Genomic DNA, 112,537 nt, shown 5'->3' on the forward strand with positions numbered 1-112,537 from the left:
TGACGATCAAGTCTGGTTGAATCCGGAACGGATTCGGCCAGAAGCACTACAGCAAGCAGCTTGAGATGACGCGACAACTACGTTGACAAACACCGCTACTGGGTGGTGTGCGATGCCATGGTCGCGCCTCCTTATCTGCTCCAGATTCGTAGGCGTTCGATCGCGATCACTCACGATATGTTCCGACTGTGCTCTGAAAGGGGCGGTAGGGACGCATCTGTCAGCGCCATCCAAGCGCCGGCGCCACATGCTCGAGCAACGACGACGGCAGGCGAACGTTGCAGTCCTCGCCGAGCTGATTCGACGCGGTCAGCAGCAGCGTATCCGCTTCGGCAATGGGCCTCATAGTCGATGCCCTTACTTTACCCAACAACGCATCGCTGCTCGCCCGCGAGGAATGCGCCAGCCGCGCTCAGGCGAATCCGGGCGCTTGATCCAATCAGCGATGCCCTTCCGGCGCAGCCCTGAACCGCCGCGACCTGTTCGCACTATCTCAGCGCTGTTCTGATTCCCCGCGCCGCCCATTCCAGGGTCGCCCTCAGCAGCGCATTGCCCATCGCCCATGGCCGCTGCCGGTCCAGCCCGCGCCGCCCCATCCGCTGCGGCAGGAAAAACCGCCCGAACGCCGACAACCCACTCCCACGCATGACCCAGAAACACCCGCCAGCATACGTCGTATCGAACCCATCCTCCGCCCGCAGCAGATACAGCGCCGTCCCCGAACACATCGCCACGTCGGCCTGCGCATCGCGCGCCAGCAGGCGCAGGCCGCGAAGATAAGACAACTCGAGCGTCTGGCGCAGATCGGGCAACGCGAGCACCAGCGGGCGCAGCAAACGCAAACGCTCCAGCAGGCGCGGCAAGCCGTGCAACCGCTCCCCCGCCCGCTCGCGATACCTGAGGAACGCCTCTTTCAACTCCGCCACCGTCGCCTGGGCCGGACGCGGCAGCGGCTCGGGCCGGTCGCGCCAGCAGCGCATCCAGTGCGCCAGCGCCTGTTCGTGCTGGGCCGCCAGGCTGGCCGGGCTGTCGAACTCGAGGTCGAAGCGCGCACCCGGCTGCAAAAAGCGGATGAGGCCGCGCTGCGCTTCCAGCCGCGACGCCTCCAGCACGCCCAGCGGTGTGCGGCGGCCGTGATTGAGCCAGGCATTGTCGACCCGGCTGAAGCGGGCGAAGGACGCGACCGGCACGATCAGCCGCGGCTTGAAGGTTTCGGCCTGCAGGGCCAGGCGCTCGATGCCCCGCTCGGCCGCCGCTTCGCGCTGGACAAAGTTGTCGGGGTTGCCGCACCAGGCCATGTCGGCGAAGCCCGTCAACAATACATCGACGCGGACGTTGGCCCTGCGCAGTCGCTCGGCGGCGGCGTGGCAGGCGGCGCGGGTGGCGAGCGCGCGCTCGCCCAGGTGCAGCAGCGTGCGCCGGCCGCACCGGATCAGGCACCAGGAGTCGCCCTCGCCGTTCGCGAACGCCGTCAGGCGCAGGTCGCGCGCCAGGGTCCGCGCCTGCCCCTCGGGGCACTCGGCCATGGCAAAGCGGTTGCGCCGCAGTTCGGCGTGCAGGCGCCAGTCGCGGCCCTGGCGATACAGGAAGGTGGCGATGCCGCGAAACTCGGCGCGAAAGCGGCGCAGGAAAGGCCCCGACAGGCGGTCGGGCTGGGCGCGCGAACACCAGACAAACACCGGCAAGCCGCTCGCATTCAGCTCGGCGATCAGCCCGGCGGTATGGGTGGAACGGTCGAGCAGGCTCCATGCATCGTTCAGCACCGTGCCGTCCAGCCAGGGGTCGGCCAGCAGCAGCGCATGGTCGGTGCGCAGCAGGAAACCGGCGTGGTTCAGGAAGGTGAAGGTCGGGCTCGGCATAGCGGCATGGCGGGGGTAGGCTCGGCTTCAGCCTATCGCCACGTCGCGCGCCATCCATGAGGCACCGCAATCGTGTTGCGGTGCCTTTCCACGCCTTATACCGGGATTGCCTCGAGCAAGAGCGCCCGTTCAAATCCAATCGTGAGCTTGTTGCTGGCCGCGCTCACTTCGCCCAGGTCGCGGTCTTCGACGTAATCGCGCACGCGGTAGCGACCGTTTCCGAGCCCGCGCAATTCGACCTGGCCCGACCACGCCTTCGCATAAAAGGCATAGTACAGACGGCCATCTTTCTCGACCGCATGGGTTTCCGGCTTGTCGAAACCGATGTCGTACAGTTCCCCGCGATACTGGCCCTTGGGCAGCATCTTGTCCTTGTAGATGCCGATCCACTTGCGCCACTTCGCTTCCTTGACCGCCGTCAGCAGGTAGCTGTCCTTCGGCTTCGGATCTTCGGGCCAGGTGAACTTGGTCGAGACCACCGCGCCGATGCCCACGGTCGACGCGAAATCGTCGCCACCGTCGCTGAGCTCGACGTGGTCGCCCGCGTAGGCCGCGCTCGGCCCCATCAGGGCTTTCAGGGTCTTGCCCTTGTGCCGCACCTGCCACGAGGACAGCGGGTCGGACGACGGCGCCTGGTTCGTATACGGCAGCGTATGGAAGGCGTACGAGGTGCCACAGGGGCAGAACTCGACCACGGCCTGGGGATTGATCTCGCGCGCGGTGTCGTACACCATTTTCCAGAAGTCCTGCAGTTTTTCGAAGGATTCTTCCGGACGCGCATGCTTGTGCGCCGGGTTGTGGCATGGCGCCACGCCGTTCAGGTGCTGGCCGTCGAGCTTCAGGCCCTCGTAGCCCCACTCGCCGATGATCTTGCGCACCAGCGCGCGGGTCTGCTCGATCACCGGTCCGTAGGCCGGGCACAGGGTCAGGGCATTCCACCAGGTGACGAATTGCGGCGCGCCGTTCTCGTCCAGCAGCAGCTGGTCGGTGTGCTGGTGCAGCAGGTCCGTGCCCGGATCGGCCGCCAGCGGCGCCAGCCACAGGCGCGCCTTCAGGCCGGCGCCGTGGATGTCGTCCACCAGCTTCTTCATGTCCTCGTCGCCGCGCGCGAACTTCTTGCGGTCGATCTTCCAGTCGCCTTCATTGGTTTGCCAGCCATCGTCCAGCACCGCCCATTCCAGGCCCAGCTCCCTGGCCTTGGCCAGGGTGCCGGTCATCAGGGGGATCGTGAAATCGCGCTCATAGCCCCAGGCGCACCAGATCGGCTCGTACGATTCCTCGCCCGCCTGCGGCGCCGCCAGGCCGCGCTCGGCCATCAGCAGGCGGTAGCGGTCCAGGGCGGCGAAGTAGTCGCCGGTGTGCACGGTGACGAAGGTGTCCAGGGTCGCCAGCTCCTGGCCCGGCTGCAGCACGACGGCTTGATCGAATTCGATCGCCAGCGCGGCGCCGGCCTTCACCTGCCGCACCGGCAGCGCCACCAGGCGCGGCACGGTGTCGAGATGGCCCACGGCGATGCCGTGCTCGGGCTGCCAGACGTCGGCCACCGGCGTGCCGCCGCCATAGTCGGACGAATTCATGCCCATGAAGTTGCGCTGTTCGAAGCCGTCCTTGAGCGGCTGCACCCAGTCGCGCCGGTCGGCGTGCGACGAACCGGAGAAGGTCCAGAAGCCGCGGCCAGGTGCGCGCCTGGCCGGCAGCAGCGTGTAGCCGCTGTTCGACCAGGCCTCGACCGGCAGCGCCGCCTGGCCGTTGTTGCGATAGCTCACGCGCAGCAGGGCCAGGCCCGGATGGCGTTCGTAGAAGGTGACCGTCACGGTCTTTTCGACGCCGTCCTTCGACACGCCTTTCAGGCGATGGCGCACGCCCGCGCCGTGCGGGCCGTCGACGCGGTCGACCGCCTGCTCGCCGAGGGCGAAGCCGTCGATCCAGCGCCCGCCCGTCACGCGCAGCCGTTCGCTGGCGTGAAAGCCCGTGACCGCGACCGTCGCGCCGCCCTGGCGCGCCAGCAGGCGGGTGCGCATCTGGCCGTCGAATTCGAGTCCCAGGGCGGCGTCGCCGATGCGCGCCACGCTTTTGTTCACCCCGTTACCCTGGGGCGCGGCCACGGCCACGCCGGCGCCCATGCCGCTTGCCACGGCCGATCCGGCCAGCCACTGCAACAGGGTGCGGCGCCGCTCGCTATGCACTTCGGTCATCTTGTCTCCTTGCTTGGTAGGACTACACAGCCGGCGCCGGCCGGCCGCGCCGCCCTACACCAGCACCACTTGCGCGCCGCGCGAGCGCAGCGCTTCGACCATCTCCGCCGGCACGCCGGCATCGGTGATGACCTGGTCGATCTGTTCGATCGTCGCGATCATGGACAGGCTGCGCCGTCCGATCTTCGACGAGTCGCCCACCGCCACCACGCGGCGCGCGATGCCCAGCATGCGCGCATTCAGGCGCGCTTCGAGCAGGTGCGGCGTCATCACGCCGATCTCCGGATCCAGGCCGTCGAAGCCCAGGAACAGGATGTCGGCATGCAGGCCTTCCAGCCCCTGCTCGGCCTGCGGGCCGCCCAGCGAATACGAGCTGGGACGCAGCACGCCGCCGAGCATGATCAGGGTCACGTGCGGCGCGCCGGCCAGCAGCACGGCGATGTTGAGCGCATTGGTGATCACGTTCACCGACTGCAGCTTCAGGCCGCGGATCTGCTTGGCGATTTCGGCGGTCGTCGTGCCCGAGTCGAGCACGATGGTCTGCCCTTCCCCGATCAGCTTGACCGCTTCTTCCGCGATGCGGACCTTTTCCGCGCGGTGCAGCGACTGCTTGACGCCGATCGGCAAATCCTCGTCGGCGCGCTGGGCCAGTGCCCCGCCGCGGGTGCGCACCACCGCGCCGATCTCGGCCAGCACGTTCAGATCGGCGCGCACCGTCACCAGCGAGATGCCGAACATCTCGGACAGCTCGGCCACCGTCACCCGCCCGCGCTCGGCCACCATTTCGCGGATCTTGCGGCGCCGTTCCGCCACCAGCAGATCCTGGTCGGGCACCGTTTCCGCAGGCTTGCCACCGTTACCGTTCGAAACTTTCGTTTCTAAATTTTTTTCTCGCTTCATTCCTTGTCCATCCGCGCCGGTTCGCCGTCGCGGCTCCGTGTGTAGGCGTGTATCCGTGTCATTAACGGTTTGATGATACAGGATGAAAATGCAAGAAACGAAAGTTCAGACTATTTTTTGCTCCCCTTCTCGCTTACGTATGAAGCCAGCATGATCATGCCTTCCAGGCGCCCCGGAACACGCGCTCGGCGTTCAGGCGGAACAGCTTGTCGGCCACCACCTTCGGCAGCGCCAGGCCGCGCACCACGCCGTCCAGATCCGGCGTGGTGAGTTCGTCGTCGGTATTGAAGTAGCGCCAGTCGCGCCGCCACACGCCGTCCAGGTCGGCCACGAAGTCGGCCTGACTCTGCGCCGTCGACTGGGCCAGGTCGGAGCCATACATCAGGCGATCCTGGTAATCGATGAAGAACCGGCGCACCCGCTCGCGGTCGCGCTGCGACTGGTGCTGGATCTGGCCGATGCGCGCCGCGATATCCACATTGGCCGTCGGATTGCGGTCCAGGAAGCGCGCCAGCTCGTCCACGTTCCACTCCAGCGAGGCCATGTGCACGCCGACGAAGCGCAGGCGCGGATGGCTGGCCAGCAGGCGGTCGCGCGCGCCCATCTGGTCTGCGTAGCTCGGCATCTTCGGCTGCCGGTACATGTGGTACTGCGGATGGTTCTTGAAATATTCGCGGTCGTTCTTCGTCGTCATCTTCTCGAGCGGCAGCCAGCAGTTGTGCGGCTCGCCCTGGTGCCCGACCAGCAGCACGTCGCGCGCTTCGAACGCGTCGAACAGCGGCTTGATGCGGGCGTCGTCGACCATCACCAGCCGGCCCTGCGCATCGCGCTCCGACATGCCGATGTTCTTCCAGACCTTGACGCCCACCGCGCCATCCTGCAGCGCCGCATCCAGCCGGTGCAGGGTCGCCGGGATCCAGGCCGGCTGCAGCAGGTTGTCGGCGCTGAAGCTGGCGATCCAGCCCACGGTGGCCGGATGCTCGCGGTGCAGCTTGCTGGCCACGCGCTGCTGCTGCTCCAGCGCCGGGAACACCGGATAGTCGACGTTGATCGTCAGCGCGCGGAAATTGGCCTTGCGCGCCAGTTCCAGGAACGGCCCCTGCTCCAGGCCGTGCAGGTGCAGGTGGGCGTCGATCTTGGGCACGCTCTCGTAATCCTGCATGGTGTAGCTGTCGGCAGCCAGCGCGCCGATCGGCGCTGCCAGCGCGGCGAGGATGGTGCAAAGAAGGCGGACGCGCATATATGCTCCTGTCTATCGGGTCTGGGATGCGAGGCGATCCAGCGCGGCCTCGCTCAATGGCTGCCCGGCGCTGCGGGCGGCGTACAAGGCGGCGCCGAGCACCGGCGCCAGCCGCGGCGCCTGCAGGCGGTAGGGCCTGGCGCAGGCGGCCAGCGCCTGCTCGAATGGCGCGCGCAGCAGTCCGCCGTCGCCGAACAGCCCGCCCGTATAGGACACCGGCAGCGGCAGGTCGGCAGCGACGTCGAGCCGGTCGCGCACCGCGTCGACCATCGCGGCCAGTTCGCGCGCGGCGTCGACGAAGATGGCGCGCGCCTGTTCGTCGCCCTGGACCGCCGCCTCGGACGCCAGGCGCGCCAGCTGGGCGATGCGGCTGCGGTCGGCGCCGAGCTCGCCGTACACCACGGCGCACAGGTCGAGGTCGTCCTCCAGCGCCAGCCGCTCGCGCACCAGGCCGTACAGGCCTCCCTTGGGCGCGCGGCCGTCGCTCATGCGCGAGAACAGGGTCAGGCCGGCGCGCGCGATCCAGTGGGCCGAACCCTCGTCGCTGAACAGCTCTCCCCAGCCGCCGGCGCGCGCCTGGCGGCCGGCGACTTCGCCATAGGCCATCGAGCCGGTGCCGGCGATCACGCTGATGCCGTCCATGCAGGCCAACGAACCGGCCCAGCTGCACACCATGTCGTTGCCGCACAGCGTGCGTTCAGGGCCAAGGATGGCGCCGGCCGCCGCATCCAGCTCGCGCTGGGCCGCGCGGTCCTCGCCATAGGCCGGCAGGCCAAAGAAAGCGTAGTCGACCGCGCCGCCATCGACGCCGGCCGTTGCCAGTAGCGCCTGCACGCCGCGCTGCAAGGTCGCGGCCACGGCTGGCATGCCGGCATCGACGTGGTAGGTGCTGCCTTCTTCGTGGCGCGCCAGCACGCCGCCGTGCGCGTCGATCAGCGCGAACGCGGTCTTGGTGCCGCCGCCGTCAACCCCGAGGAACATGGGCGGCCTCGCTGTCGACGTGGGAAACGAACGAATAGATGGTCACCCCGCGCACCACCCGGTTGACGGTGCCGGACATGCTCGGCGTATCCGGGCGCACGCCCAGCGACAGCGAGCGCAGGAAGGAAAAGGCCTGGCAGAACACGATAAAGGGCAGCGCCAGCTCGAGGTCTTGCGCACCCTCGGCGCCGGTAAAGGTGAACGCATCGTCACCGGGCGCGGCATCCGCCTGGGCGTCCAGGGCCAGCACGCGGCCGGCGCGGCGGTCGCCGCGCAGCTCGCGCAGCAGGTCGAGGTCGTAGCGGCGCGCCTGCGGATCGTTCGACAGCAGCACCACCACCAGGGTCCGGTCGTCGACGATGGTCTTGGGGCCGTGTCGGAAGCCCAGCGGCGAATCGTGGATCGCCACCACCTGGCCGTCGGTCAGCTCCAGCAGCTTCAGCGCGGCTTCGCGCGCCAGGGCGCGCAGCTCGTTGCTGCCGAGGTAGACCACGCGCCTGAAGTCCTGCGCCACCAGCTGCGCCAGGAGCGGCAGCGCGCGCTCGCCTACCTGCGTCGCCGCCGGCGCGGTACGAGCTCCAGCGTCAGGCGCCAGCAGCCGGAAGGCCAGCGCCGCGGCCAGCAGCATCGAGGTGAAGCTGGTCGTCATCGCGAAGCCGCGGTCGTGGGTGGCGTCGGGCAGCAGGATCGCCAGCGCATTGGCGCGGTCCTGGGTCATGCGGTACAGCTGCCCCTCTTCATTGCAGGTGATGACCAGGTGGTAGACGTCATCCACCAGCTGGTCGGCCAGCTGCACCGCCGCCACGCTTTCCGGGCTGCTGCCGGAACGGGCGAACGACACCACCAGGGTCGGCGCGCCGCGCTGGAAATAGCGGTCCGGGCCCGACACCAGGTCGGTGGTCGGCACCGCTTCGGCGCGCCGCCCCTGGCGCAGCAGGCCTGGCGCCAGGCATTCGCCGATGAAGGCCGAGGTGCCGGCGCCGGCCATCACGATGCGCAGCGCCGGGCGCGCCAGCAGCGGCGCCAGGAAGGCGTCGATCTGCGCGCGCTGCGCGGTCACCAGCGCATCGATCTGCGGCCACACGGCCGGCTGCTGCGCGATCTCGCGCGCCGTCACGCCGCCGCCCAGCGCATCGAGGCGGCCCACATCCTGTCCAAATAACTCACTGCCGCCTTGCGCGGCATCCTGTACTGCTTGCATGTTCACTGCTCCCTAGGTTCGGCGCCCGGCTGGCAGGCGCGCATGTACTGGCGCAGCACGCGGGCTACCCCTTCTTTCAATAGCGCGAGCGGCGTGTTGCGCACGCGGCCCTCGCGCACGGCTTCGTAATGGAATGGCAGGTACTGGCTCAGCAAGGTGAGCGGCGCCGGCTGGCGTTCCAGGTTCGCGACCAGGGCCGCCTGCGCGGCCTGGATGCGCGGATGCGGCCAGTAGTAGCGGATCCGGTCGGAGAGGCTGTACTGCTGGTCGAACAGCAGGCTGCCGGCGTCGTGGTAGTACTTGCGCCAGTAATCCGGCTCGGCGCGCATCACGTCCAGCACAACTTCCTTGAAGCCGCGCTCTCCTTGCATTCCCATTTCAGCCTCGATGTCGGCCAGTGCCCACAGCGTTTCGCGCAGCGCGAAGGTCAGGCCGGGGCCGACTTTCAGTATGGCGAAGTGGTCGCGCACCAGCGCCTGCAGCAGGCCGGGCGTCTGGTAGTCGGTCGAGTGGGCCTCGAACACCATGGTCGGCTCGCCCTCGATGAAGCGGCTCAGCGCCTGCGCCATTTCCGGGCGGTAGTCGATCACCTTGTGGTGGTCGAATTCCACGCCCGGCTGCACCACCAGGCCGATCACGCGCGGCCACGCGGCTTCCAGGCCGGCCGCGTTGAACGCAGCGCGATGCGCGGCAATGGTCAGCGCCGCCGCATCCGGCGTGGTCACGGCCAGCTCGTCCAGCTCTTCGTGGGCGCCGCCCGGCACCGGAACCTCGGTGCCGACGATATACACCGGCGCCTCGCCGCCCGCGCGCTGCCAGGCGCGCTCGGCCACCACCGCCAGGCGCGCGGCGCGTTCGGCCACGACTTCGTCCGGCAGCGGCACCGGATCGCCCGCGCACGACATCGAGCAATCGAGGTGGATCTTGCGGAAACCCGCGGCCACGTACTGGTCGATCAGCACCTCGGACTTGGCCATCGCGTCGGCGGCAGGCTCGCCCTGCCAGCAGTTCGGCCCCAGGTGGTCTCCCCCCAGCAGGATGCGCCCGCGTGGAAAGCCGACCTTGTCGGCGATGCCGAACACGAAGTCGCGGAAGGCGGCGGGCGTCATTCCGGTATAGCCGCCGTCCTGGTTGACCTGGTTCGAGGTCGCCTCGATCAACACTTGCCCGTCACTTTCCAGGCCGGTCTCAAAGGCGGCCTCGATCACCAGCGGGTGCGCCGAACACACTGAATGGATGCCCACGGGCTGGCCCGCGTGATGGCGTTGGACGAGATCGAGAAGCACTTGCATTGTCGTTGACTCCAGATAGAGGGACTTCAGGCGGCGCTCGGCTCGTCGGGCTGCAGCGCCAGGAACAGCGCCGCCGCCAGCGAGAGACCGATGCCGGCCAGTTTGAAACCGTTCGGCAGGGTCGCCGCCATCGCCACCGAAATGATGGTGGTCAGGAGCGGCGCGCCGGCATTGACCAGGGGCGACACCACCAGCGCCTTGCCATGCCGGAAGGCATACACCAGGGTCAGCGCGCCGACCGCATTGAGCACCTGCGTGATCGCGGCCAGCCACGGACCGTCCAGGCCATAGTTGATCGGCTGCGAGAAGTCGGTCATGGCCAGCGCGACCGGAATGAAGGCCAATGCGCTGACGGTCATGTAGAAGAAGATGCTTTCGGCATCCATGATGGCGTTGGCGCGCTTGATGAAGTAGGCCTGCAAGCCCCAGGCCACCAGCACGCCAAGCGCCAGCACGAACCACCAGCCGTAGGCCACGCCGCCCTGTTCCGGCGCGTAGTCGAACAGCGGCAACGCGCACAGCGCCAGCACGATGCCGGTCACGCCCATGGCGCCGGTGCGTTCGCGCAGGAAGGCATACGACAGGGCGATCGTGATCACCGGCGACAGCGAGATCAGGGGGAAGATCAGGTACGTCGGTCCTTCCTTGACCGCGTGGAACAGGATCATCTGTCCACCGGCGCCCAGCAGGCCGATGGCCAGGCCATGAGCGATCGCGGGGCCATCGCGCCGCACGCGCCAGTCGATGCGCGCCAGCGCGAACAGCGCCGGCGGAATCATGGTCAGCGCCCACACCGCATACACCAGGGTCTCGGGAAAGCCGTTCTGCACCGGGCGCCCGGCGAAGGCGCCCCACACGCCCCACAGCAGGGTGGTCACCAGGGCGTAGCCAAGCCAGTGGGTTTTCATCGTCGTCGTCCTCCTCAGGTTTCCTCGTTATAAGCAGATAGTAATGGAAGGCTTTCGAAATATCAAATAACTTTCGAAATCTTTCGATTTAACGAAACAACCGTGTGTTTTTTGCGATGCAGCAGCGTAGGGTTGATAACAGTTAGTACGAAAGCTAGTTGAAGCTCAAACTTATCCACTGCGAGAAAGTTTGGTTCGACGATAGCCAGACGGACCTGAATGCTGGGGAACCCTGGTCGTTATGGAGGAAATAGATGCCCGCTGCGGAAGTGCGATGGTTTGCATCTGCTGAAGATGGGCTGGAAGTCTGGAACTGTGGTTTAGGGTGCGTTATTGGGAACTATCCGGTGCCTCACCAGCTCTGACAAGACCCGGCTGATTGGCTCTAGCCGGGTTCGTCGCCAACGCGGGCCACGACTCTGGGGACCCATCATGTTCCGCGGTCATCGCATTCGCCTCGATCCCAACAACGTGCAGGCCACGTACCTTGCCCGCGCGGCAGGCACCGCCCGATTCTCCTATAACTGGGCACTGACCGAGTGGCAGCGACAGTATGAGGCGTGCAAGACCGATCCAGATTTGCCAAAACCGAACGAGAGAGCGCTAAGGCGCCAGCTCAATGCGATCAAGCGCGTGCAGTACCCCTGGATGCTGGCGGTGACGAAGAATGCGCCGCAAATGGCAATCATGGAGCTGGATCGCGCCTTCACGAACTTCTTCAAGGGAAGAGCACGCTACCCCACCTGTCGGCGTAAAGGGCGTGACGATCGATTTACTTTAACGAACGACCAGTTTCGCATCAAGGAAAAACGCATCTGGATCCCTCGCCTTGGATGGGTCAGGATGTGGGAATCGTTGCGGTTTGCAGGCAGGTGCGTTTCTGCATCGATCTCACGCGTTGCCGATCATTGGTATGCCAGCATCACCGTCGATACCTCAGAGCCTCTCTTGCCTTCAGCTGAAAACCAAGGCGTGGTCGGAGTCGATCTGGGTGTCACCACGCTCGCGACATTGTCGAATGGTGAAACCTTTGTTGGACCAAAAGCGCTGGCAATGCTCCTGGATCGGGTGCGACGGTTATCGCGCGACTTGTCCCGGCAGGTGAAGGGTTCGCGCAACCGTGGCAAAGCGAAAAAGAAACTAGCCAAGTTGTATGCCAGGATTGCCAGCCTGCGGCGCGACAGCCTCCACAAGCTCAGCACGAATATCACGCACCGATTCCACACCATCGGCATCGAAGATCTGCATGTCAAAGGCATGCTTGCCAACCGGTGCTTGTCGCGCGCCATTGCCGACATGGGTTTTGGTGAGTTGCGCAGGCAGCTGGAGTACAAGGCGGCGCAACGTGGTGGGCAGGTAGTGGTAGTCGACCGTTGGTATCCGAGCAGTAAAACGTGTTCATGCTGCGGTTACCTGCTTGCTGTACTCGATCTGGGCACTCGCCGCTGGGTTTGCCCGGGCTGTGGGACAAACCATGATCGCGACGTGAACGCGGCGATCAACTTGAAAAATCTAGCGGCGAGTTCCGCCGTAGCTGCCTGTGGAGGGGAGGGCGCTGGCCTCGCACATCAAGTGTGAGGCGAAACCGTCCCCTATGAAGCAGGAATTCAACAGCAAAGTTAAATATAAATAGCTTTGCGTAAGTTTGAAGGAACGGAAAACCCCTACAATGAGCTTGATGTAAGGAATTACTCTGCGGCAGACCGTCGATCATCGGACGGCGCCGCCTTTTCGTCTCGGACCGGATCGACATGCCCCTGGAATCGTTGTTGTTTGCGCCCCCTGCCCTGCTGGGCCCCACCCTCGTGGCCGCGCTGCTCGGCCTGCTGGTGGGCAGCTTCCTGAACGTGGTCATCTACCGCATCCCGAAGATGATGCAGCGCGAGTCCGACAACTACGTGGCGCAGGAAAGCGGCAAGGAGTTGCCGCATACCGACCGCTTCAACCTGATGGTGCCGCGCTCGGCCTGCCCCTGCTGCGGCCACCAGATCACGGCCATCGAGAACATCCCGGTCATCAGCTGGCTCGCCCTCGGCGGCAAGTGCCGCAAGTGCAAGACGCCGATCCCGGCCCGCTATCCGGCGATCGAACTATTCACGGCCGTCGTCTCGGGCCTGATGGTGTGGACCTTCGGCAGCGGCGCGGCGGGCATGAGTAGCCTGCTGTTCGCCTGGCTGCTCATCGCCATGACCTTCATCGATTTCGACACCCAGCTGCTGCCGGACGACCTGACCTACCCGCTGCTGTGGGCGGGCCTGCTCATGAACATCAACGCCACCTTCGTGCCGCTGCAGGACGCCGTGATCGGCGCCGCCGCGGGCTACCTGGTGCTGTGGGCCGTGTATTGGGTGTTCAAGCTCGCCACCGGCAAGGAGGGCATGGGGTATGGCGACTTCAAGCTGCTGGCGGCGCTCGGCGCCTGGCTCGGATGGACCGCCCTGCCGACCATCATCCTGCTGTCGTCGGTGGTGGGTGCGTTAGTGGGCATCAGCCTGATCGTGTTCGCCCGGCGCGGACGCGACAAGCCGATCCCCTTCGGCCCCTACCTGGCGGCGGCCGGCCTGATCGCCATGCTGTATGGCGCAGAGCTGGGCCGTTTCAGCGCCGGCCTGCTGGGCGGCGCATGAACACGGCGGATGGCATGGCGTTCTCGGTCGGTCTCACCGGCGGCATCGGCTGCGGCAAGAGCACCGTGGCCGAGCTGTTCGCCGGCCTGGGCGCCACGATCATCGACACCGACGCCATCGCCCACTCTCTCACCGCCGCGCACGGCGCGGCGATGCCGGCCATCCTGGCCGAATTCGGCCCCGACTTCGCCACGCCTGACGGCGCCCTGGACCGCGCGCGCATGCGCAGCCTGGTGTTTACGGATGCCGGCGCGCGCGGCCGGCTGGAAGCGATCCTGCATCCGCGCATCCGCGACGCCACCGCCGCTGCGGCGGCCATCGCCACCGGACCGTACGTGATCTTCGCGGTGCCGCTCCTGATCGAGTCGGGAACATGGCGCGACCGGGTGTCGCGCGTGCTGGCCGTGGACTGCTCGGAAGACACCCAGGTGGCCCGTGTCATGCAGCGCAGTGGCCTGTCGGACGACCAGGTGCGCGCCATCATGGCGACCCAGGTCACGCGGGCCCAGCGCCTGGCGGCGGCGGACGACGTGATCGACAACGACGACGGCCTGGAGGCCCTGTTACCCCAGGTAATACGCTTGCACGAGCGGTATCTGGCATTGAGTATGTAACAAGGTTGATGCAGTGTTTGTAATTTCGCTTCGTATGGTTCAGAATCACCAAGTTGCTTGCCAGCCTACATTCAGAGGAATGTCATTTTGATCGTCTACGAATACCCTTTCAACGAGAGGATTCGCACGTTGTTGCGGCTGGAGGACCTGTACGAGAAGTTCAAGTTCTTCGTGCAGCAGGAACACCCGATGCAGCACCATGTCGCCCTCGCGACGATCTTCGACATGCTGGAAGTGGCCGGCCGCGCCGACCTGAAATCGGACCTGCTGCAGGAACTCGAACGGCAGAAGCAATCGCTGCTGGCCTACCGCAGCAATCCCGCCGTTGCCGCCGACACGCTCGACGCCGTCCTGGCCGAACTGGACAAGGCCAGCAGCGCGCTGGTCACCAGCCAGGGCAAGACCGGCCAGAACGTGCGCGACAACGAATGGCTGATGAGCATCCGCGGCCGCACCATCATCCCGGGCGGCGCCTGCGAATTCGACCTGCCCTCCTACTACGCCTGGCAGAAGCGCCCGGCCGAGCAGCGCCATGCCGACATCATGGGCTGGTTCGGCCCGCTCGCCCCGCTGCTCGAGGCGCTGGCCCTGGTGCTGCGCCTGCTGCGCAATTCGGGCGCGCCGGTCAAGATGATCGCCGTAGCGGGCAGCTATCAACAGATGTTACAGGGTAAAATCTACCAGATGCTGCGCTTGACCCTGGACGAGTCGACGGGAGCGATCCCCGAGATCTCGGCCAACAAGTACATGCTGTGGGTACGCTTCACCACCCAGGACGGCGATTGCAAGCCCAAGCCGCTGGAAGAAGACGTGCCGTTCGACCTGACCCTCTGCAATTTCTGATTTTTGATTGGTAGTACCGATGACCGTAGTCGCCTGCCCCACCTGCGGCAAACAAGTCGAATGGATCGAAGCGAACAAGTTTCGTCCGTTCTGTTCCGAGCGTTGCAAGAAGATCGACCTGGGCGCCTGGGCCGAAGAGAAGTTCGTGATTCCGGGCGGCGCGCCGAGCGACCCGCTCGATGAACCGCCGACCGAACGTTAAACGGCGATCCCCGCCGGCGCCACCACCGGCCTGTTGCGCCGCCCATAGCGGTCCATGAACAGCCCTTCCAGCCCGATCTCGGGCTGGCGTCCCGACAGGATATCCGCCAGCACCCGGCCCGAGCCGCACGACATGGTCCAGCCCAGCGTGCCATGCCCGGTGTTCAGGAACAGGTTGCGATACGGCGTCGGTCCGATCACCGGCGTGCCGTCCGGCGTCATCGGCCGCAGGCCGCACCAGAACGAGGCCTGGCGCACGTCGCCGCCGTCCGGGAACAGGTTCGTCACCGAATGCTCGAGCGTGTCGCGCCGCGCCTGGTGCAGGCGCAGGTCGTAGCCGCACAGCTCCGCCGTGCCGCCGACGCGGATGCGGTCGCCCAGGCGCGTGATCGCCACTTTATAGGTCTCGTCCATCACCGTCGATTCGGGCGCGCCGGATGCGTCCGTGATCGGCACCGTGATCGAGTAGCCCTTCACCGGATAGACCGGGATATGGATGCCGATCTGCCTGAGCATCAGCGGAGAGTAGCTGCCCAGCGCCAGCACGAAGGCCTCGGACTTCAGTTCGCCTTTATTCGTGACGACGCCGGTCACGCGGTCGCCCTCGACGTTCAGGCGCTCGATTTTCACCTCGTGCCGGAACTTGACGCCCAGGCCCTTGGCCAGTTCGGCCAGCGCCTGGGTGAACTTGAAGCAGTCGCCGGTCTCGTCGTTCGGCAGCAGCAGGCCGCCCACGTAGTTGCCGGGCACGCGCGCCAGCGCCGGTTCGTACCGCGTGCAGCCTTCCCGGTCGAGCAGCTTGTAAGGCACGCCGGAACGCTCCAGCACCTCGGTATCGGTGTGCGCGCCATCGAGCTGCTTCTGGGTGCGAAACAGCTGCAGGGTGCCCTTGCTGCGTTCGTCGTAGGCGATGCCGGTGTCACGCCGCAGCTGGACCAGCACGTCGCGGCTGTACTCGGCCAGGCGCACCATGCGGCCCTTGTTGACCTGGTAGCTGCGGGTATTGCAGTTGGCCAGCATCTGCAGGATCCAGCGCCACTGCTGCGGATCCATCCGCGGCCGGATCACCAGGGGGCTGTGGCGCATCGCCAGCCATCGGAGGGCCTTGAGCGGCACGCCGGGGCCGGCCCAGGGCGTGGCATAGCCGGGCGAGATCTCGCCGGCATTGCCGAAGCTGGTCTCCATCCCGGCGCCGCTCTGGCGTTCGATCACGGTGACGTCATGCCCGGCCTTGGCCAGGAAATACGCCGATGCGGTTCCGATGACGCCACTGCCGAGGATGATGACCTTCACACGTTCTCCTTGAGATTGATGGTCCGCGCTTAGCGTTCCGGATACCGGACCCGGTCGAGCCACGCGAGCAGCGGAATGGTGGCCGGCAGCAGCGGGCTCACGCCGAAAGCGCCCTGCCAGGCGAAGGCCTGGCCTTCCAGGCTTTGCGGCTCCCCTAACCACTCGCGGCAGATGTAGAAATACAGGCGCACGTGGGCGTGTTCGTACACGTGCTCGACGCAGCACCAGGCGTCCCCGCTCACCACCTGCACCCCGAGTTCTTCCATGAACTCGCGCTGCAGGGCGGCGAAGATGTCTTCACCCGCCTCGACCTTCCCGCCCGGGAATTCCCAGTAGCCGGCATACGGTTTGCCGTCGGGACGCTGGCCGAGCAGGACGTCGCCGTCGGGCCGCATCAGGATGCCGACGGCGACGTCGACCGGCGCTTGATTGCTTGTTTCAGTCATTCGATGATGCATCCGGCAGCTTGCCGGCATAGTCCTTCGCGAATTGCCAGGCCACGCGGCCCGAGCGCGAGCCGCGCTGCAAGGCCCATTGCAGGGCCTCCGGGCGCGCGGCCTCGATCTGCTGGGGCGTGCAGCCGAAGTCGGCCAGCCAGTGGCCGACGATGTCCAGGTAGTCGTCCTGGCGGAACGGGTAGAACGACAGCCACAATCCGAACCGTTCGGACAGCGAGATCTTTTCTTCGACCGTCTCGCCCGGATGCAGGTCGCCGTCCTCGCCGTGACGGTAGCTGGCGTTGTCCGACATTTTCTCGGGCATCAGGTGGCGCCGGTTCGAGGTGGCGTAGATCAGCACATTGTCCGACTGCGCCGTGATGCTGCCGTCGAGCGCCACCTTCAGCGCCTTGTAGCCGGCCTCGCCCTCTTCGAACGACAGGTCGTCGCAAAACACCACGAAGCGCTCCGGCCGGCCGGCGACCAGGTCGATGATGTCGGGCAGGTCGGCCAGGTCGGCCTTGTCGACTTCGATCAGGCGCAGGCCCTGATCGGCAAAGGCGTTCAGGCAGGCCTTGATCAGGGAAGACTTGCCGGTGCCGCGCGCGCCGGTGAGCAGCACGTTGTTGGCCGGGCGGCGCGCCACGAACTGGCGCGTGTTCTGTTCGATCTGGCGCTTCTGGGCCGCGACGTGCTGCAGGTCCTCGAGCTTGATGGTCGATGCGTGCAGCACCGGCTGCAGGTAGTTGCCACCGCCGGCCGGGCGCCGGCGCCAGCGGAAGGCGAAGCTGCGCTTCCAATCCGGCTCGCGCGCGCTGGCCGGCGGCAGCACCGCCTCCAGGCGCTCGAGCAGGCCTTCGGCGCGGCGCAGAAACTGGTCGAGCGGCGTCATTACGAACGATAGTCGGCGTTGATCGAGACATAGTCGTGCGACAGGTCGCACGTCCAGACGGTGGCCGTGGCGTCGCCGCGCGCCAGCTTGACGCGCACCGTGATCTCGGATTGCTTCATCACGCGCTGGCCGTCTTCTTCCTTGTAATCCGGATTGCGGCCGCCGCTCTTGGCCACCCAGACGTCGTCCAGGTAGAGGTCGAGTTTGGTCACGTCGAGGTCGTCGACGCCGGCGTAGCCGACCGCGGCCAGGATGCGGCCCAGGTTCGGGTCGGACGCGAAGAAGGCGGTCTTGACCAGCGGCGAGTGCGCGATCGCGTAGGCGATCTTGCGGCACTCGGCCACATCAACGCCTTCGTCGACCGTGATCGTCATGAACTTGGTCGCGCCTTCGCCGTCGCGGATGATCTGCTGCGCCAGGTTGCGCGAGATGTCGGTCACGGCGTCCTTCAGCGCCTCATAGTCGGCGCCGCTGGCAGCGTCGATCGACAGGCCGCCGGTGCCGGTCGCGATCACGATGAAGGAATCGTTGGTCGAGGTGTCGCCATCGATGGTGATGGCGTTGAACGAGTGGTCGGCCGCGTGTTTCACCAGTTCATCCAGCACCGGCTGGGCGACTTTGGCGTCGATCGCCAGGTAGCCGAGCATGGTCGCCATGTTCGGCTTGATCATGCCGGCGCCCTTGCTGATGCCGGTCATCGTCACGGCATGGCCGCCGATGGTGACGGTGCGCGAGGCAGCCTTCGGCTGGGTGTCGGTGGTCATGATCGCCTCGGCGGCGTTGAACCAGTTGTCCGCCTTCAGGCTACCCGCGGCGGCGGGCAGGCCGGCCAGCAGCTTGGGCATCGGCAGCTGTTCCAGGATCACGCCGGTCGAGAACGGCAGCACCTGGCCGGCCTCGAGGCCCAGTAACTTGGCCACTTCGGCGCAGGTGGCGTTGGCGTTGGCCAGGCCCTGCTCGCCGGTGCCGGCATTGGCGTTGCCGGTATTGACCACCAGCGCGCGGATCGGCGCGCCGCCGTTCTTCACGGCCTCCAGGTTGGCCTTGCTGACCTGCACCGGCGCGGCGCAGAAGCGGTTCAGGGTGAACACGCCGGAGACGGTCGCGCCCTCGGCCAGCTTCATGATCAGGACATCCTTGCGGTTCGGCTTCTTGATGCCGGCTTCGGCAAAGCCGATCTCGACGCCGTTGACGGGCTTCAGGTCGGCAGCGACTGGCAGGGGGGAATTGACGGCCATGGTGATCTCGTTGGAAAAATTGTCGAATTCGTTATTGTAACGCCAGCGCCCTGGCCATGCTGCGAGGTTTCTGCTGCACATCAACGCGCTCGGATGCCGATAGGAAAAACATGCAGGAGCAGAACCGACGGGAGCCGCCATGTCAGCATCGAACCAGATCGCGTTGAGCGCCGCCGCGCGGCGTTGCCAGCAGCATTTCCAGGATGCCGCGCTTGAATTCGACGTGCCGCCGGCGCTGCTCGAAGCGGTCGCCTGGGCCGAGTCGCGCTGGCATCCGCCATCGCCGCAGGCGGCCTCGCACCACGGCCTGCCGCAGTCCTACGGCATCATGGGCTTGCGCGACGACCCGCATTTCGGCCGCTCGCTGCGCCTGGCCGCCGCCCTGCTCGGCATGCCGTCACGCCGGCTGGCGCTGGACACGCCCAGCAATATTCGTGGCGCTGCCGCCCTGCTCGCGCTGTATGGCGCAGGACTGACGCGCCAGTCGCCGCTGGAAGCCTGGGAAGACGCGCTGGCGCGCCTGTGCGGCATCGCGCAACGCGACGTCGCGCAAATCCACACCTACGACATCTATATGGCGATCCGAGAAGGACGCCAGGGACCGGATTTCGCGGTCACGCGCCTGCCGGTCGACCTCACGCGCATCTATGGCCAGGCCCGGCTGGACGTGCTGTCGGCACCGGCGCTGACCTTGGCCGACTACCCTGCAGCGACCTGGCTGCCGGCGGCCAGCTGCAATTACTCGAGCCGCACGCTGGCGGTCAGCCACGTGACCATCCACACGACCCAGGGCTCGTATGCGGGCGCCATCTCGTGGTTCCGCAACTGCAGCGCCGGCGTGAGCGCCCACTACCTGGTGCGCTCGTCGGATGGCCAGATCACGCAAATGGTGAAAGAAAGCGACAAGGCCTGGCATGCGGGCAGCGCCAACGGCCACACGGTCGGCATCGAGCACGAAGGCTTCGTCGAGCAGCCGGACGCCTGGTATTCGGAGCCGATGCTGATGGCCTCGAGCGCTCTGGCGCGCGCCATCCTGGCGACGCGCGGCATCGCGCCGCGGGTGTATGACGGCAGCCGGGGATGGAACGCGGTGCTGCCGGAGGCCGACTACAACGTGAAAGGCCACGTCAATCACGCCGGGCAGACGCATACCGATCCGGGCGCGGGCTGGGATTGGGAACGCTACCGGCGGATGGTGATGGACGAATGAAAACGGCCGGGTCGCCCCGGCCGTTCTGGATGCTGGCTAGTGGCTGGTTACGCCAGCTTGCCGTGGCACTGCTTGAACTTCTTGCCGCTGCCGCAAGGGCATGGATCGTTGCGGCCGACCTTCACGCCCATATAGCTGTTGTGGTCTTCGGCCGACACGGCTTCGCCGTCGCCGCTGCGGTTCGGGTTCGGATTGAGCAGCTCTTCCGGCGCGGCCGACGGGTTGAAGTCGGCGTGCTGGTAGTTGACGTTTTCCAGCTGCGCGGCCTGGGCCGCCATCGCCGCCTCGGCCGCCTCGACTTCTTCGCGCGACTGGATGCGCACGGTCATCACGGTGCGGATCACTTCGTTCTTGATCAGGTCCAGCATATTGCTGAACAGCTGGAACGCTTCGCGCTTGTATTCCTGCTTCGGATTCTTTTGCGCATAGCCGCGCAGGTGGATGCCCTGGCGCAGGTGGTCCAGCGCCGCGAGGTGCTCGCGCCAGTGGGTGTCCACGCTCTGCAGCATCACGTTGCGCTCGAAGCCGCCGAACGATTCCTTGCCCACCACGCCGACCTTGGCGTTGTAGGACGCGTCGGCCGCCGCCAAGACGCGCTCGAGGATGTCGTCGTCGTTCAGGTTCGGTTCGTCCTGCAGCATCTGCTGCAGCGGCACATCCAGGCTCCACTCGGACGACAGCGCGCTTTCCAGGCCCTTGACGTCCCACTGTTCCTCGACCGATTCGGCCGGCACGTAGTCGCGCACCAGGTCGGTGAACACGCCCACGCGCAGCGAGTTGATCATCTCGCTGATGTCGGTCGACTCCAGCAGTTCGTTACGCTGGGTGTAGATCACCTTGCGCTGGTCGTTGGCGACGTCGTCGTACTCGAGCAGCTGCTTGCGGATGTCGAAGTTGCGGGCCTCGACCTTGCGCTGGGCCGACTCGATCGAGCGCGACACGATGCCCGCCTCGATCGGTTCGCCTTCCGGCATCTTGAGGCGGTCCATGATGGCGCGCACGCGGTCGCCCGCGAAGATGCGCAGCAGCGCGTCGTCCAGGCACAGGTAGAAGCGCGAGGAACCCGGGTCGCCCTGGCGGCCCGAACGGCCGCGCAGCTGGTTGTCGACGCGGCGCGATTCGTGGCGCTCGGTGCCGATGATGTGCAGGCCGCCGGCGTTCACCACGTGGTCGTGCAGCGATTGCCATTCGTCGCGCAGCTGCTGCGCCTGGGTGGCTTTCTGTTCCGGCGACAGGTTGCTGTCGGCCTCGATGATCTGGATCTGCTTGCCGACGTTGCCGCCCAGGACGATGTCGGTGCCGCGGCCGGCCATGTTGGTGGCGATGGTGATCATCTTCGGACGGCCGGCCTGGGCCACGATCTCCGCTTCGCGCGCGTGCTGCTTCGCGTTCAGGACGTTGTGCGGCAGCTTGGCCTTGGTCAGGATGCCGGACAGCAGCTCGGAGTTCTCGATCGAGGTGGTGCCGACCAGCACCGGCTGGCCGCGCTCGTAGCAGTCGCGGATGTCGTTCAACATCGCGTTGTATTTTTCTTCCGAGGTCTTGTAGACCTGGTCCTGGCGGTCCTTGCGCTGCGAAGGACGGTTCGGCGGCACAACCACGGTTTCCAGGCCGTAGATTTCCTGGAATTCGAACGCTTCGGTGTCGGCGGTGCCGGTCATGCCCGCCAGCTTGGCGTACATGCGGAAGTAGTTCTGGAAGGTGATCGAGGCCAGGGTCTGGTTCTCGTTCTGGATGCGCACGCCTTCCTTGGCCTCGACCGCCTGGTGCAGGCCGTCCGACCAGCGGCGGCCCGTCATCAGGCGGCCGGTGAATTCGTCGACGATCACGACTTCGTTGTTCTGCACCACGTAGTGCTGGTCCTTGTGGTACAGGACGTGGGCGCGCAGCGCCGCATACAGGTGGTGGATCAGCGAGATATTGGCGGCGTCGTACAGCGACGCGCCTTCGGGCAGCAGGCCCATTTGCGTCAGGATCGCCTCGGCGCGCTCGTGGCCCTGCTCGGTGAGCAGCACGGTGTGCGCCTTCTCGTCCTTCAGGTAGTCGCCCGGGACCTCGATCTTGCCCTTGCCGTCCGGGGTTTCTTCGCCGATCTGCTGGGTCAGTTGCGGCGGCACTTCGTTCAGGCGGTGGTACAGGTCGGTGTGGTTCTCGGCCTGGCCGGAGATGATCAAGGGGGTGCGCGCCTCGTCGATCAGGATCGAGTCGACCTCGTCGACCACGGAGAAATTCAGGCTGCGCTGCACGCGTTCGCGCGCGTCGTAGACCATATTGTCGCGCAGGTAGTCGAACCCGAATTCGTTGTTGGTGCCGTAGGTGATGTCGGAACCGTAGGCCTTCTGCTTGCTGTCGTGGTCGAGCTGCGACAGGTTGACGCCGGTGCTCAGGCCCAGCCAGCCGTACAGCTGGCCCATCTGGTCCGCGTCGCGCTGGGCCAGGTAATCGTTGACGGTAATGACGTGCACGCCCTTGCCCGACAGACCGTTCAGGTAGACCGGCAAGGTCGCCATCAGGGTTTTGCCCTCACCGGTGCCCATTTCGGCGATCTTGCCCTGGTGCAGGACCATGCCGCCGATCAGCTGCACGTCGAAGTGGCGCATCTTGAGCACGCGCTTGGCCGCTTCGCGGCAGACGGCGAAGGCTTCGGGCAGGATATCGTCCAGGGTCTGGCCCTTGGCCAGGCGATCCTTGAATTCTGGCGTCTTGGCTTGCAGTTCGGCGTCCGAAAGCTGCTCCATTTGTGGCTCGAGCGCGTTGATCTGACGCACGGTCTTTTGGTACTGCTTGAGCAGACGCGAGTTACGGCTGCCGAAAATCTGGGTCAGGAATGACATGCTGTGTTCTAGAAAAATACGCCGCAAAAAGAAGCCAAGATGATATCAAAGCGATAAGCACCGTCGACAGAGTTAGGCAAATAACCACCGATTTTATCATGCGATCCGGCCACACTTGGGGATCGTAGGCAGGATAACAAGTCCTGCTGAGCCAGAAACGTTATCAAACTGGCTTCGATGGCGCTGCCACGGGGCCGGATCCGCCACCCGGTCCGCCCAAAGCGCGGGCGCTGTGGTATGTTCCAAGCATGCAGCAATCTCCTCCCAAGCGTCCCTTCCATATTTTCGGGACCAGCACCCGGCAGACCTCGCACGCCGCCACCGACTTCTTGCGCGCCAACGACCGCATGGCCAGCCTGCTGCCGGCCGTCGGCCGCATGGCGCGCCTGCAGGCCGACTGCGCGGCGGCGCTGCCGGCGATCTTTCACAATTGCGACGTGCTGTCGTTCCAGGAGGGCGTGCTGACCCTGGCCGTGCCCAGCTCGGCGCTGGCGGCCCGCCTCAAGCAGCTGCTGCCGAAGCTGCAAGCCACCCTGCTGCAGAAAGGCTGGCAGGTGGAATCGACCCGGATCAAGCTGCAGGTGACGCGCGCCCTGCCCGACCGGCCCGAGATGCGCACGCTCGAGCTGCCGCCGCGCGCGGTGCAGGCCTTCGAGGAACTGGCGCAATCGCTGCCGGAAACGCAGCAGAACCGCGACCTGGTGGCGGCGCTCAGGGCGCTGGCGGCGAAGCGGAGGTAACTGGCGGCGAAGCGGAGGTAAAGGTGTTGGTGGGTGAACTTGGGTTCCCGCCTACGCGGGAACGACGGTTTTACCGCCAGTAGCAAGCTGATACCTTGACCCCTTGCCTTGGCACGTCATTCCCGCGCGAGGCGGGAATCCAGGTTGCAGGAACAGCCAATCAAGTCAGCTCTGCGCCCACTCCCGCGTCATCTGCCGCACATAGGACGGCGGCGCCGTGCCCAGGTCGTCGAAGGTCACGATCTCATAGGCGTCGGGCCGGGACAGCAGCGTGCGCAGCAACTCGTTGTTGAGCGCATGGCCCGATTTATGCGCGGTATAGCTGGCCAGCAGCGGATGGCCGATCAGGTACAGGTCGCCGATCGCGTCCAGGATCTTGTGACGCACGAATTCGTCGTCATAGCGCAGGCCGTCGGTGTTCAGGATGCGGTACTCGTCCATCACGATCGCGTTCTCGAACGAGCCGCCGCGCGCCAGGCCCATGCCGCGCAGGCTTTCCACGTCCTGCATGAAGCCGAAGGTGCGCGCGCGCGCCACGTCGCGCACATAGGTGATGTCGCCGAAATCGACGGTGGCGCGCTGCATGGTGCCGTCCACCGCCGGATGATTGAATTCGATGAAGAAGTCGAGCTTGTAGCCGTCGTGCGGCGACAGGCGCGCCCATTTCTCGTTGGCGCCGCTACCCTGGCGCACCTCGACGTCCTCGAGCACGCGGATGAACTTGCGCAGCGGCGCCTGCTCTTCGACGCCGGCCTGCTGCATCAGGAACACGAAGGACGATGCCGAGCCGTCCATGATCGGGATTTCCTCGGCCGTCACGTCGATGATCAGGTTGTCCAGCCCCAGGCCGGCGCAGGCCGACATCACGTGCTCGACGGTCGAGACGCGGGCCTCGTCCTTGACCAGCACCGAGGCCATGCGGGTGTCGCCGACCATATAGGCGGAAATCGGGATGGACACGATCGGGTCCATGTCGACGCGGCGGAACACGATGCCCGTGTCGGGCGCGGCCGGACGCAGGGTCAGCTCGACCTTGCGGCCGGAGTGCAGGCCGACACCCGTGGTGCGGACCAGTTCCTTGATGGTTCGTTGTTTCAGCATGGGCCGATTATAGCCCAGCGCTTGCAGCGGCGCTGCCGCCCCCCGCGATTGGCGGGGCCCAGGGTGGCGCGGTCGCGACAGCGGCCTTGCTAAGGGTGCTCCGCCTCGACGTGGTCTTTTTCGTGGCGGATCAGATACAGGCCGCTGCCGATGATGATGGCCGCGCCCACGATGGTCCAGCCGTCGGGCAGCGCCCGCCACAGCAGCCAGTCCAGGCCCACGCCCCAGGCCAGGGCCGAATACTCGAACGGCGCCACGCTCGAGGCCTCGCCGCGCGAAAACGCCTCGGTGATCGCCAGCTGGCCGATGAAGCCCGACACCGCCAGGCCGCACAGCAGCGGAATCTCGCTGGCGGGCAGCGGCACCCAGTCCGGCGCCGCCAGCACTCCGGCGCCCGCCGCGATCATGACGATCAGCCAGAACACCGTGTGCTCGCTGCGGTCGGTGCGCGCCAGGACCCGCACCGTGATCGCCGACACCGCGTAGCAGGCGGCGGACCCCAGCACCGCCAGGCCGCCGATGGTGAGAAAGCCCGCGCCGCTGGGACGCAGCACCACCAGCACGCCGCACAATCCCACGCCGATGGCGAGCCAGCGCGCCAGGTCGACGCGCTCTTTCAGCAACAGCACCGACAGCGCGGTGATCAGGGCCGGCGCGATGAAGAAGATCGCATAGGCCTCGGCCAGCGACAGCTTCTTGAGGCCGAAGGCGAACAAGGCCAGCATCAGGATGCCCAGCAGGGCGCGCAGCAGGTGCATCGACCAGCGCACCTGGAACACGCCCGTGAAGGCGCCGCGCCAGGCCACGTAGGCGGCGACCAGCGGCAACGAACACATGGCGCGCAGCGCCGCCACCTGCAGCGCCGGATAGCGCGCCGCGAGCAGCTTCATCGCCGTGTCCATCAGGGCGAACATGAAGACGGCGAGCAGCATCGCCTGGATGCTGTACAGGTTGCGGCCGCGCGCCGTCGCCAACCCGGTCACAGGCGCTTCTCCATGAACAGGCTCAAGGGGTCGGGCCGGTAGCCGCCAAACGGCGCGCAGCGGCTGAAGCCGAAACCTTCGTACAGCGCGATCGCCGCCGGCTGGTGAATGCCGGTTTCGAGCTTCAGCACGGCCAGGCCCGACATGCGCGCGAACATCGCCAGGTGTTCCAGCAGCTGCTTCCCCGTGCCCTGCCCGCGGCGCGCCTCGTCCACGACCATGCGCTTGACTTCACCATAGGCGCCGCGATTGACCAGGGCCACGCAGCCGACCGCCGCGCCGTCGATGTCGCGCGCCACCAGGAACAGCACGTCGCCGGCCAGCAGCGCATCCATGTCCAGCAGGTGGTTGCTCTCGGCCGGGTACAGCGCCGCGCAGTAGGCGTCGAGCTCTTCCAGCAGCGCCCGCACCTCGGGCTGGTCGGGGGTTTCGGTATTGATGATCATAAGGAGATCACAAGAAGAAAGCGGCGCCGCGGCGCCGTTTTATCGGGGGGTGAATCCGCTCGCGAATCAGCCGAGTTTCTGCAGCATCGATTCGGCGCTCGAGGCGTCGATGCCCTTGGCGTCGATGTCCAGGGTCTTGACCACGCCATCCTCGACCAGCATCGAATAGCGCTTCGAGCGCGTGCCCATGCCGTGCGCCGAATAATCGTTGTCCAGTCCCAGCGACCTGGTGAAGGTGGCGTTGCCGTCGGCCATCATGCGCACGATGCCGGTGGCCTTCTGGTCGCGGCCCCAGGCGCCCATCACGAAGGCGTCATTGACCGAGATGCACCAGATTTCGTCGACGCCCTTGGCGCGGATCTCGTCGGCATGCTTGACGAAGCCCGGCACGTGCTGCACCGAGCAGCCCGGGGTGAACGCGCCCGGCAGGCCGAAGATCACGATCTTCTTGCCCTTGACCAGGTCCGCCACCTGGAAGGTGTTCGGGCCCAGGCTGCAGCCCGCGGTCTCGTTCTCGATGAATTCCGCGAGGGTGCCTTCCGGCAGGCGGTCGCCGATCTGGATGGTCATGTCTGTTCTCCTGTTGATGTTTTGTGAATCTTGCCATTATCGCCGATCCGGATCGGGCGTGCTGGCCTTGCGACCGTTTCGCGGCGACGCAAACGAAAAGGCCAGCTTGCGCTGGCCTCTTCATCGCGAACGAGCGACCGAATCAGTCGGCCTGCTTGCGCAGGAACGCCGGAATGTCGTAGGTCTCGACGCCGTTGCGCTGCATCGCCTGCACCTGCTCCGATGCCTGCTCGCGGCGCCACACGGCCGGCTGCTTCATGCCGCCCAGGGCGTCGGCGCTGGCCTTGCCCGCGGTCAGGCCGCCGGCGACGGCCGCGGCGCCCTGCATCACTGGCGCGTCGTAGGTGCCGGTGCGCAGCTGCTGCTGCGGTTGCACCAGCTGGATCGACTTCTTGTTCTTGCCCAGGCCCGTCGCGACCACGGTCACGCGGATTTCGTCGCCCATCGCGTCGTCGTAGGCGATGCCCTGGGCGATCGAGGCGTCCGGCGCCGCGAAGGCGCGCACGGCGGCCATGACTTCCTTGATCTCCTTGCCTTTGAGGCCGCGGCTGGCGGTCACGTTGACCAGCACGCCCTTGGCGCCCGACAGGTCGATGCCGTCCAGCAGCGGCGACGCCACGGCCTGCTCGGCGGCGATGCGCGCGCGGTCAACGCCGGCGGCGGTCGCGGTGCCCATCATGGCCTTGCCCTGCTCGCCCATGATGGTCTTGACGTCGTTGAAGTCGACGTTGATGTGGCCCGGCACGTTGATGATCTCGGCAATGCCGGCCACCGCGTTGTTGAGCACATCGTCGGCGTGCTTCATCCAGTCGAGCATCGATTCGTCTTCGTAGATGTCTTCGAGTTTTTCGTTGAGGATGACGATCAGGGAGTCGACATGCTTGGTCAGTTCTTCGAGGCCTTCCTCGGCCACGTCCATGCACTTCTGGCCTTCGTAGGAGAACGGCTTGGAGACCACGGCCACGGTCAGGGCGCCCATGGTCTTCGCCACTTCAGCCACGATCGGCGCGGCGCCGGTGCCGGTGCCGCCGCCCATGCCGGCGGCGATGAAGACCATGTGGGCGCCGCGCAGGGCATCCTCGATGCGCGAGCGCGACTGCTCGGCCAACTGGCGGCCGACCTCGGGACGCATCCCCGCGCCCAGGCCCGAATCGCCAATCTGGATGATGTTGTTGGCGCTGGAAACCGCCAGGGCCTGTGCGTCCGTGTTTGCGGCGATGAACTCGACACCGGACACACCTTTATTGATCATGTGCTGAACCGCGTTGCCGCCGGCGCCACCGACGCCAACGACCTTGATCACGGTTCCCAGTGCTGCGTTATCGACCATATCGAACTCCATGATGAACTCCCTAATTTTCAAAATGCGGTTCCAGGGAAGAGGCCTTGGCGTTGCTGGTTCGCTGCCCTCAAACCGGTAACTGCGATTGTATTTAAAAACCTTGTACCCGTGACGAATTTTTACAACTGAATTTGTTACTAGAGTTTAGAAATTCCCGGCTATCCATTCCTTCATGCGCTGCCAGACCGCCTTCACCGACCCGTCCTGGCGCGTGACGATGTGTCCGCGCAGGTACTGCTTCTTCGCTTCGAGCAACAGGCCGAGCACTGTCGCGTAGCGCGGGCTGCGCACCACGTCGGCCAGCTGGCCCCGATAGTCGGGCGTGCCGAGGCGCGCGGGCTTGAGGAAGATGTCTTCCGCCATCTCGATCATGCCCGGCATGATCGAGCTGCCGCCCGTCAGCACGATGCCCGAGGACAGCACGCCTTCGTAGCCGGATTCGCGCACGGCCTGATGGACCATGGCGAACAGTTCTTCCACCCGGGGCTCGATCACGGCTGCGAGGGCCTGGCGCGACAATGCGCGTGGGCCGCGGTCGCCGAGACCTGGCACTTCGAGTGTCTCGCCCGGATCGGCCAATACCTGCTTGGCCACGCCGTAGCGGATCTTGATGTCCTCCGCCTCGCCGGTCGGCGTGCGCAGGGCCATTGCGATATCACTGGTGATCTGGTCGCCGGCGATCGGAATGACCGCCGTGTGGCGAATCGCGCCGTCCGAAAACACCGCGATGTCGGTGGTGCCGCCGCCGATGTCGATCAGGACCACGCCCAGTTCTTTTTCGTCGACCGTCAGCACCGCGTCGGCGGACGCCATCGGCTGCAGGATCAGGTCCGAGACCTCGAGCCCGCAACGGCGCACGCACTTTACAATATTTTGCACCGCGGACACCGCACCGGTGACGATGTGCACCCGCACTTCCAGTCGAATGCCGCTCATGCCGATCGGCTCGCGCACGTCTTCCTGGTTGTCGACGATGAATTCCTGCGGCACCGTGTGCAGCAGTTGCTGGTCGGTCGGGATGTTGACCGCCTTGGCGGTCTCGATCACGCGCGCCACGTCGGTGGCCGTCACTTCCTTGTCCTTGATCGCCACCATCCCGCTCGAATTGAACGAGCGGATATGGCTGCCGGCGATGCCAGCGTAGACGTTGCGGATCTTGCAATCCGCCATCAGCTCGGCTTCCTCGAGCGCGCGCTGGATCGATTCGACCGTGGCCTCGATGTTGACGACCACGCCCTTCTTCAATCCCTTCGACTCGTGCTGACCCAGCCCGATCACCTCGTGGCGTCCGTCGGACATCACCTCGGCGACCACGGCCACCACTTTGGAGGTGCCGATGTCGAGGCCGACGATCAGGTTTTTCGCGTCTTTTGTCATTGCTGTTCGCCTGCTTCAGATTTGCTTGGTTGTTTTATTGGGTGTTGCATGTTTGGGTGACTCTTTGGGCTTCTTTGCCGCCTTGACCGGCTTCGTCGCATCCACCGGCACCGTGAGCGCCGCCGACGACAGGGCCAGACCGTTCGGATAGCGCATGTCGATCGTGTCGATACGGCCTTCCTGTAGCCGGGCGACCAGCTGCGGATAGACGCCGACCAGGCGCTGCACGCGCTTCTTGAGCGTGTTGCGATCCTGCTCGCGTCCCAGTGCGACGCTCATGCCGTTGTCCAGCTTCACGGTCCAGGCATACCGGTTGGACAGCGACAGCTCCTGCGGCACCAGCTGCACGGGAGCGAACGCCGTGCGCAGTTCGTTGAAGCGGGCCAGCACTTCCTTCTCGCTGCCGACCGGACCGTCGAAGGCCGGCAGCGCCTGCTCATCCTCGGTCTCGGCCACGTTGGCGGTGAACACGTCGCCCTTCACCGACAACAGGCGGCCATCCTCGCCCCAGGTGCCGAGCGCTTCGTGCTCCTCGACCTCGACCACCAGCGCATTGGGCCACTCGCGGCGCACGGTGGCGCGGCGCACCCAGGGCACGGTCTCGAAGGTGGCGCGCACCTGTTCCAGGTCGGCGGTGAAGAAGTTGCCGCGAATCTTGCCGAGCACGCCGTTGCGCACGGTGAGTTCGTTTACGTGCTTCAACTCGATTCCGTACATGCTCTCCACCGTCACCGAACCGAGCGCGAACATCGGGCGCTGCGACAGCCACCACACGCCCGAGATCAAGGCGGCGAGCACCGTCACCGCCGTCAGGAAACTGGCGGTCGCGTTGAGGGCCCGGACGTCATGCCACATCTGCTTTTATCCTTTTGCCTTCTGGCCCATCTTGAGCCGCGCCGAACGCAGGATCTCGACGCACAGGTCTTCGTAGCCGATGCCGACCGCGCGCGCCGCCATCGGCACCAGCGAGTGGGTCGTCATGCCGGGCGAGGTGTTCACCTCCAGCAGGAAGGGACGCATATCGCTTTCGCGCACCAGCACGTCGACCCGGCCCCAGCCCTCGCAGCCCAGGGCGCGGTAGGCGTTCACCGCGTGGCGCTGGATCTCATGGGTCAGCTCCTCCGGGAGCGGCGCCGGGCAGTGATACTGCGTGTCGTCGGTGAAGTACTTGTTCTGGTAGTCGTACTTGCCTTCCGGCGCCACGATCTCGACGATCGGCAGCGCGCGCGCCGAGGCGCCATGGCCCAGCACGGCCACGGTGAACTCGCGGCCGGTGACGAATTCCTCGGCCAGCACCGACTCGTCCATGCTGGTCACCAGCGCCACCGCCTCCTTCAACTGGTCGGCCTGCGTGACCTTGGTGATGCCGATGCTCGAGCCTTCGAGCGGCGGCTTGACGATCAGCGGCAGGCCCAGATCGGCCACCACCGCATCCAGGTCGGTATCCGCATCGATCCGCACGTAGCGCGGGGTCGGCACGCTCTCCTGCAGCCAGATCTTCTTGGTGGTGATCTTGTCCATGCCGACGCTGGACGCCATCACGCCGCTGCCGGTGTAGGGAATGCCGAGCAGCTCGAGGGCGCCCTGCAGGCTGCCGTCTTCGCCGTAGCGGCCGTGCAGCGCGATGAACACGCGGTCGAATCGTTGCGCGGCCAGCTCGGCCAGGCTTTGCGTGCCCGGGTCGAAGGCGTGGGCGTCGATGCCGCGGCTCTGCAGCGCCGCCAGGACGCCGGCGCCGGAAATGAGCGAGATCTCGCGTTCGGCGGAACGTCCGCCGAACAGCACGCCGACCTTGCCGAAAGCCGCTGCGTCAAGAGTTGGGGTGGTGGTCACGGTTCAGGCCTCGCATTGATGATAGATTCGTTAGTGAGTTGGTTGGGCACGCCGCTGATCGAGCCGGCGCCCATGGTCAGCACGACGTCGCCGTCGCGCGCCACATTCAGGATGGCGGCCGGCATGTCGGCGATCGTCTCCACGAAGATCGGCTCAAGCTTGCCCGAGGTGCGCAGCGCGCGCGCCAGCGCGCGGCCGTCGGCGGCCACGATCGGCGCTTCGCCGGCCGGATACACCTCGGCCAGCAGCAGCACGTCGGGCGTGGCCAGCACCTTGACGAAATCCTCGAACAGGTCGCGCGTGCGGCTGTAACGGTGCGGCTGGAAGGCCAGCACCAGGCGCCGGCCCGGATAGGCGGCGCGCGCCGCGGCCAGCGTCACCTCGGTCTCGACCGGGTGGTGGCCGAAGTCGTCGACCAGGGTAAAGCTGCCGCCGGCGGGCAGCGCCACTTCGCCATAGCGCGTGAAGCGGCGGCCGACGCCACGGAATTCCAGCAGGCCCTGGGCGGTGGCGGCGTCCTCGATGCCGATCTCGCGCGCGATCGCGATCGCCGAGCAGGCATTGAGCACATTGTGCATGCCGGGCTGGTTCAGCACGAACTTGGTGTCCGGATAGCCTTCCTGGCGCACCGTGAAATGCATCTGCGTGCCTTCGGCATAGGCGTCCAGCGCACGCACCTCGGCTTCCTCGCAGAAGCCATAGGTGGTGACCGGCTTGGTCACCTGCGGCAGGATCGAGCGCACGTGCGGGTCGTCGATGCACAGCATCACGCGGCCGTAGAACGGCATGCGGTGCGTAAAGTTCACGAACGCGGCCTTCAGCTTCTCGAAGTCGTGCTCGTAGGTGTCCATGTGGTCGGCGTCGATGTTCGTGATCACTTCGATCATCGGCGACAGGTTCAGGAACGAGGCATCCGACTCGTCGGCCTCGGCCACGATGTATTCGCCGCTGCCCAGGGCCGCGTTGGCGCCGGCCGCCGTCAGGCGTCCGCCGATGACGAAGGTCGGATCGAGTCCGCCGGCGGCCAGCACCGACGCCACCAGGCTGGTGGTGGTGGTCTTGCCGTGGGTGCCGGCGATCGCGATGCCGCGCTTCAGGCGCATCAGTTCGCCCAGCATGATCGCGCGCGGCACGATGGGCGTCTTGTTGGCGCGCGCGGCGACCACTTCGGGATTCGCCTCGTTGACGGCGGTCGAGGTCACGACGACGTCGGCGCCGCTCACGTTCTCGGCCTGGTGGCCGAGGTGGACGGTCACGCCCAGGCCGGCCAGGCGCTGGGTAGCGGCATTGCTGCCCAGGTCCGAGCCCGACACCTGATAGCCGAGATTGTGCAGCACCTCGGCGATGCCGCTCATGCCGCTGCCGCCGATGCCCACGAAGTGGATGTTCTTGATCTTGTGTTTCATTAAAGCTGCCCTGCCAATTGTTCGAGTTCGCGCGCGATCGCCTCGTTGGCGTCGCGCTTGCCCACGCCATGCGCCGCCTGCGCCATCGCCAGGCAACGCTCGCGCGTCGTGTCTTGCAGCAGGCTCGCCAGCCGCTGCGGATTGAGTTCGCCCTGCGCCAGATGCACCGCCGCGCCTTGCTTGTCCATCCACACCGCGTTATCGCGCTGGTGGCTGGTGGTGCTGGCGACGAACGGCACCAGCACGCTGGCCACGCCGGCCGCCGTCAGCTCGGACACCGTGATCGCGCCGGCGCGGCAGATCACCAGGTCGGCGTTCGCGTAGGCAGCGGCCATGTCATCAATGAAGTCGACCACGTTTGCGTTGACACCGGCCTGCAAATAAGACGCGCGCAGCGCATCGATATTCTTCTTGCCCGACTGGTGGGTCACGATCGGGCGCAGGGCCGGGTCGATCAGGGCCAGGGCCGCCGGCACGCTGTCGTTCAGGACTTTCGCCCCCAGGCTGCCGCCCACCACCAGCACGCGCAGCGGACCGCTGCGGCCGGCGAAGCGCGCGGAAGGCAGAGGCAGGTCGAGGATCTGCTGGCGCACCGGGTTCCCGGTGACCACCGCCTTGTCGGCCGCCTTGCCGAAGTCCGCCGGGAAGCCGAACAGCACACGCTGCGCCACCGGCGCCAGCGTCTTGTTCGACAACAGCAGCGCGGCATCGGCGTTCACCAGCGCCAGCGGAATGCCGCGCGAACGCGCGGTCAATCCGCCCGGAACCGTGACGTAGCCGCCCATGCCCAGCACCACGTCGGGACGACGGCTGCCCAGATAGCGGCGGCAGGTGAGGAAGCTCGCCGCCATCTTGAAGGCGCCCTTGACGGTGTGGCCCAGGCCCTTGCCGCGCAGTCCGGCGAAGTCGATGGTGTCCATCGGGATGCCGGCCTTCGGCACCAGGTCGGTTTCCATGCCGTGGGCGGTGCCGAGCCAGCTCACTTCCCAGCCGCGCGCGCGCATGGTCTGCGCGATCGCGATGCCGGGGAAGATATGGCCGCCCGTTCCTGCAGCCATGATCATCAAACGCTTAGTGTTTCTGACCTTCATGTGCGGCCTCCGCGCATCCGCACCCGGTTCTCGTAATCGATCCGCAGCAGGATCGCGAGGCCAATGCAGTTGAACATGACGCCCGAACCACCAAAGCTCATCAGGGGCAGGGTCAAACCCTTGGTCGGCAACAGGCCCAGGTTCACGCCCATATTGATGAAGGTCTGCACGCCGATCCAGATGCCGATGCCCTTCGCGGCCAGGCCGGCGAAGGTCTGGTCCAGGGCGATCGCCTGGCGGCCGATGTCGAAGGCGCGCTTGACCAGCCAGTAGAACATCGCCACCACCACCAGCACGCCGACCAGGCCCAGCTCTTCGCCGATCACGGCCATGATGAAGTCGGTGTGCGCTTCCGGCAGGTAGTGCAGCTTCTCGACCGAGGCGCCCAGGCCCACGCCGAAGAATTCGCCGCGCCCGAAGGCGATCAGCGAGTGCGTCAATTGATAAGCCTTGTCCAGCGCATTGCCCTCTTCCCATGGATCGAGGTAGGCGAACATGCGCGCGCGGCGGAACGGCGACAGCGCGATGATCGCGCTGAAGATCACCACCAGCAGCGCGCCGATGCCGCCGAACCAGACGATATTGATCCCGCCCAGGAACAGGATGCCCATGGCGATGCAGACGATCACGCCGAAGGCGCCGAGGTCGGGCTCGAGCAGCAGCAAGGCGCCGACCAGGCCGATCGCGACCATCATCGGCAGGAAGCCCTTGGTGAGCTTGTGCATGTACTCCTGCTTGCGCACCGTGAAGTCGGCCGCGTACAGCACCACCGCGATCTTCATGATCTCGGATGGCTGCAGGTTGAAGACCTTCAGCGACAGCCAGCGCCGCGCGCCGTTGACCGACACGCCCAGGCCCGGGATCAGCACCAGCACCAGCAACACCAGGGTGCCGATGAACATCATCGGCGCGTATTTTTGCCATACCGCGATCGGCACCCGGAACACCACCGCGGCCGCAACCATCGAGACGATGATGTAGATCGCCTGGCGGTACAGGAAGTATTCGTTGCGGTCTTCCAGGTAGCGGAACTTGGGCGAATCGGGCAAGGCGATCGAGGCCGAGTACACCATCACCATCCCGAGCAGCATCAGCAGCAGCGTGACCCAGACCAGCGGCTGGTCGTAGTCCATCATCTTCGACGGCTTGCTGCGGCCGTCGACCGTGGCGTCGGAGGCGGTTCCGGAGAACTTGAACGGAATCTGGAAGGCCATCAGATCTCCTGTCCCTTGTCCAGCGCGATCTCGCGCACCGTGTCGACGAACACCTGGGCGCGGTGCGCGTAATTGGTGAACATGTCGAGGCTGGCGCAGGCCGGCGACAGCAGCACGGCGTCACCGGGACGCGCCAGGCCCGCGGCGCGGCGCACCGCCTGCGGCAGGTCATCCAGGTCGAAGGCCGGCACGCCGGTCGGCTCGACCGCGGCGCGTACCGCGGGCGCATCGCGGCCGATCAGCAGCACGGCGCGCACGTGATCGGCGACCGGTTGCGCCAGCGGCGCGAAGTCCTGGCCCTTGCCGTCGCCGCCGGCGATCAGGAGGATCTGCTGGTCGGCGCCGGTGAAGGCCTTGCCCAGGCCGGTCAGGGCAGCCACGGTGGCGCCGACATTGGTGCCCTTGCTGTCGTCGTAGTAATCGACGCCGTCGATGGTGGCGACCAGTTCCACGCGATGCGGCTCGCCCGCGTATTCGCGCAAGCCATGCAGCAGCGGCGCCAGCGGCAGGCCGCAGGCGCGGCACAGGGCCAGCGCGGCCAGCGCGTTCGAGGCATTGTGCAGGCCGCGGATTTTCAAGGCATCGGCCGGCATCAGGCGGTTGACGATGGCCTCGACCGGCTCCGGCGCCTCGTTTTTCTTGCGCTTCTTTTCGACTTCCTCGCCCGCGACCGCATTGGCCAGCCACAGCACGCCGCGCTCTTCGAGCAGGCCGAAGCTGTCGGCCTCGACCGGCTCATCGGTGCCGAAGGTATAAGCCGGGGTGTCGACCGCCGCCATGCGCATCACGCGCGCATCGTCGCGATTGAGCACGCGGATGGTAGCCGCGCCGAAGATGCGCGCCTTGTCGGCCGCATAGGCGTCCATGCTGCCGTGCCAGTCCAGGTGGTCCTGGCTCAGGTTCAGCACCGTCGCGGCGTCGGCCTGCAGGCTGAAGGTGGTGTGCAGCTGGAAGCTGGACAGTTCCAGCACCCAGGCCTGCGGCAGGTCATTCGCATCGATCGTTTCGCGCAGCACGTCCAGCGCGGCCGGGCTGATGTTGCCGGCCACGCGCGTGCTGAGGCCCGCGCGGCGGCACAGCAGGCCGGTCAGGCTGGTCACCGTGGTCTTGCCGTTGGTGCCGGTAATGGCGATGACCTTTGGCGTGTAGCCGCTCGTCTCGCGCAGGTGCGCCAGCGCCTGCGCGAACAGCTCGATCTCGCCCCACACCGGAATGCGGCGCTCGGCGGCGGCGGGCACGATCTCGGCCAGTTCGCGATGCGGCGCCAGGCCCGGGCTGACGGCGACGAAGTCGACGCCGTCGAGCAGCGCGACATTGAAATCGCCCGCGATGAATTCGGCGTCAGGCGCCGCGGCGCGCAGCGCTTCCAGGCGCTGGGGTGCATCGCGCGTATCGGCCGCGCGCACGCGTGCGCCGGCCCGCGCCAGCCAGAGCGCCATCGCCAGCCCGGATTCGCCCAGGCCCAGCACCAATGCGTGTTTGCCGTCGTAGTTCATTTCAGCGCAGTTTCAACGTCGACAGGCCGACCAGGATCAGCACCATGGTCACGATCCAGAAGCGGACCACGACCTTGGTCTCCTTCCAGCCCTTTTGTTCGAAATGGTGGTGCAGCGGCGCCATCAGGAACACGCGGCGTCCGGTGCCGTAGCGCTTCTTCGTATATTTGAAATAGCTGACCTGGATGATCACCGACAGGGTCTCGGCCACGAAGATGCCGCCCATGATGAACAGCACGATTTCCTGGCGCACGATGACGGCGATGGTGCCCAGCGCGCCGCCCAGCGCCAGCGCGCCGACGTCGCCCATGAACATCTGGGCCGGGTGCGCGTTAAACCACAGGAAGGCCAGGCCCGCGCCGGCCATCGCGCCGCAGAAGATCAGGAGTTCGCCGGCGCCCGGGATGTACGGGATCAGAAGGTATTTCGAATAGGTCACGCTGCCGGTGAGGTAGGCGAACAGGCCCAGCGCGCCGCCCACCATCACGGTCGGCATGATGGCCAGGCCATCGAGGCCGTCGGTGAAGTTCACCGCGTTCGAGGCGCCCACGATCACGCAATAGGTCAGCGCGATGAAGCCCCACACGCCCAGCGGATAGCTGATGGTCTTGAAGAAGGGGACGATCAGGTCGGCCTTCGGCGGCAGGTCCATCGAGAAGCCGGACTGCACCCAGGCGTAGAACAGCTGCGCCACTTCCCACGGATTGGCGGCCGAGACCGAGAACGCGAGGTACAGGGCCGAGGCGATGCCGATCAGCGACATCCAGAAGTATTTTTCGCCCGAGCGCATGCCTTCCGGGTCCTTGTAGACGACCTTGCGGTAGTCGTCGACCCAGCCGACGGCGCCGAAGCCGAAGGTCACCACCAGCACCGGCCAGATCAGGCGGTTCGACAGGTCGCACCACAGCAGGGTCGAGACGCCGATCGCGATCAGCACCAGCACGCCGCCCATGGTCGGGGTGCCGTGCTTGGTCAGGTGGCTTTGCGGGCCATAGGTGCGCACCGCCTGGCCGACCTTCAGTTCGGTCAGCTTGCGGATGACTACGGGGCCTGCGACCAGGCCGATCGTGATGGCGGTGATGGTGGCGAACACCGCGCGGAAGGTGATGTAGTTGAACACGCGCAGCGGACCGATATAGTCCTGGAAGTATTGTGCGAGCCAGAGAAGCATATTAGTGGGCGCCCTTGCCAATGGTGGTTGATCCGGTCAGGTGCTGGACCACGCGCTCCATCTTCATGAAGCGCGAGCCCTTCACCAGCACAGTCGCTTTGGTATTGCCGCCCAGTTTTTCATCCAGTGCTGCCAATAATTCGTCGAACTGCTCGTAATGTCGTGCTCCCGACGCGACCAGGTGGCGCGCCAGCTCGCCTGTCGCGAGCACGGTCTCGATGCCACGCGAAGCTGCGTAGGCGCCGATTTCTTCGTGAAACTCTTTTCCTTGCGCGCCGACTTCGCCCATGTCGCCCACGACCAGGATGCGCGGCGCCGGACAGGCGGCCAGCACGTCGATCGCGGCCCGCATCGAATCGGGGTTCGCGTTATAGGTGTCGTCGATGACGGTCGCGCCGTTGCCGGCCTGCTTGCGCTGCAGGCGGCCGCCGACCGGGGCGAATGCCTCCAGGCCACGCACGATCGCCGCCTGGTCGACGCCGGCGCCGAGCGCGCAGGCAATCGCCGCCAGCGCATTGCGCACATTGTGTTCGCCGGCCGCGGCCAGCTTGATGCCGAATTGCGCGCCGGGCGCCAGGACGTGCAGCTCGCTGCCGAAATCGCTGGCGACATGGGTCGCGCGCACGTCGCAGGCCTCCGACAGGCCGAAGGTCAGCGCCTTGCAGCCGGCCAGGCCGCGCCACAGGTCGGTGTAGGTATCGTCGCCCGGGAACACGGCCACGCCGTCCGCTGCCAACGCCTGCAGCACCGAACCGTTCTCGCGCGCCACCGCTTCCACGGTGTGCATGAACTCCTGGTGCTCGCGCTGGGCGTTGTTCACCAGGCCCACGGTCGGCGTCGCGATCGCGCTCAGGCGGCCGATCTCGCCCGGATGGTTCATGCCCAGCTCCACCACCGCCGCGCGGTGCGAAGCGTCGAGACGGAACAGGGTCAGCGGCACGCCGATCTCGTTGTTCAGGTTGCCCTGGGTCGCCAGGCGCGCGTCCTCGCCGACGGCGGCCGCCAGGATGGAGGCGATCATTTCCTTGACCGTCGTCTTGCCGTTGCTGCCGGTGACGCCGATGACCGGGATGTCGAACTGCGCACGCCATGCGTGGGCAATGCGGCCCAGCGCCACCAGCGTGTCCGGCACCACGATCGCCGGCAGGGTCCAGCCGTCCGGCAGGCGCGACACGACGACCGCCGCCACGCCCTGCCCCGCGACCTGGTCCAGGAAGTCATGGGCGTCGAAGGTCTCGCCGACCAGCGCGACGAACAGCGCGCCCGCTCCCACCTTGCGGCTGTCGGTCGATACGCCCTCGAAGGACGCATCCGGCCCGACCAGGCGCGCGCCCGGGATGGCGTCGGCCAGCTGTTGCAACGATCCGCGCATCAATGCGTCCTCAACATGGTTAGCCGCGCCGTCAATGCCAGCGAAGCGTGGTCCGCATCCGAGAACGGCATCTTGCGACCCTTGATTTCCTGATAGGGCTCATGGCCCTTCCCTGCCAGCAGGATCACGTCCTGCTTGGCGGCCTGCTTTACCGCCAGCAGGATGGCGGCCGCGCGGTCTTCGACCGTCTGCACGCGCGCGGCCTGCGAGGTGTCCATGCCGGCCACGATCTGGGCGATGATGCTCGCCGGCTCTTCGCTGCGCGGATTATCGCTGGTGACCAGCACCTGGTCGGCGCCCTGCGCGATGCGGCCCATCTGCGGGCGCTTGCCCGGATCGCGGTCGCCGCCGCAGCCGAACACGCACCACAGCTGGCCGCCGCGATCGAGCGCCACCTGGCGCAGCGCGTCGAGGGTTTTTTCCAGCGCGTCCGGCGTGTGCGCGTAGTCGATCACGACCATCGGCGCGTCCGACCCGCCCATCTGCTGCATGCGGCCCGGCGCCGGGACCAGGGTCTCGATCGCATCGACCGCGGACTTGAGCGCCACGCCTTTCGCCAGCAGCGCGCCCAGCACCGCCAGCGTATTGCTGACGTTGTAGTTGCCCACCAACTGGGTGCGCACGGTCGCATTGCCTTGCGCGGTCTCCACCTGGAACTCGGTGCCGGCGTTCTTGCTGCGCATGCCGCCGGCGCGCAGCACGGCCACGCCTTCGGGAGCTTGCGCGGCGGCGAGCGTGTAGCCGGTGACGGCCAGCGCAGGGAACTTCGCGCGCAGGTGCGCCACCAGGCGCTGCCCGGCCTGGTCGTCGAGGTTGACCACCGCGTGTTTCAGGCCATCCCATTCGAACAGCTTGACCTTGGCCGCCTCGTAGCTTTCCATGTCGCCGTGGAAGTCGAGATGGTCGCGCGTCAGGTTGGTGAAGATCGCGACGTCGACGTGCATACCGGCGGTGCGCTCCTGCACCAGGCCGATCGACGAGGCTTCGATGGCCAGCGCGCTGGCGCCCGCTTGTTTCAGGTCGGCCAGCGTCGAGGCCAGCAGCACCGCGTCCGGCGTGGTGTAGCCGGTGACGTCGAACTGCGGTTCAGTCGCGGCCTTGCCCTTGATCAGGCCCACGCCCAGCGTGCCGATCACGGCGGCGGCTTCGCCCAGGCGCGCCAGGGTTTGCGCGGTCCACAGCGCGCACGAGGTCTTGCCGTTGGTGCCGGTGACGGCCACGGTGAACATGGCGCGGTCCGGATAGTCCAGCACCGCGTGCGCGATCGGGCCGGCGTTCTTTTTCAGGTCGTTCACGGCAAGATGGGGCAATGCAGTATCGAAATTCCAGGCGAAACCGGCGGCCTCGAAGACCACGGCGGCGGCGCCGGCTTCGATGGCGGCTTCGATGTAGCGACGACCGTCGGCGGCTTCGCCCGGATAGGCGAAGAACACGTCGCCGGGCTTGACGCGGCGCGAGTCGGAAACGAGACGGCCGCCTTGGGCGGCGGCGCGAATCCATTCGATGGTGTCGTGCAGGCTCGGGGCCATCACATGCTCTCCTCTAGAGGAACTTCCGGAATGATGATGTCCGTGATCGATGAATCGGGCGGCACGTTGGCGGCCCGCAGCGCATTGGAAAACAGGTCCGCGGCGGTCGGCGCGGCGACGAAGCCGCCGGTGCGGAATGGACCGCTCGGATCGTCGACCATCACCGCGATGATGAAGCGCGGCTTCGACATCGGCCCGATGCCGGCGAAGTAGCCGATATTGTTGGTGCGCGAGTAGCGGCCGTTGACGATCTTCTCGGCGGTGCCGGTCTTGCCGCCGATGCGGTAGCCGGCGACCTGGGCGCGCGAGGCGGTGCCGCCCGGGCCGACCACCGATTCGAGCATGGTGCGCACCTGGGCCGCGGTCTTGGCCGAGATCACCTGCTGGCCCACCGGCTGCTCGTCCACCTTCACGAACGACAGCGGGATGATGTCGCCGTTGCGGGCGAAGATCATGTAGGAGCGCGCCATCTGCAGCAGCGACACCGACAGGCCGTGGCCGAAGGCCATGTTGGCGTACTCCACCGGCTTCCAGGTCTTGTAGGGCCGCACGCGGCCGGCGGCGGCGCCGGGGAAGCCGAAGCGCGGCGCCTGGCCGTAGCCGACCTTGGTGTACAGCTCCCACATCTCCTGCTGCGGGATCATCTGGGCGATCTTGACCACGCCGAGGTTCGACGATTTCTGGATGATGCCGCTGACGGTCTGCACGCCATAGTTGTGGAAGTCGCGGATGCGGCGACCGGTCACCATCATATAGCCCGGATTGTTGTCGAACACGGTGTCGGGCGTGATACGGCCGGTTTCCAGGCCGAGCGCCACGGTGAGCGGCTTGATCGTCGAACCCGGCTCGAAGGTGTCGGTGATGACGCGGTTGCGCAGCTGCTCGCCGGTCAGCTTGGAGCGGTCGTTCGGGTTATAGGTCGGGTAGTTGGCCAGGGCCAGCACTTCGCCCGTTTGCACGTCGAGCACCACGGCGGCGCCGGCCTTGGCCTGGAACTTCTCGACCGCGTTCTTGATGCTGGTGAAGGCGATGTACTGCAGCTTGCTGTCGACCGACAGGGTCAGGTCGCGGCCCTGGTGCGGCTCGCGGAACATGCCCAGGTCTTCGGCGATGTGGCCGAGGCGGTCCTTGATCACGCGGCGGCTGCCCGGCACGCCCATCAGGGTCTTCTGGTGCTGCAGCTCCATCCCTTCCTGGCCCTTGTCCTCGACGTTGGTGAAGCCCACCAGGTGGGTCATCACTTCGCCCTGCGGATAGAAGCGCTTGTATTCCTTGCGCGTGTCGATGCCGTCGATCTTGAGCGCCAGGATCTGGTCGACGATCGGCATCTCGACCTGGCGCTTCAGATAGACAAAGGTGCGGTCGGAGTCGAGCTTCTTGCGCAGCTCGGATTCCGGCATCTCGAGCAGGTTCGCGAGCGCGCGCAGCTTTTCCGGCGGCGCCTGCAGCACGTCTTCGGGAATGCCCCAGATTGCGCGCACCGGCAGCGAGGTGGCCAGCACCGCGCCGTTGCGGTCGAGGATGCGGCCGCGCGTGGCCGGCAGCTCGAGCGTGCGCTCGTAGCGGCTCTTGCCCTGCTTTTGCAGGAACTGGTTCGACACGCCCTGCAGCCAGACCGCGCGCACGGCCAAGGCGGCGAAGGCCGCGAACAGGACGAACAGCACCAGGCGCGAACGCCAGTCGGGCAGGCGCACCGCCAGCACCGGGCTCTTCGAAAAGGCCACGCCCTTCGATGCGGCCACCCGCGCATTGCTGTTCTTCGCGGCGCCACGCATCATGGGGCGCCCTCGGTCAGGTACTGGGTCCGGGCCGGGCTCAATGGCGCCATCTCGAGCTGCGAACGGGCGATCTGCTCGATGCGCTCGTTCTTGGCCAGGCGCGACTGGTCGAGCTGGAGCTGGTCCCAGTCGATGTCGAGCTGGCGCGCGTGCTGCTGCAGGCGCTCGAGCTCGATGAGCAGGTGGCGCGCCTGGTAGCGGGCGTTGACGACCGATAGCGCGCAGCCCACCAGCAAGGCGGTGAGCAAGACGTTCAGCTTGACGCTCATGCAGCCGTCCCCAGGCGTTCGGCCACGCGCAGCACCGCCGAGCGGGCGCGCGGGTTCTCCTGCACCTCGGTGTCGCTCGGCTTGATCTTGTCGATCAGCCGCATCTCGGGCTGCGGCAGGTCGACGGCGCGGATCGGCAGGCGGCGGTCGGGTTGTTCGACCTTGGCCTTGGAGGCGAGGAACTGCTTGACCATGCGGTCTTCCAGCGAGTGGAAGGAAATCACGGACATGCGCGCGCCCGGCGCCAGCATGCCGTAGGCGGCCGTCAGTCCTGCCTCGAGGTCCTCAAGCTCCTTATTGATGAAAATCCGGATAGCCTGAAAGGTCCTGGTTGCCGGGTCCTTGCCTTTTTCGCGGCCCTTGACCGCGCTTGCCACGATTGCGGCAAGCTGTCGTGTGCCTGAAATCGGTTCGACTGCGCGGCGAGCAACAATCGCCTTTGCAATCTGAAAAGCATACCGCTCTTCTCCATAATCGCGTATCACCTTTTCCAATTGAAGTTGCTCCGCGCTCGCTATCCACTCGGCCGCCGACATGCCGCGCGTGGTGTCCATGCGCATGTCGAGCGGGCCATCGTTGCGGAAGCTGAAGCCGCGGCTGGCGTCGTCCACCTGGGGCGACGAGATGCCCAGGTCGAGCAGGATGCCGTCGACCCGGGGGATGCCGCGCGCGGCCAGCGCGTCGTGCATCGTTGCAAAGCTGTCGTGGACGATCGCGAAGCGCGGATCGTCGATGTGTGATGCTGTGGCAATCGCTTGCGGATCCTTGTCGAACGCGATCAGGCGCCCTTGCGGGCCCAGGCGCGACAACAACAGGCGGCTGTGACCGCCCCGTCCGAAAGTGCCATCTATATAGATGCCGTCAGCGCGTGCGCCCGCGAGGTTGAGCGCATCGACCGCTTCGTCAAGCAGCACCGTTCGATGCTGGTACATAGGCACCGTCAAGGAATCCGTCATCGGCGCCTCAGAAAGAGAAATTGGAAAGAACATCGGGCATGCCACCGGCGACGGCCTCGGCCTCGTCCTCGGCCAGCTTGGCGGCATTCCAGATTTCGAAGTGGGTGCCCATGCCGAGCATCATCACTTCCTTCTCGAGCCCGACCGCGGCACGCAGTTCGGGCGAGATCAGCACGCGGCCGGCGCTGTCGAGCTCGACATCGACGGCGTTGCCGAGGAAAATGCGCTGCCACGCGCGGGCCGACATGGGCCAGGCAGCGATCTGTTTGCGGTGCTCTTCCCATACCGGGCGCGGGAAAAAGAGGAGGCAACCATGGGGGTGTTTGGTCAAGGTCATGCGGCCCTCGCACTGAAGCGTAAGGGCGTCACGGTGCTTGGCCGGAATCGACATTCGGCCTTTTGCATCGAGATTGATCGCGGACGCGCCCTGGAACACGTATTTACCTAGCTTTGGAGAGTTATTTGCCGATGTTTGTCGGGCGCCGGGAGCCGAAGGAATTACCCCACAACCCTCCCACAAATCGACACTTTTTCACACCGTTTCCCACTTTAGTGGAAGCAATGTTGACGGTCAAGCGAATTCACGATTGACGAAATCGACTTTTTCCAATGAAACCAAGGACTTAGGCGCAGGTGCAGCGCACACAACGCAACAAAATGTCCCGTAAAATTAGGGACTTAGCCGTAGGAGTGAAGGAAAGGCCTGAGTTGTAAAGACGATGTTTACGTTTGAGCAACGTCAAATAGAAGAAAAATATTGACGTAAAGAAACAACTGTTGAGGTCGACCGACTGCTGTATGGGCATCCAGTCATTGGCGAGGATCGCGCTTTTCAGTGCATTCCCACGCGCGGCCCCGGCCGGCGCGGTCCGGTACAGGGCCTGCAACAGCGCTGCGCCGTCGCCGACGCTGACCAGCAGCGACTTGCCACCTTAGCAGAAGCGCCGCGCGGATGACCCACGCCTGCGCGCGCCCGGCATGCAGATGCTTACAAATGTTGCGCACTACGCACTATCCACAGTTAACTATTTTGACTTTGGGAAACTAAAAACGTAATATCGGAAAATATGAACACCCCAACCGACCTGCAGCCGGCAGCGACCTACAATGCCGCGGACTATTGCTCGACCAAGGAGGCCGCGGCCACCCTGGGCGTCTCGCACCGCACGGTGCAGCTGTGGGTGGAAAACGGCACGCTGCAGGCCTGGCGCACTGCCGGCGGCCATCGCCGCATCACGGTGGAATCGGTGAACCGCCTGGTCGACGGCCGCCGCATCGCCATCGGCGCCCCGCCGGCGCCGGCCAGCGCGCCGGCGCCGGGCAAGCCGCGCGTGCTGGTGGTCGACGACGATCCCCTGATGCTGCGCCTGTACGAACTCGAGATGGCGGGCTGGGGCCTGGACCTCGAAGTGGTCAAGGCGAACAACGGCTTCGAAGCCCTGATCCGCATCGGCGAGCAGCGCCCCGACCTCCTGGTGAGCGACCTGAACATGCCGGGCATGGACGGCTTCCGCATGATCCGCACCCTGCGCGAAGACAGCGGCACGGCCGGCATGAACATGATCGTCGTCAGCGGCCTGGACCGTGCGACGATCAAGGCCATGGGCCTGCCCGCCGACATCCCGGTGTTTCCCAAGCCGGTGCCGTTCGGCGAACTGCGCGGCGCCGTCGAGAACGGCCTGGTGCGCGCGTAAGCTGCTATGCTGACCCACCGGCGCGGCGCGCGTCCGGCCTGTCAGGGAGCTGTCATGTCCGCATTCCCGTCGCTGCAAGCAACCACCCCGCCGCCCTTCGCGGCGCGAACAAGACCATGAGCAGGACGATTCTCGTCGTCGACGACCAGGACGAGCTGCGCCTGCTGATCTCGCTCACCCTGCAATCCCTCGGACGCATCGTCGAAGCGGCCAATGCCGAGCAGGCCCTGGCCCGGCTCGCCGACGAAGGTCCCGACCTGGTCGTGCTCGACATCTGGCTCGGCCCCGGCGCCAGCGGCCTCGACGTGTGCGCCGAGCTGCGGCGCGATCCGCGCCATGCGGCAACCAAGGTCATCCTGTTGTCGGCCTGCGGCCAGCAAAGCGATATCGCGGCCGGCATGGCGGCCGGGGCCGACCTGTACGTGGTCAAGCCGTTCAGTCCGCTGGAATTGCTCGACGCGGTGCGCAGCCTGCTCGCCTGAATCGCGCCATGATGTTGACGTAAAGAAACAGAGGTTTCTTTTAGAGACAACTCTCTAATTCTTCCGTCGATTCTGCAAATCCGAACAGTTCTGTAGCATTGAGACAACGCAATGAGACTCAGGGACACCCCTGGGTCTGCCCATCACGGTCGGGCGCCCCGGCAATCCCGCAAAACCAAAAAACCGCCTGCGGCGACGAGCTGACCGATTCCGACAGCACCGCGCGCAAGCCGCCAACAAAGCCGCTATGATGAATTCATCGCTATTTATCCGGTAATGTTCGGCTTTGTTCATCATGTTGCGCGCATCCCGTCTTCTCGCGGCCAGCCTGGCCGCCGTCACCCTGGCCCTGCCGGCCGTGGCGGACGCGCGCATCGCATCGGCCAGCTTCGAAGCGCGCTTCGAGATCGTCGCCACCTGCTCGGTGCGCGTCGCCGGCGCGGTCGACGTCGCCTGCGCCAGCCCGGGCACGCCCTACCTGCTCGACGCCCACGGCGCGCCTTCGCAACGCAGCGCCGACCCCGACGCCCGCCGCGTGACGGTGTACTTCTAAGACGTTTTTCTTATTTGCATATCAGCTTTTGTTCGTAGGTCCCTGGACGGGCGCCGTCGATAATGGCTGAGTGAATCATTCCGCCTCTACTTCCGACACCCACGCAGCCACCGACAATGCCGACCGCCTGGTGCACTGGCTGATCGACAGCGTGCAGCTCGAAGCGACGGTCTTTCACCTCGGCCAGTACTGCGGCCGCTGGCAGGCGTCCACCGCCGGTCGCGGCCTGGGCAGCTTTCACCTGGTGCTGCATGGCGAGTGCTACCTGCACGTCGCGGGCCGCGCGCCGGTGCGCCTGGGCGCGCGCGACGGCGTGTTCCTGCTGCGCGACACGCCGCACTTCCTGAGTCCCGATCCCGACCCGGCCAGCGCCCGTTCCGGCATGCCGATGCAGCAGCTCGGCCAGGCGGCGCCGGACGCCACCGCCCTCGCCTGCGGCTTCTTCCACTTTCGCAGTGCGCTGAGCACGCTGATCGCCGATTCCTTCCCGGACAGCCTGGTGCTGCGCGCCGACGACCCGTCGCTGCAGGCCCTGAACGCGCTGTTCGAACTGATCCTGCTGGAGCCGCCGCGCGACCCCGACGCGCCGTCGCCGCTGGTGGCGCGCCTGGCCGAGCTGATGTTCTTCTATGTCATCCGCCACGTGGCGCGCCAGCAAGACATCGCAACCGGCCTGCTGGCCGTGGCCAGCCGTCCCGAGTTCTCGCCCCTGCTCGACCGCATGATGCAGGAGCCCGGCCAGGACTGGTCGACCGAGAACATGGCGCGCGCGGCCCATATGTCGCGCTCGAGCTTCTATAAACACTTCAGCGAGGCCAGCGGCCAGGCGCCGGCGCAGTTCCTGTTGCTGCTGCGCATGAAGATCGCGGCCCAGCGCCTGCACGGCGGCGAGACGGTCGAGCGCACCGCCGGCCACGTCGGCTACAGCTCGTACGCCGCCTTTTCGCGCGCCTTCCACAAGGTGATGGGCGAGCATCCGGGCACCTTCCGCCGTGGCCGGCACATCCACGTCAAGACACCGGATGCCGGGCCGATTCGGACGATCGAGCAGAAAACAAGGACGGTCGTGTCCAAACGTGTTTTTCAATCGCCGCTAAAATAACGGACCCAACGCTTTGATAGAGAGATCCGCCATGTCCCGCCTGACCCTGCATACCCAAGAAACCGCGCCTGAAGGCAGCCGTCCCTTCGTGGACAAGGCCGTCGCCAACAACGGCTTCCTGCCGAACCTGATCGGCGTGCTGGCCAATTCGCCGCAGGCGCTGCAGACCTATATGACGGTGTCCGGCATCAATGCCGAGACCAGCCTCACCCTGCCGGAACGCGAAGTCGTGCAGATCACCGCCGCCCGCATCCACGGCTGCGACTTCTGCATCGCCGGCCACACCGCCATCGCCCTCAAGAAAGCCCAGCTGCCGGTCGAGACCGTCCGCGCCATGCAGCAAGGCCAGGATACCGGCGACGCCAGGCTCGACGCCGTGCGCCGCTTCTCGGAAGCCGTCATCGCCACCCGCGGCGGCGTGAGCGACGACGCCCTGGCCGCCTTCAAGGCCGCCGGCTACAACGACCAGCAGGCGCTGGAAGTCGTGCTGGGCATCAGCCTGGCCACCCTGTGCAACTTCGCCAACACCCTGGCCGGCAGCGCGATCAACCCGCAGCTGCAGCCCTTCGCCAGCGGAGCCATCTGATGTCGGTCGGCGAACAAACGACACGCTCTGCCGTGACTCTGCCCGCGGAGCTGACTGACTGGCTGCAGGCCAACGCCGACCAGCTCGACAGCACGCCCGAGCTGGCGAGCGAAGTCGTGCCGCGCCTGGCCGGCGCCGGCCTGTTCGCCGTGGGCGTACCGCAGGAACTGGGCGGCAGCGGCGGCGCCACGATCGATGCGATCGACGCCATCGCCGCCGTGGCCGAATATTCGGTCACCGCGGCCTTCGTGTTCTGGGGCCAGCGCACCTTCATCGAATACCTGCTGCAAAGCCCGAACGAGGCCATGCGCGCACGCTGGATCGGCCCGCTGATGCGCGGCGAATTCGCCGGCGCGACCGGCCTGTCAAACGCGATGAAATTCCTGTCCGGGATCGAGTCGCTGCAGATCACGGCCACCCCCAACGAACAAGGCTGGCAGCTCGACGGTTCGCTGGCCTGGATCACCAACCTGCGCAAGGAAGGCTTCATCGCCGCCGCCGCCGTCAACTCCGCCGGCGAGCTGCCGCCCGCGGTGGTCGCCTTCGTCAGCGACGGCGCCGGCGTCACGCGCAGCCCCGACCTCGAACTGATGGCCCTGCGCGGCAGCAATACCGCCGCCGTCAAGATCGAGGGCGTGCAGATCGGCGAAGGCGAAGTGCTGCATCCGAACGCGCGCGCCTGGCTGCCGGGCGTGCGTCCGTCCTTCCTGGGTCTGCAGTGCGGCCTGTCGGTCGGCCTGGCGCGCGCCAGCCTGCGCGCGGCGCACAGCCTGTCGACCGCCATGCGCGGCCCCCTGCTCGAGCGTATCGTGGGCCAGCAGGTGGCATTGGAAGACCTGGTCACGCAGCTGAAGGATGGCGTGGCCGACGGCCGCTTCAAGACCGCCGCGGCGCCGATGTTCAGGCTGCGCATCGCGCTGGCCGAAAGCGTCCAGCAAGCCGTGATGCTCGAGCTGCAAGCCAGCGGCGGCCGCGCCTACCTGGTCGACCGCGACCGCAGCTTCGCGCGCCGCTGGCGCGAATCAGCCTTCATCCCGATCGTCACCCCGAGCCTGACCCAGCTGCAGGTCGAACTCGCGAAGCACGCCGCGGCATGACGGCGCCCGTGCTCGAACCAGGCGCGACCGCGCTGTCGGCCTCCGGCCTGCGCATCGGCTACGGCGGCAAGACCGTGGTCGACAATATCTCTCTCACCATCGACAGGCGCGAGATCGTGTGCCTGCTGGGCGGCAGCGGCTGCGGCAAATCGACCCTGCTGCGCGGCCTGGCCGGCCTCAGCCCGGCCCAGGCCGGACAGGTCAGCTTTTTGGGCGAACCGCTCCTGGCCCCGCATCCGCGCGCGGCGCTGGTGTTCCAGCAACCGAGCCTGCTGCCCTGGCTGAGCGTCGAAGGCAATGTGGGCTTCGGCCTGGACTTCGCGCGCCAGCCGGCGATCTCCCGCGACGCGCGCAAGCAGCGGGTGGTCGACGCCATCGAGGCGGTCGGCCTGGCGGCGCGCGCGCATGCCTATCCGGCCCAGCTGTCCGGCGGCCAGGCCCAGCGCGTGGCGCTGGCGCGCGCCCTCGCGCGCCAGCCCGAGCTATTGTTCGCCGACGAGCCGTTCTCGGCCCTGGACGCGATCACGCGCGCCGAGATGCAGGCCCTGCTGGTCGACCTGGTGCACCGCTGGCATACCGCCGCCCTGCTGGTGACCCACGATATCGACGAGGCGATCCTGGTCGCCGACCGCATCCTGCTGATGGCCGGCCAGCCCGGACGCATCGTGCGCGAGTGGAAGGTCGACCTGCCGCGGCCGCGCCACGAACACGCCGACGGCGTGGTCGGGCTGCGGCTGGACATCATCAAGGCGCTGCGCGAAGGCGCCTGAACGCCGCGGCGCGAACCACGAACACGAACAACAAGGAAAACCCATGAGCAACCCGATCCACATCTGCGCTTCTTCCGACTGCGATTGCGGCATGACCCGGCGCGACTTCCTGCGCATGTCGGCCCTGACCGGCGCCGCGGCGGCGTCGCCGCTGCTGTTCGCGGGCGACGCGATGGCGCAGAACTTCAAGGGCGACGACCAGCCGGTGAAAATCGGCTACCTGCCGATCACCGACGCCGCCCCGCTGCTGGTGGCGCACGGCCGCAAGCTGTTCGAGCAACAAGGCCTGAAGGTCGAGACGCCGCGCCTGTTCCGCAGCTGGGCCCAGATCGTCGAGGCCTTCGTGGCCGGCCAGGTCAACGTGATCCACCTGCTGTCGCCGGCGACCCTGTGGGTGCGCTACGGTTCGAAATTCCCGGCCAAGGTGGTGGCCTGGAACCACATCAACGGCTCCGCCCTGACGGTGCAGAACGAGATCAACTCGGTGGCCGACCTCGGCGGCAAGACGATCGCGATCCCGTTCTGGTACTCGATCCACAACATCCTGCTGCAGAAGATCCTGACCGCGAACAAGCTGAGCGTGGTCACCCGCGCGCGCGGCGCCGCGCTCAAGCCAAATGAAGTTAACCTCATCGTGCTGGCGCCGTCCGAGATGGTCTCGGCGCTGGCGACCAAGTCGATCGCCGGCTACATCGTGGCCGAGCCGTTCAATGCGGTGGCCGAAAATGCGAAGATCGGCAAGGTGCTGCGCTTCTCGGGCGACGTCTGGAAGAACCACGCCTGCTGCGTGACCTTCCTGGCCGAGCGCGACCTGAACGACAAGCCGGAATGGTCGCAGCGCGTGACCAACGCGATCGTCAATGCCCAGCTGTGGTCGCGCTCGAACCAGGTCGAGACGGCCAAGCTGCTGGCCGCCACCGGTCCCAACAAGTACACCCCGCACAACCTGCAGGCGCTGACCAAGGTGCTGGCCACCACCGATTATTCGGACTACGAAAAGCGCCGCATCGTCGCCCACCCGGCCTGGCAGCAGCGCCGCATCGACTTCCAGCCGTTCCCGTTCGCTTCGTACACCGAGGAACTGGTGCGCGCGATTGGCCAGACCAAGGTCGAGGGCGACACCAGCTTCCTGGCCAAACTCGATCCGAAGTTCGTGGCGAAAGACCTGGTCGACGACCGCTTCGTGCGCAAGTCGATCGCCGCCGTGGGCGGGCCTGCCAAGTTCGGCCTGCCGGCCAACCTGCTGCGCACTGAGACGATCGCGGTCTGATCATGCTGGGACGTTTCTTGTGGCCGGTCGCCGGCTTCGCGATCGCGCTGCTGCTGTGGGCCTGGGGCGCCAAGGGCCTCGAAGAGAGCACGCCGATCGCGGCCATGTTCGCCCCGATGGAGACCTTCGAGGCCTTGCGCGCGATGGTGCTGGGCCCCGACATCTGGGTGCACGTGGCCACCAGCCTGAAGCGCGTGGCCGTGGGCCTGGGCTTCGCCATCCTGTTCGGCGTGCCGCTCGGGATCCTGGTCGGCATGTCGAAGGCCTTCAGCCAGGCCAGCACGCCGCTGTTCCAGCTGCTGCGCATGGTCTCGCCGCTGTCGTGGATGCCGCTGGCGGTGATGGTGCTGGGCGTCGGCGACGCGCCGGTCTACTTCCTGCTGGCCTTCGCCGCCGTGTGGCCGCTGATGCTGAGCACCGCCGCCGGCGTGGCCCAGCTCGACCCCAACTGGATGCTGCTGGCGCGCTCGCTGTCGGCCACCAAATGGGAAGTGATCTGGCGCCTGGTGCTGCCGGGGATCACGGCGCAGATCCTGACCGGCGTGCGCCTGGCGATCGGCATCATCTGGATCGTGCTGGTGCCGGCCGAGATGCTGGGCGTGTCCGCCGGCCTGGGTTACTTCATCCTCGATACGCGCGACCGCCTGGCGTATTCGGAACTGACGGCCGCCATCATCCTGATCGGCCTGCTGGGTTACGCGCTCGACTACGCGGCGCGCTTCGTGCACGCGCGCTGGCTGCACTCGGTGCCGTCCGATCCGCTGCGCTGATCGCCTCCCCTCCCCGCCCTGCGCGGGGATTTTTTTTGGGGCTGTCGCCGTTCGTGTTCAAACTGCCGAGCGGCGCGGTGACATCGCTAAAGCCGGCCTCAACTCTCCGGGGTAGCCCAGGAACGCGCATGCGCCACCGCCCTCGCCCAGCGCGCCAGCAGTTCGGCGCGACGGCCGCCATCCATGCGCGGGGCATAACGTCGCTCGACCTGCCATTGCGCCTCGATCGCTTCCAGCGATTCCCAGTAGCCGCAGGCCAGGCCGGCCAGGTAGGCCGCGCCCAGGGCGGTGGTCTCGGTGACGCGCGGGCGCACCACCTCGACGCCGAGCAGGTCGGCCTGGAACTGCATCAGCAGGTCGTTGCGGGCGGCGCCGCCGTCGGCGCGCAACTCGGTGACGGCGCAGGCGGCGTCCTTCTGCATGGCCGCCAGCAGCTCGGCGCTCTGGTAGGCAATGGCCTCGACCGCGGCGCGCGCGATATGGGCGGCGCTCGTGCCGCGCGTCATGCCGAGAATGGTGCCGCGCGCATACGGATCCCAGTGTGGCGCGCCGAGGCCGGTGAAGGCCGGCACCAGCATCACGCCGCCGCTGTCGGGCACGCTGGTGGCGAGGGCCTCCACCTCATGCGACTGGCGGATGATGCCCAGGCCGTCGCGCAGCCATTGCACGGTGGCGCCGCCCATGAAGACGCTGCCCTCGAGCAGGTAGTCGGTGCGGCCCGCGACCGTCCAGCCGACCGTCGCCAGCAGGCGATTGCGCGAGATGGGAGGGCTATCACCGGCATGCATCAACATGAAGCAGCCGGTACCGTAGGTATTCTTGACCAGGCCCTTGCGGTGGCAGGCTTGCCCGAAGGTGGCGGCCTGCTGGTCGCCGGCGATGCCGGCGATCGGAATCGCATGGCCAAACCACTCTTCGGCGGCCAGCCCGACGGCGCCGGCGCTAGGCACGACCTCGGGCAGCAATGCGCGCGGGATGTCGAACAGCCCCAGCAGGTCGTCGTCCCAGGCCAGCGTGTGGATGTTGAACAGCATCGTGCGCGCGGCATTGCTGGTGTCGGTGACGTGGCGGCCGCACAGGCGCCAGACCAGCCAGCTGTCGACGGTGCCGAAGGCCAGCTCGCCCTTCTCGGCCCGGCTGCGCGCGCCGGGGACGTGGTCGAGCAGCCATTGCAATTTGGTGGCGGCAAAATAGGCGTCGAGCTCGAGGCCCGAGCGTTCCTGGATGAAGGCGGCCTTGCCCGCGTCGCGCAGGCGGTCGCACACGCCGGCGGTCCGGCGGTCCTGCCACACGATGGCGTTGGCCACCGGTTCGCCGGTCGCACGGTCCCACAGCAGCGTGGTCTCGCGCTGGTTGGCGATGCCGATCGCGGCCACCTGGGTGGCCTGGATGCCGGCTTGCGCCAGCGCTTCGCGCGCGCAGGCGAGCTGGCTGTGCCAGATGTCGAGCGGATCGTGCTCGACCCAGCCGGGCTGGGGAAAGTGCTGGGGGAATTCGCGCTGGCAGCTGGCCACCGGCAGCCCGGCGCGGTCGAACAGGATGGCGCGCGAGCTGGTCGTGCCCTGGTCGAGGGCGAGGATGTATTGCGTCAATGGCGTCTCCGGACAGTGCGGCCGGCGCGGAACGCCAGGGCAAAGCGGTCCGGGACGACCGTCGACAAGGCGCGTGGATCACGTGCCTCGGGAATTATAAGTAAAGCAGACCGATAGGCCGGATTCTGTGTAACGCCACCTTGCGGCGGCGCATGGACAATCATTCCTCTAGACGCTGGATTACTCCAGCGCTCAAGCTTCCTACCCGCACGCTCCGCGAGCAACATCAACGCGTGCCTATTTGGAATTGCTCCAGGTGGAGGTTACCGCGTTTCACCGTAACTGAATACGCTCGTCTCTGTGGCCCTATTCCTCGCCTTATACCGCTGGCTTGCGCCAGACGGCTTTCAGCGGACGGCCGTTAACCGTCACCCCGCTCTGTGGAGTCCGGACCTTCCTCCCGTCCACGACCTTGCGGCGTGGACCAGCGACTGTCTGGCCTGCTTCACGGGCGTCATTGTACCCGATGCCGGCGCCGCCGGCTGCATTGCGCCGCTGTCGACGCGCCAGGTACAGGTGTCAGACCTGACGCATGTGGCAGGCTGGGAACATGGACAGCGTCCGGCCAGAAAAAAGATCAATGATAAAGATCAACTGCTTTAACGGTTGAACTCGTCTTAATTTTCATTATGTGTTAAATAAAATCAGTCGTTATCGTCGAAAAAATTTACACTTTCGTGTATTGGAAATTATCAAATTTTAATAACTCAATAGAATTCAATGATTTAAATTTCATTTAATATCAGGCATGGTTGTTGCTTAAGTCATGAGCTCCACCACCAAGGAGAGTTATCATGACTTTTAAATCGTCGCTGAACAGACTGCTCATCGGTTTCTCGTTTCTGGTATCCACTTCGGCATTCGCCAGCCCGATCACCGTCGGTTTTACAAATATCGAAAGTAATGGCTTCATCGGAGATCCGCAAAATTATGTTCAATATGTCGACGTGGGGTCCAATTCCACCATTACCGGCATCTCCTATTCGGTCGATCTGACGGCGTTCGAGCCCAGCTGGCTGGCTGACATGGTGTTCGCCTTTGAGCGTTCAGACTTTCTCGCCGGCGTGTTCTTCACACCAGGGTTCGAGACGGCGGCGCCCGGGACTGGAAGCTATTCCGGCTCGGCCAGTCTGGTTGACCTCGGCCTGGACTTCCAGGTCGGCGAAGACGGCCTGTTGCGCCTGGAATTCTTTGAAGCCTTTGACGATGTGCCGGGCGTCGACGGCATATGGAATTTCGCCAGCTTCACTTTCGAGGTGGAGCCGGGACCGTCCCCTGTGCCGGAGCCCGCGAGCGCTTTGCTGTTAGCTGCCGGCCTGGCGGCCATGCGTCGTGCGAGCATTCGCCGCAGCTTGAATAAAGCCGGTGCAAAGGCGATTCACTGATTGTTGCCTGATCAGGTAGTGATTCGGTGTGACGGGATTCTGGCCCTGAAGGCAGGATCCCGCCAATATAATTAATTTAGATCATATAAATAATATTCTGGATTGATAATTATCAAATCATCTTCGAGATAGCCAGCAAGTAAAACCTGAGCTCATCCAGCCAGGAAGCAGCAATGGCGCAGCCCGGCATGACGGCAATGGCGCAACACGCTGCCGTTCTGTCTACGCCCCGTTTTTCTGTAATTTGATGTCGCCATTTCAAAAGCCGTTCCCGGCCCGCTCGCCTAGAATGCCCGGATAGCCTCTTTGACAAGGATGACACGCCCCATGCCCTCGCCTTCCCTGCACCCTTCCCGCACCGGCGGCCAGCTCCTGGTCGATGCGCTCCACGTCCACGGCGTCGACACCGCCTTCGGTGTCCCCGGCGAAAGCTACCTGGACGTGCTCGATGCGCTGCACGACTCGAACATCCGCTTCGTGATCAACCGCCAGGAAGGGGGCGCGGCATTCATGGCCGAGGCCTATGGCAAGATGACCGGCAAACCCGGCATCTGCTTTGTCACCCGCGGTCCCGGCGCCACCAACGCCTCGATCGGCGTGCACACCGCCTATCAGGACTCCACCCCGATGATCCTGTTCATCGGCCAGGTCGGCAACGACTTCGTCGACCGCGAAGCCTTCCAGGAAATCGACTATCGCCGCATGTATGGCCAGATGGTGAAATGGGTGGCCCAGATCGATCGCGCCGACCGCATCCCCGAATATTTGGCGCGCGCCTTCCAGGTGGCCACCAGCGGCCGTCCCGGCCCGGTGGTGCTGGCGCTGCCGGAAGACATGCTGGTGTCGACGGCGGCAGTAGCCGACACCCGTCCCTACCAGCCGTCGCACGGCGCACCTTCCGGCGAGCAGATCGCCCGCCTGCGCGCCATGCTCGAACAAGCCCGGCGTCCGATCGTGCTGCTGGGCGGCGGCACCTGGAACGCGCAGGCCTGCGCCGACCTGGCCCGCTTCGCCGAAACCAACCGCTTGCCGGTGGGCTGCACCTTCCGCTTCCAGGACTTGCTCGACAACGCGCACCCGAATTACGTCGGCGACGTCGGCATCGGCATCAACCCCAAGCTGGCCGCGCGCGTAAAAGAGGCCGACCTGGTGATCGCCATCGGCCCGCGCCTGGGCGAGATGACGACCGGCGGCTACACGCTGCTCGATTCGCCGGTGCCACGCCAGCGCCTGGTCCACATCCACCCGGCTCCTGAAGAGCTGGGCAGCGTCTACCAGGCCGAACTCATGATCGCCAGCGGCATGCCGCAAGCCTGCGCCGTGCTGGCCGGGATGGCGCCGGTCGACGCCACGGCCTGGCAGGACAGCGTGGCCGAGGCCAAGGCCGAGCTGGCGGCGTGGCAGGCGCAGCCGGCGCTGCTCAAGGAAGGCGCGCCGCTCGACCTGTGGCAGGTGGTGCAGGACTTGATGGATCAACTGCCGCGCGACGCCGTCATCACCAACGGCGCCGGCAACTACGCCTCCTGGGCCCACCGCTTCTATCGCTACGGCGGCATGCGCACCCAGCTGGCGCCGACCAATGGCGCAATGGGTTACGCCGTGCCGGCCGGCGTGGCCGCCAAGATCGTGTGGCCGGAGCGCGCCGTGGTCACCTTCGCCGGCGACGGCGAATTCATGATGACGGGCCAGGAACTGGCCACTGCCGTCCAGTACGGCGCCGGCGTCGTGATCCTGGTATTCAACAACAATATGTTCGGCACCATCCGCATGCACCAGGAACGCACCTACCCGGGCCGCGTGTCGGGCACCGGCCTGCACAATCCGGACTTTGCCGCACTGGCGCGCGCCTACGGCGGCCATGGCGAGGTCGTCGACAAGACAGAGGATTTCGCGCCGGCGCTGCAGCGCGCGCTCGAGCATGCGCAGCAGCACAAGCTGCCGGCAGTGATCGAATTGCGCTACGACGGCAACCTGATCACCCCGAATGCCACGCTGGAGACGATCCGCAAGCAGGCGGAAAGCGCGAGGGCCGGCAGCTGAACGCTCGTGTGCAATCGGGTTGCGTATTGCTGCTCTGGTAAAATATTCGCTAGTTTTTTCATCGCCGGCCACGCCGGCGTCCGCACGCAGTCCCGCCACCAGACACTATGTTTAGCTTCTTCAAAAGAAAAAAAGCGCCTGACACACCGGCGCCGGAACCGGTCGTGCCGGCCGCGCCGCCTGCGCCCGCCCCCGCTCCCGCCCCCGCTTCGGCCCCGGCGCCCATCGCCGCGGCCCCGATCGCCGCCGAAGCCAGCGTCCTGCACGAAGGCGCCAACCTGTTCCCCGAAACCGCCGAACGCCCGACCACCGAGCTTGAAAAGAAGACCTCGTGGATGGCGCGCCTGAAGGCCGGCCTGTCCAAGACCTCGAGCAACCTGTCGCTGCTGTTCGTCGGCGCCCGCATCGACGAAGACCTGTACGAGGAACTCGAGGCGGCGCTGCTGATGTCGGACGCCGGCATGGACGCCACCGAGCACCTGCTGGGCGAATTGCGGCGCAAGGTCAAGGAAGACAAGCTGCTGGACGCCGCCGCCGTCAAGGCCGCGCTCAAGGCGCTGATGATCGAGCTGCTGCAACCGTTGCAGAAGCCGCTGGAGCTGGGCCGCCACGAACCGCTGGTGATGATGATCTCGGGCGTCAACGGCGCCGGCAAGACCACCACCATCGGCAAGCTGGCCAAGCATATGCAAAGCTTCGACCAGTCGGTGCTGCTGGCCGCCGGCGACACCTTCCGCGCCGCCGCACGCGAGCAATTGATGGTCTGGGGCCAGCGCAACAACGTCACCGTGATCTCGCAGCAGTCGGGCGATCCGGCCGCCGTCGCCTTCGACGCGGTGCAGTCGGGCAAGGCGCGCGGCACCGACGTCGTCATGATCGACACCGCCGGCCGCCTGCCGACCCAGCTGCACCTGATGGAAGAACTGAAAAAGATCAAGCGCGTGATCGGCAAGGGCATGGCCGGCGCGCCGCACGAGACCCTGCTCGTCATCGACGGCAATACCGGCCAGAACGCGCTGGCCCAGGTGAAGGCCTTCGACGACGCCCTGCAGCTCACGGGCCTGGTCGTGACCAAGCTGGACGGCACCGCCAAGGGCGGCGTGCTGGCGGCGATCGCCCGCACCCGTCCGATCCCCGTGTACTTCATCGGCGTCGGCGAGAAGCTGGAAGACCTGCAGCCGTTCAATGCCGAAGAATTCGTCGAAGCGCTGCTCGGCTGACGGAACGGGGACCCATGATCGCATTCCAGTCGGTATCCAAACAGTACACCCACGGCGATGCGCGCGGCGCCTATGCGTTGCACGACGTCTCGCTCGACATCGCCAAGGGCGAGCTGGTCTACCTGGCCGGCCCTTCCGGCGCCGGCAAGTCGACCCTCATGAAGATGGTGGCGGCGGTCGAGCGCCCCAGCAGCGGCAAGGTGATCGTCAACGGCCAGGACATCGGCCGTATCAAGCCGGCCGGGATTCCCTTCCTGCGCCGGAATATCGGCATCGTCTTCCAGCAGCAGCGCCTGCTCAACGACCGCAACATCCTGGCCAACACCATGCTGCCCCTCCTCGTCACGGGCGCCCGCACCGCGGACGCCGCGCAGCGCGCCCGCGCCGCGCTCGACCGGGTCGGCCTGCTCGACCGCGCCAGGGCGATGCCGCTCGAACTGTCGGGCGGCGAACAGCAGCGGGTGGCCGTCGCGCGCGCGATCGTCAACCGGCCGCAGATCATCCTGGCCGACGAGCCGACCGCCAATCTCGACCGCGTGGCGGCCGACAAGGTGCTCGACGCGCTGCGCGCCTTCCACGCCGCGGGCGTCACCTGCGTCATTTCGACCCATGACGAGCAGGTGCTGGCAGGCAGCACGCGGGTGATCCGCCTCGAGCAGGGCCAGCTGGTCGGAGGTGCGGCATGAGCCCGTGGCTGCGCCAGCACCGCTTCGCCCTCGGGGCCGCGCTGTCGACGGTGCGCAAGTCGCCCGGCAGCTTCCTGTTCAACGTGCTGGTGGTCGCGCTCGCGCTGACCCTGCCGTTCGCGGGCATCACCCTGCTCGACAATGTGCGTCCGCTGTCCGAGCAATTGTCGGTCGATCCCGAGATCAGCCTGTTCATGCGCGACGACGCCAGCCGCGCCGATGCCGAAGCGCTGGCGCCCCGGATCCGCCAGATCGTCGCACCGCAGGGTGGACAAGGGGCGGAAATCGCCTTCGTGCCGCGCGAGCAGGCGCTCGCTTCGCTCAAGGAGCGTAGCGGCCTGGGCGACGTGCTGGAAACCCTGGGCGATAACCCCTTGCCCGACAGCTACGTAATGAAGCTGGAAGGCTTCGCCAGCGCTGGCGCCGCCGCCCAGGTGGACCTGATTACCGAGCGCCTGGGCGAACTGCCGGGCGTGGCGACGGTGCAGGTCGACTCGGCGTGGGTCAAGCGCCTGTCTGCGATGCTGGCCATCTTGCGCCTGGCGCTGCTGCTGCTGGCGGCCACGTTGGGCATCGTCGTGATCGCGGTCGTGTTCAATACGATCCGCCTGCAGGTGCTGACCCAGAAAGAAGAAATCTCGGTCTCGACACTGCTGGGCGCGACCAACGATTTCATCCACCGTCCGTTCTTCTACACCGGCGCCCTGCTCGGCCTGTGCGCCGGCGCGGTGGCGCTGGGCGCGGTGACCCTGGCCCTGCGCCCGCTGAACGGCGCAATCGGGGAGTTCGCCCGGCTGTACGGCTCGAATTTCCAGCTGGCGTCGCTGGGTGGACTCGAAATCGCCGGCCTGCTGGCGATCAGCGCCGCGCTGGGCCTGGTCGGCGCCCTGCTGTCGGTGCGGCGTCACCTGGCGCGCCAGCGTTGAACGCGGTCCTACAAACTTGCAGTGAAAAAAACTGTCGAGATGGTATTGAAAACCCGATAAGCGTCACCATCTGGTGTAGCAGGGCGAGGCGGCCCTCCTGTGTGGCTGCCTGCCCCTTTACCGGACAAGACCGCGTCGCATGACACCGCAATGAATCCTACGGCCTAGCTGCCATCCCCTACGCTTCCACGCGCATAAGTCCTACAGGCTGCGCCGTGGGTACGTGCGCCATTCAACAGAATACGTGCCGCTGCGGCCGTAATCTGTGTCTAACGTTATTCCAGTCATTCCTGGCTCACTTTTGAGCCGAATCAACTGGACAAGCAATACCTGCTCTACAGTGGAACCGTCGGCAATTCGATTCCCGAGAGCAATACTTTGAACAATCTTAAGCGCCGGGACCACTTCTAGCACTCACCTCGGGGGAGTGCTAATATATGGTCCAAGGCAATCGAAATTCAAGTCACGCATCCAGGTAACAAGCCGTAACAGCAGTGCCGCAAGGCAATAAGTTATGGCACATTGAGGATGCAGCAAGATTACTACGAGGGAAATGAATATGTCCGCACAATCCGCATTGGTTCCGACCGGCAGTCGTGCTCTGGGACTGGGTTTCACCGGCAATCTGGGCAATATCGACGCCTATATCTCGGCCGTCAACCGCCTGCCGATGCTCACGCACGAAGAAGAGGTATCGCTGGCAAAGCGGCTGCGCGACGACCACGATCTCGACGCCGCGCAAAAGCTGGTGCTGTCGCACCTGCGCCTGGTGGTATCGATCGCGCGCGGCTACCTGGGCTATGGCCTGCCGCACGCCGACCTGATCCAGGAAGGCAATATCGGCCTGATGAAGGCGGTCAAGCGCTTCGACCCGAACCAGGGCGTGCGCCTGGTGTCGTACGCCATGCACTGGATCAAGGCCGAGATGCATGAATACATCCTCAAGAACTGGCGCCTGGTGAAGGTCGCCACGACCAAGGCCCAGCGCAAGCTGTTCTTCAACCTGCGCAGCAACAAGACCGGCCTGGACGCGATGTCGCCGGGCCAGGTCGACGACCTCGCCAAGCTGCTTGGCGTCAAGCGCGAAGAAGTGATCGAGATGGAAACCCGCCTGTCGGGCCGCGACATCGCGCTGGAGTCGCCGACCGACGACGAAGACGACAAGTTCTCGCCGATCGCCTATCTGTCGTCGGACCAGCAGGAACCGACCAAGGTGCTCGAGGCCGAGCAGGTCACCCGCCTGCAGTCCGAGGGCCTGGAAACGGCGCTGGGCAAGCTCGACCCGCGTTCGCGCCGCATCATCGAGGCGCGCTGGCTGGCCAACGACGACGGCTCGGGCGCCACGCTGCATACGCTGGCCGAAGAGTTCAGCGTGTCGGCCGAGCGCATCCGCCAGATCGAATCGGCCGCGCTCAAGAAGATGAAAGGCGCGCTGGCGGCTTACGTGTAAGCCTGCCCTGCCCCATCGGGAACCCCGCTGCGGCGGGGTTTTTCTTTGGCGCTGTCAGTCCCGCACTCACAGCGCCCGGTAGCGGAAATCGCCGAGCGTCACCGCGCCGGCGCCGGCGCAATAGACGCCGACCTTCAGGCTCAGGAAGCCACCGAACACATTGTGGTGGATGCCCGATACTTCCATCCGCGTGCCGTGCAGGGTCCAGGTCTTGCCGCCGTCGTGCGAGTAGCGCCAGGTGACGACGTGCTCGTCGTTCGTCATCCGCACCCGTACCGAGGAAGTCTTGCGCTTGCCCCGCGCCCAGCCCTGTTCTTCGGCGTACTGGAAGGTCTTGACCTCGTCGCGCGTGAACCCGATGCCGACGAAGGCTTTCTGGCTGTAGAACAGCAGCAGGCCGGCTTCGGCCTCTCCCTCCAGGGTGAGCGTCACCTCCACCTCGTAGGCGCGGTCGCCGACGCCGCAGGTCAGCGGCCGGCTGTCGGCCGGCGACGCGCCGCGACCGGCGATCCGCAGGCCCTTGTCGATGTAACGCGCGCGGCGCATCTCGTCCAGCGCCGGATCGTGGAAGGCCCACTGCACGCCGAAACGGTCGCGCTTGAAATCGTCGGACAGCGCCTGGCCGGCCGGGCCGGCCTTTCCTCCCTTCGGCATCGGCAATGGCCGCGACAGGTCGCCGCCCATGGCGCGGAACCAGCCGTCGTCCGTCCATTCGATCGGCTCCAGCAGCGTCTGCCGCCCCAGGGTGCGGTAGCCGTTCTCGTAGCCGTGATAGATCATCCACCAGTCGCCGGACGGCCCCTCGACCAGGGTCGCATGGCCGCGCGACCACCACGGTTCGGCCGTGCCCAGCGAACGCACCAGCGGGTTGTGCGGGCAGTGTTCCCATGGTCCATGCACCGAGGTCGAGCGCGCTGCGATCACCATATGGCCGGTGACCGGGCCGGCGGTGCCGCCGACCGCCGTCACCAGATAGAACCACTTGCCGCGCCGCAGCAGCTTCGGCCCTTCGGGCGCGAAGTTCTCGACGATCCAGTCGGCCGGATAGCGCCAGGGCTCGTAGGCCTTCGCGAGCCGGCCATCGGTGGCCAGCCCGTCGTCGGTCAGCCGGATCTTGCGGATGCCGTTGACGAACAGGTAGCGCTTGCCGTCCTCGCCCACCACGTGGCCGGGATCGATGCAGTCGGCAATCCTGAGGTCAACCGGATCGCTCCACGGCCCCTCGATGCGGTCGGCCCAGATCGCGTAGATCGACCACGGCTTGCCGTCCGGCGCGGCCGGGATGTAGATGAAATAGCGGCCGTCGTGCTTGCACAGGTCGACGGCCCAGATCGTCCCCAGGGGTTTGCTCAGCGCCGGCGCGACCGGGCGCCAGTTGACCAGGTCGGTCGAATGCCAGATCACCAGGCCCGGGTAGGAATAGAACGAAGAATATGTGAGGTAGTAGTCCTGGCCGTCCTTGAGCACGGTGGGGTCCGGATGGTCGCCGGCGATAATGGGATTCAGGTAGGTGCCGTCGCCCTGGTCGGCCCGGCGCTGGCCTTCGATGCCGCGGCGCCAGGCCTTCCCGCCAGCCTGGCAGTCAGTCGATGCCGCCGCCATGGGCAGCGCCGGCAGGCTGGCGCCCGCCAGCAGGATCTTGAAGGCGTCGCGACGCGAGGGTTTCGTCATGTCCTGGTCTTTTGCGTGGTGGACGGGACAGGATAGGAAATCCCGCGCGCCGAAGCCAGCGCCAGCAGACTTTTCTCCTGGAGAATGCGGAAAGTCGTACGAATCTTGCAGCAAGTGGCAGGCCGCCCGCCCCTTTTCGGGGCCGCGCCAACGCGTTTCTCTCCCATTGGCTAGAATGATTTCTTTGACCAGGTTCAAGGAGACCCCATGGCTGACCAAGCATCCTACGTCCCACCGAAAGTCTGGACCCCGCCCGCCTCGTCGGGCGGAACCTTCGCCAGCATCAACCGCCCGGTCGCAGGCCCGACCCACGACAAGGAACTTCCGGTCGGCCAGCATCCGCTGCAGCTGTATTCGCTGGCCACGCCGAACGGCGTCAAGGTGACGATCCTGCTGGAAGAACTGCTGGCGGCCGGCCACAGCGGCGCCGAGTACGATGCCTGGCTCATCCGCATCAACGAAGGCATGCAGTTCTCGAGCGGTTTCGTCGAGGCCAACCCCAACTCGAAGATCCCGGCCCTGGTCGACCGCAGTGGCGCCGAGCCGGTGCGCGTGTTCGAATCCGGCTCGATCCTGGTCTACCTGGCCGAGAAATTCGGCGCATTCCTGCCGAAGGACGGCGTGGCGCGCGCCGAGACCATGAACTGGCTGTTCTGGCAGATGGGTTCGGCTCCCTTCGTGGGCGGCGGCTTCGGTCACTTCTACGCCTATGCCCCGGAAAAGCTGCAGTACCCGATCGATCGCTACGCGATGGAAACCAAGCGCCAGCTCGACGTGCTCGACCGCCACCTGGCCGACAAGCGCTTCGTCGCGGGCGAGGAATACACGATCGCCGACATGGCGATCTGGCCCTGGTATGGCGGCCTGGTGCTGGGCCAGCTGTACGAGGCGGCGGAATTCCTGTCCGTGCACGAATACAGGCACGTCAAACGCTGGGCCGACGAGATCGCCGCGCGGCCGGCCGTCATCCGTGGGCGCAAGGTCAACCGCTCGTTCGGCCCCGAAGCCGACCAGGTGCACGAGCGGCACGACGCGGCCGACCTCGACTGAACGCTACCTGAACTGCACCCGCGCGACCACCGGATGGTGGTCCGACGGATAGCGTCCGCGCAGCGAATCGCCCAGCGCCGCGTACTTGAGCACCTCGAAATGGCGGTCGACGAAGACGTAGTCGATGCGGTCCTGCAGCGGCGCATCCATCCTGAAGCCATGGTAGGTGCCGATCGGCCCGTACGGCGGCGTGCTGCTGACCCGGTAGGCGTCGCGCATGGTCGTCGCCATCGCCCGCATCTGCGGCGTGTCGGGCGTCGAATTGAAGTCGCCGACGCAGATGGCCGGTTCGCCGCGGCCGATCTCGGCGATCTTGCGCAGCAACAGCTCGCTCGATGCACGGCGCGCGACGACGCCTTCATGGTCGAAGTGCGCCGAGAACACGTACAACACGCGACCGCTGGCGCGTTCGCGCAGCCTGGCCCACGAGACGATGCGATGGCAGCAGGTCGCATCCCAGCCCAGCGAGGGCCGATCGGGCGTTTCGCTGAGCCAGAAATCGCCCTTGTCCAGCAGCGCGAAGCGGCTCTTGTGGAAGAAGATGGCCGAATGCTCGCCGGCCTGTTTGCCATCGTCGCGGCCGACGCCGACGTGGTCGAATTCTTCCATCGCCGCCAGGTCGGCGACCTGGCCGGCGAGTCCCTCCTGGGTGCCGACGATGTCAAATTCGTGATGGCGGATCAGCGCCTTGACCATCTCCCTGCGCGCCGGCCAGGCGTTGGGGCCATCCTGGGGATTGTCATAGCGCAGGTTGAAGCTGGCGACGTTCATGGGTTCGCCCCGCTCGAATGCGACGGCGGGCGCGCAGGCCACGCCGATCAGCATGGCGAATGCAGCGAACAGGGAGCAAACAATCTTCATGGCGTCGAGTTAAGCATAGTCGGCAGGACATGGCGACCAACAAGACCTCATGACGGCGCAGTTTATGTTCTTTTACTAAACAGCGCGGGCGGTTTGCGCGTCCAGCAGATAACGCCGCTCCATCATCGCCGCCATCTCGTCAGCCGGCACCGGACGCGCGATATAGAAACCCTGCACCTCGTTGCAATCGAGGTGGCGCAGGATCGCCAGCTGTTCCTCGGTCTCGACGCCCTCGGCCACCACCGACATGCCCAGCGCGTGCGCCATCGACACGATGGCCTGGAAGAACACCTTGCCCTCCTTCGAATTGGCCAGCTCGGTGGTGAAGGCGCGGTCGACCTTCAGCACGTCCATCTTGATGCGCTGCAGCTGCGACAGCGACGAGTAGCCGGTGCCGAAATCGTCCACATGCAGTTTTACCCCGAGCGCGCGCAGGGCCGCCAGCTCGGCCAGGATGTCGTCCTGGTCGCCCATCATCGCCGACTCGGTGATCTCGACTTCGATCAGGCTGGCCGGCACCCGGTGCTTGACCAGCGCCGCGCTCAGCTGGCGCTGCACGCCGCCGCGCAGGAACTGCTTGGGCGAGACGTTGATCGAGACCGGCACCAGCGCCACGCCGGCCTCGCGCCAGGCGGCCAGCTGGGCGCAGGCCTTGTCGATCACGGTCTCGCCGATGCGCACGATCAGCCCGGTGGCTTCGGCCAGCGGGATGAATTCGCCCGGCGCCACCATGCCCAGGGACGGATGGCGCCAGCGCACCAGCGCTTCCATGCTCAGCAATTCTCCGCTGCGCGCGTCCACGCGCGGCTGGTAGTGCAGCACGAACTGGTCGGCCTCGAGCGCTTCGAGCATGTTCTGCTTCAGGCGCGCGCGCGAGTTGAGGGTCGACGACAGCGAGGGATCGAAGAAGCGGTATTGCCCCTTGCCCTCGTTCTTGCCGACGTACATGGCGATGTCGCTGTGCCTGACCAGGGTCTCGGCATCCAGCCCGTCGCGCGGATACAGGCTGATGCCGATCGAGGAGCCCACGGCGTGCAGCTCGTCGCCGATCAGGAACGGCACGGCGAAAGCCTCGACGATGCGCGAGGCCACCGAGGCGGCCTGGCGCTCGCCGTCGCAGGGCGACAGCAGCACCACGAATTCGTCGCCGCCGAAGCGCGCCACCCCGTCGCCCGGACGCAGCAAGGACAGCAGGCGGCCGGCGGCGGCCTTCAGCAGCTGGTCGCCGGTGGCGTGGCCGTGGGTGTCGTTGACATGCTTGAACTCGTCCAGGTCGATGAACAGCAGCGCGGCGCTGGCGCCGTTGCCGGCGCCGGCTTCCTGCGCCTGGGCCAGCATGGCCGGCATGCGCTCCAGGAAGGCGTGGCGGGTGGCCAGGCCGGTCAGCGAATCTTCGTTGGCCAGCCGCTCGAGCTGGGCCTCGTGCGCCTTGCGCTCGCTGATGTCCTGCAGGGTCACCGCCAGGCCGTTGCCGACCCGTACCAGGCGCCGGCGGCCCCAGCTGATATTGAGCCGGTTATCGCTCGGCATCTTGCGGTCGTCTTCATGAAAGCCGCTGTCCATCGCCTTGCGGTAGGTGCCGAGGAGGTCCTCGCCGAACAGGCCGCTGTCGATCCCGGTCAGGCTCGAACCGACCAGTTCGTCGCGCGTCACGCCGTAGAAGAAGGCGCCGCGCTCGTTGCAGTCGACGATGCGGAAATCCGTGATCTGGCCGTCGCGCGCGCGCACCGCCGATGCCATGTAGAAGCCGTCGTTGCCGCTCTCGGTGGCCGCGCGGTAGGCGCGCCGCACCTCGTCCTGTTCCCTGGCGCGCGCCACGGCGCGCCGCGCCAGCACCGCCCCGACCGCGCCCAGCAGCAACAGGCACAGGGTGGCGACGATGGCGCGGTCGCGGCTCTCGATCCAGTAGCCGTTGCTGGCCGCCAGCGCTTCGTGCTGCGGCAAGCCGACCAGGGCCACCAGCGGATAGGCGGTCGACTGGCGCCAGCCCAGCACGCGCGACTGGCCGTCGGCGAAGCCGCCCTCGCCCTCGACCAGGCGCACGCCCTGCTCGCCCGACCAGGCGCCGCCGCGGCGCGGCAGCGCGACCGCATCCGTGAACGACGCGCCGTTGCTGCGCTGCTCGACCCGCAACCGTCCTTCGCTGCCGGCCAGCGCCACGATGCCGCCGGCGCCGATGGTGGCCGGGCTGACGAAGGACGTGAAGTAGCGGGCGTCGATCGCCATCAGCACCACACCGTCGAATTCCTCTTCCCGGGTTTCGAGGCGGCGCGTGAACAGCACCACGTCGTCGGCGCTGCCGAACTGCGTCGGCGCGGCGCCGACCCGCAAGGCGGTCGAGTTGTTGTCGCGGTGGTGGTTGAACCAGGCGCTGGGCGCCAGGTCGGCGCCGATCAGGCCGGCGCGCGTGCTGGAGCGCACGACGCCGCCGCGGTCGAGCACCGCCACCACGTGAAAGGCGCTGTCGGTGAACATGCCGTCGCGCCGCATCTCGTCGAGCAGGCCAGCCTGGCGCGAATTCTCCCAGCTGAACTTCAGCTGCATCGTGATCTGGTCCATCTGCGCCACCGACCGCGTAATGTACTGCTCGTAGGCTTCGGCGTAGGCCGCCACGTCCTTGCGCGCCTGGCCGGCCACGCGCTCCTGCTCGGCCTCGACCCGCAGCAGGGTCGCCGCCCACAGCGCGCTGCACGCCAGCACGGCCAGCAGCGGCCACAGCAGGACCAGAAAGCGGTTGCTGCGCGCGGGGTCCAGATAGGGCGCCAGGTAGGGGGCGAGCCCGGGATGTTTGCTCATTACTGCGGCCAAAGGACAAGTTGCCGCCAGTCTAGATTGCAAATATGTCAGCGTAGTGACACGTGAAATGTTTGGAGGCTTGCGCTTGCGAGACGGCGATCAAGTGACCTCGGCCGCGGCCGCCCCGGGCGGCTGCGTCGGCCGTATGCGGATGCTGGAGATGATCCTGTCCCACAGCGCGAGGGCTGCCGGCTGCGACAGCGAGGACGGCACTGGCCCGTCGTCCCCACTGCCGGTTTTCATCATCAGGCGCACATCGGGGACGAATACATCGTCTTCGGTTCCGTTTACCTCCCATCGGAACCCATAGATGATGGAAAAGTTTTCTTCGAGCACCTGCTCGACGAGTTCGTCACCGGTCAGGCCACCGATCGTACGCGGCGCGGCGCGCAGCTTCGTGAAACGCGCGCTGACGATCAGGGGCGCCCGCGCGTGCGAGGCGGCAGCCCGCTCGAGCAGTCCCTTTCCCGGCTTGGTGCCGGCGGTCGTGTCGAACTTGATCTCGATGTCCGGACGGCTCGGCAGGCCGGCCGTCATCACGATCCGCTCCCGATTCTTCGCCGTGAGCGGGTCTCGTACGTAAGCGCGGTCGAGACAGAAACCGGACTCGGTCGGAATACTGTTGGCAGGATTGGCCACCAGCTGGGACACGAGTTTGAAGAGAGTCTCGATGCGCTGCGGACTGGCTTCTTTTGCGATCACGTCGATGCCGACGCCATCTCCATGAACATGCGCTTCGAGGGTGACGTCCTCAATGCGGTATGGCTCCCGCTTCATTCCATTCAATTGCGTGCCTTCAGTTACGGTCCGTTCATGCATGAATATTTTTCCTACAAGACCGCTATCGGTTTTCACATCCCTGGCAATTTCCAGGTTGTTGTCTCCACCTAGCCGGTCCGGCTTGGTCCGGATCGCCGCTTCCCGTTGTGCCAGCCGGGCGGTGAAAGCTTCCGCGCTTTCTTCGGACGCGCCGATGCTGAAGCCGCTGATTTTTTCTCCAAAGAAGCTGTATTGCGCCTCAGCCGGCAGGTCGATCAGCATTCTGCCGACACATACGGTTTGCATCTTTTCTGTCATCTTCGCCACCTCATACCTGTCCAGCACGGCGCCCACCGCCCACGTGCCTGTCAACGCCGCGAGCACCACGGCCCATGCCCGGGTCCATCGCTTTTGCAGATATCTCATTCGGGTAGCCCTTGTACGATCCTGACAATCAGGCGCAGCGTGAGCATCAGCATGTCCTCGCTCTTGTAGCTGCCTTGATGGTCATAGCCGCGGGTCTCGAACAACTGCCGGATACTGCCGGCCGGCCCAGCGCCGGACTGGTGCGGCACGGTGCCGTCGCCCCGGGTATCGGGTGGTTCCGGCCTGAAGAGCATCTCGCAGCCGGCTTCGACGCCCACGAGCCGACCGTCAGGGTAATGGCGGATGAAGCTGCCTTCCTTGACGTTGGATGGCGTGAGGACGGTACGCGACTCGGACGGCTTGCGCCCGACCCAGCGCACCTGACCGAAGGCGCGTCGATCGGGATCGGCCCCATAGAATGCATAGGTATTGGGATGGTAGTAATTTCCCAAGTGTTCTTTGTGGAAACGCTCGGCGGTGGCGATTGCTCTTTTGATGGCGTCTTCCACACCCCCTTCTTGATCAATGAATTTTTCGGCAGGGTCGGCCAGTGCAGGATCAACCAACCGATACCAGGATTTCAAATCGCGGTACAGCTCATAGGGATCGGGGTAGGCTTCATTCGGTATGCGCAAATAATCGAAAACGGGATCCGGCACGCCCTGACTACCAGACGGCTGCCTGACGCTCACATGCAGCCACGGTCCCGGATACAGATGGTTCGGCAGCAATTCGAGCGGACCGGGCGATGTCGCCAGCACAGGCGTGGTGTCGTAGGTCGTCGCGCCCAGGATCATGGCGGCGAAGCGGCCGACGAAGTCGTTGACCTCGGTGCCACAAGCCATGCGGCGGTAGGCTGCGGGAGCGCCCAGGGCCGGCATCGCGCCATGGATCACGCCGGCGATCTTGTCCGGGATGCGCCTGGCGCAGGCACGCGCAACCAGGCCGCCCATCGAGTGCGTCACGAGGATGACCTGCTCGCACTTGCGCTTGTGCGCCTTCCAGTAGTCGATGACGTCGTCGATGCGCTGCTCGAGGCGCTGCGACGCTTCCTGCGCGCTGCGCAACCAGTGATAACCGGCGCCGTACACCGGATAATGGTGGAGCGCATGCCGTTCCAGCTCGGCCTCGGTCAGCGGCGCCATGTGCGGAAAACCCCATTTCGCAGGATCGCAATCCATCACTTCTTGCCAGTGTGGCCGGATGCGCCGCATGTCCTCCGCGTAGCGGCGGTAGAAGGTCTGGTTCAGGCGCGTTTCCAGCATACACAGCAGGTCGATGTAGGAACCGGCATGCAGCTCACCCCACCAGCGCTCGCGCGCCAGTTGGGGGTGGACATGCGGCCCCCACTGGTCGTGACGGATATGCGGTTCGCCGCTGTCGTCCACCTCCAGCGTGTCGGGGTCGAGCAGGCGCTGGCGGTAGGCGGGATCGTATTGGCCCCAGACCAGCGCATCCCACAATCCGCCCGGCGTCGTGTTGGGCGGCCGCCAGGCTGGCTTGCCAGGATTGACCTCCTCGTTCTCTTCTTCCCGCGAGCGTGGCTTGCTCTTTGCCCTGAGGTTGGTCCCCATGATGCCGGGAACGACGATCACGGGCACCGTGCTCCGCGGGGGCACCAATGCCAGGCCGCGGATCTTGAAGTCGACCGGGGTGGCGACGGACATCGCCTGCCAGCCCCCGTCGGGCAAGGGCAGCAGGGGCCGCAAGGGGCGTGTCGGTTCCGGCATGAACGCGGAAGGCTGCTCGTCTCGTCAAAATCGCGATACTGACATGAGAACGCCAGCGCTTTCTTGCGAATGCACAACAGACTAGCCGCCCTATTTCGGCGAAAAAAGATGTCCGAGGATGGCGTCAGACCGCGCTTCAGGTCGGCGACAGCATGTAGCCGGCGCCGCGCACGGTCTTGATCAGCGACTTGGCCCGCCCCAGCGCCTTGCGCAGGCGCAGCACGTGCACGTCCACCGTGCGCTGGTCGAGCGAGGCGTGGGCTTCCCACAGTTGCTCCAGCAGCTGGGTGCGCGTAAACACCTGGCCCGGATGGCACAGCAGGAAGCGCAGCAGCCGGTATTCGGCGTGCCTGACCTCGACCTTGTGGCTGCCGACCCGCACGCTGCAGCTGAGCGGATCGAGCACCAGGCGGCCCGAGCGCAACAGGCGCGACTCGGGCGACAGTTCGCGCGCCTGCTCGAGCGGGGCCTGGGGAATGAATTCGGGATGGGGGACGGGCGCCGGGAGGCTGGCGGGACGCTCGCCTTCCGCGCATTGCGCCGCCAGCAGGATCACCGGCTGCTCGCGCAGGCGGCGGTCGCCGCGCAGGCGCGCCAGCAGGCGCATGCCGCCTTCATTGCGCAGCATCGATTCCTGCAGCAACAGTTCCGGGCGCTCGCGCCCGATGAAGTCCCAGGCTTGCGCCAGGCTCGGCACGTCATGCCAGACCCACTCGTCCTCGTGCAGCGAGAACTTGAGCAGCTCGGCAATGGCCGGCTTGTCGTCGATCACCAGGACGATCGTGTTCGCCGTTGTCATGGGATGCCCAAAAAGAGGTTCTGCGTTGATGCGGCCCACGGTGCCGCGAGCGCACCAACGAAAATCCGGCAGCCAGGCTGCCGGATCGGTCGCCGTGAAGGCGTCTTACATGATGGCCTTGCCCGAAGCGTCCTTCAGGTTGGCTTTCCAGGCGTCCTGCACTTGCTTGACGACGCTGGCCGGCATCGGCACGTAGTCCAGCTCGGCAGCTGCCGGGGCGCCGTTCTTGAACGACCAGTCGAAGAACTTCACGACTTCCTGGCCTTTCTTGGCGTCGGCCTGGCTCTTGTGCATCAGGATGTACGACACGCCGGTGATCGGCCAGCTCTGCTTGCCGGCGCCGTCGGTCAGCACCACGCCGAAGCCCGGAGCCTTGGTCCACTCGGCATTGGCGGCAGCGGCCTTGAACACGTCGTCCGACGGTTGCAGGTCGACGCCTTCCTTGTTGCGCAACTGGGTGTGCGACAGCTTGTTCTTCTTGGCATAAGCCCACTCGACGTAGCCGATTGCGCCCTTGATACGCTGTACGTTGGCGGCGACGCCTTCGTTGCCCTTGCCGCCCACGCCCACGGCCCACTTCACGGTGGTGCCCGAACCGATGCTCTCTTTCCATGCCGGGCTGGTCTTGGCCAGGAAGTCGGTGAACAGGAACGAGGTGCCCGAGCTGTCGGCGCGGTGCACGACGGTGACATCCAGAGCAGGCAGTTTCACGCCCGGGTTCAAAGCGGCGATTTCCGGCGCGTTCCACTTGGTGATCTTGCCCATGTAGATGTCGGCCAGCAGCGGACCGGTCATCTTCAGCTGGCCCGGGGTCACGCCGTCGACGTTGACCACGGCGACCACGCCGCCCATGATCGCCGGGAACTGCATCAGGCCTTCCTTGTCCAGCTCTTCCGCCTTCAGCGGCATGTCCGATGCGCCGAAGTCCACGGTCTTCGCCTTGATCTGCTTGATGCCGGCGCCCGAGCCGACCGACTGGTAGTTCAGGCCGGTGCCGGTGGCGGCCTTGTAGCTTTCAGCCCACTTGGCGTAGATCGGGTACGGGAAGGTCGCGCCCGCGCCGGTAATGTCGGCGGCGAACGAGGTCGTCATCACGAGCGTGGCGGCAGCGCCGGCGAGGATCTTCTTGAACATTGTTATTCCTATCTCTGGTTGAGGGATACGTTTTGGACTACAGGAAAAAGAATAGCTGCCGAATATGACCTGTTTATGACTTGACCATGCCCTGTCTTTTCGCTGTCACGCGACCGGTCGATTGCGGTTTTGCTATCATGGGTTCCCGTCAAACCCTGGATGACACCGATGCGCACCCTGCCCTGCGTCCTCTCCATCGCCGCCGCCGGCCTGCTGTCGGCCTGCGCCACGCCCGACCGCCTGCCCAACGCCCAGTACACGCTGAGCGAGCGCCAGACCCTGCACCTGCCGCCATTGCCGATCGACCAGCGCCTCTCCCTCACCTACGAGGGCGCCGACGACAGCCGCTGCCCGGACAATGCGCGCTGCATGTGGGCCGGCCAGCTGGCCTACCGCTTCACCCTGCGCATCAACAACATGGCGCAGGGCTTCTGGCTGGTGCAGGGCAAACCCGGCTATACCTCGCCCGGCCTGCGCGGCGCGCGCATCGAACTCGATCCCTCGTTCGTGCCGCAGCCGCGCGGCATGGCGGAAGCGAAACCGGCGTCGTATCCGGTGGTCTTCAATATGTACGGCAGCTGATGGCGCCGCGCCGCCTGCCGCGGGCCGCACTGGCGTGCGTCCTGGTCGTCGCCGTTTCCTTCCAGGGCGTTGCGGCCGCGCCGGTCATGACCGGCACCGGGGGCGCCGTCGCCACGATCAGCGCGCAAGCCTCGCAGGCAGCGCTCACCATCCTGCATCAAGGCGGCAACGCGGTCGACGCCGCGGTGGCCGCGGCCGCCACGCTGGGCGTCACCGACCCCTTCAGCTGCGGCATTGGCGGCGGCGGGTTCATGGTGATCTACCTGGCCAGGGACAAGCGCGTGATCACCATCGACCACCGCGAAACGGCGCCCGGCGCGGTGGGCCCGCGACTGTTCCAGCAAGATGGCAAGCCGCTCGACTTCGAGACGGCGGTCGCCAGCGGAGCGGCGGTCGGCGTGCCGGGCACCGTGCGCGGCTGGCACGAGGCGCTCGAACGCTACGGCAGCATGCGCTTTTCCCAGGTGCTGGCGCCGGCGATCGCGGTGGCCGACGGCGGCTTTCGCATCAACGCCAATTTCAGCAAGCTGGTCGAACAGAACGACAAGAAATTCCGCCAGTTCGCGCCGACGAGCGAGCTGTACCTGCACAAGGGCAAGGCGCTGCCCGCCGGCACGCTGCTGCGCAATCCCGGCATGGCGCGCGCCTACCGCGAGATCGCGCAAGGCGGCGTGAAGGCATTCTATGAAGGGCCGATCGCACGCGCGATCGTCGACAGCGTCAACCGGCCGCCGGTCGCGAAAGGGTATGCCGTACGGCCCGGCGCCATGACCATGGCGGATCTCGCCAACTACGAGGCGCGCATCCGCCCCGCCCTGCGCAGCACTTATCGCGGCTATGAACTGTATGGCATGCCCCTGCCGAGCAGCGGCGGCCCGACGGTGGCGCATGCGCTCAACATCCTCGAAGGCTACGACCTCGCGTCTCTGCCGCGCGCCCGCGCCGAGCACCTCTATATCGAAGCCAGCCGCCTGGCCTTCGCCGACCGCAATGCCTATCTGGCCGACCCCGAATACGTCGATGCGCCGCTCGCCGGCCTGCTCTCCAAGCAGTATGCGGCCGAGCGGCGTGCACTGATCGATCCGCGCAAGGCCGCGCCGGGCGCGGTGGCGGCGGGCGACCCCTACCGCTACCAGGACGACCCGAGCATCCCCTTGCGCACCCAGCCCGCCGCCGCCGTCAAGCTGGCGCCCGAGAGCGCCCACACCACCCACCTGACGGTGTCGGACAAGGACGGCAACGTGGTGGCGTACACCTTCACCATCGAATCCTGGGGCGGCAGCGGCATCGTGGTGCCGGGCTACGGCTTCCTGCTCAATAACGAACTGACCGATTTCGACTTCGACGCCAGCGGTCCGCATCCGAACGTGCCCGAAGCCGGCAAGCGGCCGCGCTCGAGCATGGCGCCCACGATCGCGCTCAAGGACGGCAAGCCGGCCTTCAGCATCGGCAGCCCCGGCGGCTCGACCATCATCACCACGGTGCTGCAGACCATCGTCAACCACGTCGACTTCGGCATGCCGATGGACCAGGCGCTCGATGCGCCGCGCATCAGCCAGCGCAATGCGCTCGACACCTCGGTCGAGCCGGGCTTCACGGACACGGCGCAGGCACGCGCCCTGTCGGGCTTCGGCCAGCGCTGGGAGTCGCCGGCCGAAGAAATCGGCGCGGCCAATGCGCTGGTGTTCAACCCGGACGGCACCGTCACCGCCGTCAGCGAGGGCAAGCGCCACGGCGTCGGCACGGCGCTGGTGCAGCGCCGCGGGCACTAGCTGGCGGGCGGGTAATCGGTGTAACCGCGCTCGCCTCCCTGGTAATACGTCTGCTGCACGGCATGGCGATCCAGGCCAGGGCCGGCTTCGAGCGCGAGACGCTCGAGGCGGTGGTCGGGCAGGCGCTGTCGACCTGGCCCGGCGCCTGAACTAGCGCGCGACCAGTTCGCGCACCCGCTGCGCCATCGCGTCGATCGAGAACGGCTTGGTCAGCACCGACATGCCGGGCGCGAGCTGGCCGTGGTCGAGCAAGGCGGTTTCGGCATAGCCGGTGATGAACAATACCTTCAGCCGGGGACGCTTGACGCGCGCCGCGTCCGCCATCTGGCGTCCATTCATCATGCCCGGCAGCCCGACGTCCGAGATCACGAGGTCGATGCGCGCGTCCGATTGCAGCAGCGCCAGGCCGCCGGCGCCGTCCTCGGCTTCGAGCACCGTGTAGCCGAGCTCCCCGAGCAGGTCGACCACCAGCGTGCGCACGCTCGGCTCGTCGTCCACCACCAGGATCGTCTCGCCGCGGCCGGCCGGCGGCGCCGCGAGGGCGGGCGCCGCCTCGGGGCCCTCGGCCGCGCCGCGATGGCGCGGCAGGAAGATGCTGACCGTGGTGCCCTGCCCCAGCTGCGAGTCGATGGCCACCTGCCCGCCGGACTGCTTGGCGAAACCGTAGATCATCGACAGCCCCAGCCCCGTGCCCTGGCCCAGCGGCTTGGTGGTGAAGAAGGGTTCGAAGGCCTTGGCCAGCACGTCCGGCGCCATGCCGGCGCCGGTGTCGGCCACCGACAGCGCGAGATAATCGCCCGGCGGCAGTTCGTGGCCGCGCGCGGCCTCAAGGCCGAGCACCCGGTTGGCGGTGGCGATCGCCATGCGTCCGCCGTCCGGCATGGCGTCGCGCGCATTGATGCACAGGTTCAGCAGCGCGTTCTCGAGCTGCGACTGGTCGACCAGCGCCGTCCACGGCACCTCGCTGTACGCCGGCTCGACCCGCACGCCAGGGCCCACCGTGCGCCGGATCATTTCCAGCATGCCGTCGACCATGGTGTTGACGCAGATGGCCCTGGGCGCCAGCGTCTGGCGCCGCGAAAAGGCCAGCAGCCGGTGGGTCAGCGCCGCCGCCCGCCTGGTCGCGCCCTGGGCCACCGTGAGATAGCGCTCGATCTCGCCGGCGCGGCCCTGCCCCAGGCGCAGCTTGATCAGGTCGAGGCTGCCCGCGACGCCGGCCAGCAGGTTGTTGAAGTCATGCGCCAGCCCGCCGGTGAGCTGGCCGACCGCCTCCATCTTCTGCGAATGGCGCAGCTGTTCCTGCGCCCGTTCCAGCTCGGCCTGGCGTTCGCGCTCGACGCTGATGTCGCGCGCCGAGCAGTACACCTTGCGCTCGTCCGGCACCGCCACCCACGACAGCCAGCGCCAGCCGCCGGTCTTGTGGCGGTAGCGGTTCTCGAAGCGCAGCGCGGGAATGCCGCGCTCCAGCGCATTGCGCCAGACCGTCTCGGTGCGGGCGCGGTCGTCGGGGTGGATGAAGTCGAGGAAGGGCGTACCGGCGACTTCTTCCTCGGTCCAGCCCAGCGTGGCCTGCCAGGCCGGGTTCGAGGTCTCCATGAAACCGTCGGCATTGAGCACGCCCAGGATGTCGGGGCTGAGCTGCCAGGTGCGCCCGCGCGCCAGCGCCTGGGCCAGCACCTTCTGTTCCAGCTGCTCGTTGAGCGCGCGCAGCTTGAGGATCGCGCCGTCGCGCTCGGCCTCCACCGCGCGCCGGCCCTCGACGTCGATCAGCACGCCCGGGAACAGCAGGCCGGTGCCGTCCGGCGCCAGGTCGACCCGGCCATTGGCCTCGATCCAGTAATACCGGCCGTCGGCGCGCCGCACCCGGTACTGGTGGGCGTAATGGCCGCCGCGCGCGATCACCGTATTGATGGCCTGCGCCAGGCCGGCCTGGTCGTCGGGGTGCACGGTGGCCACCACCTGCGCCAGCGAGAGGCCGGTGCGGCCGATGGCCGGGTCGAGGCCGAAGGCGCGCGCGAAGGCTTCGTCGACGGTGAAGCGGTCGGTCGGCAAGTCCCAGAACCAGGTGCCGATGATGGCGCCCGCCTCCAGTGCCAGCCGGACCCGCTCGGCGTCCTCGCGCGACGCCGATTCGTGCTCGCGCAGCACCGCTTCGTCGGCCGCCTGGCGCCGCTGCCGGAGCACGGCCTCGGTGGTTTCGATGCAGTTGCACAGCAGGCCGAGGATGCGGCCGGCATCGTCGCGCACGGGACCATAGGAATAGGTGAACCAGGTGTGCTCGGCATAGCCCTTGCGCTGCATGACGAGCGCGATGTCGTTCATCTTGTGCGATTCGCCGCCCACCAGGGTGCGCTCGACCAGCGGCCCGAGCACGTCCCAGATTTCGTGCCAGACGGCCTGGAACGCCTGCCCCAGCGCGGCCGGGTGCTTGTTGCACAGGATCTCGGCGTAGGCGTCGTTGTAGAGCAGGGTCTGGTCCGGCCCCCAGACGATAAAGCTCGGAAAGGCCGAGTCCAGCACGATATTGATGCTGGTGCGCAGCGTGGCGGGCCAGGATGCGATCGGGCCCAGCGGCGAGGCCGCCCAGTCGTGATCGCGGATCGCCGCCGCCATCGCGGCGCCGGAAGCGGGAAACGCTAGTGGACTACCCATGGAGTCGATCTTTTGCCTGATGGGGTCCGGGGACATGGTTGCGCGCGTTCATGCGGCATTATTGCATGTTTCGCAACGTCATCGCGCCGTAATATGCGGCGCCGCCCGGCGATTTTTTGGCGCGCCCTCGCCGGGCGCCCTGGCGGGACGGCGTGCCGGCTTACGCGGCCAGGGCCATGCGTTCGTGGCCGGCGCGCGCGCGCACCGGCGCCTGCGCTTGAGGCGCCGCCTGCGCATCGATCTTGAACACGCCCACCATCTGTTGCAGCGCATGCGCCTGATCCTGCAACGCGCCGGTGGCGGCTGCCGCTTCCTCGACCAGGGCGGCGTTCTGCTGGGTCGCCTGGTCCATATGGCTGACCGCTTCGTTGATCTGCTGGATGCCGGCGGTCTGCTCTTCGCCGGCGGCCAGGATCTCGGCCATGATGTCGCTGACGCGGGTCACGCTACTGACGATCTCGTCCATGGTAGTGCCGGCGCTGTCGACCAGGGCGGCGCCCGCCTCGACGTTGCGGACCGAGGTGCTGATCAGCTCCTTGATTTCCTTGGCCGCCGCCGCCGAGCGCTGCGCCAGGTTGCGCACTTCGCCGGCCACGACCGCGAAACCGCGGCCCTGCTCGCCTGCGCGGGCCGCTTCGACGGCCGCGTTCAGCGCCAGGATATTGGTCTGGAAGGCGATGCCGTCGATGGTCGAGATGATGTCCACGATGCGCTTGGACGAGGCATCGATGGCGCCCATGGTCTGCACCACTTCCGACACCAGCTGGCCGCCGCGCACCGCGACTTCGGACGCCGAGCGCGCCACGTTATTCGCCTGGCGCACATTGTCCGCATTGTGCTGCACGGTGGTGGTCAATTCCTCGAGCGAAGAAGCGGTTTCTTCCAGGCCGCTGGCCTGGGCTTCGGTACGGCTCGATAAATTCATATTGCCGGCCGCGATCTCGCTGCTGGCGCTGGCGATCGACATGCTGCTGTCGCGCACGCCGCGCACGGTGGTGGCCAGCTGCTGCTGCATGGTGGCCAGGCCCTTGAGCAGTGCGCCCATTTCGTCGTCGCGGTCGATCTGCACCCTGGTCGACAGGTCGCCATGGGCCATCGCGTCGAAGTGGCCGAGCGCGTGGTCGAGCGGCCGCATGATGGCGCGCAGCAGCAGCCACGACGACACCGCCGCCAGCAGCACGCCGAGCACCACGCTGGCGCTGGAGATCCACATCAGCGTATCGAACAGACGGCCGCTCTCGTCGTAGCCCCGCTTGGCGGTCGTCAGCTGGTAATCGTCCAGGGCGCCCGATGCCTTGTCGAAGACGCCGTACAGGGCCGTCATTTCCGTCATCGACAGCGCTTCGATGCGCTCGACGTTCATCTGCTCGATGGCGGTGGCGAGCGCCAGCATGCCGTCGTTGATGTAGCGGTTGCGTTCGACTTCCAGGGTCTTGGCCAATGCCGCTTCCTCGGCGTCGCGCGGCAGGGCCAGGTAGCGCTGCCACTCCTTGTTCGAATCCTCGATGAAGCCCTTGGCGCGGCTCAGGGTCTTGCCGACGTCGGCCGCGTCCGGATGGAACACGGCGCGGTCCAGGCCAAAACGCGCGCGGTTCAGGAAGTTCTTGGAATTATTGATCGCGATGCTGGACGCCAGCTGATTCGAGTACACCTGCTCGAGCGTGGCGTGGTCTTCACGCATGCCGTAGATGCCGAGCAGGCCGACAGCGGTGATGAGGAAGCCAAGCATGGCCATCGTGGCGATCAGCCGGAGTCGCAGTGTCAGTTTGAAAAGCATGGTTGCCCTGAAGATGAAGGTTTTTTTTATGAGTAAGTACAACAGCGAAACCTTATCTTCAGTGCGACTTTTTTTCAGCAAAAACCGAAGTTCAGTATCAAAGTGCCAGTGGGCCGGTTGTTGCTCAGCAACAAAAAGAACGATCGATCTATCCCCTTCGGCAACTCGGTTAATGAACAGATCACATCGTGCGACATGACCCATCCCCCGTCAATCCAGCCTTCCGGCGGGAAAAGCGAACGGCGCGCGAAGTGTCGAACGGTAGCGGCGCGACACCAGGAAAGCCGTCAGCAGGGTGGCAAGGCCAGCCGCAGTCGGAAAAACCGGCAATTCCAGAAGTCGCCCGATGGGCAGTGCGACCAGCAGGCAGCCGCCCGCCAGCGCCAACACCGTCAGCCACTGCAGAACCGGATTCCAGCGTGGGCGGCGTGCATGGTCGCGCAGCGGCAAGGCCAGGGCCGGCAGGGCCAGGCCACACAGGCTCGCCACCAGCAGCAGCTCATCCGCGCCGGCGCCGCTCAGGAAGCTGCACAGGAGCGCCGTGGCCGCCGCCATGCCCCAGGCCGCCAGACTGCTGCGCAATGCCGTCGAGGCCAGCAAGCGATTGAACCGCGGCGCGGTAGCGGGCATCGCCGGCGCCAGCCTGAGCAGAGGCTGGCCAGCAGGCATGTCCGTCAGGTTCGCCAGCAAGTTCGTGTGCAACTGGAACAGGAGCAATGGCAGCAGACTCCACATCCAGCCCATCTCCAGCGCGAGCTCGGCCGCCTTGGGGTAGCCGCCCAGGCGCATGAAGCCGACCAGCAGCAGCCCGAACAGGCCCATGCCGGCAATGCTCAGCGCGATCACGCCCAATGGCAGGCCGGGGCCGCTGCCGTGCAAAAGCATGGCGCCCAGGTCACGGCGCTTGCCGGCCAGGCGCAGCGAGTATGCCTGCCACGAGAGCAGCAAACCGTTCTCCCCGCGGAGCTTGAACGCGTTCCTGTCACGCCATACCGTGCGCTTTTCCAGCAACTGCCAATGCCGGTCCCCCGCCTGCGCGAGAATCACGCGCATGGCCGCCAGCCCGGGCAGCAAAAGCAGGGCCGCCAGCAGCGGGAGGAAGGCCGGATGCGCCATCATGGCGTACGCCCGGTCCGGTATCACGGACGGCAATCCCATCAACGGCCAGATCGCGAGGAGCACTGCCGATCCGGCGCCGCTGCCGGTGGCCGCCAGCGCCAGGCCAAGCGAAGCCACCATCCACCAGACCACGCGCAGGACGACGTCCGACGCGCTGCCTGCATTGGCAAACGCCAGTCCGGCGATGCACAGCATCCACACTGCCGAGGCCAGTTCCAGCAGGCGCGCCCGCACCCCGGGTGTCAGCTGGGCATTGGCGGGGGAATTGAGCTTGAAGGCGCCAGGCAGAAAGCCCCAGGTCCAGGTGAGAAGGACCGAGCTGCACAGCATGTTTGCGCCCCAGCGCGCCCCAGTGCCCAGGTCGTACACTTTCCAGGCGAGCGCCGCCGCCACCAGCGACAGGACCGGCGTCAGCCAAACGACGAGCCGATGGGCATACGGGTGCACCTGCGCCAGCGCCGAGCGCCACAGCAGTCCGTAGAGCGCCAGGCGCGGGCTCACCGGGTCACCTCGATGAACAGGTCTTCCAGGTTCGACGGCACGCGCGCGCCGGACGGCACGTGGCTGGCGGCGCCATCGAGCAGGTCGTCCAGATCCCCTTCGAGCACGATGCGGCCATCCTTGAGGAAGGCGACGTCCAGCGCCACCCGCTCCAGGTCGGTGAGAATATGGGTCGAGAACACCACCGTGGTGCCGCGCTCGATCACGCCGTCGATCAGCTCGGTGAGAAAATCGCGCCGCCCGGCCGGGTCGAGCGCCGACACCGGTTCGTCCAGCACCAGCAGCTCGGGATCGTGGGCCAGCGCGCGGATGATCGACAGGCGCTGCTGCTCGCCGCCCGACAGGCGCCGGATCGGCTTGTTGCGCATGGCGAGATCGATGCCCCAGCGGCCCAGCAGGCCCTCGACCTTGGCGTCGTTCCAGCGCGGATACAGCGCCTTGAAGTAGTCCAGCATCTGCAGCGGCGTCATCCAGTCGAACAGGTCGGACTTCTGCGGCACGTAGCCGATGCGGGCGCGGGTCGCGTCCGACAGCGCGGCGGGCGATTCGCCGAACAGCGCGATGCTGCCGCCGTCGATCTCGCGCAGGCCCAGCAGGCATTCCATCAGTGTCGACTTGCCGGCGCCGTTGCGCCCCAGCAGGCCGATCACCTGGCCCGGTCCGACCTCCCAATCGAGGCCGTCGAGTACGGTCTTGTTGCCGAAGCGCCTGGCGACGCCGCGCAACTGGATCGGGAGTGCGGTCACGGTGATTCCTTCAGGATGGTTGTAAAGAGAGAGAGGACGGTGTCGGGATCGAGTTCGAGCTCGCGCGCCTCGCGCGCGGCGCGTTCAAGGGTGGGACGCAGCAGCGCCAGGCGCTCGCCGGCAGCGCTCGCCCCGCCCCTGCCGGCCGGCCGGTCGGCGACGATCATGCCGATGCCGCGGCGGCGCTCGAGCAGGCCTTCCAGCTCGAGCAACCCATACGCCTTGGACACGGTCATCGGATTGACGGCGAGCTGCAGCGCGACCTCGCGCACCGACGGCAGCGCATCGCCCGGCGCCAGCTGGCCGCCGGCCACCAGCCGGCGCACCTGGTCGACCAGTTGCCGGTAGATCGGATCGGTCGAACCGGGGACGATCGAGAACAGTTGAGATGGTTGGGGGGGCATGGCGTATTGGTGTATTAGTTGGTTGATACACTAAGGGCATCCGCAGTCCTTGTCAAGCATGAAAACGTGTGAGCGCTACAGTGACATTTGGCGCATTTTCGGCGAACTTTCGTTGATAGGATCGACCGGTTTGGTATTGGATTCAATCGGATGCACCGTCTTCTCGCCTGCCTGTCAGCCCTGTATTGCACCTGCGCGCATGCCCAGACCGAGGCGAGCGCGCCACCCCAGCAAGTCGTCATCAGCGGCGTCCAGACCGACGTCGAGGCGGGCCAGGATTTCGTCGCCGGAAAAATCATCATCGGCCAGAAGAAAATCGCCGACAGCGGCCTGCAGAATACCGGCGAACTGCTCCGGCGCGAGCCCGCGATCAGCGTCGACAAGGGCGGCCGCATCGGCCTGCTCGGCCTGCCCGGCTATACCCAGGTGCTGGTCGATGGCCAGGCGCAGACCGGCGACTACATGAACATCGACCTGATGCGCGTCGAACGCATCGAGATCGCCAAGACCACCACCGCAGCCACCGGGCCGTTCGGCATCGCCGGCACCATCAACATCGTCCTGCGCAAGGCGCAGCGCAAGACGTCGTCCAGATTGCACGGCAATGTGCGCACCGAGGGCGGCAGGAAGGGCATGGACCTGACCTGGTCGACCACCGGCGTGAGCGATGACTTCAGCCATACCTTCATGCTGTCGCGCTGGCGCAGGTTGTCCACCGCAAATGGCAGCTATGTCCAGACCCGCGAACGGCCGGGCTCGGGCGTGGCCCGTGAGTACGAAGGCGAGGCCCATACCCCGGGCCTGTTCGAATCGATCAGTGCGAGCGGTGTGCTGGCCTGGGCCCTGGATGCCGATCACACGCTGACCTTCAGCCCGGAAATCGCGCGCGCCAACTCCGACAATGACAGCCAGGAACAGCGGCGCTGGCTGTCCGGCCCGACCTCGTTCGCGAACCAGACCGGGACGAGCCCCACGAACAATCTGCACCTGCCCTTGCTGTGGAACTGGAAGATCGACCCGGACAGCAGCCTGGCCGTCAAGCTTCTTGCCAGCGGCTCGCGTTCGGACAGCCGCCTGCGCCGGGACGAAATATGGTCGCCGGGCGGCCCGCGCCAGCGTGTCAATGACCAGGACCAAAGCACGCGCAACTACTTCCTCGACCTCGACTACGCCCTGGAGACCGAGGATGGCCACCGGATCAGCGCCGGCGCCAGGTTCGCGCGCAACGACAGCGACAGCAGCCATACCGACCTGGTCGACGGCCGTCCAGACCCCAGCCTGGCCGTGCTGGGGCCGGAAACGGCATCCCGCCTGACCAGCGTCCGGTTGTTCATCCAGGACGAATGGCGGATCAACCGGCGCTGGGCCGTCAACCTGGGCGCGTCGGGCGAACGACGCCATTACCGCCTGGTCGAGGGTCCGGTCGACAACCGTCCGCGATTCGACCTGTGGTCGCCGTCGGCGCATGTCTCGCACCGCATTGGCGGCAATCGCAAGCGCCAGCTCAGGGCCTCGCTGGCGCGCAGCTACCGCACGCCCTTCTTCGACGAAATGCTGCTGCGGCCCACGATCAATCCATATGCGCCATGCCCGGCCCAGGACTTGTGCGGCGCCAACGGCATCGACCTGGCCGACAGCAGCGGTAATCCCGCGCTGCGACCGGAACGCGCGCTCGGCCTGAACCTGTCGTATGCGCACGGATTCGGCCGCGACAGTGAGGTCAGCGTGGAATTCCATGTGCGCGACGTCGGCGACAAGAACGGCCAGGAGGTCGCGCTGCTGGACGTGCCCTGGGCCAGCGTGCCGCGCTACGTGATCCGCCAGGCCAACCTGGGCCAGGCGCGGATACGCGGCCTGGACCTCGAAGCGCGCCTGGCGGGCAAGGATTTCTCGTCAACGCTGGCGAACCTGGAACTCTCCGGCAGCATCGGCCTGGCCGACTCGACCCTCAGCGACCTGCCCGGTCCCGACAACCGCATTGCCGGGCAGTCGCCCTGGCGCGCCAAGCTGGGCGGCAGCTATGCGTTGCAGTCGCTGCCCGTGAAACTGGGCTTCGATGCCAGCTACCTGCCCGAGGACTGGGTGCGCAGCAGCGTCAACCAGCGCGTCTACGAATCGAGCCGGCGCGTGCTGAACCTGAATGCGAGCTGGAACGTCAGCAAGACCACGGTCTTGCGGCTCAACCTCGACAACCTGCTGGCCCAGCGCAAGGCCCGCATCGACGAATACCTTGAGCAGGACAGCATCGTCCGCCTCTCGGCCTGGAACGCAAGCCACGCGCGCATCGTGGTGCGTTTCGAAACCAGCTTATGACCGGAAAGGAAACACATGAAAAAGATTGTCGCGCTGTGTGCATTGGCATGCATGTTGTCGAACACCGCGTTTGCCCAGAAAACCTATAACACCAGGTCGCAGTGCATGCGCAACTGCGCCGAGGTGGGCCCGTCCGATGCAAAGCGGGAAGCCTACCAGCGCAAGATCGCCGAACTTGACCGGAAGAAGAATGCAGAAACCGATCCCAAGAAGCTGGCGCTGCTCAAGGATGAAGAGGAATCGGTCATCGACAAGTACGAAGCCGATTCCGAAAAGCTCTGCCGTTACATTTGCGACGGCATGCCCGAACAATAAAAAAACCGGGGCCTCGGCCCCGGTTCGGTGGTTTGGCGAAAAAGCCGGTTACAGGTGCACCGTAATCTGCGGCATCAGATCGTCGAAGGTCCGGCCAGTGCCGTTCTCGCCGATCGCATGCATCTTCCACTCGCCGTTGTGGCGGTACAGCTTGGCCATGATCTGGGCCGAGTGCGAGCCGGTCACCGACAGGTTGAAGCGCGCCACCTCTTGCTGGTTCGCTGCGTTGATCAGGCGGCAGTAGGCGTTCTCGACGGTCGAGAAGTTCTGGCCGGTGAAGCTGTTCACGGTGAACACCAGCGCCTTGACGTTCGCCGGCACGGCGTTCAGGTCGACGCTGATCTGCTCGTCATCGCCATCGCCGGCGCCGGTGCGGTTGTCGCCCGAGTGCGAGATGCTGCCGTCGCGGCTCTTGAGCTGGCGGAACCAGACCACGTCCATCGGGCGGTTCGACTCGTCGAACATTACCACCGAGGCGTCGAGGTCGACGGCTTCGGACTTGCCGCCGCCGAAGCCGAAGAAGCCCTTCGACTTGATCGCGTCCCAGCCCAGACCCATGGTCACGCGGGAGAGGCCGCCACCGGCTTCCTTGTCCAGGGAGATCTTCTGTCCCTTTTGCAGATTGACTGACATTGTTATAGCTCCTTATTTTGCGGGCGCCTGCATCCAGGCCTTGAATGCGGTGCGGTTGCGCGAACACACATATACCTTGCCACGACCCGAGAAGCGCAGGACCATGCCCTCGCCACTGGTCTGGCTGTTGATCAGGTTGCCCAGGAAGCCGCCGCTGGTGCCGGTCGTGATCGAGATTTCGTAGCGCAGGGTGCTGTCCCAGCACACCACGTGCGAGTTGTCGATGATCGCATCCTTGCCCGGCTCGACCTCCAGGACCGACATCGAACCGAAGCCCGACACCACCACCTGGCCCTGGCCGCCCGTCTCGGTGACGAAGAAGCCGCCGCTCTGCGCGAACAGCGCGTTGCCCAGGCTTTGCGTGCGCACCCGCAGGTCCACGCCGGACGTGGCCGCGACGAAGGCGCCATCGCTGATGATGTAGTTGTTCGGACCGACGTCGACGATCTGCATCGCGCCCGGCAGGGTTGGCGACAGCAGGCAGTCGCCCTCGCCGCGGGTCGCTTCGATGTGCTGCTGGAAGAACGACTCGCCGTTGGCGAAGGTGCGCATCAGCGCGCTACCGAGGCCACCCTTCATCTTGCCCTTGAGATCGAGGGTCGATTCCATCATCACCATCGCGTCGGATTCGCAATAGATGGTCTCGCCCTGCTTCATCGACACGTGCAGGAAGGGATCGACGTCCCCGGTCACGGTAAAAACTGGCATTTGGCTTCCTTTCATGAGGCGGTTCCTTGAACCGCCCCTACATTACCTTAAACGTTCACGCCGTAGTTGCGGGCCAGTGGGCCCAGGCCGCCGTTGAAGCCCTGGCCGATCGCGCGGAACTTCCAGTCGGCGCCGTTGCGGTACACCTCGCCGAAGATCATCGCCGCTTCGGTCGAGCTGTCTTCCGACAGGTCGTAGCGCGCGACTTCCTGGTTGGTGGCGTTGTTGACGCAGCGGATGAAGGCCTTGCCGACCATGCCGAAATTCTGGCGACGGGCTTCGGCGTCGTGGATGGTCACGCCCAGCACGACCTTGTCGACGTCGGCCGGCACCTTGGTCAGGTCGATGGTGACGAACTCGTCGTCGCCTTCGCCGGCGCCGGTGGTGTTGTCGCCCGAGTGGACGATCGAGCCGTCGGCCGACTTCAGGTTGTTGTAGAAGATGAAGTCGCTGTCCGAACGTACCTTGCCCGACGAATTGAGCAGGAACACCGCGCCGTCGAGGTCGAAGGCTGCGCCATCGGTTGCGCGAACGTCCCAGCCGAGGGCGACTTTCAGCGAAGTCAGGCCCGGGGCTTCTTTCGACAGGTTGACGTTGCCGCCTTTTTGCAGACTGATTGCCATGATGAGACTCTCCTAGTTAATGAACACCGGGGTGCAAACGCAGCGAGCTGGTGTTCAGCCACTCGCCGCGGATTCTGGACCGCTCCGGCAGGAGCGGTCATTTGTCATTTACGCACCGCTTTCCAGCGCCGCGTGCTTTTTCTTGTACTGCAGCGAACTCCACAGCGAAGCCAGGATGAAGGCCACGCCGACGCCGCCGGTGATCAGCTCGGGCACGTGCCACTTCATGCTCGCCAGCATGATCACGGCCAGGATGCCGATCGCGTAGTGCGCGCCATGCTCCAGGTAAACATATTCGTCCAGCGTGCCCTTGCGCACCAGGAACACGGTCATCGAACGCACGAACATCGCGCCGATCGCCAGGCCCAGCATGATGATCACGACGTCGCTGGTGATCGCGAAGGCGCCGATCACGCCGTCGAACGAGAACGAGGCATCCAGCACTTCGAGGTACAGGAAGCCGCCGATGCCGCCCTTCTTGACCGCGTCGCCGACGGCGCCGGCTTCGGACTCGCTCTTTTCCAGCATGCTGCTGAGCATGTCGACACCGACATAGACCAGGATGCCCCACATACCTGCGATCAGGACGACCATCTTCTGCGCTTCTTCAACATAGGTCATGCTGAACAGCAGCGCGGCGATCGCGATCATGACGGCGATCGAGGACACCTTGCCCAGCGCGCCGATCTTGGCTTCGAAGTTGCCCAGCCAGTGGGTTTCCTTCTCGTCGTCCAGCATGAAGTTCAAGAACACCAGCAGCAGGAACATGCCGCCGAAGGCCGCCACTTCGGCGTGGTGGTTGGTCAGGTGGGTCGAGAACGCCTTCGGATCGGTCAGCGCCAGGTTCCACACTTCGACGGCGCCCAGGTCCGCGGCCACGGCCACGATCACCAGCGGGAACACCAGCCGCATGCCGAACACGGCGATGATGATGCCGACGCCCAGGAACAGCTTGATCCAGAACTCGTCCCAGCCCTTGAGCACCGAGGCGTTGACCACGGCGTTGTCGAAGGACAGCGAGACTTCCATCACCGCCAGGATGGCCGCCACGCCCAGCGCGGTGAACGCGGCGCTCATGCCGCCATGCTCGAAGCCCCACCATGCGGAGAGCGCGAGACAGACTGCGGTCACGATGAATGACCAGGTAAAGTACTTCATAAGTTTTTCCCTCTTATAAAAGTTATACGCCAACAGTGTCGGCGAGCTATATTGTAAAAGCTTGGCGCTTATTGAAAAAGCGAAGATAATCGAAATATTACTTCCGAAAAACAGAAGCCATGAACCACGCGCCACCCAATTTCCGTCACCTTTATTACTTCTGGGTGGTTGCCAAGGAAGGCAGCATCACGCGCGCCGCCGAGCGCCTTGGCCTGGCGATCCAGACTGTCAGCACACAGCTTACCTTGCTTGAACAGGCGTTTGGCAAAGCACTGTTCAATCAGCAAGGCCGGCGCCTGAACCTGACCGAGGCCGGTCGCCTGGCGCTGTCCTATGCCGACCAGATCTTTCTTCTGGGAGAGCAGATGCAGGAAGCGCTGGACGCCTCGGACAGCGCCCGCATCCGGCTCGCGGTGGGCATTTCGGATTCGCTGCCCAAGTTCACGGCCTACCGCATGCTCGAGGTGACGACCCAGCTTGCCATTCCGGTGCGCCTGGTGTGCCATGAAGACGAGTACGAAGCCCTGCTGGGCGACCTGGCCCTGCACAAGCTGGACGTGGTGCTGACCGACCGCGCGGTGCCGACCGGGACCACGCTGCGCGTGTTCAGCCACCTGCTGTCCGAGAACGAGATGTATGTGGTCGGCGCCCCGGCCCTGGCCAAGAACTACCGCAAGGATTTCCCGGCCTCGCTGCACGGCGCCCCGATCCTGCTCCCGACCCGGAACAATGCCCTGCGCGGCAAGATCGACGACTGGTTCGAGCGCCATGCGATCCGGCCCGACGTGGTCGGCGAGTTCGAGGACAACGCCCTGCTCAATACCTTCGGGCGGCGCGGACTCGGCCTGTTCTTCACCCCGGCGGCGCCGGTGGCCGACATCAAGGTCCAGCTCGGGGCCGAGCTGGTGGGCCGGGTGCCCGAGGTGCGCGAGCACTTCTATGCGATCTCGAACGAACGCAAGATCAAGCATCCGGCGGTCGAGGCCATCCTGGCCGCCGTGCACAAGGAAGCGCTTGACAGGGAATAAAGACAAGTCAGGTTGTACAATGACCCCTGGCTTTGCCTTTTGTTAATACAAAACCAGTATGGAAAACATTTTATTTGTCGTTCTCGCCTTCTTCCTGGTGGCGCTGAACGGCTTCTTCGTGGCGGCCGAGTTCAGTATCGTCACGCTGCGCAAGACCCGCGTGCGCGCGATCGCCAAGACCACCGGCCTGCGCGGACGCATCCTGGCCAAGGTCCACGGCCAGCTCGACGCCTACCTGTCGGCCTGCCAGCTCGGCATCACCCTGGCCTCGCTGGGCCTGGGCTGGGTCGGCGAACCGGCCTTCGCCAGCCTGCTCGAGCCGGTGTTCGCCTTCCTCGGCGTCACCTCCGAGGAACTGATCCACGGCGTGTCCTTCGTGGTGGCCTTCTCGGTGATCTCCTTCCTGCACATCGTGGTCGGCGAACTGGCCCCCAAGTCGCTCGCGATCCGGCTGCCGGAATCGGTGGCCCTGTGGTGCGCGATGCCGCTGTACGGCTTCTACTGGGCGATGTACCCGGCGATCGCCGTGCTCAATGCCAGCGCCAACGCCGTGCTGCGCATGGCCGGCCTGGCCGGCGCCGGCGGTCACGACACCCACTACTCGCTCGACGAGCTCAAGCTCATCCTGCGCACCAATACCAACACCACCACGCCGGGCGAGCAGATCACCCAGGACGACCGCAACATCCTGGCCCAGTCGCTCGACTTCAGCACGCTGCAGGTATCCGAGCTGATGCGGCCGATCAACGAGGTCAGCGCCCTGTACGCCAGCCGCTCGCTGGAAGAAAACCTGGAAACCGTGCGCCGCAACCGCTTTTCGCGCTACCCGTATTTCGACGAGGAAGGCGAGGAAGTGCTGGGCATCATCCACCTGAAGGACCTGTATTTCGCGCTGCAGGCGGGCCGCCCGGTCACCGACCTGACGCAGTTCCTGCGCCCGGTCGAGTCGATCTCGGCGCGCACCCCGGCCCAGGACATCTTCCGGCGCTTCCGCGGCGGCGCGCCGCACTTCGCCCTGATCGGCGAAAAGGGCAAGCGCCCGGTCGGCTTCGTCACCCTGGACAACCTGCTGGGGGCGATGGTCGGCGAGATCCGCGACGAGTTCCGGATGAACGAAAACGACTGGCTCAAGCAGACCGACGGCACCTATATCGGCAAGGCCAGCCTGCCGATCTTCTCGCTCGAACGCCTGCTCGGGATCGACATCGACAACGAGCAGATGGGACTGGAAGACGTGGAATCGGTCGGCGGCCTGCTGATGGAAAAGCTGGGCGATATCCCGAAGCAGGGCCAGCGCATCGCGTTCCCGCATTTCGACGTCGTGGTCAAGAAAATGAACGGGCCACGTATTTTGCTGGTCAAAGTCATACCGCAATTGACCCGCGCAAATGAAAACGACGAGCGCGATTGAAACGTTTACGCCCCTTTCCACCCTGATTGCATGCTGCCTTTGCTGACTTTGCAGACAAAAAATGTTATTTTCAGTGCATGGCTGCGTGAAAATATTAGAAGGCATTAAATGTCCGTCAAGACTCGCAACAACGTCCACGTGACCGGCCAGGGAGCGGCCACGATGGTGTTTGCCCACGGTTTCGGCTGCGACCAGACCATGTGGCGCTTCCTCGCGCCCTGCTACCAGGACCGGTTCCGCGTCATCACCTATGACCTGACCGGCTCCGGCGGCTCTGACCTGGCGGCCTACGACCGCGCCAGGTACGCGTCGCTGCACGGCCATGCCGACGACCTGCTCGAGGTCGTGGAAGAGTTCGCCACCGGACCGGTCGTGGTGGTGGGCCACTCGGTCAGCGCCATGATCGGCATGCTGGCCACCATCGCGGCGCCCGGGCGCTTCGCCGCCCAGGCCATGATCGGCCCCTCCCCCTGCTACATCAACGATGGCGACTATGTCGGCGGCTTCAGCCGCGAAGACATCGGCGAGCTGCTCGACACCATGGAAGCGAACTACCTGGGCTGGTCGCGGAGCCTGGCCCCGGCCATCATGGGCGCGCCGAACCGGCCCGAGCTGCGCCAGGAACTGACCGACAGTTTCTGCCGCAACGATCCCGAGATCGCGCGCCACTTCGCCTGCGTCACCTTCCTGTCCGACCACCGGCCGGATGTGCCGAAGTCGACCGTGCCGGCCCTGGTCCTGCAGTGCAGCGACGACCTGATCGCGCCGCGCACGGTCGGCGAGTGGCTGCACCGGCACCTGCCCAGCAGCAGCCTGGCCGTGATCGACAACGTCGGCCACTGCCCGCACATGAGCGCGCCGACCGCCAGTTCGCGCGCGATCGACGTTTTCCTGGCGCAGACGCTGCGCTGACCTTCGATGAACGCCGCCCTGCCCGCCGTCGATGCGTTTTACGAGCAGGCGGCGTGCGGGCTGCTGGCGACCGATGCCGGCGGCATGATCGTGCGCGCCAACGCCACCCTCCACGCCTGGCTCGGCGCGCCATCCGATGCCCTGACCGGCAAGCTGCGTTTCCACGACCTGCTGTCGGTAGGCGCCCGCCTGTTCCACCACACCCGCTGCGTGCCGTTGCTGCAGCGCGAAGGCGCGGTGAACGAAGTCCAGGTCGACCTGCTCACCCTGGACGGCCGGCACCTGCCAGTGCTGCTCAACATCGTGCGCCATCCCGGCGCCGACGGCGCCTGGCTCGACCACTGGGCCGTGTTCAGGTCGAGCGGACGCCACGCCTACGAACATGCCCTGCTCGGCGCGCGCAAGGTGGCCGAGGAAGCGCTCGAGGCCCAGCGCGCGGCCGACCTGCAGCTGCAGGCGCTCAACCTGCAACTGACGGCGGCCGACCGCCGCAAGGACGAATTCCTGGCCACCCTGTCGCACGAGCTGCGCAATCCGCTGGCGCCGATGCGCAGCGCGGTCGACGTCTTCAAGCTCAAGTACGGCAGCGGCGCCGACGAGCGCCTGCTGCAGGCCTTCGACCGCCAACTGCGCCACCTGACGCGGCTGGTGGACGACCTGATGGACGTCTCGCGCATCACCCAGAACCGGATGCGGCTGCGGCGCACGGCGGTCGACCTGGCGCCGCTGGTGCGCGGCGCGGCGCAGGACATTGCCCCGGCCATGGCGGCGGCGCGCCATACGCTGCGCCTGTCCGTTGGCGACACGCCGCTGGTGGTCGACGGCGACGCCACGCGCCTGGCGCAAGTGGTCATCAACCTGCTGGCCAATGCCGCCAAGTACACGCCGGACGGCGGCCAGATCGACGTCGAACTCACCTGCGCGGACGGGCACGCCGAACTGCGCGTGCGCGACAACGGCATCGGCATTCCGCCGGACGCGCTGGGCGCGGTCTTCAATATGTTCGCCCAGCTCGAACCGGCCCTCGACCGGGCCAGGGGCGGGCTCGGCATCGGGCTGGCGCTGGCGCGCGGCATCGTCGACCTGCATGGCGGCGCGATCCTGGTCGAGAGCGCCGGGCCCGGCCTGGGCAGCGAATTCACGCTGCGCCTGCCGCTGGTCGCTGGCTGCGCCGCGCCGGAAGCCGCCGCGGAACCGGCCGCGCCGGTCTCGCCCAGGCGGGTGCTGGTGGTGGACGACAACTTCGACACCGCCGAGACCATGGCGCTGGCGCTGGAACTGTTCGGCTGCGAGACGCGTATGGCGCACACCGCGGCCGCCGCGCTGGACGTCGCGGCCGAATTCGCGCCCGACGTCGCCCTGCTCGACATCGGGCTGCCCGACTACAACGGTTACGAACTCGCGCGGCGCCTGCGCGCCCTGCCGTCCGGCCTGGACATCACGCTCGTTGCCGCCACCGGCTGGGGCCAGGACAAGGACCGCACGCTGGCGCTGGACGCGGGCTTCGATCACCATTTGACCAAGCCGATCGATTTCGAGCAGCTTCGCCTGCTGTTACGATGAGCGCTTGTGAACTTCGGGCACGATCCATGACCATCCGGTTTTCCATGCTTCCCGGGCTGGCTGCAGGCCTGTTGTGCCTGGCTTCGCTGATGCATGCGGGCGTCGCCGCCGCCTGCGAGCGGCGCTATCCCGACGCCAACGGCGACGACCGCACCCGCCACGTCGCCCTGTCGGCGCGCTGGCCGGACGCCCAGATCCTGCAGAACCTGCGGCTGCAGATCGACCGCGCCGAGGTCAGGCAGAGCGAGAGCAGGGATGCGCTCAAGACCGAATACGGCTATTTCGGGCGTTCGGTGACGATCACGCGCTCGGTGAAGAACGGCGTCGAGGTGCTGTTGCTGGAAAAAGGCAGGGACAAGCTGGTGTGGAAGCTGGGAACCTGTTGATTCTGGACGAAGCCGCTTCCGGCACCGGATACAACCGACCGGAAGCAGGACATCAAGACCGCGGACGGCGGATGAACAAGCCCAGCATGCCCACACCCAACAAAGCCATCGATGCCGGCTCGGGAATCACGCGATCCAGCGGCTCCACGCCGATGATTGGTGGCGGAAGGATGAACTCGCCGCCTGTGTAGGCGTGGAACTGGAGGTTATCGAGGCGATCAGTATTGAAGCTGATATGTGTGGCCATCGCGTCGCCATATGCCGAATAGACACGATAGCTACCCATGGTCCCAAGATGCGGAAAGCCGCAGAAACTCGGGTTGGTCGGGCAGTAAGGGTTACCGTTGCCGGAGACCCAAGTGTATGGTTCGTAAAACCCATCTTCGAACAACACATTCACTCCGCCGCCATCGACGTCATAGCGCGCTGCGTTAAACGAGATGTAGTACTTGTCGCTGCCCAGAGCTGCGCGCAGCTTGGCTGGGTCAATCGTCAGCTCCACTGGCCCTCCAAGGAAGGCGCCGCGCGGCGTATGCATGACATACTCGTTGCGAAAGCTCAGACCGTAGTCATGGTAGCCTTGGCGATTGTGGCTATCGCGCCCACCGCTATAGAAATCCCCGATCTGGCTGTGCGAAATGAATGCCTCGAAATCCAGAACGATGCTTCCGGCCTTGGCGGGAAGCGCGCTTGCCAGCAGCAGCGCGCCCAAAGCGCCGGTCAGTCGTTTATTCATGATCATCCCTATATTTGTTATGGAACAATCAACATAGCAAAATTCGCGCCAACTAAATTAGCTCAATGAAATTAACCATTTATCCCGACACAGGGATCGCACTGTAAAAATCTCCGACAATTGCCAGCTATTCGTGAGCATGATCCCCCTCGTGCTTAACGATCGGATCCTCGGTCCCGGTCCATTCGCTCATCAGCGAATAGCCAACCGCCAGCAGCACCGGCCCGATGAACATGCCGACGAAGCCGAAGGCGATCACGCCGCCCAGCACCCCGAGCAGGGTCAGGAGGAACGGCAGGCTGCTGCCGCGGCTGATCAGCATCGGCCGCACGACGTTGTCGACGCCGCTGATCAAGACCGTGCCCCAGATCGCCATGAAGATCGCCCAGCCCGTCTCGCCGTGGGCGAACAGCCACAGCGTCGCACCGCCCCACACCAGCGGCGGGCCGAGCGGAATCAGGGACGTCAGGAACACCAGCACCGACAGCAGCGGCACCGCCGGCACCCCGGCAATCGCGAAGCCGACCGCCGCCACCAGCGCCTGGGCCAGCGCCGTGCCGAGCAGGCCGTACATCACGCCGCGCACGGTCTGGCTGACCGTGTGCTGGATCGATTCGGCGCCCTCGCCCATCACCTTGCGCATCGTCACCGCGATCACGGCCAAGAGCGCATTGCCGTCGCGGTACAGGAAGAAGCTGACGAAGGCCGCCAGGCTCATCTGCACTACGCCGGTCCCGAGCATGATGCCGCCCTTGACCAGCCAGATACGGGCCGGCTCGATCATGCGCTGGGCCAGCGCCAGCATCTGCTCGCGGCTGGCGATCAGGTCGTGCAGGTAGGTGTCGATCGTTTCGCCGAGCAGGGGAATGTCGCGGATCCAGGCCGGCGGCGCCAGTTCGCGGTGCTCGACCAGGACGCGCAATTCGTTGAAGCCGCGCGCCACGTCGTCGCCCAGGTTGTAGGCCACCATCGACAGCGGGATGATGAACAGCAGGGTCAGGGTGAGCGTCATCGTCAGCGCCGCGATCGTGCGCTGGCCGCGCAGTTCGCGCAGCAGGCGCAGGTACAGGGGCCAGGTGGAGATGGCGACCGCGGCGGCGAACAGGATGGCCGGCAGGAAGGGACGCAAGACATAGAGACAGCCCAGCGTCAGCAGGACGACGATGGCGATGCGGGTATAGTTTCTTCCGGGTCGCGCTTCCATGCCGTCCTGTCATGAATGATGTTTACATCATCATAGCAGTTGGCGCAGGTCGTGGGCGATGAGCGCCGGGCCCTGGCCGTGGCGCACGAACAGGCGCAGGCGGCCCTGCTTGTCGAACACGAAGCTGCCGGCCGTGTGGTCCACCGTGTAGCTTCCCGGGTCGGCGCCCGGCACCTTGGCGTAGAACACCTTGAACTCCTTGGCCACCCTGGCGGTCGCGGCGGCGTCGCCGTACAGGCCGATGAAGCGCTTGTCGAAGGCCGGGACATAGTGCGACAGCAGCTCCTGCGTATCGCGCTCGGGGTCGACGGTAATGAACAGCACCTGCACGTCGTCGCTCGACGGGCCCAGTTCCTTCATCACGGTGGCCATCTCGGCCATCGTGGTCGGGCAGACGTCGGGGCACTGGGTGTAGCCGAAGAAGACCACCACCACCTTGCCCTTGAAGTCTTCGAGGGTGCGCGGCTTGCCGGTGTGGTCGGTGAGCGCGAAACCCTTGGCGTAGTCGACGCCGGTGACGTCGGTGTTGTGGAAGGCTGGCGGCTTGTCGCTCAATTTTTCGCAACCGCTTGACAGCAGCGCGACGGCCGTGAACCCCACTACGCTCAAGAATTTTTTCATGTCAGAACCTGAAGTAATGGTCGACCAACAAGGCCGCGAACAGCAGCGACAGGTAGACGATCGACCAGGTGAAGGTCTTGCGCGCCGCCATATCGCTGTAGTTGCGATGCACCCGCCAAGCGTGGCGCAGGAAGATGGCGTTGAGCGGCACCGCCGCCGCCAGGTAGATCAGGCCGCTCATGCCGACCGCGAACGGCAGCAAGGTGGTCGCGGCCAGGCCGATCGTGTACAGCCACACCTGCAGGCCGGTGAATTTCATGCCGTGGGTGATCGGCAGCATCGGCAGGCCCGAGCGGGCGTAATCTTCGCGCCGGTACATGGCCAGCACCCAGAAATGCGGCGGGGTCCACATGAAGATGATCAGGACCAGCAGCCAGGCTTCCATCGGCACCTCATTGGCCACCGCGGCCCAGCCCAGCGCCGGCGGCATGGCGCCCGACAGGCCGCCGATCACGATGTTCTGCGACGTGTTCGGCTTGAGCAGCAAGGTATAGATGAAGGCATAACCGACGAAGGTGACGAAGGTCAGCCACATGGTCAGCGGATTGACCAGCGTGTACAGGATATACATGCCCAGGCCGCCCAGCGCGACCGAAAAAGTGATCGTCTGCGACTGGCTCAGCTCGCCCGAGGCGGTGGCGCGGCGCGCGGTGCGCGCCATGCGCGCGTCGACCTCGGCCTCGACCAGGCAGTTTACCGCGAAGGCGGCGGCGGCCAGCAGCCAGATGCCGACCGTGCCGGCGACCAGCGTCTGCCAGCCGGGGAAGCCGTCGGTGGCGAGGAACATCCCGATCACGGCGCAGAACACCGCCAGCTGCGTCACGCGCGGCTTGGTCAGGGTCCAGTATTGCGAGAACCGGCTCGGAGGCTTGTGGATGGCGGTCTGGGTCGTCATTTAGGGTGCTTGCTGGCGCAACAAGGCATTGCCAAATTCGGGCGCCGGAGCGGCGCGGGCCGCGTCGAGTTGGAACTTCACCCGGTAGTTTAACATGGTCACCAGAATGACAAGCAGGGCGGCCCCGGCGTTATGCATGACGGCGATCGCCAGCGGGAAGTCGAAATACACGGTGGCGATGCCGGTGAACAGCTGCACGACCATCACCAGCAACAGCCGGCGCGCGGTCGTGCCTACCTCAGGCAGATGCCAGGCGCGCCAGGCCGCCAGGCCCAGCACCAGCACCACCGCCAGCGCGAACGCCCGGTGCACCCAGTGGATCGCCACCAGGGCCGAGAACGGCAGGTAATGGCCTTCCTTGGTCATGCCCAGCTCGCGCCACAGGTGGAAACCATGCTCGAAGTCGAGTTCCGGCACCAGCGCGCCCTGGCACAGCGGGAAGGTGTCGCAAGCCATGGTGGCGTAGTTGGTGCTCACCCACCCGCCGAGCGCGATCTGCGTGACCAGCACGACCGCCGCCAGCAGCGACAGGATGCGCAGGCCGCGCAGGCGGCGCACGAGATCGCGCATTTGCTCCATACCGCGCGCCAGCGGCGGCGGCTTCAACAGATAGTCTTCGCGGCAGCCCATCCATACCAGCATCGCCAGCAGCATCATGCCCAGCAACAGGTGGATGGTGACGATCACCGGCTGCAGCTTGAGGGTGACGGTCCAGGCGCCGAAGGCGCCCTGCACCAGCACCGAGACCAGCAGCGCCAGCGGCATGGCCGGCTTGAAGACCTCGTTATGGGTGCGGCGCCATTGCTTGACCGAGGTGAACAGCAGCGCCAGGATCAGCGCGCCGATGCCCATCGCCAGGTAGCGGTGGATCATCTCGATCCATGCCTTGGCGACGGTCACCGGGCCGGTCGGCATCGCCGCTTCGGCGGCGGCGATGTGCTCATGGGCCAGGAAGGGATTGGCTTCGCCATAGCAGCCCGGCCAGTCCGGGCAACCGAGGCCCGAGTCGGTCAGGCGGGTGAAGCCGCCGAACACGATCAGGTCGAAGGTAAGGAACACCATCACCCAGACCAGCTTGCGGTATTTATTGGGGTCGGCCGACATCCAGACGATCGCCAGCGGCAGGCTGGCGACAAGCAGCCCCATCAGGAGCAGGTGAAGCAGTGAAGACAGATCCATGTGTTTCTTTTAACTGTGACTGTGAAGCGCTAGCTGTAAGGCTCAACCGATGGACGAGGCCTTGAGCAGCTTGGCGATGTCCTTGTAGACGCGGCCCGGTTCCGGCTGGTAGGGGAAGCGCATCATGAGGTTGCCGAGCGGGTCGATCAGGTAGATGTGGTCGCCCATCTTCTGGCCCGGCGCGACCGGCAGCCATTGCGCCACCGTCGCGGCGGGCGCGCGCAGCAGTTCCATGCCATCGTATTCGCGCATCAGGACGGTATCGAGCGGCTCGTTGTCGGTGATCAGCCAGACGCGCTCCATGCGGTCCATGTTCTTGCCCTGCATGGTGCGCCACTGGCGCATCGCGTACAGCTGGCGCTGGCACTCGTCGTCACAGGCGCCGCCGCCAACGCGCAGCATGACCCACTTGCCCTTCAGGTCGGCAAGGGTGCGCGGCTTGCCGTCGAGCGTGGTGGTGGCCATCTCGGGAATCGGCAAGGTGCGCGCGTCGAGGATGGTGCCGTAGTTCGTGCGGCCATCCGGCTTGACGATATAGAACGTGATGTAGGACACGATGATCGGCAGCGCGCAGATCAGCAGCACGAACAGCAGTTTCATGCGGCCACGGCGGCGCGCAGCCTCAGGGGCCTTGGGGTCAGCGATTTGTTCTTGAGCCACGTCGAAATCCCGTCATTACATAAAAAATCAGGGCCAGCGCCGCCAGTGCATACCACTGGAAGGCGTAGCCGCGGTGTTTGTCGATGCCCGCGGAAGGCACGGGCCAGTCGCGGCCGAGCGCATCGCGCCGGCCGGCGGCCTGGGTCTGCTGCACCAGGAAGGGCTGCAGCTTCAGACCGCTGGCCGCGGCGAGCGCCTCGGGCGTCAGGTTCTGGACCAGTGCGCCGGGCGCCAGCGGCGGCCCCTCGCCCAGTTCCATCACCTTGCCGGCGCTCGCGACGATCCTGCCCTTGAGCAAGAGCGGGCCGGCGGGCGTGGCGAACGCGGACAGCTTGCCATATTCGACCCCGGCGGGTCGCGGCAGCCAGCCACGCAGCACCAGCACGTGCGTGTCCGAACCCGCTATTTTAAACGGCATTGCGAGATAGAACCCGGACTGCGCTCCGGACCGGGTCGTCATCGGGCGATTGGCGAGGAAGACCGGCCAGCCGGCGACGAACTCACCCTGCAGGCGCACGGTCCGGAATTCGTCATCCGGGCCGATCCTGGTGGAAGGCGTGAGTTCGAGCGGCGGCTCGGCGGCGCGCGCCAGCTGGCGCGCCTGCAGTCCGGTCTTATAGGCGGCCCGGTCCTGTTGCCAGTTGCCGAGCAGGATGCCGATGATGGCCACGACCACGGCCGCGGCGAAGGCGACGGGGCGAAAACGGAAGCCGAACCGCATTACAATGAAGCCTCAACCTTTCGCGGGTCCACCATGAAAATCTTCGTCGCCATCGCCTTCGTCCTGATCCTGGCCAGCCTCGGGTCGGCCCTGTTCTTCCTGATGCGCGACAAGGGACGCAGCAACCGCACCGTCAATGCGCTGGCGCTGCGGGTCGGCCTGTCGATCGTGTTGTTCCTGTGCCTGCTGGCGGCGCACCAGCTGGGGTGGATCGCGCCGACCGGCTTGCGGTAAGGTGGGCGGGTTCCCCGCCCACGCGTTCAACCTACGCTTGCGTCACAACCAATATACAACAACGTACAGCCCCAGCCACACCACGTCGACGAAGTGCCAGTACCACGCGGCGCCTTCGAAACCGAAGTGGTTATCCGCCGTAAAGTGCCCTTTCATGACGCGGTACAGGATCACCGCCAGCATGATCGCGCCCATCGTCACGTGGAAGCCGTGGAAGCCGGTCAGCATGAAGAAGGTCGAGCCGTAGATGCCCGAGGTCAGCTTCAGGTTCAGGTCCCGGTAGGCGTGCATGTATTCGTAGACCTGGAAGCCCATGAAGACCGCGCCCAGCAGGATGGTGGCGGCCAGCCAGAACGCGGTCTTGCCGCGATGCCCGGCGCGCAGCGCATGGTGGGCGATGGTCAGCGTCACGCCCGAGGTCAGCAGCAGCGCGGTGTTGATGGTCGGGATCGGGAACGGTCCCATGGTGCGGAAGCCGTCGACGATATTCGCCGGGCCGGTGTTGCCCCACTGCGCCGAGAAGTCGGGCCACAGGATCTGGTGGTCGAGGTCGGCCAGCCAGGGCATGCTGATCGCGCGCGCGTAGAACAGTGCGCCGAAGAAAGCGCCGAAGAACATCACCTCCGAAAAAATGAACCAGCTCATCGACCAGCGGTAGGACAGGTCGATGCGCTTGCCGTACAGGCCCGATTCGGATTCGCGGATCGCGTCGCCGAACCAGAAGTACAGCACCACCAGCATGGCGACGATGCCGGCCAGGCACACGGGCGGCGCCCATGACATGCTGTTGACCCAGCCGGACGCGCCGGCCATCGTCACCAGCATCGACAGGCCGGCCAGCAGCGGCCAGCGCGACGGGCCGGGGACATAATAGTAAGGCGCGGCGCCTGGGGAACTCACTGGTGACGAACTCATGTTTATCTCCTCTGTGATGCTATTGTTGTTGCGTCTACGTTGCCGACACTGCGAACCGCACCGCCAGCATGATCAGTCCGATGAAGATCGCGACCCCGATCAACCCGGCGACGATCACGTGGATCGGGTTCAGGTTGGCGGCATCGCTCTCGTAATCCTTGCGCTTGCGTACGCCGAAGAAGGACCAGAACACGGCCTTCATGGTGGCGAGAAAATTCGCCTTGCGCTCGTGTGGCTTATCCATTCTTCGCCGATTTCGCCGGCGCCGCCGCCGCCTTGAACGCGCCGCCGATCTCGAAGAAGGTGTACGACAGCGTGATGTTCTTCACTTCGCGCGGCAGCTTGGGATCGATGAAGAACACCACCGGCATCTGGCGCGCCTCGTTCGCCGCAAGCGTCTGCTCCTGGAAGCAGAAGCAATCGACCTTCATGAAGTGCGGCGTGGCCGACTGCGGCGCATAGCTCGGGATCGCCTGGGCCTTGACCGCCCTGCCCTGGGTGTTGACCACCTCGTACATGACGGTGGCCAGCTCGCCCGGGTGCACGTCGATGCTGCGCGTGGTCGGGCGGAAGCGCCACGGCCCCTGCGAATTGCCGTCCAGCTCGATCGTGATGGTGCGCGATGTATCGACCTGGGTATTGGTCGGCGCCGCCACGAACTCGCCCTTCTGGGTCAGCACGTTAATGCCGAGCACCTCGCAGATCTGGCGATACACCGGCACCAGCGCATAGCCGAAGCCGAACATCGCGATCGCCACCACCACCAGCTTGCCGAGCGTGGTGCGGTTCAGGCGCAGGAGCTTGCTGTTCATGCGCGCCTCCCGGATCAGCTCAGCAGCGTGAACTTGACGAACACGCTGGCGAAGAAGAACAGCGCCAGGCCGCCCACCCACAGGGCGGTGCGCAGATTGTTCGGTTTACGCGGGCTCATCACTTCACCAGCGGCGGGTGTTCGAAGGTGTGGAACGGCGCCGGGCTCGGCACCGTCCACTCCAGGCCTTCCGCGCCTTCCCACGGCTTGGCCGGCGCCTTGGCGCCGCCGCGGATGGTCGGCAGCACCACCGCGAACAGGAAGTACACCTGGCTGAAACCGAAGCCGAAGGCGCCGATCGACACGATCATGTTGAAGTCGGTGAACTGCACCGCGTAGTCGGCGTAGCGGCGCGGCATGCCGGCCAGCCCCAGGAAGTGCATCGGGAAAAAGGTGATGTTGAAGGTGATGAGCGACAGCCAGAAGTGGATCTTGCCGCGGCCTTCGGGATACATATGGCCGGTCCACTTCGGCGCCCAGTAATAGAAGCCGGCGAACAGCGCGAACAGCGAGCCGGCCACCAGCACGTAGTGGAAGTGGGCCACCACGTAATAGGTGTCGTGCACCTGGATGTCGATCGGGGTCACGGCCAGGATCAGGCCGGTGAAGCCGCCCATGGTGAACACGAAGATGAAGCCGACCGCGAACAGCATCGGGGTCTCGAAGGTCATCGAGCCCTTCCACATGGTGGCGACCCAGTTGAACACCTTCACGCCGGTCGGCACCGCGATCAGCATGGTGGCGTACATGAAGAACAGCTGCGAGGTCACCGGCATGCCGGTGGTGAACATGTGGTGGGCCCAGACCACGAACGACAGGATGGCGATCGAGGCGGTGGCGTACACCATCGAGGCATAGCCGAACAAGGGCTTTCTCGCGAAGGCCGGGATGATCTGCGAGACGATGCCGAAGGCCGGCAGGATCATGATGTAGACCTCGGGGTGGCCGAAGAACCAGAAGATGTGCTGGTACATCACCGGGTCGCCGCCGCCGGCGGCGTTGAAGAACGAGGTGCCGAAGTGGCGGTCGGTGAGGGTCATGGTGATGGCCCCGGCCAGCACCGGCATCACGGCGATGAGCAGGTAGGCGGTGATCAGCCAGGTCCAGCAGAACATGGGCATCTTCATCAGGGTCATGCCCGGCGCGCGCATGTTCAGGATGGTGACGATGATGTTGATCGAGCCCATGATCGACGAGGCGCCCATGATGTGCATGGCAAAGATCGCCATGTCCATGCCGATGCCCATCTGGGTCGACAGCGGCGCATATAAAGTCCAACCCGCCGCAGTCGCCCCGCCCGGCACCAGGAAGGAACCGGCCAGCAGCAGCGCGGCAGGCGGCAGCAGCCAGAACGAGAAGTTGTTCATGCGCGCGAACGCCATGTCCGAGGCGCCCACCTGCAGCGGCAGCATCCAGTTGGCGAAGCCGACGAAGGCCGGCATGATCGCGCCGAACACCATCACCAGGCCGTGCATGGTGGTGAGCTGGTTGAAGAATTCGGGACGCACGAATTGCAGGCCGGGCTGGAACAGCTCGGCGCGGATCATCAGCGCCAGCACGCCGCCCGAGAGCAGCATGACGAACGAGAACCAGAGATAGAGGGTGCCGATGTCCTTGTGGTTGGTGGCGAACAGCCAGCGGCGCCAGCCGTGTGGATGCTCGTGGTGTTCGTCGTGGGCGTGGTCGTGGCCGTGTGAGTGATCGTGGCCGTGGTCGATCGTCGTGGTGCTCATGTCGTTACCCCTGCATTATTTGCGTGCGGCCAGGACTTCGGCCGGTTGAACGATATTTTCCGCAGCCTTGTTCGACCAGGTATTGCGGGTATAGGTGATCACGGCGGCGATCTCGGTATCGGACAACTGTTTCCAGGCCGGCATCTCGGTCGGGAACTTGCCGCTCTTCTGGCCATTGAGCAGGATGTCGATCTGGTGCTTCTTGTCGCCCAGCACGTTCGGCGAACCGTCCAGCGCCGCGAAGGCGGCGGGCACGCCCTTGCCGTTGGCCTGGTGGCAGGCCACGCAGTTGGCGGCATAGACCTGCTCGCCGCGGGTCTTGAGCTCGTCGATGGTCCAGGTCTTGGTCGGATCGTCGGCCAGCGCCGCCATTTCCTTCTTCTTGCCCTCGACCCAAGCGGTGTACTCGGCGTCGGTCACCACGCGCACCACGATCGGCATGAAGGCGTGGTCCTTGCCGCACAGCTCGACGCAATTGCCGCGGTAGACGCCGGTCTTCTCGGCGCGGAACCAGCCGTCGCGCACGAAACCGGGGATGGCGTCCTGCTTGATCGCGAACGCGGGAATCGTCCAGGCGTGGATCACGTCGTTGGCGGTGAACACCATGCGGATTTTCTTGTTCACCGGGACCACCATCTCGTTGTCGACTTCGAGCAGGTAGTTTTCGGTGCGCGCCGCGGTCGGCTTGACGCCCGGCTCGCCGATCTGGGAGCGTGGGGTGGCCAGGTTCGACAGGAAGGAGATGCCTTCGCCCTCGCCTTTCAGGTAATCGTAGCCCCACTTCCACTGCATGCCGGTGGCCTTGATGGTGAGGTCGGCGTTCGAGGTGTCCTTCAGGGCAACCACGGTCTTGGTCGCGGGCAGCGCCATGCCGATGACGATCAGGAACGGGACGATCGTCCAGGCGATCTCGACGGCGGTGGATTCGTGGAAGGTAGCGGGCTTGTGGCCGAGGGACTTGCGGTGCTTGAACACCGAATAGAACATGACGCCGAACACGCCAAGGAAGATCACCAGGCAGACGATCATCATCCAGTTATGCAGGGAATAGATGTCGGCGCCGACGGCGGTGACGGGGGCCTGCATATTGAGCTGGTGCTCGAGAGGCCGGCCCGTGAGCGGCTGTTGCTGCGCCAGGGCTGGCGTGGCGCCGGCTGCTGCGAGTACGGCAAGGCCGTACAGCACGGCCTGAAGTCGCGTTGCATATGTCATGTATGTCCCCAACCACCCTAAAAATAAGAATATTTTTAAACGGGCCCAGCAATTTCGTGAACGAACCGTGCCCGCTCCTACTGATCGCAGAGGGCTTGCCGGGTCGTCCCGCGAAATTGCGCTGCGGAATGGTGGGAAACCATCTCGCCCACCTGGCAATACGTTGCTGCCAGGACCGGGCGACTCTGCGACTGCTGCAATTCTTTTTTCTACTTTTCGTCCAAATCTGCCGCTTTTTTAAGCGATTCTATTGGCCGGACGGAAAAAATAGCAATTGATTATATCTAAAGCACTAATTTTTATTCAAGGAAAATCGGCCGTCTTATCAGATATGCCATGCGAGGCGGATATCAGGGCTTGCGGGGCTGGAAGCGCACGATGGATTCACCCGAGGCGGTGGTGCGCGGCGCAGGGCGGAAGGCGTGGCCGTAGATGACTTCGAAGGTCAGGCCCAGCTTGCCGTCCGGGCGGCGTTGCGCCTCGAGGGCGTCGAGCAGGCGCTGCCAGGCCGCGCGGCCGATCAGGCCGCGGCGGCGCGATTCCAGCGGGTTACCGCCCAGCGCCCGCACGTCGGCCAGCAGCGCCTGCGGCGTGTCGTAGGTGACGGTGATGCGTTCCATGTCCATGACGGGCGTCGAGAAGCCGGCCGCGACCAGCTGGTCGCCGAAGTCGTGCATGTCGACGAAGGGCAAGGTGTGCGGATAGGCGTCGAGCGCGGCGAAGGCGGTGCGCAGCTCGGTGAAGGTATCAGGGCCGAAACAGGAAAACATCAGCAGCCCCTCCACCCGCAGCACGCGGCGCCATTCGGCGAACACGCGGTCGGGCAGCGGGTGCCAGTGCAGCGCCAGGTTCGACCACAGCAGGTCGAGCGAGTTCGGTCCGAACGGCAGGTTGCCATAGTCGCCGCACAACACGTCGACACCGGCCTTGGCCGGCATCAGGCGGGTGAGCAACTGGTTCAGCGCGCCGCCCTGCGATACCGGCCCCCTGGCCGCGCGCGCCATGGCCCCTGCCCCGTCGAGGCCCAGGATCTGGGCGGCCGGGTAGGTCTTCTGCAACAAGCCCAGGTCGGCGCCGGCGCCGCAACCCGCATCCAGCACCTGCCTGGGAACGATCTTCACCAGGCTCAGGCGCTCGTGCATGCGTTCGGCGATCTCGCGGCGCAGGAAATCCGATGGCGCGATGCGTGCGGGACGCGCGAACAGCTCGCGCACGCGGGGCAAGTCGATCGGGGCGCTCAGCCTGGACGGGGATTGAGGAGAAGCCATGGGATGCAAGTCGAGATGAGATAATGTTGGCAGTTTAACCGGTTGTGGGAAGTCGAGCCGATGCTGGACCTTCGCGCACTGCCCGGCCGCCTGCTGGGCGCCATGCTGCCGTCCGCCTGCGCCTTGTGCGGAGCTTACTCGGGCCGGGCCGTGTGCCCCGCTTGCGAGCAGGCCTACGTCCTGCCCGTGACGCGCTGCCCGTGCTGCGCCAATCCGGCAGGCAGGGCCGACCTGGGCCGGCATTGCGGCGCCTGCCTGGCCGACAGGCCCGCCTTCGACGCCACCGTGGCCGCCTGCGATTACGCGGCGCCGCTCGACGGCCTGGTGCTGCAGCTGAAGTTCGGGGCCCAGCTGGCGCTGGCGCCGTGGATGGCGCGCGTGCTGCACGGCGCCGTCGCACATGCGGCGCCAGCGTTGCCCGACGTGCTGTGCCCGGTGCCGCTGGGCCCGGCCCGCCTGGTCGAGCGCGGCTATAACCAGGCGCTCGAGGTGGCGCGGCCGCTGGCCGGCGCGCTGCGCGTAGCCATAGCGCCGCGGCTCTTGCAGCGGGTGCGCGAAACCCCGGCGCAGTCGAATGCCGCGCCGGGCGAGCGCAAGAAGAATGTGCGCGGGGCGTTCGGGGTGAACGCCGCGGGCGACGTGCGCGGACGCCATGTGGGCGTGGTCGACGACGTCATGTCGAGCGGGCATACGCTCGATGAAGTCGCGACCGTCCTGAAGCGGGCCGGCGCCGCGCGCGTCACGAACTTCGTGTTCGCGCGCACACCGCCGCATGCATGAATTATCACTGAGGAGAAGTACCTTGTTTCACGTCGTCCTGGTCGAACCAGAAATCCCGCCGAATACCGGCAATGTGATCCGCCTGTGCGCCAACGCCGGCGCCCAGCTGCACCTGATCGAACCGCTCGGCTTTCCGCTGGACGACGCCAAGATGCGCCGCGCCGGGCTGGATTACCACGAATACGCCAATATGCAGGTGCACAAGGACTGGGACGCCTTCCTGGAGACGGTCAAGCCCGATCAGGCGCGCATGTTCGCGCTCACTACACATGGCTCGTCGCCGTTCGCCGAGGCGCACTTCCAGCCGGGCGACGTGTTCGTGTTCGGGCCGGAGTCGCGCGGCCTGGCGCCGGCGTTTCGTGAGACCTTCCCGCCTGAGCAGCGCATCCGGCTGCCGATGCGGCCCGATAATCGCAGCCTGAATTTGTCGAATACGGTGGCGATCGTGGTGTACGAGGCCTGGCGCCAGAACGGTTACCAGGGCGGGGCTTAGGTCAGGACGCAGGCTTGGCACGCGTATACATCCCGACCGCCTTGCCGTATATCTCGGTGTCCGCTTCATACGTCAGGCCAAGGCGCTTGGCAACGCGCAGCGACGATGCATTGGCTGAAGCGATGAGCGCCCGCACTGTTGGTTCGCGTCGGATCTCGAGCGCGTGGCTCAAGGCTGCCGCCGCCGCTTCGTTCGCGAATCCCTGGCCCCAAAAGGCACGATAGGTATTCCAGCCAAGCTCCATCACGGTGGATTCCTCGCGGAAGAACGCGCCGACACTTCCGACGAGTCGACCGGTCTTCTTTTCCTCGACAGCCCACCATCCTGCGCCATGGATGAGCCATAGTCCCGCTTGTGAACAGAAGATGCGCCAAGCGGCGTGGCGGTCAGCCGGGACCAGGTGGGCCGAGCTGACGGGGTCGGCGAGATGCGCTGCGAACGCATCAAAATCCTCGCGCCGATATTCACGCAGCATGAGTCGCTCCGTGTGAAGGCATGGCACAGAAGTGATGAACTCGCTATTCATGCGCTGGATTCCATGTAATGGTGCCGGATTATTCATGCGTCGTCGGCCACAAGATTACCTCAAGCGTGCGATCAACTCCGCATGCTCGGGCCAATCCTGCTTGAGTAAGCTTTCATCCCCGATCTCGAATTCTTCGAACTCGAAGCCCGGGGCTACCGTACAACCCACCAGGCTGTAGCCCTCGGGCTCCTCGCATTCCGCCGCGAACCAGCGCCCGGCCGGAACCAGCGCCTGGAACTGCGCGCCCTTATGCCGCAAAGGATTGCCGAGCCTGAGAACGCTGAGCCCTCCACCTGGCTCCAGGACATAGATCCGAATCGGCACACCGTCATAAAAATGCCACATCTCGTCCGACCGGATCCGATGCCAGGTTGACCTTTCCCTTCCGCGAAGAAGGTAGTAGATCGCCGTCGAGGCAGAACGGCTGACCGCGTCCCCTTCCCTGTTCACGCGGTGTTGACTTCGGTATGTCTCCTTGAAATGGCCTCCTTCCGGATGCGGCATGAGCGACAGCAGAGAGATCAGATTGTCTGAACTGGTTTCAAGCGTCATGGGCGTCTCGCAGGTCAAGAGATAAGCGTTTCTCGAAAGGGTATATGCCAACGCAGGGAAAAATCAAACTCAGGCCACGCCCCCGCAAAAAGCCCCGGCACGAAACGTCAGCGCGCAAAAGCGTTCGCCGATCAGGCGATGCGCTTCCGCCTCGGGATGCAGCTCGTCGGGCAGAGGATAACGTACATTGTCCTCCAGGCCGTAAAGCTCCCTGCCGTCGAGGTAATGGATATTCGCATCGGCCGGCGCCCGCTGCTGGACAATCTTCTGCAACTGCTCGCGAATCACGCCCAGGGTCAGCTTGCCCTGCCGGCGCTCGGCGTCGTTGCCCATCGCCCGGAACAGCAACGTGCCTTTTTCCAGCGCCTTGCCATCGAACATGGTCGGCCCTGGCGTCGTCTCATGGATCGGGCACCAGGTCGGAGATATCACCAGCAGCGGTGTCGTTGGATGCCCTTCCCTGATCGTGTCGAGAAAGCCGTGCACGGCCGGCCCGAAGGCGCGCAGCCGCATCGCGTCCGTGTTGACGAGGTTGATCCCCAGCTTGAGACTGATCACGTCGGCCGGCAAGTCGCGGATCGTGCGCGCCGTGAACGGGTCCAGCAATGCGCTGCCACCCAGGCCAAGATTGAGCAGGTCGACGCCGGCCAGCCGCGCGGCCACGGCCGGCCAGATGCCGGTCGGGTTGGTCGCGTTCGAGCCCTGGCTGATGGAGCTGCCATGGTGGAGCCAGCGGCGCTTGCCGGACGCCGCCAGCGGCGCGACCGGCGCATCCGCATCCAGCACCACCAGCTCGGTCGTCTCGTCATGCGGAAGCCAGATCTCGATCGTTTTGTCGCCTGGCGGCAGGCCGGCAAAGCGCAGCCGCTGCGGTTCGCCCGGCAGCATCTTCGCCGCACCGGACAGCACGTCGATGTCCATGATCTTGCCGCCCGGCGCGCTGGCCTGCTGCGCCAGGTGGCCGTCGACGAGCAAGTCATAGATGCCGTCCGGACGCGGCGCCATGGCGCCGTAGCGGCGCTTGGTCGGCAAGACAATCAGTTCCACGATCGTCGCCGCGGTGCGCAGCGCGACGCGCACGCCGGAAGGCTGCGCTTCCACCATCGCCAGTTGCGGATCCTGGCACTGGGCGCGTGCCCATGCGGGCAGGCGGTGCGGCAGCAGGCCCGCTTCCGTGCGCTCGAGTTCGACGGCGCCATGGACCAGGTCGGACGTGATCGGTGAATGGAAAGGCAGCGTCATCGCGGTATTCCTTGGAGTATTTATGCAGCGCTCATTATAAGGACCCCAGCCGTTGACACCGGCGTCGCCGATGCGTAGTTTGCTCATCCATTGCCTGCCCTGGAGATCGCCGCGTGCCGAGATCGCCGATGCCCTCCCGCCGCCGCCTGGCGCTCGCCCTCGCCTCGCTCGGCCTGCCCGCCCTTGCCCGCCAGCCGGTCGTCAACGACGCGACGCAGCTGAACCCGGTGCATGTCGAGCGCATCCTCGTTCCGCGCACGGTGGACGAGATCGTGGCCGCGCTGCGCACGCACGCCGGTCTCGATCGGCGGCGCCCGCTACAGCATGGGCGGCCAGATCGCCGCCGACCGTTCGCTGCATCTGGACATGCGCGGCTTCGACCAGGTCATCCGCTTCGTGCCCGCCGAGCGCAACATCACGGTCCAGCCGGGCATCACCTGGCGCCGCATCCAGGCCGTCATCGACCCGCATGACCTGGCGCTGCAGGTGATGCAGTCGTATGCCGATTTCACCGTGGGCGGCTCGCTCGGCGTCAATGCCCACGGCCGCTACGTCGGGCAAGGCCCGCTGGTGTCGAGCGTGGAAGCGATCCGGCTGGTGCTGGCCGACGGCGCGCTGGTCGCCGCCAGCCCCACCCGCAACAGCGAGCTCTTTTACGGCGCGATCGGCGGCTACGGCGGCATCGGCGTGATCGTCGAAGCGACGCTGCGCCTGGCCGACAATGCAGCTCTCGAGCGACGCTCGCGCGTGATGCCGCTCTCGGACTACCGGCAATTCTTCACGGCCCGTATCGGCACCAATCCAGATGCCGTGATGCACAACGCCACCCTGTACCCCGACGATTACACGCTGGTGCGCGCGGTGACCTTCGAGCGCACCCGCCGCACGGTGACGCTACCGAACCGCCTCACCGCCACCGGCGGCGACTACCGCATCGAGCGCCGGCTGCAGGAAGTGATCTCGGCTTCGCACTGGGGCAAGGAGCTGCGCCGGCGCATCCTCGAGCCGCTGCTCTATTCCACGGATTCGGTCGAGTGGCGCAACCACCAGGCCGGCCTCGACATCCATTCGCTCGCGCCGCTGGCCGGCGCCGGGAGCGCGTACGCGCTGCAAGAGTATTTCGTGCCGGTCGCGGCGATGGAGCGCTTCGCGCAGCAACTGCGCGCCATCCTGCGCCAGCACCAGGTGAACGTCATCAATGTTTCGATCCGCCATGCGCGCAAGGACCCCGGCACCCTGCTGGCCTGGGCCCGCAGCGACGTATTCGCCTTCGTGCTGTACTACCGCCAGCAGACCGCGCCGCGTGACCGCGACGCGGTGCGTGCCTGGACCCGCGAACTGGTCGATGCCGCGACGGCATTGAACGGCTCCTACTACCTGCCCTACCAGATCCACGCGACCGTGGCGCAATTCCACGCCGCCTATCCGGATGCCGAACGCTTCTTCGCGCTCAAGCGCAGGGTCGACCCGGCGTACAGGTTCCGCAACAAGCTGTGGGACGCGTACCATACGGGCTGAATCCAACCATGAAACGAAAGCCAACACCATGCTGATACGTGTCTTCACGACCGATGATCAATCCGAACCTTCCCTGGCCATGGAAACGCAGGTCGATGCCGCCGCGCTGATGGCGATGGCGCAACCGCGCGCAGCCGAGGCGCGCGAACGTGGAGCCGAATGGACCGCGGGCGCCATCCCCTTCTTCGTCCAGGAACTGGTCGATGCGCTGCAAGCAGGAAAACCCGGCCAGGAGATCGAGATGCAGGCGACGAACGCCGCGATGGCCGCCTGGCTCTACGACTCGGTCCACGATGGCGTGAGCGCGGACGTCTTCGCCGGATGCGACCTGGTGTTCACGCAGTCGGCGGGCGGCGTGGTGCAATACGACCGCCTGCCTGCCGCGGCAGGCTGAAGAAACGGTCAGCCGCGGATCCGCGCCACCAGCTTGGTGGTCGAGCGGTCATGCTCGAAATCGATCGCCACCGCCCGGCCGCCATAGGCCAGCACCGCCTTGCCTTCGGGGATCTGGTCCATCACGTAATCGCCGCCCTTGGCGTAGATGTCGGGCCGGCCTTCCTGCACCACTTCCAGGGCCGTGTCCTCGTCGAACTCGACCACCAGGCTCACCGATTCCAGCGCCGCCAGCACCGCCATGCGGTCGGCCAGCGTGTTGTGCGGGCGGTCGTCGCCCTTGCCCAGGCGCTTGACCGAGGCGTCGGTGTTCGCCGCCACCACCAGCGAAGCTCCCAGCTCGCGCGCCTGCGCCAGATAGGTCACGTGGCCGCGGTGCAGGATGTCGAACACCCCATTGGTCAGCACGACCGGTTTCGGCAATGCGGCGATACGCGCAGCCAGCTCGGCGCGCGTGCAGATCTTGTTTTCGAATGAAGGCATGAATGATTAAAGCAAAAGTCAATGTTTCGGAGGTTCGTCGTCGGGTTCTTCCTCGATCGCCATCGACAGCTCGGCCGGCCGCGCGGCAGCGGCGCCCGGCTCTCGTCGCTCACCCGACAGCTTGATCTGCAGGCGCAGGCCGTTGGCCGAGTCGGCATTGCGGATCGCCTCGTCGTAGGCGATCAGGCCCTTGTTGTACAACTCGAACAAGGCCTGGTCGAAGGTGCACATGCCCAGTTCGCGCGACTTGTGCATGATCTCCTTGATGTTCTGGAAGTTCCCTTTGAGGATCATCTCGCCGATGGTCGGCGTGTTCAGCAGGATCTCGATGGCCGCCTTGCGGCCCTTGCCATCCTCGGTGCGCACCAGGCGCTGCGAGACGATGGCGCGCAGGTTCGACGACAAATCCATCAACAGCTGATTGCGCCGCTCCTCCGGGAAGAAGTTGATGATCCGGTCCATCGTCTGGTTGGCGTTATTGGCGTGCAGGGTGCCCAGGCACAGGTGGCCGGTTTCGGCGAAGGCGATCGCATGTTCCATCGTCTCGGTGTCGCGGATCTCGCCGATCAGGATCACGTCCGGCGCCTGGCGCAGCGTGTTCTTCAGCGCGTGATGCCACGACAGGGTGTCCACGCCCACTTCGCGGTGCGTCACCAGGCAATTCTTGTTCTTGTGGACGTATTCCACCGGGTCTTCCACCGTGATGATGTGGCCGGCCGAGTTGCTGTTGCGGTAGTCGATCATTGCCGCCAGCGTGGTCGACTTGCCGGAACCGGTGCCGCCCACCACCAGCACCAGGCCGCGCTTGGTCATCACCACGTCCTTGAGCACCTCGGGCAGGTCGAGCTTTTCGAAGTTGGGAATCTCGGACGCGATCGTGCGCACCACCATGCCCACGCTCTGCTGCTGCACATAGACGTTGACGCGGAAGCGGCACACGCCCGGCAGGGAAATCGCAAAATTGCACTCCATCTCGGCCTCGAACTCGGCGCGCTGGCGCTCGTTCATGATCGACAGCGCCAGCGCGCGCGTGACTTCGCCGGTCAGGCGCTGCTGGCTGAGCGCCTTCATCGCCCCCTGGTGTTTAATGCTTGGAGGAAAGTCAGCCGAGATGAAGAGGTCGGAGCCGCCCTGGTGGTGCATCACCGTCAGCAGCTTGTGGATATAGGCCTGGGCTTCCGCCGGGCCGAACGTCGAAGACATGCGGGCCTTTCAAAAATTGCAGTGGTGTAGCCTGCCGGGCAATTATATCGACTATGATTCTCGTTAAACTATTATTTCATGGCTAAAACGGGTGTGCCGCCCCGGCCCGCTTCCCGGCGCCGGCCAGGGTGCGCTACCCTAAACACATAAAACATGACACTGACCGAGCTGAAATACATTGTCGCCGTTGCGCGCGCCAAACACTTCGGCCATGCCGCCGAGGCTTGCTTCGTGGCCCAGCCCACCCTGTCCGTCGCCATCAAGAAGCTCGAGGACGAGCTGGGCGTGACCCTGTTCGAGCGCGGCGGCTCCGAAGTCTCCGTGACG

General features: G+C 65.9%; 106 protein-coding genes and 1 other RNA gene (1 of these 107 cut by a window edge). 38 read left to right on the plus strand and 69 right to left on the minus strand.

The annotated features are described in order from the left end of the window. Nucleotides 1-220: 220 nt before the first annotated feature. The 9 genes from ABIB42_RS17595 to ABIB42_RS17635 all read right to left on the minus strand — a co-directional run bounded on the left by ABIB42_RS17595 (nucleotide 221) and on the right by ABIB42_RS17635 (nucleotide 10,576). On the minus strand, nucleotides 221-346 hold the full coding sequence (locus tag ABIB42_RS17595) for a hypothetical protein (RefSeq protein ID WP_273028227.1): 126 nt from the start codon (nucleotides 344-346) through the stop codon (nucleotides 221-223). Between the two features lie 142 nt (nucleotides 347-488). After that, complete coding sequence (locus ABIB42_RS17600; RefSeq protein WP_005668278.1) at nucleotides 489-1,859, minus strand: hypothetical protein; 1,371 nt, start codon at nucleotides 1,857-1,859, stop codon at nucleotides 489-491. A gap of 95 nt (nucleotides 1,860-1,954) precedes the next feature. Continuing rightward, complete coding sequence (locus tag ABIB42_RS17605; RefSeq protein WP_429248719.1) at nucleotides 1,955-4,054, minus strand: glycoside hydrolase family 36 protein; 2,100 nt, start codon at nucleotides 4,052-4,054, stop codon at nucleotides 1,955-1,957. Between the two features lie 54 nt (nucleotides 4,055-4,108). Continuing rightward, nucleotides 4,109-4,888, minus strand: coding sequence for a DeoR/GlpR family DNA-binding transcription regulator (locus ABIB42_RS17610; RefSeq protein WP_429248720.1), 780 nt, complete (start codon nucleotides 4,886-4,888; stop codon nucleotides 4,109-4,111). A 220-nt stretch (nucleotides 4,889-5,108) separates the two neighbouring features. After that, on the minus strand, nucleotides 5,109-6,194 hold the full coding sequence (locus tag ABIB42_RS17615; RefSeq protein WP_273162611.1) for an amidohydrolase family protein: 1,086 nt from the start codon (nucleotides 6,192-6,194) through the stop codon (nucleotides 5,109-5,111). Between the two features lie 12 nt (nucleotides 6,195-6,206). Continuing rightward, nucleotides 6,207-7,175 carry a BadF/BadG/BcrA/BcrD ATPase family protein gene (locus tag ABIB42_RS17620; RefSeq protein ID WP_005668284.1) on the minus strand — a complete coding sequence of 323 codons (969 nt, stop codon included), beginning with the start codon at nucleotides 7,173-7,175 and terminating at the stop codon, nucleotides 6,207-6,209. Beyond that, complete coding sequence (locus ABIB42_RS17625) at nucleotides 7,159-8,376, minus strand: SIS domain-containing protein (protein WP_273162609.1); 1,218 nt, start codon at nucleotides 8,374-8,376, stop codon at nucleotides 7,159-7,161. The genes ABIB42_RS17620 and ABIB42_RS17625 overlap by 17 nt, the downstream gene beginning before the upstream one ends. Nucleotides 8,377-8,378: 2 nt before the next feature. Further along, nucleotides 8,379-9,668, minus strand: a complete 1,290-nt coding sequence (locus ABIB42_RS17630) for a D-tagatose-bisphosphate aldolase, class II, non-catalytic subunit (protein WP_429248721.1) — start codon at nucleotides 9,666-9,668, stop codon at nucleotides 8,379-8,381. 26 nt (nucleotides 9,669-9,694) lie between these two features. After that, nucleotides 9,695-10,576 carry a DMT family transporter gene (locus ABIB42_RS17635; protein ID WP_219862706.1) on the minus strand — a complete coding sequence of 294 codons (882 nt, stop codon included), beginning with the start codon at nucleotides 10,574-10,576 and terminating at the stop codon, nucleotides 9,695-9,697. Nucleotides 10,577-11,008: 432 nt separating this feature from the next. Between ABIB42_RS17635 and ABIB42_RS17640 the strand changes: the two genes are divergently transcribed. From ABIB42_RS17640 to ABIB42_RS17660, 5 genes are all read left to right on the plus strand, one after another. Then, complete coding sequence (locus ABIB42_RS17640; protein WP_429248722.1) at nucleotides 11,009-12,154, plus strand: RNA-guided endonuclease InsQ/TnpB family protein; 1,146 nt, start codon at nucleotides 11,009-11,011, stop codon at nucleotides 12,152-12,154. A 173-nt stretch (nucleotides 12,155-12,327) separates the two neighbouring features. Further along, the gene (locus tag ABIB42_RS17645; RefSeq protein ID WP_273028218.1) at nucleotides 12,328-13,203 is read left to right on the plus strand and encodes a prepilin peptidase; all 876 of its coding nucleotides are present in this window, start codon (nucleotides 12,328-12,330) and stop codon (nucleotides 13,201-13,203) included. Beyond that, a complete protein-coding gene (coaE, locus tag ABIB42_RS17650; RefSeq protein WP_429248723.1) occupies nucleotides 13,200-13,817 on the plus strand; it encodes a dephospho-CoA kinase in 618 nt (205 codons plus the stop codon). Before ABIB42_RS17645 ends, coaE begins: the two co-directional genes overlap by 4 nt. 87 nt (nucleotides 13,818-13,904) lie before the next feature. After that, nucleotides 13,905-14,660 (plus strand): cell division protein ZapD, encoded by a 756-nt coding sequence (gene zapD, locus ABIB42_RS17655; RefSeq protein WP_005668270.1) that lies wholly within the window; start codon nucleotides 13,905-13,907, stop codon nucleotides 14,658-14,660. A 19-nt stretch (nucleotides 14,661-14,679) separates the two neighbouring features. Continuing rightward, the gene (locus ABIB42_RS17660; RefSeq protein WP_005668268.1) at nucleotides 14,680-14,862 is read left to right on the plus strand and encodes a DNA gyrase inhibitor YacG; all 183 of its coding nucleotides are present in this window, start codon (nucleotides 14,680-14,682) and stop codon (nucleotides 14,860-14,862) included. Here the strand turns inward: ABIB42_RS17660 and ABIB42_RS17665 are convergent. Genes ABIB42_RS17665 through argJ form a run of 4 tightly spaced genes read right to left on the minus strand, consistent with a single transcriptional unit; the run spans nucleotide 14,859 to nucleotide 18,721 of the window. Then, nucleotides 14,859-16,154 carry a D-amino acid dehydrogenase gene (locus tag ABIB42_RS17665; RefSeq protein ID WP_005668265.1) on the minus strand — a complete coding sequence of 432 codons (1,296 nt, stop codon included), beginning with the start codon at nucleotides 16,152-16,154 and terminating at the stop codon, nucleotides 14,859-14,861. The two genes, ABIB42_RS17660 and ABIB42_RS17665, sit on opposite strands and share 4 nt — an antisense overlap. Nucleotides 16,155-16,183: 29 nt before the next feature. Then, entirely contained in the window at nucleotides 16,184-16,600 is a 417-nt protein-coding gene (locus ABIB42_RS17670) for an NUDIX domain-containing protein (RefSeq protein WP_005668264.1), read from the minus strand. Then, nucleotides 16,593-17,483 (minus strand): ATP-binding protein, encoded by an 891-nt coding sequence (locus ABIB42_RS17675; protein ID WP_005668261.1) that lies wholly within the window; start codon nucleotides 17,481-17,483, stop codon nucleotides 16,593-16,595. Before ABIB42_RS17675 ends, ABIB42_RS17670 begins: the two co-directional genes overlap by 8 nt. Beyond that, nucleotides 17,483-18,721 carry a bifunctional glutamate N-acetyltransferase/amino-acid acetyltransferase ArgJ gene (argJ, locus tag ABIB42_RS17680; protein WP_273036487.1) on the minus strand — a complete coding sequence of 413 codons (1,239 nt, stop codon included), beginning with the start codon at nucleotides 18,719-18,721 and terminating at the stop codon, nucleotides 17,483-17,485. Before argJ ends, ABIB42_RS17675 begins: the two co-directional genes overlap by 1 nt. Nucleotides 18,722-18,860: 139 nt before the next feature. On the opposite strand from argJ, the gene ABIB42_RS17685 reads away from it, so the two are divergent. Beyond that, nucleotides 18,861-19,931: an N-acetylmuramoyl-L-alanine amidase gene (locus ABIB42_RS17685; protein WP_184235398.1), complete on the plus strand. Its 1,071-nt coding sequence runs from the start codon at nucleotides 18,861-18,863 to the stop codon at nucleotides 19,929-19,931. Nucleotides 19,932-19,978: 47 nt separating this feature from the next. On the opposite strand, the gene secA is transcribed toward ABIB42_RS17685, so the two are convergent. Continuing rightward, nucleotides 19,979-22,765: a preprotein translocase subunit SecA gene (gene secA, locus ABIB42_RS17690; RefSeq protein ID WP_184235401.1), complete on the minus strand. Its 2,787-nt coding sequence runs from the start codon at nucleotides 22,763-22,765 to the stop codon at nucleotides 19,979-19,981. Between the two features lie 248 nt (nucleotides 22,766-23,013). Here secA and ABIB42_RS17695 point away from each other — a divergent pair, with 248 nt between their 5' ends. Then, nucleotides 23,014-23,505, plus strand: coding sequence for a DciA family protein (locus tag ABIB42_RS17695; RefSeq protein WP_429248724.1), 492 nt, complete (start codon nucleotides 23,014-23,016; stop codon nucleotides 23,503-23,505). A gap of 165 nt (nucleotides 23,506-23,670) precedes the next feature. Here the strand turns inward: ABIB42_RS17695 and lpxC are convergent, their stop codons facing one another. The 19 genes from lpxC to mraZ all read right to left on the minus strand — a co-directional run bounded on the left by lpxC (nucleotide 23,671) and on the right by mraZ (nucleotide 43,875). Then, entirely contained in the window at nucleotides 23,671-24,606 is a 936-nt protein-coding gene (gene lpxC, locus ABIB42_RS17700) for a UDP-3-O-acyl-N-acetylglucosamine deacetylase (protein ID WP_429204092.1), read from the minus strand. 89 nt (nucleotides 24,607-24,695) lie between these two features. Then, the gene (locus ABIB42_RS17705; protein ID WP_429248754.1) at nucleotides 24,696-25,538 is read right to left on the minus strand and encodes a DMT family transporter; all 843 of its coding nucleotides are present in this window, start codon (nucleotides 25,536-25,538) and stop codon (nucleotides 24,696-24,698) included. Between the two features lie 47 nt (nucleotides 25,539-25,585). Further along, the gene (locus ABIB42_RS17710; protein ID WP_429248725.1) at nucleotides 25,586-26,035 is read right to left on the minus strand and encodes a GNAT family N-acetyltransferase; all 450 of its coding nucleotides are present in this window, start codon (nucleotides 26,033-26,035) and stop codon (nucleotides 25,586-25,588) included. 66 nt (nucleotides 26,036-26,101) lie between these two features. Beyond that, nucleotides 26,102-26,605, minus strand: coding sequence for a peroxiredoxin (locus tag ABIB42_RS17715; protein ID WP_429248726.1), 504 nt, complete (start codon nucleotides 26,603-26,605; stop codon nucleotides 26,102-26,104). 142 nt (nucleotides 26,606-26,747) lie between these two features. Beyond that, nucleotides 26,748-27,947: a cell division protein FtsZ gene (gene ftsZ / locus ABIB42_RS17720; protein ID WP_005668244.1), complete on the minus strand. Its 1,200-nt coding sequence runs from the start codon at nucleotides 27,945-27,947 to the stop codon at nucleotides 26,748-26,750. A 144-nt stretch (nucleotides 27,948-28,091) separates the two neighbouring features. Beyond that, nucleotides 28,092-29,324 carry a cell division protein FtsA gene (gene ftsA / locus ABIB42_RS17725; protein WP_005668243.1) on the minus strand — a complete coding sequence of 411 codons (1,233 nt, stop codon included), beginning with the start codon at nucleotides 29,322-29,324 and terminating at the stop codon, nucleotides 28,092-28,094. Between the two features lie 15 nt (nucleotides 29,325-29,339). Then, a complete protein-coding gene (locus ABIB42_RS17730) occupies nucleotides 29,340-30,179 on the minus strand; it encodes a cell division protein FtsQ/DivIB (RefSeq protein ID WP_005668242.1) in 840 nt (279 codons plus the stop codon). A gap of 6 nt (nucleotides 30,180-30,185) precedes the next feature. Beyond that, a complete protein-coding gene (locus ABIB42_RS17735) occupies nucleotides 30,186-31,157 on the minus strand; it encodes a D-alanine--D-alanine ligase (protein WP_184235405.1) in 972 nt (323 codons plus the stop codon). Next, on the minus strand, nucleotides 31,154-32,563 hold the full coding sequence (gene murC, locus ABIB42_RS17740; RefSeq protein ID WP_005668240.1) for a UDP-N-acetylmuramate--L-alanine ligase: 1,410 nt from the start codon (nucleotides 32,561-32,563) through the stop codon (nucleotides 31,154-31,156). The genes ABIB42_RS17735 and murC overlap by 4 nt, the downstream gene beginning before the upstream one ends. Further along, entirely contained in the window at nucleotides 32,563-33,654 is a 1,092-nt protein-coding gene (gene murG, locus ABIB42_RS17745; RefSeq protein ID WP_005668238.1) for an undecaprenyldiphospho-muramoylpentapeptide beta-N-acetylglucosaminyltransferase, read from the minus strand. Before murG ends, murC begins: the two co-directional genes overlap by 1 nt. Next, complete coding sequence (gene ftsW, locus ABIB42_RS17750) at nucleotides 33,651-34,868, minus strand: putative lipid II flippase FtsW (protein ID WP_005668236.1); 1,218 nt, start codon at nucleotides 34,866-34,868, stop codon at nucleotides 33,651-33,653. Before ftsW ends, murG begins: the two co-directional genes overlap by 4 nt. After that, entirely contained in the window at nucleotides 34,868-36,364 is a 1,497-nt protein-coding gene (gene murD / locus ABIB42_RS17755; RefSeq protein ID WP_005668234.1) for a UDP-N-acetylmuramoyl-L-alanine--D-glutamate ligase, read from the minus strand. The genes ftsW and murD overlap by 1 nt, the downstream gene beginning before the upstream one ends. 1 nt (nucleotide 36,365) lies before the next feature. Next, a complete protein-coding gene (mraY, locus tag ABIB42_RS17760) occupies nucleotides 36,366-37,535 on the minus strand; it encodes a phospho-N-acetylmuramoyl-pentapeptide-transferase (protein ID WP_429248727.1) in 1,170 nt (389 codons plus the stop codon). Nucleotide 37,536: 1 nt separating this feature from the next. Further along, nucleotides 37,537-38,907 carry a UDP-N-acetylmuramoyl-tripeptide--D-alanyl-D-alanine ligase gene (locus tag ABIB42_RS17765; RefSeq protein WP_429248728.1) on the minus strand — a complete coding sequence of 457 codons (1,371 nt, stop codon included), beginning with the start codon at nucleotides 38,905-38,907 and terminating at the stop codon, nucleotides 37,537-37,539. After that, complete coding sequence (locus ABIB42_RS17770; protein ID WP_429248729.1) at nucleotides 38,907-40,436, minus strand: UDP-N-acetylmuramoyl-L-alanyl-D-glutamate--2,6-diaminopimelate ligase; 1,530 nt, start codon at nucleotides 40,434-40,436, stop codon at nucleotides 38,907-38,909. Before ABIB42_RS17770 ends, ABIB42_RS17765 begins: the two co-directional genes overlap by 1 nt. After that, on the minus strand, nucleotides 40,436-42,214 hold the full coding sequence (locus ABIB42_RS17775) for a peptidoglycan D,D-transpeptidase FtsI family protein (protein ID WP_071360301.1): 1,779 nt from the start codon (nucleotides 42,212-42,214) through the stop codon (nucleotides 40,436-40,438). Before ABIB42_RS17775 ends, ABIB42_RS17770 begins: the two co-directional genes overlap by 1 nt. Beyond that, nucleotides 42,211-42,483 carry a cell division protein FtsL gene (gene ftsL, locus ABIB42_RS17780; RefSeq protein ID WP_005668224.1) on the minus strand — a complete coding sequence of 91 codons (273 nt, stop codon included), beginning with the start codon at nucleotides 42,481-42,483 and terminating at the stop codon, nucleotides 42,211-42,213. The genes ABIB42_RS17775 and ftsL overlap by 4 nt, the downstream gene beginning before the upstream one ends. Then, nucleotides 42,480-43,460, minus strand: coding sequence for a 16S rRNA (cytosine(1402)-N(4))-methyltransferase RsmH (rsmH, locus tag ABIB42_RS17785; protein WP_169331337.1), 981 nt, complete (start codon nucleotides 43,458-43,460; stop codon nucleotides 42,480-42,482). The genes ftsL and rsmH overlap by 4 nt, the downstream gene beginning before the upstream one ends. Further along, a complete protein-coding gene (mraZ, locus tag ABIB42_RS17790; protein ID WP_040776953.1) occupies nucleotides 43,447-43,875 on the minus strand; it encodes a division/cell wall cluster transcriptional repressor MraZ in 429 nt (142 codons plus the stop codon). Before mraZ ends, rsmH begins: the two co-directional genes overlap by 14 nt. Nucleotides 43,876-44,506: 631 nt before the next feature. Between mraZ and ABIB42_RS17795 the strand changes: the two genes are divergently transcribed. The 9 genes from ABIB42_RS17795 (at nucleotide 44,507) to ABIB42_RS17835 (ending at nucleotide 51,763) form a co-directional block, all read left to right on the plus strand. Then, nucleotides 44,507-45,133: a response regulator gene (locus tag ABIB42_RS17795; RefSeq protein ID WP_005668219.1), complete on the plus strand. Its 627-nt coding sequence runs from the start codon at nucleotides 44,507-44,509 to the stop codon at nucleotides 45,131-45,133. A gap of 116 nt (nucleotides 45,134-45,249) precedes the next feature. Next, nucleotides 45,250-45,615 (plus strand): response regulator transcription factor, encoded by a 366-nt coding sequence (locus ABIB42_RS17800; protein WP_005668217.1) that lies wholly within the window; start codon nucleotides 45,250-45,252, stop codon nucleotides 45,613-45,615. 295 nt (nucleotides 45,616-45,910) lie between these two features. Beyond that, nucleotides 45,911-46,168: a hypothetical protein gene (locus ABIB42_RS17805; protein WP_184235423.1), complete on the plus strand. Its 258-nt coding sequence runs from the start codon at nucleotides 45,911-45,913 to the stop codon at nucleotides 46,166-46,168. A 70-nt stretch (nucleotides 46,169-46,238) separates the two neighbouring features. Continuing rightward, nucleotides 46,239-47,270, plus strand: a complete 1,032-nt coding sequence (locus ABIB42_RS17810) for an AraC family transcriptional regulator (RefSeq protein WP_184235426.1) — start codon at nucleotides 46,239-46,241, stop codon at nucleotides 47,268-47,270. A gap of 31 nt (nucleotides 47,271-47,301) precedes the next feature. Beyond that, complete coding sequence (locus ABIB42_RS17815) at nucleotides 47,302-47,856, plus strand: carboxymuconolactone decarboxylase family protein (RefSeq protein ID WP_005668211.1); 555 nt, start codon at nucleotides 47,302-47,304, stop codon at nucleotides 47,854-47,856. Further along, nucleotides 47,856-48,953: an acyl-CoA dehydrogenase family protein gene (locus ABIB42_RS17820; RefSeq protein WP_429248730.1), complete on the plus strand. Its 1,098-nt coding sequence runs from the start codon at nucleotides 47,856-47,858 to the stop codon at nucleotides 48,951-48,953. Before ABIB42_RS17815 ends, ABIB42_RS17820 begins: the two co-directional genes overlap by 1 nt. Beyond that, nucleotides 48,950-49,723 carry an ABC transporter ATP-binding protein gene (locus ABIB42_RS17825; RefSeq protein WP_005668208.1) on the plus strand — a complete coding sequence of 258 codons (774 nt, stop codon included), beginning with the start codon at nucleotides 48,950-48,952 and terminating at the stop codon, nucleotides 49,721-49,723. The genes ABIB42_RS17820 and ABIB42_RS17825 overlap by 4 nt, the downstream gene beginning before the upstream one ends. 43 nt (nucleotides 49,724-49,766) lie before the next feature. Further along, entirely contained in the window at nucleotides 49,767-50,993 is a 1,227-nt protein-coding gene (locus ABIB42_RS17830; RefSeq protein ID WP_071360308.1) for an ABC transporter substrate-binding protein, read from the plus strand. Between the two features lie 2 nt (nucleotides 50,994-50,995). Further along, a complete protein-coding gene (locus ABIB42_RS17835; RefSeq protein WP_005668205.1) occupies nucleotides 50,996-51,763 on the plus strand; it encodes an ABC transporter permease in 768 nt (255 codons plus the stop codon). 98 nt (nucleotides 51,764-51,861) lie between these two features. On the opposite strand, the gene glpK is transcribed toward ABIB42_RS17835, so the two are convergent. Further along, a complete protein-coding gene (glpK, locus tag ABIB42_RS17840) occupies nucleotides 51,862-53,355 on the minus strand; it encodes a glycerol kinase GlpK (RefSeq protein WP_312486650.1) in 1,494 nt (497 codons plus the stop codon). 98 nt (nucleotides 53,356-53,453) lie between these two features. Beyond that, nucleotides 53,454-53,802, minus strand: an RNA gene (gene rnpB / locus ABIB42_RS17845) — RNase P RNA component class A. A 347-nt stretch (nucleotides 53,803-54,149) separates the two neighbouring features. On the opposite strand from rnpB, the gene ABIB42_RS17850 reads away from it, so the two are divergent. The 6 genes from ABIB42_RS17850 (at nucleotide 54,150) to rpoH (ending at nucleotide 61,062) form a co-directional block, all read left to right on the plus strand. Then, on the plus strand, nucleotides 54,150-54,740 hold the full coding sequence (locus tag ABIB42_RS17850; protein WP_312486649.1) for a PEP-CTERM sorting domain-containing protein: 591 nt from the start codon (nucleotides 54,150-54,152) through the stop codon (nucleotides 54,738-54,740). Between the two features lie 327 nt (nucleotides 54,741-55,067). After that, nucleotides 55,068-56,780, plus strand: a complete 1,713-nt coding sequence (locus tag ABIB42_RS17855) for a thiamine pyrophosphate-binding protein (protein ID WP_429248731.1) — start codon at nucleotides 55,068-55,070, stop codon at nucleotides 56,778-56,780. Nucleotides 56,781-56,887: 107 nt separating this feature from the next. Further along, nucleotides 56,888-58,000, plus strand: a complete 1,113-nt coding sequence (gene ftsY, locus ABIB42_RS17860; protein WP_312486647.1) for a signal recognition particle-docking protein FtsY — start codon at nucleotides 56,888-56,890, stop codon at nucleotides 57,998-58,000. Nucleotides 58,001-58,014: 14 nt separating this feature from the next. Further along, nucleotides 58,015-58,686: a cell division ATP-binding protein FtsE gene (locus tag ABIB42_RS17865; protein ID WP_005668176.1), complete on the plus strand. Its 672-nt coding sequence runs from the start codon at nucleotides 58,015-58,017 to the stop codon at nucleotides 58,684-58,686. After that, nucleotides 58,683-59,612, plus strand: a complete 930-nt coding sequence (ftsX, locus tag ABIB42_RS17870) for a permease-like cell division protein FtsX (RefSeq protein WP_429248732.1) — start codon at nucleotides 58,683-58,685, stop codon at nucleotides 59,610-59,612. Before ABIB42_RS17865 ends, ftsX begins: the two co-directional genes overlap by 4 nt. A gap of 559 nt (nucleotides 59,613-60,171) precedes the next feature. Continuing rightward, nucleotides 60,172-61,062, plus strand: a complete 891-nt coding sequence (rpoH, locus tag ABIB42_RS17875) for an RNA polymerase sigma factor RpoH (RefSeq protein ID WP_005668172.1) — start codon at nucleotides 60,172-60,174, stop codon at nucleotides 61,060-61,062. 66 nt (nucleotides 61,063-61,128) lie between these two features. On the opposite strand, the gene ABIB42_RS17880 is transcribed toward rpoH, so the two are convergent. Further along, a complete protein-coding gene (locus tag ABIB42_RS17880) occupies nucleotides 61,129-62,733 on the minus strand; it encodes a family 43 glycosylhydrolase (protein ID WP_429248733.1) in 1,605 nt (534 codons plus the stop codon). A gap of 207 nt (nucleotides 62,734-62,940) precedes the next feature. On the opposite strand from ABIB42_RS17880, the gene yghU reads away from it, so the two are divergent. Continuing rightward, entirely contained in the window at nucleotides 62,941-63,783 is an 843-nt protein-coding gene (gene yghU / locus ABIB42_RS17885) for a glutathione-dependent disulfide-bond oxidoreductase (RefSeq protein WP_273028203.1), read from the plus strand. Between the two features lie 3 nt (nucleotides 63,784-63,786). Here yghU and ABIB42_RS17890 read toward each other — a convergent pair whose 3' ends face one another. From ABIB42_RS17890 to pstS, 6 genes are all read right to left on the minus strand, one after another. Beyond that, complete coding sequence (locus ABIB42_RS17890; RefSeq protein ID WP_429248734.1) at nucleotides 63,787-64,644, minus strand: endonuclease/exonuclease/phosphatase family protein; 858 nt, start codon at nucleotides 64,642-64,644, stop codon at nucleotides 63,787-63,789. 75 nt (nucleotides 64,645-64,719) lie between these two features. Beyond that, nucleotides 64,720-67,440, minus strand: coding sequence for a bifunctional diguanylate cyclase/phosphodiesterase (locus tag ABIB42_RS17895; protein WP_429248735.1), 2,721 nt, complete (start codon nucleotides 67,438-67,440; stop codon nucleotides 64,720-64,722). Nucleotides 67,441-67,539: 99 nt separating this feature from the next. Further along, the gene (locus ABIB42_RS17900) at nucleotides 67,540-68,625 is read right to left on the minus strand and encodes a T6SS immunity protein Tli4 family protein (protein WP_429248736.1); all 1,086 of its coding nucleotides are present in this window, start codon (nucleotides 68,623-68,625) and stop codon (nucleotides 67,540-67,542) included. Further along, on the minus strand, nucleotides 68,622-70,232 hold the full coding sequence (locus ABIB42_RS17905) for an esterase/lipase family protein (RefSeq protein WP_429248737.1): 1,611 nt from the start codon (nucleotides 70,230-70,232) through the stop codon (nucleotides 68,622-68,624). Before ABIB42_RS17905 ends, ABIB42_RS17900 begins: the two co-directional genes overlap by 4 nt. 199 nt (nucleotides 70,233-70,431) lie before the next feature. After that, entirely contained in the window at nucleotides 70,432-71,094 is a 663-nt protein-coding gene (locus tag ABIB42_RS17910) for a winged helix-turn-helix transcriptional regulator (RefSeq protein WP_005668163.1), read from the minus strand. A 105-nt stretch (nucleotides 71,095-71,199) separates the two neighbouring features. Further along, entirely contained in the window at nucleotides 71,200-72,228 is a 1,029-nt protein-coding gene (pstS, locus tag ABIB42_RS17915; RefSeq protein ID WP_005668162.1) for a phosphate ABC transporter substrate-binding protein PstS, read from the minus strand. 168 nt (nucleotides 72,229-72,396) lie between these two features. On the opposite strand from pstS, the gene ABIB42_RS17920 reads away from it, so the two are divergent. Further along, on the plus strand, nucleotides 72,397-72,810 hold the full coding sequence (locus ABIB42_RS17920) for a hypothetical protein (protein WP_184235478.1): 414 nt from the start codon (nucleotides 72,397-72,399) through the stop codon (nucleotides 72,808-72,810). After that, nucleotides 72,810-74,582 carry a gamma-glutamyltransferase gene (gene ggt, locus ABIB42_RS17925; protein WP_312486639.1) on the plus strand — a complete coding sequence of 591 codons (1,773 nt, stop codon included), beginning with the start codon at nucleotides 72,810-72,812 and terminating at the stop codon, nucleotides 74,580-74,582. The genes ABIB42_RS17920 and ggt overlap by 1 nt, the downstream gene beginning before the upstream one ends. 150 nt (nucleotides 74,583-74,732) lie before the next feature. Here the strand turns inward: ggt and ABIB42_RS17930 are convergent, their stop codons facing one another. The 5 genes from ABIB42_RS17930 to ABIB42_RS17950 form a co-directional block, all read right to left on the minus strand. Then, nucleotides 74,733-77,234, minus strand: coding sequence for a PAS domain-containing protein (locus tag ABIB42_RS17930; protein ID WP_429248738.1), 2,502 nt, complete (start codon nucleotides 77,232-77,234; stop codon nucleotides 74,733-74,735). A 160-nt stretch (nucleotides 77,235-77,394) separates the two neighbouring features. After that, nucleotides 77,395-79,011 carry a methyl-accepting chemotaxis protein gene (locus ABIB42_RS17935; protein WP_313633761.1) on the minus strand — a complete coding sequence of 539 codons (1,617 nt, stop codon included), beginning with the start codon at nucleotides 79,009-79,011 and terminating at the stop codon, nucleotides 77,395-77,397. Between the two features lie 210 nt (nucleotides 79,012-79,221). Beyond that, complete coding sequence (locus tag ABIB42_RS17940; protein ID WP_429248739.1) at nucleotides 79,222-80,631, minus strand: hypothetical protein; 1,410 nt, start codon at nucleotides 80,629-80,631, stop codon at nucleotides 79,222-79,224. Beyond that, nucleotides 80,628-81,377, minus strand: a complete 750-nt coding sequence (locus ABIB42_RS17945; protein ID WP_273162553.1) for an ABC transporter ATP-binding protein — start codon at nucleotides 81,375-81,377, stop codon at nucleotides 80,628-80,630. Before ABIB42_RS17945 ends, ABIB42_RS17940 begins: the two co-directional genes overlap by 4 nt. Continuing rightward, nucleotides 81,374-81,781 carry a GntR family transcriptional regulator gene (locus ABIB42_RS17950; RefSeq protein WP_005668149.1) on the minus strand — a complete coding sequence of 136 codons (408 nt, stop codon included), beginning with the start codon at nucleotides 81,779-81,781 and terminating at the stop codon, nucleotides 81,374-81,376. Before ABIB42_RS17950 ends, ABIB42_RS17945 begins: the two co-directional genes overlap by 4 nt. A gap of 150 nt (nucleotides 81,782-81,931) precedes the next feature. Between ABIB42_RS17950 and ABIB42_RS17955 the strand changes: the two genes are divergently transcribed. Together ABIB42_RS17955 and ABIB42_RS17960 are read left to right on the plus strand one after the other, a co-directional pair. Next, nucleotides 81,932-84,094 (plus strand): TonB-dependent receptor plug domain-containing protein, encoded by a 2,163-nt coding sequence (locus tag ABIB42_RS17955; protein ID WP_429248740.1) that lies wholly within the window; start codon nucleotides 81,932-81,934, stop codon nucleotides 84,092-84,094. A gap of 15 nt (nucleotides 84,095-84,109) precedes the next feature. After that, the gene (locus ABIB42_RS17960; protein ID WP_005668145.1) at nucleotides 84,110-84,409 is read left to right on the plus strand and encodes a hypothetical protein; all 300 of its coding nucleotides are present in this window, start codon (nucleotides 84,110-84,112) and stop codon (nucleotides 84,407-84,409) included. A gap of 48 nt (nucleotides 84,410-84,457) precedes the next feature. On the opposite strand, the gene ABIB42_RS17965 is transcribed toward ABIB42_RS17960, so the two are convergent. From ABIB42_RS17965 to ABIB42_RS17980, 4 genes are all read right to left on the minus strand, one after another. Beyond that, nucleotides 84,458-85,042, minus strand: coding sequence for a TerD family protein (locus tag ABIB42_RS17965; protein ID WP_005668143.1), 585 nt, complete (start codon nucleotides 85,040-85,042; stop codon nucleotides 84,458-84,460). Between the two features lie 12 nt (nucleotides 85,043-85,054). Then, complete coding sequence (locus ABIB42_RS17970) at nucleotides 85,055-85,750, minus strand: TIGR00266 family protein (protein WP_005668141.1); 696 nt, start codon at nucleotides 85,748-85,750, stop codon at nucleotides 85,055-85,057. Nucleotides 85,751-85,797: 47 nt separating this feature from the next. Further along, nucleotides 85,798-86,373, minus strand: a complete 576-nt coding sequence (locus ABIB42_RS17975; RefSeq protein ID WP_005668140.1) for a TerD family protein — start codon at nucleotides 86,371-86,373, stop codon at nucleotides 85,798-85,800. A 108-nt stretch (nucleotides 86,374-86,481) separates the two neighbouring features. After that, a complete protein-coding gene (locus ABIB42_RS17980) occupies nucleotides 86,482-87,531 on the minus strand; it encodes a DUF475 domain-containing protein (protein ID WP_184235497.1) in 1,050 nt (349 codons plus the stop codon). A 119-nt stretch (nucleotides 87,532-87,650) separates the two neighbouring features. Between ABIB42_RS17980 and nhaR the strand changes: the two genes are divergently transcribed. The 5 genes from nhaR (at nucleotide 87,651) to ABIB42_RS18005 (ending at nucleotide 92,831) form a co-directional block, all read left to right on the plus strand. Further along, nucleotides 87,651-88,559: a transcriptional activator NhaR gene (nhaR, locus tag ABIB42_RS17985; RefSeq protein ID WP_005668138.1), complete on the plus strand. Its 909-nt coding sequence runs from the start codon at nucleotides 87,651-87,653 to the stop codon at nucleotides 88,557-88,559. A 58-nt stretch (nucleotides 88,560-88,617) separates the two neighbouring features. After that, nucleotides 88,618-89,970, plus strand: coding sequence for a hemolysin family protein (locus ABIB42_RS17990; RefSeq protein ID WP_005668137.1), 1,353 nt, complete (start codon nucleotides 88,618-88,620; stop codon nucleotides 89,968-89,970). A gap of 108 nt (nucleotides 89,971-90,078) precedes the next feature. Then, entirely contained in the window at nucleotides 90,079-90,882 is an 804-nt protein-coding gene (locus tag ABIB42_RS17995; RefSeq protein WP_005668136.1) for an alpha/beta fold hydrolase, read from the plus strand. A 6-nt stretch (nucleotides 90,883-90,888) separates the two neighbouring features. Then, nucleotides 90,889-92,445, plus strand: a complete 1,557-nt coding sequence (locus tag ABIB42_RS18000; protein WP_429248741.1) for an ATP-binding protein — start codon at nucleotides 90,889-90,891, stop codon at nucleotides 92,443-92,445. 26 nt (nucleotides 92,446-92,471) lie between these two features. Beyond that, entirely contained in the window at nucleotides 92,472-92,831 is a 360-nt protein-coding gene (locus ABIB42_RS18005; protein WP_005668133.1) for a hypothetical protein, read from the plus strand. A gap of 52 nt (nucleotides 92,832-92,883) precedes the next feature. Here ABIB42_RS18005 and ABIB42_RS18010 read toward each other — a convergent pair whose 3' ends face one another. The 7 genes from ABIB42_RS18010 to ABIB42_RS18040 form a co-directional block, all read right to left on the minus strand. Beyond that, nucleotides 92,884-93,567: a PEP-CTERM sorting domain-containing protein gene (locus ABIB42_RS18010; RefSeq protein WP_005668132.1), complete on the minus strand. Its 684-nt coding sequence runs from the start codon at nucleotides 93,565-93,567 to the stop codon at nucleotides 92,884-92,886. 127 nt (nucleotides 93,568-93,694) lie between these two features. Then, the gene (locus ABIB42_RS18015) at nucleotides 93,695-94,771 is read right to left on the minus strand and encodes an AI-2E family transporter (RefSeq protein ID WP_005668131.1); all 1,077 of its coding nucleotides are present in this window, start codon (nucleotides 94,769-94,771) and stop codon (nucleotides 93,695-93,697) included. Between the two features lie 30 nt (nucleotides 94,772-94,801). Next, nucleotides 94,802-95,392 carry an SCO family protein gene (locus ABIB42_RS18020; protein ID WP_273028197.1) on the minus strand — a complete coding sequence of 197 codons (591 nt, stop codon included), beginning with the start codon at nucleotides 95,390-95,392 and terminating at the stop codon, nucleotides 94,802-94,804. A gap of 1 nt (nucleotide 95,393) precedes the next feature. Beyond that, a complete protein-coding gene (gene cyoE, locus ABIB42_RS18025; RefSeq protein ID WP_005668129.1) occupies nucleotides 95,394-96,287 on the minus strand; it encodes a heme o synthase in 894 nt (297 codons plus the stop codon). Further along, nucleotides 96,288-97,466: a COX15/CtaA family protein gene (locus ABIB42_RS18030; protein WP_005668127.1), complete on the minus strand. Its 1,179-nt coding sequence runs from the start codon at nucleotides 97,464-97,466 to the stop codon at nucleotides 96,288-96,290. It abuts the gene before it with no gap. 42 nt (nucleotides 97,467-97,508) lie between these two features. Then, nucleotides 97,509-98,066, minus strand: a complete 558-nt coding sequence (locus ABIB42_RS18035) for an SCO family protein (RefSeq protein WP_312486629.1) — start codon at nucleotides 98,064-98,066, stop codon at nucleotides 97,509-97,511. Nucleotides 98,067-98,103: 37 nt separating this feature from the next. Beyond that, entirely contained in the window at nucleotides 98,104-98,847 is a 744-nt protein-coding gene (locus ABIB42_RS18040; RefSeq protein WP_429248742.1) for an SURF1 family protein, read from the minus strand. Nucleotides 98,848-98,880: 33 nt separating this feature from the next. Between ABIB42_RS18040 and ABIB42_RS18045 the strand changes: the two genes are divergently transcribed. Continuing rightward, nucleotides 98,881-99,081, plus strand: a complete 201-nt coding sequence (locus ABIB42_RS18045; protein ID WP_005668124.1) for a twin transmembrane helix small protein — start codon at nucleotides 98,881-98,883, stop codon at nucleotides 99,079-99,081. A gap of 42 nt (nucleotides 99,082-99,123) precedes the next feature. On the opposite strand, the gene ABIB42_RS18050 is transcribed toward ABIB42_RS18045, so the two are convergent. The 6 genes from ABIB42_RS18050 to ABIB42_RS18075 all read right to left on the minus strand — a co-directional run bounded on the left by ABIB42_RS18050 (nucleotide 99,124) and on the right by ABIB42_RS18075 (nucleotide 105,020). Continuing rightward, nucleotides 99,124-99,996 (minus strand): cytochrome c oxidase subunit 3, encoded by an 873-nt coding sequence (locus tag ABIB42_RS18050; protein WP_429248743.1) that lies wholly within the window; start codon nucleotides 99,994-99,996, stop codon nucleotides 99,124-99,126. A gap of 34 nt (nucleotides 99,997-100,030) precedes the next feature. Next, nucleotides 100,031-100,240: a DUF2970 domain-containing protein gene (locus ABIB42_RS18055; protein WP_005668121.1), complete on the minus strand. Its 210-nt coding sequence runs from the start codon at nucleotides 100,238-100,240 to the stop codon at nucleotides 100,031-100,033. Beyond that, on the minus strand, nucleotides 100,233-100,808 hold the full coding sequence (locus tag ABIB42_RS18060) for a cytochrome c oxidase assembly protein (RefSeq protein WP_005668119.1): 576 nt from the start codon (nucleotides 100,806-100,808) through the stop codon (nucleotides 100,233-100,235). Before ABIB42_RS18060 ends, ABIB42_RS18055 begins: the two co-directional genes overlap by 8 nt. A gap of 118 nt (nucleotides 100,809-100,926) precedes the next feature. Further along, on the minus strand, nucleotides 100,927-102,540 hold the full coding sequence (gene ctaD, locus ABIB42_RS18065) for a cytochrome c oxidase subunit I (protein WP_005668117.1): 1,614 nt from the start codon (nucleotides 102,538-102,540) through the stop codon (nucleotides 100,927-100,929). 15 nt (nucleotides 102,541-102,555) lie between these two features. Next, a complete protein-coding gene (coxB, locus tag ABIB42_RS18070; RefSeq protein ID WP_429248744.1) occupies nucleotides 102,556-103,752 on the minus strand; it encodes a cytochrome c oxidase subunit II in 1,197 nt (398 codons plus the stop codon). 350 nt (nucleotides 103,753-104,102) lie between these two features. Further along, nucleotides 104,103-105,020, minus strand: coding sequence for a methyltransferase domain-containing protein (locus tag ABIB42_RS18075; protein WP_219862650.1), 918 nt, complete (start codon nucleotides 105,018-105,020; stop codon nucleotides 104,103-104,105). Between the two features lie 60 nt (nucleotides 105,021-105,080). Here ABIB42_RS18075 and ABIB42_RS18080 point away from each other — a divergent pair, with 60 nt between their 5' ends. Then, nucleotides 105,081-105,800 carry a ComF family protein gene (locus tag ABIB42_RS18080; RefSeq protein WP_184235530.1) on the plus strand — a complete coding sequence of 240 codons (720 nt, stop codon included), beginning with the start codon at nucleotides 105,081-105,083 and terminating at the stop codon, nucleotides 105,798-105,800. A 22-nt stretch (nucleotides 105,801-105,822) separates the two neighbouring features. Further along, entirely contained in the window at nucleotides 105,823-106,293 is a 471-nt protein-coding gene (gene trmL, locus ABIB42_RS18085) for a tRNA (uridine(34)/cytosine(34)/5-carboxymethylaminomethyluridine(34)-2'-O)-methyltransferase TrmL (RefSeq protein ID WP_005668110.1), read from the plus strand. 1 nt (nucleotide 106,294) lies between these two features. Here trmL and ABIB42_RS18090 read toward each other — a convergent pair whose 3' ends face one another. The 3 genes from ABIB42_RS18090 to ABIB42_RS18100 form a co-directional block, all read right to left on the minus strand. Then, nucleotides 106,295-106,768 (minus strand): GNAT family N-acetyltransferase, encoded by a 474-nt coding sequence (locus ABIB42_RS18090; RefSeq protein ID WP_005668107.1) that lies wholly within the window; start codon nucleotides 106,766-106,768, stop codon nucleotides 106,295-106,297. Nucleotides 106,769-106,873: 105 nt separating this feature from the next. Then, nucleotides 106,874-107,371, minus strand: a complete 498-nt coding sequence (locus ABIB42_RS18095) for a cupin domain-containing protein (protein WP_005668106.1) — start codon at nucleotides 107,369-107,371, stop codon at nucleotides 106,874-106,876. 69 nt (nucleotides 107,372-107,440) lie between these two features. Then, the gene (locus tag ABIB42_RS18100; protein ID WP_429248745.1) at nucleotides 107,441-108,613 is read right to left on the minus strand and encodes an SGNH/GDSL hydrolase family protein; all 1,173 of its coding nucleotides are present in this window, start codon (nucleotides 108,611-108,613) and stop codon (nucleotides 107,441-107,443) included. 231 nt (nucleotides 108,614-108,844) lie between these two features. Between ABIB42_RS18100 and ABIB42_RS18105 the strand changes: the two genes are divergently transcribed. Together ABIB42_RS18105 and ABIB42_RS18110 are read left to right on the plus strand one after the other, a co-directional pair. Beyond that, nucleotides 108,845-110,131 carry an FAD-binding oxidoreductase gene (locus tag ABIB42_RS18105; RefSeq protein WP_429248746.1) on the plus strand — a complete coding sequence of 429 codons (1,287 nt, stop codon included), beginning with the start codon at nucleotides 108,845-108,847 and terminating at the stop codon, nucleotides 110,129-110,131. Between the two features lie 28 nt (nucleotides 110,132-110,159). Continuing rightward, complete coding sequence (locus tag ABIB42_RS18110) at nucleotides 110,160-110,525, plus strand: hypothetical protein (protein ID WP_071360358.1); 366 nt, start codon at nucleotides 110,160-110,162, stop codon at nucleotides 110,523-110,525. A gap of 8 nt (nucleotides 110,526-110,533) precedes the next feature. Here ABIB42_RS18110 and rfaE2 read toward each other — a convergent pair whose 3' ends face one another. Next, nucleotides 110,534-111,007, minus strand: a complete 474-nt coding sequence (gene rfaE2 / locus ABIB42_RS18115; protein WP_071360359.1) for a D-glycero-beta-D-manno-heptose 1-phosphate adenylyltransferase — start codon at nucleotides 111,005-111,007, stop codon at nucleotides 110,534-110,536. Nucleotides 111,008-111,025: 18 nt separating this feature from the next. After that, the gene (locus ABIB42_RS18120; protein ID WP_273035546.1) at nucleotides 111,026-112,210 is read right to left on the minus strand and encodes a PilT/PilU family type 4a pilus ATPase; all 1,185 of its coding nucleotides are present in this window, start codon (nucleotides 112,208-112,210) and stop codon (nucleotides 111,026-111,028) included. 153 nt (nucleotides 112,211-112,363) lie between these two features. On the opposite strand from ABIB42_RS18120, the gene ABIB42_RS18125 reads away from it, so the two are divergent. Beyond that, nucleotides 112,364-112,537: the 5' end (the start) of a hydrogen peroxide-inducible genes activator gene (locus tag ABIB42_RS18125; RefSeq protein WP_429248747.1), read on the plus strand. 768 nt of this gene lie beyond the right edge of the window; 174 of the gene's 942 nt are visible here — the first part of the coding sequence; it begins with the start codon at nucleotides 112,364-112,366; its stop codon lies beyond the right edge, outside the window.

It is taken from the genome of Massilia sp. UYP32 (assembly GCF_050434365.1).
GTDB classification, from domain to species: Bacteria; Pseudomonadota; Gammaproteobacteria; order Burkholderiales; family Burkholderiaceae_D; genus Telluria; species Telluria timonae.

Bases quoted from the DNA above. Each gene is read 5' to 3' on its own strand.
- ABIB42_RS17595 (WP_273028227.1), bottom strand. From the start codon at position 346: ATGAGGCCCATTGCCGAAGCGGATACGCTGCTGCTGACCGCGTCGAAT.
- ABIB42_RS17600 (WP_005668278.1), bottom strand. From the start codon at position 1,859: ATGCCGAGCCCGACCTTCACCTTCCTGAACCACGCCGGTTTCCTGCTG.
- ABIB42_RS17605 (WP_429248719.1), bottom strand. From the start codon at position 4,054: ATGACCGAAGTGCATAGCGAGCGGCGCCGCACCCTGTTGCAGTGGCTG.
- ABIB42_RS17615 (WP_273162611.1), bottom strand. From the start codon at position 6,194: ATGCGCGTCCGCCTTCTTTGCACCATCCTCGCCGCGCTGGCAGCGCCG.
- ABIB42_RS17620 (WP_005668284.1), bottom strand. From the start codon at position 7,175: ATGTTCCTCGGGGTTGACGGCGGCGGCACCAAGACCGCGTTCGCGCTG.
- ABIB42_RS17625 (WP_273162609.1), bottom strand. From the start codon at position 8,376: ATGCAAGCAGTACAGGATGCCGCGCAAGGCGGCAGTGAGTTATTTGGA.
- ABIB42_RS17630 (WP_429248721.1), bottom strand. From the start codon at position 9,668: ATGCAAGTGCTTCTCGATCTCGTCCAACGCCATCACGCGGGCCAGCCC.
- ABIB42_RS17635 (WP_219862706.1), bottom strand. From the start codon at position 10,576: ATGAAAACCCACTGGCTTGGCTACGCCCTGGTGACCACCCTGCTGTGG.
- ABIB42_RS17640 (WP_429248722.1), top strand. From the start codon at position 11,009: ATGTTCCGCGGTCATCGCATTCGCCTCGATCCCAACAACGTGCAGGCC.
- ABIB42_RS17645 (WP_273028218.1), top strand. From the start codon at position 12,328: ATGCCCCTGGAATCGTTGTTGTTTGCGCCCCCTGCCCTGCTGGGCCCC.
- coaE (WP_429248723.1), top strand. From the start codon at position 13,200: ATGAACACGGCGGATGGCATGGCGTTCTCGGTCGGTCTCACCGGCGGC.
- ABIB42_RS17660 (WP_005668268.1), top strand. From the start codon at position 14,680: ATGACCGTAGTCGCCTGCCCCACCTGCGGCAAACAAGTCGAATGGATC.
- ABIB42_RS17670 (WP_005668264.1), bottom strand. From the start codon at position 16,600: ATGACTGAAACAAGCAATCAAGCGCCGGTCGACGTCGCCGTCGGCATC.
- ABIB42_RS17675 (WP_005668261.1), bottom strand. From the start codon at position 17,483: ATGACGCCGCTCGACCAGTTTCTGCGCCGCGCCGAAGGCCTGCTCGAG.
- argJ (WP_273036487.1), bottom strand. From the start codon at position 18,721: ATGGCCGTCAATTCCCCCCTGCCAGTCGCTGCCGACCTGAAGCCCGTC.
- ABIB42_RS17685 (WP_184235398.1), top strand. From the start codon at position 18,861: ATGTCAGCATCGAACCAGATCGCGTTGAGCGCCGCCGCGCGGCGTTGC.
- secA (WP_184235401.1), bottom strand. From the start codon at position 22,765: ATGTCATTCCTGACCCAGATTTTCGGCAGCCGTAACTCGCGTCTGCTC.
- ABIB42_RS17695 (WP_429248724.1), top strand. From the start codon at position 23,014: ATGCAGCAATCTCCTCCCAAGCGTCCCTTCCATATTTTCGGGACCAGC.
- lpxC (WP_429204092.1), bottom strand. From the start codon at position 24,606: ATGCTGAAACAACGAACCATCAAGGAACTGGTCCGCACCACGGGTGTC.
- ABIB42_RS17705 (WP_429248754.1), bottom strand. From the start codon at position 25,538: ATGCTGCTCGCCGTCTTCATGTTCGCCCTGATGGACACGGCGATGAAG.
- ABIB42_RS17710 (WP_429248725.1), bottom strand. From the start codon at position 26,035: ATGATCATCAATACCGAAACCCCCGACCAGCCCGAGGTGCGGGCGCTG.
- ABIB42_RS17715 (WP_429248726.1), bottom strand. From the start codon at position 26,605: ATGACCATCCAGATCGGCGACCGCCTGCCGGAAGGCACCCTCGCGGAA.
- ftsZ (WP_005668244.1), bottom strand. From the start codon at position 27,947: ATGGAGTTCGATATGGTCGATAACGCAGCACTGGGAACCGTGATCAAG.
- ftsA (WP_005668243.1), bottom strand. From the start codon at position 29,324: ATGACAAAAGACGCGAAAAACCTGATCGTCGGCCTCGACATCGGCACC.
- ABIB42_RS17730 (WP_005668242.1), bottom strand. From the start codon at position 30,179: ATGTGGCATGACGTCCGGGCCCTCAACGCGACCGCCAGTTTCCTGACG.
- murC (WP_005668240.1), bottom strand. From the start codon at position 32,563: ATGAAACACAAGATCAAGAACATCCACTTCGTGGGCATCGGCGGCAGC.
- murG (WP_005668238.1), bottom strand. From the start codon at position 33,654: ATGAAGGTCAGAAACACTAAGCGTTTGATGATCATGGCTGCAGGAACG.
- ftsW (WP_005668236.1), bottom strand. From the start codon at position 34,868: ATGGCCTTCCAGATTCCGTTCAAGTTCTCCGGAACCGCCTCCGACGCC.
- murD (WP_005668234.1), bottom strand. From the start codon at position 36,364: ATGAACTACGACGGCAAACACGCATTGGTGCTGGGCCTGGGCGAATCC.
- mraY (WP_429248727.1), bottom strand. From the start codon at position 37,535: ATGCTTCTCTGGCTCGCACAATACTTCCAGGACTATATCGGTCCGCTG.
- ABIB42_RS17765 (WP_429248728.1), bottom strand. From the start codon at position 38,907: ATGCGCGGATCGTTGCAACAGCTGGCCGACGCCATCCCGGGCGCGCGC.
- ABIB42_RS17770 (WP_429248729.1), bottom strand. From the start codon at position 40,436: ATGGCCCCGAGCCTGCACGACACCATCGAATGGATTCGCGCCGCCGCC.
- ABIB42_RS17775 (WP_071360301.1), bottom strand. From the start codon at position 42,214: ATGATGCGTGGCGCCGCGAAGAACAGCAATGCGCGGGTGGCCGCATCG.
- ftsL (WP_005668224.1), bottom strand. From the start codon at position 42,483: ATGAGCGTCAAGCTGAACGTCTTGCTCACCGCCTTGCTGGTGGGCTGC.
- ABIB42_RS17795 (WP_005668219.1), top strand. From the start codon at position 44,507: ATGAACACCCCAACCGACCTGCAGCCGGCAGCGACCTACAATGCCGCG.
- ABIB42_RS17800 (WP_005668217.1), top strand. From the start codon at position 45,250: ATGAGCAGGACGATTCTCGTCGTCGACGACCAGGACGAGCTGCGCCTG.
- ABIB42_RS17805 (WP_184235423.1), top strand. From the start codon at position 45,911: ATGTTGCGCGCATCCCGTCTTCTCGCGGCCAGCCTGGCCGCCGTCACC.
- ABIB42_RS17815 (WP_005668211.1), top strand. From the start codon at position 47,302: ATGTCCCGCCTGACCCTGCATACCCAAGAAACCGCGCCTGAAGGCAGC.
- ABIB42_RS17820 (WP_429248730.1), top strand. From the start codon at position 47,856: ATGTCGGTCGGCGAACAAACGACACGCTCTGCCGTGACTCTGCCCGCG.
- ABIB42_RS17825 (WP_005668208.1), top strand. From the start codon at position 48,950: ATGACGGCGCCCGTGCTCGAACCAGGCGCGACCGCGCTGTCGGCCTCC.
- ABIB42_RS17830 (WP_071360308.1), top strand. From the start codon at position 49,767: ATGAGCAACCCGATCCACATCTGCGCTTCTTCCGACTGCGATTGCGGC.
- ABIB42_RS17835 (WP_005668205.1), top strand. From the start codon at position 50,996: ATGCTGGGACGTTTCTTGTGGCCGGTCGCCGGCTTCGCGATCGCGCTG.
- ABIB42_RS17850 (WP_312486649.1), top strand. From the start codon at position 54,150: ATGACTTTTAAATCGTCGCTGAACAGACTGCTCATCGGTTTCTCGTTT.
- ABIB42_RS17855 (WP_429248731.1), top strand. From the start codon at position 55,068: ATGCCCTCGCCTTCCCTGCACCCTTCCCGCACCGGCGGCCAGCTCCTG.
- ftsY (WP_312486647.1), top strand. From the start codon at position 56,888: ATGTTTAGCTTCTTCAAAAGAAAAAAAGCGCCTGACACACCGGCGCCG.
- ABIB42_RS17865 (WP_005668176.1), top strand. From the start codon at position 58,015: ATGATCGCATTCCAGTCGGTATCCAAACAGTACACCCACGGCGATGCG.
- ftsX (WP_429248732.1), top strand. From the start codon at position 58,683: ATGAGCCCGTGGCTGCGCCAGCACCGCTTCGCCCTCGGGGCCGCGCTG.
- rpoH (WP_005668172.1), top strand. From the start codon at position 60,172: ATGTCCGCACAATCCGCATTGGTTCCGACCGGCAGTCGTGCTCTGGGA.
- ABIB42_RS17880 (WP_429248733.1), bottom strand. From the start codon at position 62,733: ATGACGAAACCCTCGCGTCGCGACGCCTTCAAGATCCTGCTGGCGGGC.
- yghU (WP_273028203.1), top strand. From the start codon at position 62,941: ATGGCTGACCAAGCATCCTACGTCCCACCGAAAGTCTGGACCCCGCCC.
- ABIB42_RS17890 (WP_429248734.1), bottom strand. From the start codon at position 64,644: ATGAAGATTGTTTGCTCCCTGTTCGCTGCATTCGCCATGCTGATCGGC.
- ABIB42_RS17895 (WP_429248735.1), bottom strand. From the start codon at position 67,440: ATGAGCAAACATCCCGGGCTCGCCCCCTACCTGGCGCCCTATCTGGAC.
- ABIB42_RS17900 (WP_429248736.1), bottom strand. From the start codon at position 68,625: ATGAGATATCTGCAAAAGCGATGGACCCGGGCATGGGCCGTGGTGCTC.
- ABIB42_RS17905 (WP_429248737.1), bottom strand. From the start codon at position 70,232: ATGTCCGTCGCCACCCCGGTCGACTTCAAGATCCGCGGCCTGGCATTG.
- ABIB42_RS17910 (WP_005668163.1), bottom strand. From the start codon at position 71,094: ATGACAACGGCGAACACGATCGTCCTGGTGATCGACGACAAGCCGGCC.
- pstS (WP_005668162.1), bottom strand. From the start codon at position 72,228: ATGTTCAAGAAGATCCTCGCCGGCGCTGCCGCCACGCTCGTGATGACG.
- ABIB42_RS17920 (WP_184235478.1), top strand. From the start codon at position 72,397: ATGCGCACCCTGCCCTGCGTCCTCTCCATCGCCGCCGCCGGCCTGCTG.
- ggt (WP_312486639.1), top strand. From the start codon at position 72,810: ATGGCGCCGCGCCGCCTGCCGCGGGCCGCACTGGCGTGCGTCCTGGTC.
- ABIB42_RS17930 (WP_429248738.1), bottom strand. From the start codon at position 77,234: ATGGGTAGTCCACTAGCGTTTCCCGCTTCCGGCGCCGCGATGGCGGCG.
- ABIB42_RS17935 (WP_313633761.1), bottom strand. From the start codon at position 79,011: ATGCTTTTCAAACTGACACTGCGACTCCGGCTGATCGCCACGATGGCC.
- ABIB42_RS17950 (WP_005668149.1), bottom strand. From the start codon at position 81,781: ATGCCCCCCCAACCATCTCAACTGTTCTCGATCGTCCCCGGTTCGACC.
- ABIB42_RS17955 (WP_429248740.1), top strand. From the start codon at position 81,932: ATGCACCGTCTTCTCGCCTGCCTGTCAGCCCTGTATTGCACCTGCGCG.
- ABIB42_RS17960 (WP_005668145.1), top strand. From the start codon at position 84,110: ATGAAAAAGATTGTCGCGCTGTGTGCATTGGCATGCATGTTGTCGAAC.
- ABIB42_RS17965 (WP_005668143.1), bottom strand. From the start codon at position 85,042: ATGTCAGTCAATCTGCAAAAGGGACAGAAGATCTCCCTGGACAAGGAA.
- ABIB42_RS17970 (WP_005668141.1), bottom strand. From the start codon at position 85,750: ATGCCAGTTTTTACCGTGACCGGGGACGTCGATCCCTTCCTGCACGTG.
- ABIB42_RS17975 (WP_005668140.1), bottom strand. From the start codon at position 86,373: ATGGCAATCAGTCTGCAAAAAGGCGGCAACGTCAACCTGTCGAAAGAA.
- ABIB42_RS17980 (WP_184235497.1), bottom strand. From the start codon at position 87,531: ATGAAGTACTTTACCTGGTCATTCATCGTGACCGCAGTCTGTCTCGCG.
- nhaR (WP_005668138.1), top strand. From the start codon at position 87,651: ATGAACCACGCGCCACCCAATTTCCGTCACCTTTATTACTTCTGGGTG.
- ABIB42_RS17990 (WP_005668137.1), top strand. From the start codon at position 88,618: ATGGAAAACATTTTATTTGTCGTTCTCGCCTTCTTCCTGGTGGCGCTG.
- ABIB42_RS17995 (WP_005668136.1), top strand. From the start codon at position 90,079: ATGTCCGTCAAGACTCGCAACAACGTCCACGTGACCGGCCAGGGAGCG.
- ABIB42_RS18000 (WP_429248741.1), top strand. From the start codon at position 90,889: ATGAACGCCGCCCTGCCCGCCGTCGATGCGTTTTACGAGCAGGCGGCG.
- ABIB42_RS18005 (WP_005668133.1), top strand. From the start codon at position 92,472: ATGACCATCCGGTTTTCCATGCTTCCCGGGCTGGCTGCAGGCCTGTTG.
- ABIB42_RS18010 (WP_005668132.1), bottom strand. From the start codon at position 93,567: ATGAATAAACGACTGACCGGCGCTTTGGGCGCGCTGCTGCTGGCAAGC.
- ABIB42_RS18015 (WP_005668131.1), bottom strand. From the start codon at position 94,771: ATGGAAGCGCGACCCGGAAGAAACTATACCCGCATCGCCATCGTCGTC.
- ABIB42_RS18020 (WP_273028197.1), bottom strand. From the start codon at position 95,392: ATGAAAAAATTCTTGAGCGTAGTGGGGTTCACGGCCGTCGCGCTGCTG.
- cyoE (WP_005668129.1), bottom strand. From the start codon at position 96,287: ATGACGACCCAGACCGCCATCCACAAGCCTCCGAGCCGGTTCTCGCAA.
- ABIB42_RS18030 (WP_005668127.1), bottom strand. From the start codon at position 97,466: ATGGATCTGTCTTCACTGCTTCACCTGCTCCTGATGGGGCTGCTTGTC.
- ABIB42_RS18035 (WP_312486629.1), bottom strand. From the start codon at position 98,066: ATGAAACTGCTGTTCGTGCTGCTGATCTGCGCGCTGCCGATCATCGTG.
- ABIB42_RS18040 (WP_429248742.1), bottom strand. From the start codon at position 98,847: ATGCGGTTCGGCTTCCGTTTTCGCCCCGTCGCCTTCGCCGCGGCCGTG.
- ABIB42_RS18045 (WP_005668124.1), top strand. From the start codon at position 98,881: ATGAAAATCTTCGTCGCCATCGCCTTCGTCCTGATCCTGGCCAGCCTC.
- ABIB42_RS18050 (WP_429248743.1), bottom strand. From the start codon at position 99,996: ATGAGTTCGTCACCAGTGAGTTCCCCAGGCGCCGCGCCTTACTATTAT.
- ABIB42_RS18055 (WP_005668121.1), bottom strand. From the start codon at position 100,240: ATGGATAAGCCACACGAGCGCAAGGCGAATTTTCTCGCCACCATGAAG.
- ABIB42_RS18060 (WP_005668119.1), bottom strand. From the start codon at position 100,808: ATGAACAGCAAGCTCCTGCGCCTGAACCGCACCACGCTCGGCAAGCTG.
- ctaD (WP_005668117.1), bottom strand. From the start codon at position 102,540: ATGAGCACCACGACGATCGACCACGGCCACGATCACTCACACGGCCAC.
- coxB (WP_429248744.1), bottom strand. From the start codon at position 103,752: ATGACATATGCAACGCGACTTCAGGCCGTGCTGTACGGCCTTGCCGTA.
- ABIB42_RS18075 (WP_219862650.1), bottom strand. From the start codon at position 105,020: ATGGCTTCTCCTCAATCCCCGTCCAGGCTGAGCGCCCCGATCGACTTG.
- ABIB42_RS18080 (WP_184235530.1), top strand. From the start codon at position 105,081: ATGCTGGACCTTCGCGCACTGCCCGGCCGCCTGCTGGGCGCCATGCTG.
- ABIB42_RS18090 (WP_005668107.1), bottom strand. From the start codon at position 106,768: ATGCTGCGTGAATATCGGCGCGAGGATTTTGATGCGTTCGCAGCGCAT.
- ABIB42_RS18095 (WP_005668106.1), bottom strand. From the start codon at position 107,371: ATGACGCTTGAAACCAGTTCAGACAATCTGATCTCTCTGCTGTCGCTC.
- ABIB42_RS18100 (WP_429248745.1), bottom strand. From the start codon at position 108,613: ATGACGCTGCCTTTCCATTCACCGATCACGTCCGACCTGGTCCATGGC.
- ABIB42_RS18105 (WP_429248746.1), top strand. From the start codon at position 108,845: ATGTCGAGCGCATCCTCGTTCCGCGCACGGTGGACGAGATCGTGGCCG.
- ABIB42_RS18110 (WP_071360358.1), top strand. From the start codon at position 110,160: ATGCTGATACGTGTCTTCACGACCGATGATCAATCCGAACCTTCCCTG.
- rfaE2 (WP_071360359.1), bottom strand. From the start codon at position 111,007: ATGCCTTCATTCGAAAACAAGATCTGCACGCGCGCCGAGCTGGCTGCG.
- ABIB42_RS18120 (WP_273035546.1), bottom strand. From the start codon at position 112,210: ATGTCTTCGACGTTCGGCCCGGCGGAAGCCCAGGCCTATATCCACAAG.